The 109,802-nt window shown below is 73.3% G+C and carries 117 protein-coding genes (2 of these 117 running past the window's edge); 66 read left to right on the plus strand and 51 right to left on the minus strand.

The genetic code is table 11. The annotated features are described in order from the left end of the window. On the minus strand, positions 1-1,055 hold the 5' portion of the coding sequence (locus tag J4709_RS09990; protein WP_208239431.1) for a tetratricopeptide repeat protein. The gene continues 3,232 nt to the left of window position 1, outside the view; only the first 1,055 of its 4,287 coding nucleotides appear in the window; the start codon lies at positions 1,053-1,055; the stop codon falls past the left edge of the window. Between the two features lie 117 nt (positions 1,056-1,172). On the opposite strand from J4709_RS09990, the gene J4709_RS09995 reads away from it, so the two are divergent. Beyond that, positions 1,173-1,949: a TVP38/TMEM64 family protein gene (locus J4709_RS09995; protein WP_208239433.1), complete on the plus strand. Its 777-nt coding sequence runs from the start codon at positions 1,173-1,175 to the stop codon at positions 1,947-1,949. A 73-nt stretch (positions 1,950-2,022) separates the two neighbouring features. Then, positions 2,023-2,664 carry an SDR family NAD(P)-dependent oxidoreductase gene (locus J4709_RS10000; RefSeq protein ID WP_208239435.1) on the plus strand — a complete coding sequence of 214 codons (642 nt, stop codon included), beginning with the start codon at positions 2,023-2,025 and terminating at the stop codon, positions 2,662-2,664. Between the two features lie 19 nt (positions 2,665-2,683). Here J4709_RS10000 and J4709_RS10005 read toward each other — a convergent pair whose 3' ends face one another. Beyond that, positions 2,684-3,496 (minus strand): phosphatase PAP2 family protein, encoded by an 813-nt coding sequence (locus tag J4709_RS10005; RefSeq protein WP_307801163.1) that lies wholly within the window; start codon positions 3,494-3,496, stop codon positions 2,684-2,686. Between J4709_RS10005 and J4709_RS53090 the strand changes: the two genes are divergently transcribed. The 11 genes from J4709_RS53090 (at position 3,422) to J4709_RS10055 (ending at position 14,274) form a co-directional block, all read left to right on the plus strand. Next, positions 3,422-3,583 carry a hypothetical protein gene (locus J4709_RS53090; protein WP_232383273.1) on the plus strand — a complete coding sequence of 54 codons (162 nt, stop codon included), beginning with the start codon at positions 3,422-3,424 and terminating at the stop codon, positions 3,581-3,583. The genes J4709_RS10005 and J4709_RS53090 overlap by 75 nt on opposite strands. Before the next feature lie 534 nt (positions 3,584-4,117). Continuing rightward, a complete protein-coding gene (locus J4709_RS10010) occupies positions 4,118-5,647 on the plus strand; it encodes an ABC transporter substrate-binding protein (protein WP_208239437.1) in 1,530 nt (509 codons plus the stop codon). A gap of 34 nt (positions 5,648-5,681) precedes the next feature. Continuing rightward, positions 5,682-6,275: a TetR/AcrR family transcriptional regulator gene (locus J4709_RS10015; protein ID WP_208239439.1), complete on the plus strand. Its 594-nt coding sequence runs from the start codon at positions 5,682-5,684 to the stop codon at positions 6,273-6,275. Then, positions 6,269-7,210, plus strand: a complete 942-nt coding sequence (locus J4709_RS10020) for an ABC transporter permease (RefSeq protein ID WP_208239441.1) — start codon at positions 6,269-6,271, stop codon at positions 7,208-7,210. The genes J4709_RS10015 and J4709_RS10020 overlap by 7 nt, the downstream gene beginning before the upstream one ends. Before the next feature lie 50 nt (positions 7,211-7,260). Continuing rightward, positions 7,261-9,030: a dipeptide/oligopeptide/nickel ABC transporter permease/ATP-binding protein gene (locus tag J4709_RS10025; protein WP_208239443.1), complete on the plus strand. Its 1,770-nt coding sequence runs from the start codon at positions 7,261-7,263 to the stop codon at positions 9,028-9,030. Further along, a complete protein-coding gene (locus J4709_RS10030) occupies positions 9,027-9,893 on the plus strand; it encodes an ABC transporter ATP-binding protein (RefSeq protein ID WP_307801122.1) in 867 nt (288 codons plus the stop codon). The genes J4709_RS10025 and J4709_RS10030 overlap by 4 nt, the downstream gene beginning before the upstream one ends. A gap of 45 nt (positions 9,894-9,938) precedes the next feature. Beyond that, positions 9,939-10,412, plus strand: coding sequence for a nuclear transport factor 2 family protein (locus J4709_RS10035; RefSeq protein ID WP_208239445.1), 474 nt, complete (start codon positions 9,939-9,941; stop codon positions 10,410-10,412). A gap of 109 nt (positions 10,413-10,521) precedes the next feature. Continuing rightward, complete coding sequence (locus tag J4709_RS10040; protein WP_208239447.1) at positions 10,522-11,730, plus strand: hypothetical protein; 1,209 nt, start codon at positions 10,522-10,524, stop codon at positions 11,728-11,730. Continuing rightward, positions 11,730-12,515 carry an SDR family oxidoreductase gene (locus J4709_RS10045; protein ID WP_208239449.1) on the plus strand — a complete coding sequence of 262 codons (786 nt, stop codon included), beginning with the start codon at positions 11,730-11,732 and terminating at the stop codon, positions 12,513-12,515. Before J4709_RS10040 ends, J4709_RS10045 begins: the two co-directional genes overlap by 1 nt. Before the next feature lie 13 nt (positions 12,516-12,528). Beyond that, positions 12,529-13,689 carry a sulfotransferase family protein gene (locus J4709_RS10050; RefSeq protein WP_208239451.1) on the plus strand — a complete coding sequence of 387 codons (1,161 nt, stop codon included), beginning with the start codon at positions 12,529-12,531 and terminating at the stop codon, positions 13,687-13,689. A 129-nt stretch (positions 13,690-13,818) separates the two neighbouring features. Beyond that, positions 13,819-14,274 carry a tellurite resistance TerB family protein gene (locus tag J4709_RS10055; protein ID WP_208239454.1) on the plus strand — a complete coding sequence of 152 codons (456 nt, stop codon included), beginning with the start codon at positions 13,819-13,821 and terminating at the stop codon, positions 14,272-14,274. Position 14,275: 1 nt separating this feature from the next. Here the strand turns inward: J4709_RS10055 and J4709_RS10060 are convergent, their stop codons facing one another. From J4709_RS10060 to J4709_RS10080, 5 genes are all read right to left on the minus strand, one after another. Next, positions 14,276-15,151: a M56 family metallopeptidase gene (locus tag J4709_RS10060; protein WP_208239456.1), complete on the minus strand. Its 876-nt coding sequence runs from the start codon at positions 15,149-15,151 to the stop codon at positions 14,276-14,278. Continuing rightward, on the minus strand, positions 15,148-15,501 hold the full coding sequence (locus J4709_RS10065; protein WP_208239459.1) for a BlaI/MecI/CopY family transcriptional regulator: 354 nt from the start codon (positions 15,499-15,501) through the stop codon (positions 15,148-15,150). The genes J4709_RS10060 and J4709_RS10065 overlap by 4 nt, the downstream gene beginning before the upstream one ends. Before the next feature lie 5 nt (positions 15,502-15,506). Beyond that, on the minus strand, positions 15,507-16,073 hold the full coding sequence (locus tag J4709_RS10070) for a carboxymuconolactone decarboxylase family protein (protein WP_208239460.1): 567 nt from the start codon (positions 16,071-16,073) through the stop codon (positions 15,507-15,509). 63 nt (positions 16,074-16,136) lie between these two features. Continuing rightward, the gene (locus J4709_RS10075) at positions 16,137-16,469 is read right to left on the minus strand and encodes a winged helix-turn-helix transcriptional regulator (RefSeq protein ID WP_208239462.1); all 333 of its coding nucleotides are present in this window, start codon (positions 16,467-16,469) and stop codon (positions 16,137-16,139) included. A gap of 41 nt (positions 16,470-16,510) precedes the next feature. Further along, positions 16,511-16,891: a nuclear transport factor 2 family protein gene (locus J4709_RS10080; protein ID WP_208239464.1), complete on the minus strand. Its 381-nt coding sequence runs from the start codon at positions 16,889-16,891 to the stop codon at positions 16,511-16,513. An 88-nt stretch (positions 16,892-16,979) separates the two neighbouring features. On the opposite strand from J4709_RS10080, the gene J4709_RS10085 reads away from it, so the two are divergent. Next, positions 16,980-17,747 (plus strand): helix-turn-helix domain-containing protein, encoded by a 768-nt coding sequence (locus J4709_RS10085; protein WP_208239466.1) that lies wholly within the window; start codon positions 16,980-16,982, stop codon positions 17,745-17,747. A gap of 6 nt (positions 17,748-17,753) precedes the next feature. Here J4709_RS10085 and J4709_RS10090 read toward each other — a convergent pair whose 3' ends face one another. Both J4709_RS10090 and J4709_RS10095 read right to left on the minus strand, forming a co-directional pair. Further along, positions 17,754-18,125 (minus strand): nuclear transport factor 2 family protein, encoded by a 372-nt coding sequence (locus tag J4709_RS10090; RefSeq protein WP_208239468.1) that lies wholly within the window; start codon positions 18,123-18,125, stop codon positions 17,754-17,756. 11 nt (positions 18,126-18,136) lie between these two features. Then, on the minus strand, positions 18,137-19,327 hold the full coding sequence (locus J4709_RS10095) for an MFS transporter (RefSeq protein ID WP_208239470.1): 1,191 nt from the start codon (positions 19,325-19,327) through the stop codon (positions 18,137-18,139). An 88-nt stretch (positions 19,328-19,415) separates the two neighbouring features. On the opposite strand from J4709_RS10095, the gene J4709_RS10100 reads away from it, so the two are divergent. Next, the gene (locus tag J4709_RS10100; protein WP_173098247.1) at positions 19,416-19,964 is read left to right on the plus strand and encodes a TetR/AcrR family transcriptional regulator; all 549 of its coding nucleotides are present in this window, start codon (positions 19,416-19,418) and stop codon (positions 19,962-19,964) included. A gap of 179 nt (positions 19,965-20,143) precedes the next feature. On the opposite strand, the gene J4709_RS10105 is transcribed toward J4709_RS10100, so the two are convergent. Then, positions 20,144-20,428: a hypothetical protein gene (locus J4709_RS10105; protein WP_208239472.1), complete on the minus strand. Its 285-nt coding sequence runs from the start codon at positions 20,426-20,428 to the stop codon at positions 20,144-20,146. A gap of 157 nt (positions 20,429-20,585) precedes the next feature. Between J4709_RS10105 and J4709_RS10110 the strand changes: the two genes are divergently transcribed. The 3 genes from J4709_RS10110 to J4709_RS10120 all read left to right on the plus strand — a co-directional run bounded on the left by J4709_RS10110 (position 20,586) and on the right by J4709_RS10120 (position 23,103). Then, positions 20,586-20,855, plus strand: a complete 270-nt coding sequence (locus tag J4709_RS10110) for a GntR family transcriptional regulator (protein ID WP_232383274.1) — start codon at positions 20,586-20,588, stop codon at positions 20,853-20,855. 109 nt (positions 20,856-20,964) lie between these two features. Further along, entirely contained in the window at positions 20,965-21,537 is a 573-nt protein-coding gene (locus J4709_RS10115; RefSeq protein ID WP_208239474.1) for a dihydrofolate reductase family protein, read from the plus strand. A gap of 108 nt (positions 21,538-21,645) precedes the next feature. Further along, positions 21,646-23,103, plus strand: a complete 1,458-nt coding sequence (locus J4709_RS10120) for a sigma-70 family RNA polymerase sigma factor (RefSeq protein ID WP_208239476.1) — start codon at positions 21,646-21,648, stop codon at positions 23,101-23,103. A 3-nt stretch (positions 23,104-23,106) separates the two neighbouring features. On the opposite strand, the gene J4709_RS10125 is transcribed toward J4709_RS10120, so the two are convergent. Then, the gene (locus J4709_RS10125; protein WP_208239478.1) at positions 23,107-23,886 is read right to left on the minus strand and encodes a CAP domain-containing protein; all 780 of its coding nucleotides are present in this window, start codon (positions 23,884-23,886) and stop codon (positions 23,107-23,109) included. 233 nt (positions 23,887-24,119) lie between these two features. On the opposite strand from J4709_RS10125, the gene J4709_RS10130 reads away from it, so the two are divergent. Beyond that, positions 24,120-25,529 (plus strand): hypothetical protein, encoded by a 1,410-nt coding sequence (locus J4709_RS10130; protein WP_208239480.1) that lies wholly within the window; start codon positions 24,120-24,122, stop codon positions 25,527-25,529. Positions 25,530-25,535: 6 nt separating this feature from the next. Here J4709_RS10130 and J4709_RS10135 read toward each other — a convergent pair whose 3' ends face one another. Next, entirely contained in the window at positions 25,536-26,891 is a 1,356-nt protein-coding gene (locus J4709_RS10135) for an ATP-binding protein (protein WP_208239482.1), read from the minus strand. 74 nt (positions 26,892-26,965) lie between these two features. Here J4709_RS10135 and J4709_RS10140 point away from each other — a divergent pair, with 74 nt between their 5' ends. Then, entirely contained in the window at positions 26,966-27,493 is a 528-nt protein-coding gene (locus tag J4709_RS10140; protein WP_208239484.1) for a hypothetical protein, read from the plus strand. A 31-nt stretch (positions 27,494-27,524) separates the two neighbouring features. Here J4709_RS10140 and J4709_RS10145 read toward each other — a convergent pair whose 3' ends face one another. After that, entirely contained in the window at positions 27,525-28,202 is a 678-nt protein-coding gene (locus J4709_RS10145) for a response regulator transcription factor (protein ID WP_208239486.1), read from the minus strand. Between the two features lie 274 nt (positions 28,203-28,476). On the opposite strand from J4709_RS10145, the gene J4709_RS10150 reads away from it, so the two are divergent. Then, entirely contained in the window at positions 28,477-28,644 is a 168-nt protein-coding gene (locus J4709_RS10150) for a hypothetical protein (protein ID WP_208239488.1), read from the plus strand. A gap of 4 nt (positions 28,645-28,648) precedes the next feature. Here J4709_RS10150 and J4709_RS10155 read toward each other — a convergent pair whose 3' ends face one another. From J4709_RS10155 to J4709_RS10175, 5 genes are all read right to left on the minus strand, one after another. After that, on the minus strand, positions 28,649-29,512 hold the full coding sequence (locus tag J4709_RS10155; protein WP_208239491.1) for an SDR family NAD(P)-dependent oxidoreductase: 864 nt from the start codon (positions 29,510-29,512) through the stop codon (positions 28,649-28,651). Continuing rightward, positions 29,503-30,477, minus strand: a complete 975-nt coding sequence (locus J4709_RS10160) for an alpha/beta fold hydrolase (RefSeq protein WP_208239492.1) — start codon at positions 30,475-30,477, stop codon at positions 29,503-29,505. The genes J4709_RS10155 and J4709_RS10160 overlap by 10 nt, the downstream gene beginning before the upstream one ends. 79 nt (positions 30,478-30,556) lie before the next feature. Further along, complete coding sequence (locus J4709_RS10165; protein WP_208239494.1) at positions 30,557-32,128, minus strand: class I adenylate-forming enzyme family protein; 1,572 nt, start codon at positions 32,126-32,128, stop codon at positions 30,557-30,559. Further along, positions 32,121-32,600 (minus strand): MaoC/PaaZ C-terminal domain-containing protein, encoded by a 480-nt coding sequence (locus J4709_RS10170; protein ID WP_208239496.1) that lies wholly within the window; start codon positions 32,598-32,600, stop codon positions 32,121-32,123. Before J4709_RS10170 ends, J4709_RS10165 begins: the two co-directional genes overlap by 8 nt. Beyond that, positions 32,581-34,038 carry an APC family permease gene (locus J4709_RS10175; protein ID WP_208239498.1) on the minus strand — a complete coding sequence of 486 codons (1,458 nt, stop codon included), beginning with the start codon at positions 34,036-34,038 and terminating at the stop codon, positions 32,581-32,583. Before J4709_RS10175 ends, J4709_RS10170 begins: the two co-directional genes overlap by 20 nt. A gap of 75 nt (positions 34,039-34,113) precedes the next feature. On the opposite strand from J4709_RS10175, the gene J4709_RS10180 reads away from it, so the two are divergent. Both J4709_RS10180 and J4709_RS10185 read left to right on the plus strand, forming a co-directional pair. After that, on the plus strand, positions 34,114-34,758 hold the full coding sequence (locus J4709_RS10180; RefSeq protein WP_208239500.1) for a TetR/AcrR family transcriptional regulator: 645 nt from the start codon (positions 34,114-34,116) through the stop codon (positions 34,756-34,758). Between the two features lie 110 nt (positions 34,759-34,868). Continuing rightward, positions 34,869-35,600, plus strand: coding sequence for an HD domain-containing protein (locus J4709_RS10185; protein WP_208239502.1), 732 nt, complete (start codon positions 34,869-34,871; stop codon positions 35,598-35,600). 71 nt (positions 35,601-35,671) lie between these two features. On the opposite strand, the gene J4709_RS55475 is transcribed toward J4709_RS10185, so the two are convergent. Then, positions 35,672-36,262 (minus strand): TetR/AcrR family transcriptional regulator, encoded by a 591-nt coding sequence (locus tag J4709_RS55475; protein ID WP_208239504.1) that lies wholly within the window; start codon positions 36,260-36,262, stop codon positions 35,672-35,674. A gap of 83 nt (positions 36,263-36,345) precedes the next feature. On the opposite strand from J4709_RS55475, the gene J4709_RS10195 reads away from it, so the two are divergent. Continuing rightward, positions 36,346-37,518 (plus strand): FAD-dependent oxidoreductase, encoded by a 1,173-nt coding sequence (locus tag J4709_RS10195; protein WP_208239507.1) that lies wholly within the window; start codon positions 36,346-36,348, stop codon positions 37,516-37,518. A gap of 14 nt (positions 37,519-37,532) precedes the next feature. Here the strand turns inward: J4709_RS10195 and J4709_RS10200 are convergent, their stop codons facing one another. Together J4709_RS10200 and J4709_RS10205 are read right to left on the minus strand one after the other, a co-directional pair. After that, positions 37,533-39,053 carry a class I adenylate-forming enzyme family protein gene (locus J4709_RS10200; RefSeq protein WP_208239509.1) on the minus strand — a complete coding sequence of 507 codons (1,521 nt, stop codon included), beginning with the start codon at positions 39,051-39,053 and terminating at the stop codon, positions 37,533-37,535. Between the two features lie 13 nt (positions 39,054-39,066). Beyond that, positions 39,067-39,645, minus strand: a complete 579-nt coding sequence (locus J4709_RS10205) for a VOC family protein (RefSeq protein WP_208239511.1) — start codon at positions 39,643-39,645, stop codon at positions 39,067-39,069. 146 nt (positions 39,646-39,791) lie between these two features. On the opposite strand from J4709_RS10205, the gene J4709_RS10210 reads away from it, so the two are divergent. The 11 genes from J4709_RS10210 (at position 39,792) to J4709_RS10260 (ending at position 51,321) form a co-directional block, all read left to right on the plus strand. Beyond that, complete coding sequence (locus tag J4709_RS10210) at positions 39,792-40,421, plus strand: TetR/AcrR family transcriptional regulator (RefSeq protein ID WP_208239512.1); 630 nt, start codon at positions 39,792-39,794, stop codon at positions 40,419-40,421. Positions 40,422-40,506: 85 nt separating this feature from the next. Beyond that, positions 40,507-42,054: a long-chain-fatty-acid--CoA ligase gene (locus J4709_RS10215; protein ID WP_208239514.1), complete on the plus strand. Its 1,548-nt coding sequence runs from the start codon at positions 40,507-40,509 to the stop codon at positions 42,052-42,054. Further along, positions 42,051-42,848 carry an HpcH/HpaI aldolase family protein gene (locus J4709_RS10220; protein ID WP_208239516.1) on the plus strand — a complete coding sequence of 266 codons (798 nt, stop codon included), beginning with the start codon at positions 42,051-42,053 and terminating at the stop codon, positions 42,846-42,848. The genes J4709_RS10215 and J4709_RS10220 overlap by 4 nt, the downstream gene beginning before the upstream one ends. Further along, positions 42,845-43,960: an alpha/beta hydrolase gene (locus tag J4709_RS10225; protein ID WP_208239518.1), complete on the plus strand. Its 1,116-nt coding sequence runs from the start codon at positions 42,845-42,847 to the stop codon at positions 43,958-43,960. The genes J4709_RS10220 and J4709_RS10225 overlap by 4 nt, the downstream gene beginning before the upstream one ends. Further along, positions 43,957-44,964 (plus strand): phosphotransferase family protein, encoded by a 1,008-nt coding sequence (locus tag J4709_RS10230; RefSeq protein WP_208239520.1) that lies wholly within the window; start codon positions 43,957-43,959, stop codon positions 44,962-44,964. Before J4709_RS10225 ends, J4709_RS10230 begins: the two co-directional genes overlap by 4 nt. After that, positions 44,961-46,238: a phosphopyruvate hydratase gene (eno, locus tag J4709_RS10235; RefSeq protein ID WP_208239522.1), complete on the plus strand. Its 1,278-nt coding sequence runs from the start codon at positions 44,961-44,963 to the stop codon at positions 46,236-46,238. Before J4709_RS10230 ends, eno begins: the two co-directional genes overlap by 4 nt. Further along, positions 46,235-47,191, plus strand: coding sequence for an NAD(P)-dependent oxidoreductase (locus J4709_RS10240; RefSeq protein ID WP_307801123.1), 957 nt, complete (start codon positions 46,235-46,237; stop codon positions 47,189-47,191). Before eno ends, J4709_RS10240 begins: the two co-directional genes overlap by 4 nt. Next, positions 47,188-48,582: a 3-isopropylmalate dehydratase large subunit gene (gene leuC, locus J4709_RS10245; RefSeq protein WP_208239524.1), complete on the plus strand. Its 1,395-nt coding sequence runs from the start codon at positions 47,188-47,190 to the stop codon at positions 48,580-48,582. The genes J4709_RS10240 and leuC overlap by 4 nt, the downstream gene beginning before the upstream one ends. Beyond that, complete coding sequence (gene leuD, locus J4709_RS10250) at positions 48,582-49,175, plus strand: 3-isopropylmalate dehydratase small subunit (RefSeq protein ID WP_208239526.1); 594 nt, start codon at positions 48,582-48,584, stop codon at positions 49,173-49,175. The genes leuC and leuD overlap by 1 nt, the downstream gene beginning before the upstream one ends. A 125-nt stretch (positions 49,176-49,300) precedes the next feature. Then, entirely contained in the window at positions 49,301-50,158 is an 858-nt protein-coding gene (locus J4709_RS10255) for an SAM-dependent methyltransferase (protein ID WP_232383276.1), read from the plus strand. Next, complete coding sequence (locus J4709_RS10260; RefSeq protein ID WP_208239528.1) at positions 50,155-51,321, plus strand: cytochrome P450; 1,167 nt, start codon at positions 50,155-50,157, stop codon at positions 51,319-51,321. Before J4709_RS10255 ends, J4709_RS10260 begins: the two co-directional genes overlap by 4 nt. 66 nt (positions 51,322-51,387) lie before the next feature. Here the strand turns inward: J4709_RS10260 and J4709_RS10265 are convergent, their stop codons facing one another. Then, a complete protein-coding gene (locus J4709_RS10265; RefSeq protein ID WP_208239530.1) occupies positions 51,388-51,780 on the minus strand; it encodes a nuclear transport factor 2 family protein in 393 nt (130 codons plus the stop codon). A gap of 5 nt (positions 51,781-51,785) precedes the next feature. Beyond that, the gene (locus tag J4709_RS10270; RefSeq protein WP_208239532.1) at positions 51,786-52,937 is read right to left on the minus strand and encodes an MBL fold metallo-hydrolase; all 1,152 of its coding nucleotides are present in this window, start codon (positions 52,935-52,937) and stop codon (positions 51,786-51,788) included. 150 nt (positions 52,938-53,087) lie between these two features. Between J4709_RS10270 and J4709_RS10275 the strand changes: the two genes are divergently transcribed. After that, positions 53,088-54,554 carry an aldehyde dehydrogenase gene (locus J4709_RS10275; RefSeq protein ID WP_208239534.1) on the plus strand — a complete coding sequence of 489 codons (1,467 nt, stop codon included), beginning with the start codon at positions 53,088-53,090 and terminating at the stop codon, positions 54,552-54,554. Between the two features lie 74 nt (positions 54,555-54,628). Here the strand turns inward: J4709_RS10275 and J4709_RS10280 are convergent, their stop codons facing one another. Further along, a complete protein-coding gene (locus J4709_RS10280; RefSeq protein ID WP_208239536.1) occupies positions 54,629-55,192 on the minus strand; it encodes a MarR family winged helix-turn-helix transcriptional regulator in 564 nt (187 codons plus the stop codon). 223 nt (positions 55,193-55,415) lie between these two features. Between J4709_RS10280 and J4709_RS10285 the strand changes: the two genes are divergently transcribed. The 4 genes from J4709_RS10285 to J4709_RS10300 are packed head-to-tail and all read left to right on the plus strand — an operon-like array spanning position 55,416 to position 59,424. Continuing rightward, positions 55,416-56,501, plus strand: coding sequence for an ABC transporter substrate-binding protein (locus J4709_RS10285; RefSeq protein WP_208239538.1), 1,086 nt, complete (start codon positions 55,416-55,418; stop codon positions 56,499-56,501). A gap of 3 nt (positions 56,502-56,504) precedes the next feature. After that, complete coding sequence (locus tag J4709_RS10290) at positions 56,505-57,287, plus strand: ABC transporter ATP-binding protein (RefSeq protein ID WP_208239541.1); 783 nt, start codon at positions 56,505-56,507, stop codon at positions 57,285-57,287. After that, complete coding sequence (locus tag J4709_RS53105; protein WP_208239543.1) at positions 57,284-58,204, plus strand: ABC transporter permease; 921 nt, start codon at positions 57,284-57,286, stop codon at positions 58,202-58,204. The genes J4709_RS10290 and J4709_RS53105 overlap by 4 nt, the downstream gene beginning before the upstream one ends. A 17-nt stretch (positions 58,205-58,221) precedes the next feature. Next, positions 58,222-59,424 carry an alcohol dehydrogenase catalytic domain-containing protein gene (locus J4709_RS10300; RefSeq protein WP_307801124.1) on the plus strand — a complete coding sequence of 401 codons (1,203 nt, stop codon included), beginning with the start codon at positions 58,222-58,224 and terminating at the stop codon, positions 59,422-59,424. A gap of 148 nt (positions 59,425-59,572) precedes the next feature. On the opposite strand, the gene J4709_RS10305 is transcribed toward J4709_RS10300, so the two are convergent. The 7 genes from J4709_RS10305 to J4709_RS10335 form a co-directional block, all read right to left on the minus strand. Next, positions 59,573-60,082 carry a cupin domain-containing protein gene (locus J4709_RS10305; protein WP_208239545.1) on the minus strand — a complete coding sequence of 170 codons (510 nt, stop codon included), beginning with the start codon at positions 60,080-60,082 and terminating at the stop codon, positions 59,573-59,575. Beyond that, positions 60,079-60,888, minus strand: coding sequence for an alpha/beta fold hydrolase (locus tag J4709_RS10310; RefSeq protein ID WP_307801125.1), 810 nt, complete (start codon positions 60,886-60,888; stop codon positions 60,079-60,081). The genes J4709_RS10305 and J4709_RS10310 overlap by 4 nt, the downstream gene beginning before the upstream one ends. Further along, positions 60,885-61,712 carry an aspartate dehydrogenase domain-containing protein gene (locus J4709_RS10315; RefSeq protein WP_307801126.1) on the minus strand — a complete coding sequence of 276 codons (828 nt, stop codon included), beginning with the start codon at positions 61,710-61,712 and terminating at the stop codon, positions 60,885-60,887. Before J4709_RS10315 ends, J4709_RS10310 begins: the two co-directional genes overlap by 4 nt. 175 nt (positions 61,713-61,887) lie before the next feature. Further along, complete coding sequence (locus tag J4709_RS10320) at positions 61,888-63,129, minus strand: oxygenase MpaB family protein (RefSeq protein WP_208239547.1); 1,242 nt, start codon at positions 63,127-63,129, stop codon at positions 61,888-61,890. 154 nt (positions 63,130-63,283) lie between these two features. After that, positions 63,284-63,913 (minus strand): hypothetical protein, encoded by a 630-nt coding sequence (locus J4709_RS10325; RefSeq protein ID WP_208239549.1) that lies wholly within the window; start codon positions 63,911-63,913, stop codon positions 63,284-63,286. Positions 63,914-64,185: 272 nt separating this feature from the next. After that, entirely contained in the window at positions 64,186-64,755 is a 570-nt protein-coding gene (locus J4709_RS10330; RefSeq protein ID WP_208239551.1) for a heme-binding protein, read from the minus strand. Between the two features lie 632 nt (positions 64,756-65,387). Beyond that, positions 65,388-66,341, minus strand: a complete 954-nt coding sequence (locus J4709_RS10335; RefSeq protein ID WP_232383277.1) for an esterase/lipase family protein — start codon at positions 66,339-66,341, stop codon at positions 65,388-65,390. A 45-nt stretch (positions 66,342-66,386) separates the two neighbouring features. Here J4709_RS10335 and J4709_RS10340 point away from each other — a divergent pair, with 45 nt between their 5' ends. Then, entirely contained in the window at positions 66,387-66,722 is a 336-nt protein-coding gene (locus tag J4709_RS10340) for a Rossmann-fold NAD(P)-binding domain-containing protein (RefSeq protein ID WP_208239553.1), read from the plus strand. Here the strand turns inward: J4709_RS10340 and J4709_RS10345 are convergent. Beyond that, positions 66,719-67,666, minus strand: a complete 948-nt coding sequence (locus J4709_RS10345) for a helix-turn-helix transcriptional regulator (protein ID WP_208239555.1) — start codon at positions 67,664-67,666, stop codon at positions 66,719-66,721. The two genes, J4709_RS10340 and J4709_RS10345, sit on opposite strands and share 4 nt — an antisense overlap. 118 nt (positions 67,667-67,784) lie before the next feature. Between J4709_RS10345 and J4709_RS10350 the strand changes: the two genes are divergently transcribed. Together J4709_RS10350 and J4709_RS10355 are read left to right on the plus strand one after the other, a co-directional pair. Beyond that, positions 67,785-68,192, plus strand: coding sequence for a (R)-mandelonitrile lyase (locus J4709_RS10350; protein WP_208239557.1), 408 nt, complete (start codon positions 67,785-67,787; stop codon positions 68,190-68,192). A 38-nt stretch (positions 68,193-68,230) separates the two neighbouring features. After that, positions 68,231-69,253, plus strand: a complete 1,023-nt coding sequence (locus J4709_RS10355; protein ID WP_208239559.1) for a zinc-dependent alcohol dehydrogenase family protein — start codon at positions 68,231-68,233, stop codon at positions 69,251-69,253. A 6-nt stretch (positions 69,254-69,259) separates the two neighbouring features. On the opposite strand, the gene J4709_RS10360 is transcribed toward J4709_RS10355, so the two are convergent. Then, complete coding sequence (locus J4709_RS10360) at positions 69,260-70,138, minus strand: sigma-70 family RNA polymerase sigma factor (protein WP_208239561.1); 879 nt, start codon at positions 70,136-70,138, stop codon at positions 69,260-69,262. Between the two features lie 145 nt (positions 70,139-70,283). Between J4709_RS10360 and J4709_RS10365 the strand changes: the two genes are divergently transcribed. Together J4709_RS10365 and J4709_RS55480 are read left to right on the plus strand one after the other, a co-directional pair. Next, a complete protein-coding gene (locus J4709_RS10365) occupies positions 70,284-70,739 on the plus strand; it encodes a carboxymuconolactone decarboxylase family protein (protein WP_208239563.1) in 456 nt (151 codons plus the stop codon). Positions 70,740-70,814: 75 nt separating this feature from the next. Continuing rightward, on the plus strand, positions 70,815-72,893 hold the full coding sequence (locus J4709_RS55480) for a sensor histidine kinase (protein WP_208239565.1): 2,079 nt from the start codon (positions 70,815-70,817) through the stop codon (positions 72,891-72,893). Positions 72,894-72,915: 22 nt separating this feature from the next. Here the strand turns inward: J4709_RS55480 and J4709_RS10375 are convergent, their stop codons facing one another. Next, positions 72,916-73,521 carry a response regulator transcription factor gene (locus J4709_RS10375; RefSeq protein ID WP_173098294.1) on the minus strand — a complete coding sequence of 202 codons (606 nt, stop codon included), beginning with the start codon at positions 73,519-73,521 and terminating at the stop codon, positions 72,916-72,918. Positions 73,522-73,630: 109 nt separating this feature from the next. Between J4709_RS10375 and J4709_RS10380 the strand changes: the two genes are divergently transcribed. Further along, on the plus strand, positions 73,631-74,377 hold the full coding sequence (locus J4709_RS10380) for an ABC transporter ATP-binding protein (RefSeq protein WP_208239566.1): 747 nt from the start codon (positions 73,631-73,633) through the stop codon (positions 74,375-74,377). Beyond that, a complete protein-coding gene (locus tag J4709_RS10385; RefSeq protein ID WP_208239977.1) occupies positions 74,377-76,794 on the plus strand; it encodes an ABC transporter permease in 2,418 nt (805 codons plus the stop codon). The genes J4709_RS10380 and J4709_RS10385 overlap by 1 nt, the downstream gene beginning before the upstream one ends. An 86-nt stretch (positions 76,795-76,880) precedes the next feature. Here the strand turns inward: J4709_RS10385 and J4709_RS10390 are convergent, their stop codons facing one another. Continuing rightward, positions 76,881-77,894: an aldo/keto reductase gene (locus J4709_RS10390; protein WP_208239569.1), complete on the minus strand. Its 1,014-nt coding sequence runs from the start codon at positions 77,892-77,894 to the stop codon at positions 76,881-76,883. A gap of 319 nt (positions 77,895-78,213) precedes the next feature. On the opposite strand from J4709_RS10390, the gene J4709_RS10395 reads away from it, so the two are divergent. The 4 genes from J4709_RS10395 (at position 78,214) to J4709_RS10410 (ending at position 82,344) form a co-directional block, all read left to right on the plus strand. Continuing rightward, on the plus strand, positions 78,214-79,443 hold the full coding sequence (locus J4709_RS10395) for a helix-turn-helix domain-containing protein (protein WP_208239570.1): 1,230 nt from the start codon (positions 78,214-78,216) through the stop codon (positions 79,441-79,443). 231 nt (positions 79,444-79,674) lie between these two features. Further along, positions 79,675-80,544: a peptidoglycan-binding domain-containing protein gene (locus J4709_RS10400; RefSeq protein WP_232383278.1), complete on the plus strand. Its 870-nt coding sequence runs from the start codon at positions 79,675-79,677 to the stop codon at positions 80,542-80,544. 50 nt (positions 80,545-80,594) lie between these two features. Then, positions 80,595-81,401, plus strand: a complete 807-nt coding sequence (locus J4709_RS10405) for a CHAP domain-containing protein (RefSeq protein ID WP_208239571.1) — start codon at positions 80,595-80,597, stop codon at positions 81,399-81,401. A 13-nt stretch (positions 81,402-81,414) separates the two neighbouring features. After that, a complete protein-coding gene (locus J4709_RS10410) occupies positions 81,415-82,344 on the plus strand; it encodes a peptidase inhibitor family I36 protein (protein WP_208239572.1) in 930 nt (309 codons plus the stop codon). 83 nt (positions 82,345-82,427) lie between these two features. Here J4709_RS10410 and J4709_RS10415 read toward each other — a convergent pair whose 3' ends face one another. Beyond that, positions 82,428-83,414 (minus strand): hypothetical protein, encoded by a 987-nt coding sequence (locus J4709_RS10415; protein WP_208239574.1) that lies wholly within the window; start codon positions 83,412-83,414, stop codon positions 82,428-82,430. Then, entirely contained in the window at positions 83,411-84,001 is a 591-nt protein-coding gene (locus tag J4709_RS10420; protein WP_307801128.1) for an RNA polymerase sigma factor, read from the minus strand. Before J4709_RS10420 ends, J4709_RS10415 begins: the two co-directional genes overlap by 4 nt. A 151-nt stretch (positions 84,002-84,152) precedes the next feature. Here J4709_RS10420 and lexA point away from each other — a divergent pair, with 151 nt between their 5' ends. Beyond that, on the plus strand, positions 84,153-84,815 hold the full coding sequence (gene lexA / locus J4709_RS10425; RefSeq protein WP_443608300.1) for a transcriptional repressor LexA: 663 nt from the start codon (positions 84,153-84,155) through the stop codon (positions 84,813-84,815). A 27-nt stretch (positions 84,816-84,842) separates the two neighbouring features. Here lexA and J4709_RS10430 read toward each other — a convergent pair whose 3' ends face one another. Next, positions 84,843-85,835 (minus strand): helix-turn-helix transcriptional regulator, encoded by a 993-nt coding sequence (locus tag J4709_RS10430; RefSeq protein ID WP_208239576.1) that lies wholly within the window; start codon positions 85,833-85,835, stop codon positions 84,843-84,845. Between the two features lie 95 nt (positions 85,836-85,930). Here J4709_RS10430 and J4709_RS10435 point away from each other — a divergent pair, with 95 nt between their 5' ends. Beyond that, complete coding sequence (locus J4709_RS10435) at positions 85,931-86,329, plus strand: VOC family protein (protein ID WP_208239577.1); 399 nt, start codon at positions 85,931-85,933, stop codon at positions 86,327-86,329. Between the two features lie 26 nt (positions 86,330-86,355). Here J4709_RS10435 and J4709_RS10440 read toward each other — a convergent pair whose 3' ends face one another. The 3 genes from J4709_RS10440 to J4709_RS10450 form a co-directional block, all read right to left on the minus strand. Continuing rightward, positions 86,356-87,942: an AMP-binding protein gene (locus tag J4709_RS10440; RefSeq protein ID WP_208239578.1), complete on the minus strand. Its 1,587-nt coding sequence runs from the start codon at positions 87,940-87,942 to the stop codon at positions 86,356-86,358. Beyond that, entirely contained in the window at positions 87,939-89,657 is a 1,719-nt protein-coding gene (locus J4709_RS10445) for an N-acyl-D-amino-acid deacylase family protein (protein ID WP_208239579.1), read from the minus strand. Before J4709_RS10445 ends, J4709_RS10440 begins: the two co-directional genes overlap by 4 nt. A 74-nt stretch (positions 89,658-89,731) precedes the next feature. Next, on the minus strand, positions 89,732-91,555 hold the full coding sequence (locus J4709_RS10450) for an alpha/beta fold hydrolase (RefSeq protein ID WP_307801131.1): 1,824 nt from the start codon (positions 91,553-91,555) through the stop codon (positions 89,732-89,734). Between the two features lie 306 nt (positions 91,556-91,861). Between J4709_RS10450 and rox the strand changes: the two genes are divergently transcribed. Beyond that, positions 91,862-93,298 (plus strand): rifampin monooxygenase, encoded by a 1,437-nt coding sequence (rox, locus tag J4709_RS10455; protein ID WP_208239581.1) that lies wholly within the window; start codon positions 91,862-91,864, stop codon positions 93,296-93,298. Here the strand turns inward: rox and J4709_RS10460 are convergent. Further along, the gene (locus J4709_RS10460; RefSeq protein ID WP_307801132.1) at positions 93,276-93,818 is read right to left on the minus strand and encodes an SMI1/KNR4 family protein; all 543 of its coding nucleotides are present in this window, start codon (positions 93,816-93,818) and stop codon (positions 93,276-93,278) included. The two genes, rox and J4709_RS10460, sit on opposite strands and share 23 nt — an antisense overlap. A 117-nt stretch (positions 93,819-93,935) precedes the next feature. On the opposite strand from J4709_RS10460, the gene J4709_RS10465 reads away from it, so the two are divergent. The 3 genes from J4709_RS10465 to J4709_RS10475 are packed head-to-tail and all read left to right on the plus strand — an operon-like array spanning position 93,936 to position 95,506. Beyond that, entirely contained in the window at positions 93,936-94,397 is a 462-nt protein-coding gene (locus tag J4709_RS10465) for a hypothetical protein (RefSeq protein ID WP_208239583.1), read from the plus strand. Continuing rightward, a complete protein-coding gene (locus tag J4709_RS10470) occupies positions 94,394-94,717 on the plus strand; it encodes a winged helix-turn-helix domain-containing protein (RefSeq protein WP_208239585.1) in 324 nt (107 codons plus the stop codon). The genes J4709_RS10465 and J4709_RS10470 overlap by 4 nt, the downstream gene beginning before the upstream one ends. A gap of 9 nt (positions 94,718-94,726) precedes the next feature. Then, complete coding sequence (locus tag J4709_RS10475; protein WP_208239587.1) at positions 94,727-95,506, plus strand: methylenetetrahydrofolate reductase; 780 nt, start codon at positions 94,727-94,729, stop codon at positions 95,504-95,506. A 7-nt stretch (positions 95,507-95,513) separates the two neighbouring features. Here J4709_RS10475 and J4709_RS10480 read toward each other — a convergent pair whose 3' ends face one another. Further along, entirely contained in the window at positions 95,514-96,455 is a 942-nt protein-coding gene (locus J4709_RS10480; protein ID WP_208239589.1) for a helix-turn-helix domain-containing protein, read from the minus strand. A gap of 122 nt (positions 96,456-96,577) precedes the next feature. On the opposite strand from J4709_RS10480, the gene J4709_RS10485 reads away from it, so the two are divergent. Beyond that, entirely contained in the window at positions 96,578-98,140 is a 1,563-nt protein-coding gene (locus J4709_RS10485) for a serine/threonine-protein kinase (RefSeq protein WP_307801134.1), read from the plus strand. Between the two features lie 13 nt (positions 98,141-98,153). Here J4709_RS10485 and J4709_RS10490 read toward each other — a convergent pair whose 3' ends face one another. Continuing rightward, positions 98,154-98,936 (minus strand): AraC family transcriptional regulator, encoded by a 783-nt coding sequence (locus J4709_RS10490; protein ID WP_208239591.1) that lies wholly within the window; start codon positions 98,934-98,936, stop codon positions 98,154-98,156. A 54-nt stretch (positions 98,937-98,990) separates the two neighbouring features. Here J4709_RS10490 and J4709_RS10495 point away from each other — a divergent pair, with 54 nt between their 5' ends. Then, the gene (locus tag J4709_RS10495) at positions 98,991-99,983 is read left to right on the plus strand and encodes a zinc-binding dehydrogenase (protein ID WP_208239593.1); all 993 of its coding nucleotides are present in this window, start codon (positions 98,991-98,993) and stop codon (positions 99,981-99,983) included. Positions 99,984-99,991: 8 nt separating this feature from the next. Here the strand turns inward: J4709_RS10495 and J4709_RS10500 are convergent, their stop codons facing one another. The 3 genes from J4709_RS10500 to J4709_RS10510 form a co-directional block, all read right to left on the minus strand. Next, positions 99,992-101,326, minus strand: a complete 1,335-nt coding sequence (locus J4709_RS10500) for a carotenoid oxygenase family protein (protein ID WP_208239595.1) — start codon at positions 101,324-101,326, stop codon at positions 99,992-99,994. Continuing rightward, the gene (locus J4709_RS10505) at positions 101,326-101,958 is read right to left on the minus strand and encodes a TetR/AcrR family transcriptional regulator (RefSeq protein WP_208239597.1); all 633 of its coding nucleotides are present in this window, start codon (positions 101,956-101,958) and stop codon (positions 101,326-101,328) included. The genes J4709_RS10500 and J4709_RS10505 overlap by 1 nt, the downstream gene beginning before the upstream one ends. 122 nt (positions 101,959-102,080) lie before the next feature. Next, a complete protein-coding gene (locus J4709_RS10510) occupies positions 102,081-102,509 on the minus strand; it encodes an ATP-binding protein (RefSeq protein ID WP_208239599.1) in 429 nt (142 codons plus the stop codon). Positions 102,510-102,609: 100 nt separating this feature from the next. Here J4709_RS10510 and J4709_RS10515 point away from each other — a divergent pair, with 100 nt between their 5' ends. The 6 genes from J4709_RS10515 (at position 102,610) to J4709_RS10540 (ending at position 105,142) form a co-directional block, all read left to right on the plus strand. Next, complete coding sequence (locus tag J4709_RS10515) at positions 102,610-103,425, plus strand: helix-turn-helix domain-containing protein (protein ID WP_208239601.1); 816 nt, start codon at positions 102,610-102,612, stop codon at positions 103,423-103,425. Beyond that, positions 103,422-103,610, plus strand: coding sequence for a DUF397 domain-containing protein (locus tag J4709_RS10520; protein WP_208239602.1), 189 nt, complete (start codon positions 103,422-103,424; stop codon positions 103,608-103,610). Before J4709_RS10515 ends, J4709_RS10520 begins: the two co-directional genes overlap by 4 nt. Next, complete coding sequence (locus J4709_RS10525; RefSeq protein WP_208239604.1) at positions 103,607-103,789, plus strand: DUF397 domain-containing protein; 183 nt, start codon at positions 103,607-103,609, stop codon at positions 103,787-103,789. The genes J4709_RS10520 and J4709_RS10525 overlap by 4 nt, the downstream gene beginning before the upstream one ends. Then, positions 103,786-103,983, plus strand: coding sequence for a DUF397 domain-containing protein (locus J4709_RS10530; protein ID WP_208239606.1), 198 nt, complete (start codon positions 103,786-103,788; stop codon positions 103,981-103,983). Before J4709_RS10525 ends, J4709_RS10530 begins: the two co-directional genes overlap by 4 nt. After that, positions 103,964-104,152 carry a DUF397 domain-containing protein gene (locus J4709_RS10535; RefSeq protein ID WP_208239607.1) on the plus strand — a complete coding sequence of 63 codons (189 nt, stop codon included), beginning with the start codon at positions 103,964-103,966 and terminating at the stop codon, positions 104,150-104,152. The genes J4709_RS10530 and J4709_RS10535 overlap by 20 nt, the downstream gene beginning before the upstream one ends. Positions 104,153-104,563: 411 nt before the next feature. Beyond that, complete coding sequence (locus tag J4709_RS10540) at positions 104,564-105,142, plus strand: GNAT family N-acetyltransferase (RefSeq protein ID WP_208239608.1); 579 nt, start codon at positions 104,564-104,566, stop codon at positions 105,140-105,142. Between the two features lie 534 nt (positions 105,143-105,676). On the opposite strand, the gene J4709_RS10545 is transcribed toward J4709_RS10540, so the two are convergent. Next, a complete protein-coding gene (locus tag J4709_RS10545) occupies positions 105,677-106,090 on the minus strand; it encodes an ester cyclase (protein WP_208239609.1) in 414 nt (137 codons plus the stop codon). 116 nt (positions 106,091-106,206) lie between these two features. Here J4709_RS10545 and J4709_RS10550 point away from each other — a divergent pair, with 116 nt between their 5' ends. Further along, on the plus strand, positions 106,207-107,112 hold the full coding sequence (locus tag J4709_RS10550; protein WP_208239610.1) for a LysR family transcriptional regulator: 906 nt from the start codon (positions 106,207-106,209) through the stop codon (positions 107,110-107,112). A gap of 111 nt (positions 107,113-107,223) precedes the next feature. Here the strand turns inward: J4709_RS10550 and J4709_RS10555 are convergent, their stop codons facing one another. The 3 genes from J4709_RS10555 to J4709_RS10565 form a co-directional block, all read right to left on the minus strand. Beyond that, on the minus strand, positions 107,224-107,634 hold the full coding sequence (locus J4709_RS10555; RefSeq protein WP_208239611.1) for a hypothetical protein: 411 nt from the start codon (positions 107,632-107,634) through the stop codon (positions 107,224-107,226). 138 nt (positions 107,635-107,772) lie between these two features. Then, positions 107,773-107,958 carry a hypothetical protein gene (locus tag J4709_RS10560; protein ID WP_208239612.1) on the minus strand — a complete coding sequence of 62 codons (186 nt, stop codon included), beginning with the start codon at positions 107,956-107,958 and terminating at the stop codon, positions 107,773-107,775. Positions 107,959-108,148: 190 nt separating this feature from the next. Continuing rightward, on the minus strand, positions 108,149-109,802 hold the 3' portion of the coding sequence (locus J4709_RS10565; RefSeq protein WP_208239614.1) for a M1 family metallopeptidase. It continues 236 nt past the right edge of the window; the window shows 1,654 of its 1,890 coding nt (coding positions 237-1,890); the start codon falls outside the window, past its right edge; the stop codon is at positions 108,149-108,151.

The following is a 109,802-nucleotide window of genomic DNA, read 5'->3' on the forward strand; positions in this document are numbered from 1 at the left end:
GTGGCGCGGCCGTCCAGAGCCCCTGGGTGCCGAGGGTGGAGGGCCAGCGCGCGCTCCGCCATGGCGAGCGCCGTCTCGTCCTGCTGAAGCGTGCGGTAGTGCCAGGTGAGGGCCACGAGGAGAGGGGCGGATCGGGGATGCGCCGCGATGGCCCGTTCGACGGTCTCCTCGGCGTCGTCGTAGCGGCGGAGCTTGCGGAGGACGTCGATGCGCTGTCCCAGCGCGTCGAGGCGGTTCGGCTGAAGCCGCAGTGCCGCGTCGGCATCGTCCAGCGCGTCCGCAAGACGATCTTCGTCCTCGGCGAGATAGCTGCGGTGGACGAGCACGCCCGGCGACCGCGGCAGCAGCCGGACGGCCTCCTCCGCGGCGGACCGTGCCTCCTCATACCGGCCGGCGTGGCGCAGCACCCTGATCCGGTCGCACAGCATCACCCTGTTGTCGGGGTAGGTGCCCAGGACCTTCTCGTAGCGGTCGAGCGCGGCGTCGAAGCGGTGCTGCTTCCGGTAGATGTCGGCGACGCTCTCGTTGATCCTGGGCGACTCGGGATGGCGGGCCAGGGCGATCTCCGAGACGCGCTCCGCCTCGGCGTACCGCCCGAGCCCGGCGAGGATCTCGATCTTCCATTCCAGCGCGTTCTCGTCGTCCGGATGCCGGTCCAGGACGTGTTCGAGCCGCGCCAGCGCCTCGTCGGGGTACTCCATGGCGTTCAGCAGCCGGGCCAGCGCCACATTGATCGTCGGGCTGTCCGGGAAGCGCGCCAGGCCGTCGTCGGCGATGCCGCGCGCCTCGTCGAAGCGGCACAGGTGCTTCAGCGCGGCCACCTGCCAGCCGATCGCGTCCTGCGAGCCGGGGGCGAGGGCCGCCGCCTCGGCGAACCGGGCCAGCGCGGCGGCGGGGTCGTCCCGGTCGAACTCCAGCCGCCCCCAGGCGAGTTCGACCGCCGGCCCGTCCGCGCCCGCCGCCGCGGCGGCGGCCAGTTCGGCTTCCGCCGCGTCGAACTCCTGCCGCCGGCGCAGCCGGTCGGCGTTGGCCAGATGCACCTGTCCGTCGGCCACTGCCAGTCCGTCGGTCACTGCCACGCACCCGCCCTCGCCTCGCAAACCCCGGCAGTCCGGATGGTAGACAAGAAGCGCCGACTTGTTCGGCCTCGGAACACACTTCGCAGGAGATCCATGAGCCGCCAACCCGCCGCCGAGCCGTTGCCGCCGCCGGGGGCGGGCGAGACCGCGCCGGAGCCCGCGCCGGACGGCGGGCCGCCCATGTCGCGGGCCGCCGTGGTGAAACTGCTGGTCCTGGGCGCGGTGCTGCTCGGCGTTGGCGTGCTGGTGGCGGTCGCCGGCGGCGCGGTCTGGGGCGACGTCAGCGCGTGGGTCGACTCGCTCGGCTGGTGGGGGCCGCTGGTCTTCGCGCTCTGCTACGCCCTCGCGGTGACCGCGCTGGTGCCCGGCTCGGTGCTGAACGCCTCCGCCGGGGCGCTGTTCGGCGTCGCCGTCGGCGTCGGCTCGGTGCTCGTCGGGGCCACCGCGGGCGCCGCGATCTCGTTCGCGCTGGCCAGGGCGCTCGGACGGCCCGCCGTGGCCCGCTACGCCGGGTCCGGGCGGCTCGCCCGCCTGGACGCCTACCTGTCGCGCCGCGCGTTCGAGTCGGTGCTGGTCCTGCGGATGGTCGGGCTGTTCCCGTTCGGGGTGGTCAACTACGGGGCGGGCGTCGCCGGGGTCCGGTTCGGGCCCTACATCGCGGGCACGTTCGCCGGGATCATCCCCGGCACCCTGGTCTACACCGGGCTCGGCAAGGCGCTGCGCGAGCCCGGTTCCCCCATGGTGTGGATCGCGCCCGTCGGGCTGGTCCTGCTCAGCGGGTTCAGCTGGTGGCTGTCGCGGTTCGTCAGGGCCCGCGGCGAGCGCGCCGAGGCGGCCGCCGTGCCCGCGCCGGCCGCCGCCGACGACTAGCCGTACCGATCACGGAGGTTGACCTTCACACCGGTGTGAGGCTCTAGCGTCGCGGTCGTCGAAGGGAGACGAGATGCCGGGAGCAGTGGTCATCGGGGCGGGGCCGGGGATCGGCGCGGCCGTCGCGCGGCGGTTCGCCCGCGAGGGGATGCCGATCGCCCTCATCGGACGGAACGCCGGGAAGCTCGCCGAGATCGAGGACGCCACGGCGCCCGTCGTCCGGCTCGCCGCCGACGCCGCCGACGAGACGGCGCTGCGCGGCGCCCTCGACGCGGCGGCGGCCGAGTTCGGCGTCCCCGACGCCGTGGTCTACAACGCGGCGCTCGTCCGGCCCGACCGGGTCGGCGAGCTGTCCGCGCGCGAGCAGCTGGACGCCTGGGCGGTCAATGTCGGCGGGGCGCTGACGGCCGCCGCGCACGTCGCCCCGGGCATGGCGCGGCGCGGGAGCGGCACGTTCCTGGTCACCGGCGGCATGCCTGAGCCCAAGCGCGAGTACGTCAGCCTCTCGCTGGGCAAGGCCGGGGTGCGGACGCTGGTCGCCCTGATCGACCAGGAGTACGGGCCGTCCGGCGTCCACGCGGCGAGCGTGACCGTGGACGGCCCCGTCGCGCCGGGGACCTTCTTCGATCCCGACCGCATCGCCGAGCATTACTGGCGCCTGCATGTCCAGCCGAGCGGCGAGTGGCAGCAGGAGATCGTCCATACTCCCGCGTAGGCGTACGCCGGGTCGTCCGTCAGGGGCTGGCGAGCTCGGGGCCCTTGTCGGGGTCGGCCTTGGTGATCCCGCCCGGCGGCCGCTCCAGGCGCGTCGTCGCGGTCGCGCCCGCCTTGGTGCCGGCCACGGTGCTCGCCGCCGGTTCGGCGGGAACGGGCGCCTCGCCGTCCGCCCCGCCGGGCAATGCGTCCGCCCCGCCGGGTAGGGCGTCCGCCGCGCCGGGCAGGGCGTCCGCCACGTCCGCGGGGTCGGGGACGGGCGCGGGGCGGTTGCGCTTGATCAGCTGGCCGGCCGCGTAGGTCGTCCCGTTGCCCGCCCAGACGAGGCCGGTGCCGAAGAGGGCCGCGCCCGAGACGGCGACGCCGGCGATCACGTCGAGCACGTAGTGGTTCGCGGTGATCACGACGACGACCGCGGTGACGATCGGGTGCAGCATGGCGAGCCAGCGCACGCGGTGGCGGGGGATCAGCGCCATGATGACCACGGCGACCCACACCGCCCATCCCATGTGCAGGGACGGCATGGCGGCGAACTGGTCGGCCTCGACGCCGCCGGGGCTGTGCACCGTCCCGAAGCCGGCCAGGGCGACCGAGTCGATGAACCCCGCGTCCGGCAGCAGCCGCGGCGGCATCACCGGCAGGACGAAGAAGACGACGAGCCCGGCCAGGTTGGTCAGGACGAGGGCGTTGCGCGCGGGCCGGTAGACGCCGGGGCCCGCGAGGTAGCACAGCAGCAGGATGCCCATCGTGAAGCCGGTGTGCATGTGCTGGTAGATCCAGACGGCGACCTCGGACAGGTCGTGGTGCCGCGTCAGCCAGTGGTTGGTGCGCAGCTCGATGTCGATGCCGAGGTGCTTCTCGATGCTGAGGACGTCGTGGCCGTGGGCGCGCGCCGGCCCGTACCGGGTATCGGCCAGTGACCGAATGTAACCGTAGACCTGCAGCAGGACGAAGACGATCGCCAGCTCGCCGATCAGCCACGGCCGCTTGCGGCGCGGTCGCTGGACGTCGGTGTCTCGGCCGATGCGGCGCCCCTCGGGGCGCAGGAGTAGCGCGCGGACGGCTCAGCCCTCTTTTCCCCACGACGGCCCTGCGGGACCCTGCGCGAGCCGCTCAACGGCCGACCGTACATCCCTTCCGCCCCTCGTGGCACACCGGGGTCTGGTCATTTGCCCGAGTATGTCCTTCCCCCGCCCGGTCGCATGGGGGTCCGGGGCGTACCAATGAGCGTCCCGTCGCAGGTCAAACAGGGTAATGGGGCTCCAGGGGTGGCGGTGACGGCCGTCCCGCGCGAGTCAAAACCGTATAACGATCGGTTTTCTCGCCCGCAGGCATTGACGGACAGAAACCGATCAGATTACGGTTTTCGCCAATCGACGGACCGCGTCCCGCCGCGGCGCCGTCCCGGACGTCCCGCCGGCGACGCTGGTCCCGGCCCTCCAGACGGAGAGATCATGAAGAGGTACTCCACCCGGATCGCGGCCTCGGCGGCCTGCGCCGCCGCCGCGCTGGTGCTGTCGGGCTGCGGAGGCGGCGGCTCGGCGAGCGGCGGCGCGTCCGAACTCGACATCGCCACCCTGACGGCCGCGCAGAGCCTCGACCCGGCCGACGCGATCGGCAGCGCCCTGCCGTTCTTCCAGGCGGCCTACGACACGCTGATCAAGCGGGACCCGGACGGCTCGTACAAGCCGATGCTCGCCACCGAGTGGTCCTACGACAAGGACCGCACGCACCTGTCGATGACCCTGCGCACCGGCGTGAAGTTCGACGACGGGACCGCGTTCGACGCCGCGGCCGTCAAGGCGAACATGGAGCACTTCAAGAACGGCGGCGGGGGCGGCGCCAAGTACCTGAAGTCGCTCAAGGACGTGAAGGTCGTCGACCCGGCGCACGTCGTCCTGGAGCTGTCCCAGCCCGACCCGGGCCTGGAGTTCTACCTCAGCGACGCGGCGGGCCTGATGGCGAGCCCCGCCAAGCTCAAGGACGGGAGCCTGAAGACGGCCCCGGCCGGCACCGGGCCCTACGTGCTCGACAAGGGCAAGACCGCGGTGGGCAACAAGTACGTCTTCACCCGCAGGAACGACTACTGGGGCGACAAGGCGAAGTTCAAGACCCTGACGATCAGCGTGTTCGACAACGAGACCGCCGTCGTCAACGGGCTGAAGACCGGGCAGATCGACAGCGCCGTCCTGCAGGACGCCGACCAGCAGACCGCGGTCGCCTCCGACGCGAACCTGACCAAGACGCCGTTCACCTTCGACTTCCAGGGCCTGCTGCTGTTCGACCGGGGCGGCGTCCGCACCCCCGCGCTGAAGAAGCCCGAGGTCCGCCAGGCGATCAACTACGCCCTGGACCGCGCGACGATGCTCGACAAGATCCGCCAGGGCCACGGCGAGATCACCGACCAGGTGTTCGGGACGGAGACCAAGGCTTACGACAAGAGCCTCGACACCTACTACCCGCACGACCCGGCCAAGGCCAAGAAGCTGCTCGCCGACGCCGGCTACGCGGGCGGGTTCACGCTGAAGCTGCCGCGCGTGCCGTCCATGACCGACGCGCTGGTCTCCTCGATCCAGACGGACCTCGGCGCGGTCGGCATCAAGGTCACCTGGGACCAGCTGGACGCCGGCGGCGCCGTCCAGAAGGTCTACCGCGACCGCGCCTACTCCGCGATGGTCATGAACATGGGGCAGTCGTCGATCGACTGGCTCACCGACCAGGACCTGGTGACGCCCGGCGCCTTCAACATGTTCGGGACGACCGACCCGACCGTGACCAAGCTGCTCGGGCAGGTGCAGGCCGGCGACGAGGGCCAGGCGGCCGCCGCGTCGAAGGAGCTGAACAAGCAGCTGGTCGAGCAGGCGTGGTTCGCGCCGTTCTACCGGCTGCAGTACCAGCTGGTCTCGTCCAAGGACGTCAAGGCCGTGACGCAGTCCGGCATGGCCGTCCCGTCGATCTACGACTACTCGCCCGCTGGGTCCTGACGGGCCGGACGGGGGAGCGGGAGCACGCAAGGGCATGGCGAAGCGGGGGCCGTACGAGAAGGGCCAGGCCAAGCGCAAGGAGATCCTGATGGCCGCGCTGGAGGTCTTCGCGGCGGAGGGCTACCGGGGCACCTCCCTGCGCAAGGTCGCGGACCGGTGCGGCCTCAGCCTGCCCGGCCTGATGCACTACTTCGCGTCCAAGGAGGACCTCCTCACGCAGGTCCTGCGGATGCGCGACGAGACGGCCCGGCTACGGCACCCGGACCACACCCCGGAGACGTACCGGCGGATCGTCCGCGAGGGGACGGCCACGCCCGGCCTCGTGGAGCTGTTCGTGTCGATGGCGGCGGCGGCGGGCGATCCCCGCCACCCCGCCCACGACCACTTCGCGGAGCGCTACCCGGTGATCCGCGAGCAGGTCGCCGCGTTCCTGCGGGTCCGCATGGACGAGGGCCGGATGCGCTCGGACGTCCCGCCCGACCGGCTCGCGGCGCTGTTCGTCGCGGTCGCCGACGGGATCCAGATGCAGTGGCTGGTGGATCGCTCCATGGACATGGAGCAGCCCATCGGGGACGTGATGCGGCTGCTGCGGCCCGGCGTCCCCGCGGAAGGAGAGGGCCGATGCTGAGGTTCGTCGCGCGGAGACTGGTGTCGGGGGCGGTGCTCCTGCTCGTCATCTCCCTGCTGTCCTACCTGCTGCTGTCGATCCCGGACAACGACGTCGGGCGGCAGCTGCTCGGGCAGAGCGCCGACCAGTCCGCGGTCGACGCCAGGAACGCCGCGCTCGGCCTCGACCGGCCCGTGCTCGTGCAGTACTTCGACTGGCTGGCGCACGCCGTCCGCGGCGATCTCGGCACGTCCTGGTTCACCAGCGAGGACGTCACGCAGACGATCGCGAACCGGCTGCCGGTGACGATCAGCCTGATGCTCGGCGTCACCCTCGTCACGGCCGTCGTGTCGTTCCTGCTCGGCGTGTGGGCCGGGGTGCGGCGCGGCGCCGCCGACCGGTTCGTGCAGGTGCTCGGCGTCGCCGGGTACGCGCTGCCGGGCTTCCTCGTGACGCTGATCCTGGTGCTGGTGTTCGCGGTGAAGCTCGGCTGGTTCCCGGCGATCGGCTACACGCCCATCGAGGAGTCGCCGGGCGGGTGGCTGTCCACGATCACGCTGCCGGTGGCGTCCCTGTCGGTCGCGTCCGTCGCGGGCGTCTCGCAGCAGGTGCGGGGCGCGGTGATCGACGTGCTGCGCCAGGACTACATCCGGACGCTGCGCGCCCGCGGGCTGTCCATGCCGCGGATCGTGTTCAAGCACGTGCTGCGGAACGCCTCGGCGCCCGCGCTGGTGCTGCTCGGCCTGCAGTTCATCGGGCTGCTCGGCGGCGCGGTGCTGGTCGAGCAGATCTTCGGGCTGCCCGGCATCGGCGGCATGACGGTCTCCTACACCGCCCGCGGCGACGTCCCGGTGGTGATGGCGCTGGTCATGCTCACGGTCGTCGGGGTCGTGCTGATCAACCTGCTGACCGACATCCTGATCGGCTGGCTGAACCCGAAGGCGAGAGTCTCATGAGCGAAGCGAACCGGGGGGTGTGGGGGGTCGACCCCCCACAGGGGACACGCATGAGCGAGAGCGTTCAGGGGGCGGCGGCCGCCCGCCGGCGCGGCGCGTTCCGGCGGCTGCTGCGCAACCCGCTCGGCGCCGCGTCCCTGCTGCTGCTGGCGCTGCTGGTGCTGGCCGTGGCGCTGGCGCCCGTCCTCGCGCCGCAGGGCCCGCAGACCGCCTCGCTCGGCGACGCGTTCGCCGGTGCGAGCGGCGCGCACCCCCTCGGGATGGACTCGGCGGGCCGCGACATCCTGTCCCGCATCCTGTACGGCGGGCGCAACACGCTCGGCGGCGCCGTCCTCAGCGTGGCGATCGCGCTGCTGCTCGGCGTGCCGTCCGGGCTGTTCGCCGGCTACTACGCGGGCAAGTTCGACTCGGCCGCCACCTGGGTCGCCAACCTGGTGATGGCGCTGCCGGCGATGGTGGTGCTGCTGGCCTCGCGGGCGATCCTCGGCTCGAACCCGTGGATCCTGATGATCGTCCTCGGGTTCCTCGTCGCGCCGCAGTTCTTCCGGATGGTGCGCGGCATCGTCGCGGACGTCCGCGGCGAGCCGTACGTGGACGCGGCGCGGGTGTCGGGGCTGCCGGACGTCCGGATCGTCGCCCGGCACGTCCTGATCGTGGTGCGCGGGCCCGTCATCATCCAGGTCGCGCTGGTCGCCGGGCTCGCGATCGGGCTGCAGGCCGGGCTGGAGTTCCTCGGCGTCGGCGGCGGCGCCACCGCGACGTGGGGCGCGATGCTCAACGAGGCGTTCCAGAACATCCAGCGCGCCCCGATCCTGATGCTGTGGCCGGGGCTGGCGCTCGGTGCGACCAGCGGCGCGCTCGTCCTGCTCGCCACGGCGCTGCGGGACGCGCTGGAGGACCGCGCCGGGACGCCGGCGGCGGCCCGTCCCGCCGAGCGCCGCGCCGCCGGCGAGGCCGAAGCCGGGGTCGCGGGAGGCGAGCGCGCCCAGCTGCTGTCCATCCGGGGGCTGGCGGTCGCGTACGCGCGCCCCGACGGCACCGACGCCGAGGTCGTGCACGGGATCGACCTGGACGTCCGGCCCGGGGAGATCGTCGGCCTGGTCGGGGAGTCGGGCTCCGGGAAGACGCAGACCGCGTTCTCGGTGCTGGGCATCCTCCCGGACGGCGGGCGCGTCAGCCGCGGCAGCATCATCGTCGCAGGTCAGGAGGTCGCGGGGCTGCCCGAGAAGCGGCACCGTCGGCTGCGCGGGACGACCGTCGCGTACGTCCCGCAGGAGCCGATGAGCAACCTCGACCCGGCGTTCACCATCGGCAGCCAGCTCGTCGAGCCGATGCGGCACGTCGTGGGCCTGTCCCGCAAGCAGGCCGCCGAACGCGCCCTCGAACTGCTGCGGATGGTCGAGATCCCGGAGCCGGAGCAGGTGCTGCGCCGCTTCCCGCACCAGATCTCCGGCGGCATGGCGCAGCGCGTCCTCATCGCCGGGGCGATGTCGTGCGACCCGGAGCTGCTCATCGCCGACGAGCCGACGACCGCGCTGGACGTCCGCGTCCAGGCCGACGTCCTGGACCTGCTGCGCCGCCTGCAGGCCGAGCGCGGCCTCGGCGTCCTGCTCGTCACGCACAACCTCGGCGTCGTCGCGGACCTGTGCGACCGCGTCGCGGTGATGAACGAGGGGCGGATCGTGGAGACCGGCGCCACCGACCGGGTCCTGCGCGACCCGCAGGACCCCTATACCCGCCGGCTGCTGGACGCCGTCCTGGACGACGCGCCCCCGCGCGCGCCCTGGCGGCCCGTCGAAGCGAGGAGCGAGACCGCGTGAGCACCGCATCACCGCAACACGAGGCCCTGCTGTCGCTGCGCGACGTGCACGTGTCGTTCCCCGGCAGGCGGCGGCGCGCGCGCACGGAGGTGCTGAAGGGGATCGACCTGGACGTCCGGCCCGCCGAGACGCTCGGCCTGGTCGGCGAGTCCGGCTCCGGGAAGACGACGATCGGCCGGGCGATCCTCGGCCTCGTCCCGGTCGCGTCCGGCACGGTCACGTTCGACGGGGAGCGCATCGACACCGCGACCGCGGCCCGCCGCCGCGCGCTCAGCCGCGACCTCCAGGTGATCTTCCAGGACCCGTACACGTCGCTGAACCCGTCGCTGACCATCGGCGACACGCTCGCCGAGCCGCTGATCGCGCAGGGCGGCGAGGCCCGCGCCACGCGCGCCCGCATCGCCGCGCTGCTGGACCGCGTCCGCCTGCCCGCCGACGCGGCGCACCGGCTGCCGCGCGAGTTCTCCGGCGGGCAGCGGCAGCGGATCGCGATCGCGCGCGCCCTCGCGCTGCGGCCCCGGCTGATCGTGTGCGACGAGCCGGTGTCGGCGCTCGACCTCACGACCCAGCGCACCATCCTCGACCTGCTGCTGGAGATCCAGGAGGAGACCGCCGTCGCCTACCTGTTCGTGTCGCACGACCTGTCGGTCGTGCGGACGATGAGCCACCGCGTCGCGGTGATCCATGAGGGCCGGATCGTGGAGACGGGGGAGGCCGCGCGGGTCACCGAGGCGCCCGAGCATCCGTACACGCGCACGCTGCTGCTGTCGGCGCCGGTCGCGGACGTGGCCGAGCAGCGGCGCCGCCGCGCGCGCCGCGCCGCCGCGGCGGCGGCGGAGTCCGCGCCGTCCCCGGATTGTTAGAACACGTTCTTGTCTTGCGCGGGCGGACCGGTCAGGCTGTCTCGCATGGACCTGGAAGCCCTGGAAGAGATCCGCCGGCTCAAGCACCGCTACCTGCGCTGCGTCGACCTCAAGCAGTGGGACGAGTTCGCCGGGCTGTTCACCGCGGCCGCCGTCGCCGAGTACGACACCCCCGTGCTCGGCAAGACCCTCCGCCTGGAGGGACGGGACGCGATCATCGACTACATGCGCGCCAACCTGGGCGCCGACAAGATCAGCGCGCACACCGCCGGCGCCCCGGAGATCGACATCGACGGGGACCGGGCGACCGGCGTCTGGTCGCTCGACGACACGATCATCATCCCGGAGCACCGGCTGCTCATCCGCGGCGCCGCTTTCTACCACGACGTCTACCGGCGCGGCGAGGACGGCCGGTGGCTGGTCGAGAAGACCGGGCACACCCGGACATACGAGTACATGGTGTCGCTCGACGACGTCCCGAGCCTGAAGTTCACCACCCCGGTGCCCGGCTCCCGGTGATCGGGACCCGTGCGTTGACCCGGACATAGAACGCGTTCTACCGTCCGGTCCCGATACGCGCGAGCAGCGCCCCGCGCACGCGCCGATCCCGCGTCCCCAGGAGAGCCCGGTGGCCACCGACGCAACACACCGTCCCGACGCCGCGACGCGCCCGTTCGCCGACGCCGTCGTCGAGGCCGAGCAGATCATCCGCAACGCGCCGTTCGTCAAGACCGACCAGGACCTCGCCGAGGGCCTGGACTACCTCGCCGGCAGCATCAAGGCGTCGCTGCACATGGTCGGCGCCTACCAGCACGACCACCCGTACTTCGCCTCGTCCACCGGCCCGTACACCAAGCTGGGCCTGGACAACCCGGACACGCTGTACTTCCACGCCTACATCAGGGACGACGCGGAGTACGTCGTCACCGGGCGCCGCGGCACCACCGCCGACCTCAGCTTCCAGATCATGAACGGCGACTACTCGCCGACCCAGTCGCCCGACAGCCTCACCGCGTTCGACGACCGGAAGCTGAACATCGCCGAGGACGGGACGTTCCGGCTGACGTTCGGCCCGCCGAAGGAGAACGCCGGCGACGACCACGTCGCGTTCACTCCCGGCTCGGCGATGCTGATCGTCCGCGAGGTGTTCAGCGACTGGGAGAACGAGCGGCCGGGGGAGATCCGCATCCACCGCGCCGACACGCTCGGCACGTCCCCGGAGCCCGTCCCGTCCGAGCGGATGGCGCGGCGGTACGCGGTCGCGGGGAAGATGCTGGTGTCCAGGATCAAGACGTTCCTGGCGTTCCCCGAATGGCACTACCTGCAGCTGCCGGTCAACACGATGACCGAGCCGCGGCCGACGCCGGGCGGGCTCGCGACGCAGTTCTCGTCCGTCGGGCACTACGACCTCGACGACGACGAGGTCATGGTGATCACCGCGCCCGCCGCGGACCCGTCGGTGGCGCCCTACCAGGGCTTCCAGCTCGGCAGCATGTGGTACGTCTCGCTGGACTACATCAACCACCAGACGAGCCTCACCCGCGACCAGGCGCGCGTGGACCCGGACGGCAAGATCCGCTACGTGCTGAGCGAGCGCGACCCCGGCCTCGCCAACTGGATCGAGCGGACCGGCCACCGCCGCGGCTACCTGCAGTTCCGCTGGCAGCGGCTCACCCGCGACCTCACCGCCGAGGACGGCCCCACGGTCGAGATCGTCAAGTTCGACGAGCTGCCGCGCGTGCTGCCGCACTACGAGAGCCAGCGCGTCGATGCGACCGAATGGTCGGAACGGATCGCGGCCCGGCAGGTCGCCGTCGCACGGAGGATGCTCGGCTGATGGGCTCGGAACTGCTCAAGGACAAGGTCGTCGTCGTCTCCGGGGTCGGTCCCGGCCTCGGCCGCGGCCTCGCGCTCCAGTGCGCCAAGGCGGGCGCCGACATCGTGCTCGCGGCCCGCAACGAGGAGCGGCTCGCGGAGGTCGCGAAGGAGGTCGAGGGACTCGGCCGCCGCGCCGTCACCGTCCCGACCGACATCAACGACGCCGCGGCCTGCGAACGGCTCACCGAGACGGCCCTCGCGTCGTTCGGACGGGTCGACGGGCTGGTCAACAACGCGTTCGCGACGCCGCCGCTGCGCGACCTGATGAAGGTCGACCTCGACGGGGTGCGGGCCGGGTTCGAGACGAACGTGCTGGCCGCGCTGCGGCTGACGAAGCTGTTCGTCCCGGCGCTGGAGGAGCGCGGCGGCTCCGTCGTGATGATCAACTCGGCGGTGCTGCGGCACTCGCGGCGCACCTTCGGCGCCTACAAGATGGCGAAGGCCGCGCTGCTGGCGATGACGCAGAACCTGTCGACCGAGCTCGGGCCGCGCGGCATCCGCGTCAACACGATCGCGCCCGGCTACATCTGGGCCGACAACCTGCAGTGGTACTTCAACCACCTCGCCGAGAAGCGTGGCGTCCCGATGCAGCAGGTCTACGACGAGAACGCCGCCACCACCGACCTGCGCAGGCTCCCCGAACCCGACGAGGTCGCCGACGCCGTCGTGTTCATGCTGTCGCCGCTCGCCCGCGCGGTCACCGGGCAGTGCCTGGACGTCAACTCCGGCGAGTGGCACCACTAGGAAGCGGGGAACGATGAGCGCAGGCCGCGAGAGCGTGGGGACGGTCGAGGACCTCCACGCGTCCGCGAGCAGGGTCACCGGCATGACGGAGTTCGGTGACGACGACTACCTCGGCGGGCTCACCGTCCTGCTGGACTCGCTGGCGAAGGACGCCGGGCTCACCCCGCTCGGGAACAAGGCGCAGCGCGCGATGCTGCGCGGCGCCCTCGCCGCCCGGCAGTTCTCCGAGGCCGCCTGGAAACGGCATCCCGAGCACGCGGACGTCCCGGTCGAGCGGCCGATCTTCGTCACGGGCCTGCCGCGCACCGGCACCACGGCGCTGCACCGGCTGCTCACCGCCGACCCCGCGCACCAGGGCCTCGACCTGTGGCTGGCGGAGGTCCCGCAGCCGCGGCCGCCGCGCGAGACGTGGGCGGACGACCCCGTCTTCCAGGCGATCGACGCCGGGTACCGCCGGCACCACGTCGAGAACCCGGAGTTCATGGGCGTCCACTACATCTCGGCGGACTCCGTCGAGGAGTGCTGGCAGCTGCTCCGGCAGAACATGCTGTCGATCTCGTTCGAGTGCCTGGCGCACCTGCCGACGTACTCGTCGTGGCTGGCCGAGCAGGACTGGACGCCCGCCTACGCCCGGCACCGCCGCAACCTCCAGCTCATCGGCCTGAACGACGTCGGCCGCCGCTGGGTGCTGAAGAACCCGAGCCACCTGTTCGCGCTCGACGCGCTCCTGGAGGTCTACCCGGACGCGCTGATCGTCCAGACGCACCGGACGCCGCGCACCGCGATGGCGTCCATGTGCAGCCTCGCCGCGCACGCCACCGACGGCTGGTCGGACGTCTTCACCGGCGCGACGATCGGCCGCGACCAGCTCGACCTGTGGAGCCGCGGCCTGGAGGCGTTCCGCGCCGAGCGGGCCCGGCACGACCAGGCGCAGTTCGCCGACGTGTACTACGACGACTTCGTCCGCGACCCGATCGGCACGGTCGAGGCCGTCTACGCGCACTTCGGGCTGCCGTTCACCGGCGCTGCCCGGACGGCGATGGCGGACCTGCACGGCGAGAGCACCGCCGGCGCCGCCAAGCCCGCGCACCGCTACTCGCTGGAGGACTTCGGGCTGACCGCCGCCGAGGTCGACGAGCGGTTCGCCGACTACGCGAGCGGCCTTCGGGCCTGACAGCGCGTCGCGACGGGGGGCGGGGCCGCGTGCGGCCCCGCCCCCGCTCGCGTCTCCGGGAACCTTCCGCTGATTACTACAGTTGTAGGAGCAGGTGCGGACGGTCCGCACGGCGACGGAAGGGACGCGATGGCTCTCTGGAACAGGCTCCGCGAGTCGACCCAGACGATGCAGACGCAGCTGCTCAGCAAGAAGAACGAACTGACCAGCGGGGCGTTCCGCGACGCGAGCATGGCGATGTGCGCGCTGGTCGCGGCGGCCGACGGCAGCGTCGACGCGGCCGAGCGGCAGCGCACCGCCTCGCTGATCATGGGCAACGAGGTGCTGCAGAACTTCCCGGCCGACGACCTGCAGCGCCGCTTCAACGACTACGTCGCCAAGCTCACCGCGGACTTCGACTTCGGCAAGGTCGCGGTGCTGCAGGACATCGGCAAGGTGAAGAAGAAGCCCGCCGAGGCCCGCGCCGTCATCCAGATCGGCATCGTCATCGGCGGCGCCGACGGCGACTTCGACGCTGCCGAGAAGGCCGTCGTCCGCGAGGCGTGCTTCGCCGTCGGGCTGCCGCCCGCCGAGTTCGAGCTGTAAGTCACCACACGGGCGGCAGTGCGGCCAGCGCGTGGTCGAGCTGGAGGGCGACCGCGGCCAGCGAGCCGGTGAGCAGGGCGTCGCCCAGGAACAGCAGCGGCCCCGCGACCGCGTTGCGGGCGGGCGGCGCGCCGAGCAGCGCCTCGACGCGCCGCACCACCCCAGAGTCGGCGAATCCCGGGGCCGGGCCGGGCGCCGCGGGCTGGGCGAGCGCGACCTTGGCGATCGTGCGGGCGACCAGCGCCCGGTCGCCGACCGCCTCGGCGGCGTCCTCGTCCGCCCACCGCTCCACCGCCAGCCGCAGCGCGCCGTCCAGCCGCCGCAGCGGCAGCAGCGCCGCCGCGACCGCGCCCGCCGCCAGGTACCGGTGGTGGCGGTGCCGCAGGTGCGAGCCCTCGTGCTCGAACACCACCCGAAGCTCCTCGGCCGCCAGGCCGCGCAGCAGGCCCCGCGACACGAGCACCCCGCCACCCCGTCCCGGCACGGCGACGGCCATCGGCACCCCCGTCTCCAGGACCCGGCCTGCGCCGTCCCTCGCCGCGCGCAGTTCCCGCACCCACCGGACGGCCGTCCGTCCCGCGACCGCGAGCCCCGCCGCCGACAGCAGCACCGCCGGCACCCCCACCACGTCCGGCACCGGACGGTCGTCCCCGAACAGCGCCCACTCCGGCAGGCGTGCCGCCGCCGCAGGCGCCAGTGTGGCCGCGTAGTTCACCGCGACGAAGAAGCCGGTGCCGAGCGCCGCCACCGCCGTCATGCCCGCGGTCGTCGCCAGCACCCGCGCGCACCACACCGGATGCAGCGGCAGCCGGACCCGGCCCAGCACCGCGCTCAAGGCCGCCATCAGCGCGAACGGCAGGACGGTGAACCAGGTCACTCCGCACCGCCGAGGAGCTCGCGCAGCTTCCGCTCCTCCTCGGGGGTGAGCGTCCGGACGAACCGGCTCAGCACGCTCCCCGGATCGCTGGCGTGCCGCAGCTGGTCGCGCATCCGGTCGGCGACCAGCGCCGACTCGTCCACAGCGAGCCGGTACCGGTACTGCCGGCCGTCCCGGACCCGCGTCACGATCCCCTTGCGGTACAGCCGGTAAAGGATCGTGCCGACCGTCGTGTACGCGGGCTCGCCGTCCAGCCGCGCCGTCAGCTCGGCGGTCCCGGCGTCGCCGCCGAGCCCGGCCAGCGCGGCGAGGACCTCCGCCTCCAACTGCCCCAGCGCCCGACGCGACACGTCCCTCACCCTCCGGTCGCCTCCACCCTAGTGAAGCCGGGCGCCCACGGCTCGTCCGCGATCTCCAGCGCGTTGATCAGCTGGCTGATCGTCCGGTACCAGCCCGCGAGGACGAGCAGCTCCAGCAGTTCGGCCTCGTCGTAGTGGCCGGCGAGGCGCGCCCACGTCTCCGGCGCGATCCCCGCGGACTCGTGCAGCTCGTCGACGGCCCGGACGAGCGCCGCCTCCCGCTCCGTCCAGGGCTCGGGGTCGCCGGTGACGGTCGCCTCGACCTGCCGCGCCGTCAGCCCGGCGGCCTCGCCGAACACCGCGACGTGCACGCCCCACTCGTACGAGCACCCGGCCCGTGCGCACGTCCGGTCGATGACGATCTCGCGGTCCCGCGCGGGCAGCCGCCCGTGCGCGAGCAGCCCGGCGCCGAGCACCCGCATCCGGGACGCCAGCTCCGGGTTGCGGTGCAGCGTGCGGAAGAGGACGAGCGGCTCGTGCGCCGCGCCGGGCGGCATCCACTTGCGGAGGGCCTCGCCGATCTCGGCTGCGTACGGGGGGTCGAGCGGAGCGATGCGTGCCATGACGCCTCCCTTGTGCTTCGTTATCAGAAGCATCATCACGCTTCGGAAAACGAAGCACAAGGGTCAGTGGCCGTCCTCCAGCGCCGCCGCCCACCGCTCCGACCATCGGGACAGCGGGCCGAGCGCCTCCCGCGCGTCCTGCCCGAGCGGGCTCAGCCCGTACCGCCCGTCCTCGGTCTTGAGCACGAGCCCCGCCTCTTCCAGCTCGACCAGGCGCTGCCGGAGGACGCTGGACGACATCCCGTCGCAGCGCTGCTGCAACGGCCGGAACCCGAGCGGACCCTCGTGCAGCTCCCAGACGATCCGCAGCGTCCACCGCCGCCCGAACAGGTCGAGCGCCGCCATGATCGGCCGGCCTGTCGCCGAACCCCGGACGGGTTTCCCCGGTGTCGCCATGCACCCTCCGCGCTTCGATTCCCGAAACGCTACCGCCCGGGTCAGCGGTCGGCGGGGTCCCACCAGGTGAGGTTGGCGTGGGCGGCGGCGACCGGCTCGATGATCTCCCACGCCTCGCTGATCAGCCCGCCGTCGACCCGCCAGATGTCGACGACCGCGATCTCCGGGCCGTCCGGCAGCCGCCGCCGCGTGTGCAGGACGACGTGGTCGCCGTCGGCCAGCAGATGCCGGATCTCGACCTGCATGCCGGCGAGCGGGACGAGCGCGGCCTCGACGGCGGCGAGCCATTCCGTCTTGGTGGAGGAGGTCGCGTCTGGCCGGTGGTGGACGAAGTCCTCGCCGAGCAGCGGTTCGAGTCCCTTCGTGCTGCCCGTCGTGATCAGTTCCGAGAGTGCGTGCTGAACGATGTCCTTGTTCGTCATGCGCCGCAGTGTTTCCGCGGCGACCACGGATTGTCGATGAAATGCCATTTCATGGCGTTCGGCTCCGCGATGAGTACGCTCGGGGATCATGCACACGGTCGGGGAGTTGTTGCGGCTGTGGCGGCACCGGCGGGGGCTCAGCCAGCTCGACCTCGCGATCGCCGCCGACGTGTCCGCCCGGCACGTCAGCCTCGTCGAGACGGGCCGGTCCAACCCGAGCGCCGCCATGGTCCTGCGGCTCGCCGACCAGCTCGACGTGCCGCTGCGCGACCGCAACCGGCTGCTGCTCGCGGCCGGCCACGCACCCCGGTACGCCGAACGTCCGCTCGGCGACACCGCGCTCGCCGCCGCCCGGAACGCCGTCGAACGGGTGCTCCGCGCGCACGAGCCGTACCCGGCGCTGGCGTTCGACCGCCGCTGGGACATTGTGATGACCAACCGCGCCGTCGACCCGTTCCTCGCCGCGGTCGACCCCGAGCTGCTCCGTCCGCCCGTCAACCTGGTGCGGCTCGGCCTCGACCCGCGCGGCCTCGCCCGCCTCGTCGTCAACCTCGCCGACGTCCGCGCGGTGTTCCGCTCCCGGATCAGGCGCCAGCTCGCCGCCGCCCCCGACCCCGGGCTCGCCGCCCTCTACGAGGAACTGCTGGAGCCCGAGGCCGAGGGGCCGTCCGTCGAATCCGACGTCCTGATCCCGATGATCGTCCGCCATGGCGGCCGCGAGCTGCGGCTGTTCTCCACCATCACCACGTTCGGCACCCCGATGGACATCACCCTGGACGAGATCGCCGTCGAGTCCTACTACCCGGCCGACGAGGAGACCGCCGCGTACTTCGAGGACCCGGCCGCCGGCGCGTGATCCGCGTCAGCCGAGCTGCGCTTGGAAGACCCGCTGGTCGAAGTACGCGCGCGCCTCGCGGATGAGGCCGTCCCCGTCCAGCTCGTAGACGTTGATGCCCGACCAGTTGACGGGCGCCCCCGACAGCGACACGGCCGCGCCGCGCCAGAAGACGGCGACGGACGCGCCGACCGTGTGCGCCTCCACCGGCGTCAGCCCGAGGAACGGCCGGAACCGCGGCAGGACCGAGGCGATGAAGTCGCGGATCGCGTCCCGGCCGACGATCGGCGGCTGCCCGACCGGGTCGTGGAACGCGCCGTCGGTGGCGAAGGCGGACGCCCAGGCCGCGGCGTCGCCCTCCTGCGAGGCCGCGAAGAAGCGCAGGACGGAAGCGGGCATGGCGGGGAAGGTCATGAGATTCCTTTCGAGTCGTGGCGCCGGACGGCGGGGACGACCGCCAGCCCGGCGAGGGCGAGCAGGGCCTGCACGGTGCAGACGCCGCCCCATCCGTACGAGCCGTAGACGGCGCTCGCCAGCGCCGCGGACACGGCGCCGCTCAGGAACGCCGCGACCATGTAGACGGTGTTGGCGCGGCTCCGCGCGTCCGGGATGTGCGCGAAGATGCGCGCCTGGTTGGCGATCTGGCTCCACTGCACGGCGAGGTTGCCCAGCAGGACGGCCGCGACCATGCACGCCAGGACGGCGCGTCCGGCCGCGTACGCTCCGGCGGCGGCGAGCGTCAGCACGGCCGACGCCGCCATGATCGGGACCGGGCCGCGCCGGTCGACGAACCGTCCGGCCCACGGCGCCGCCACCGTCCCGGACAGCCCGAGCAGGCCGAACAGCCCGGCCTCCGCGGTGCTGTAGCCGTACGGGTCGTGCGTCAGGACGAGGACCAGCGTCGTCCAGGTGGCGGTGTAGGCGCCGAACAGGGCGCCGTGCAGCAGGCAGGCGTGCCGGAGCGCGGGCTCCCGCCGCACCAGTCCCGGCAGTGACGCCAGGAGGCGTCCGTAGGCCGCGCCGCGGTGCTCGGTCTCCGCGGGCAGCAGCCACACCGTGACCGAGCCCGCCAGCGCGGTGAGGACGGCCGCCAGCACGTAGACGGACCGCCATCCCAGCGCCTCGCCGACGACGCCGCCCACGACCCGCGACCCGATGATCCCGGTCATCAGGCCGATCTGGACGCCGGCGACGGCGCCGGCCCGCCGCTCCGGCGGCGCCAGCTCGGCGGCCAGCGGGATCAGCACCTGCGGCACCACCGTCGCGCCGCAGGCCACGGCCGTCGCCGCGGCGAGCACGCCGAGGCCCGGCGCCGCCGCTGCCGCCAGCAGCATCAGCACGGTGACGGCCAGCAGCGCGGCCAGCAGCGGCCGGCGGCGGCGCGCGTCGCCGAGCGGCACCAGGAACAGGATGCCGCCCGCGTAGCCGAACTGCGCGCAGGTGACGACGGTCCCGGCGGCCGCCGGCGAGACGCCGAGCCCGCGGGCGAACAGGTCCAGCAGCGGCTGGGCGAGGTAGACGTTGGCGACGGTGGCGCCGCTGCACACCGCCATCGCCGTGAACAGCGCCGGGCGTGCCGCCGGCGCTCGTACTGCGACCATCCGGCCTCCAATCGAACGAACCAGTTGGTTCGATCTTGCGCCATGACCGTGCGCCGCGTCAAACGAACCGGTTCGTTAGAATGCGGGCATGGCCTACGACTCAGCCGCGACCCGGGAACGCATCCTCGCCGCGGCGTCCGCCGAGTTCGCCGAGCACGGCGTCGCCGGCGCCCGCGTCGACCGCATCGCCGCGAACGCCGAGGCCAACAAGCGGGCCATCTACGACTACTTCGGCGACAAGAACCGGCTCTTCGCCGCCGTCCTCGAACGCCTCATGACCGACCTCGCCGCCGCCGTCCCGGTGGACGGCGGCGACCTCGGCGCCTACGCCGAGCGGCTGTTCGACTACCACCGCGACCACCCCGAGGCCCTGCGCCTGCTCCTGTGGGAGGCGCTCGAACTCGGCGACGGCCCCGTCCCCGACGAGGAGGCCCGGACCGCCCACTACCTGGACAAGGTCGAGGCCGCGGTGTCGCCCTTCGGCGACCCGGCCACCCTGATGCTGTTCACGCTGGGCCTGGTCGCCTGGCCCCTGGCGATGCCCCAGATCAGGCGCATGCTCCTCGGCCCCGACCACTCGCTGGACGCCCTCCGCCCCGCCATCGCCGACGCCGTCCGCACCCTCGCCGCCCGTTGACTTGCGGCGTGTCGGCCTTAAGACGGCTCGCTTAAGGCCGACACGCCGCAAGTCAACGAGTCCTCAGAAGGGTGCGCGGTGCCTGCCGACGTAGCGGGCGCGCCGGGGGATCGCCAGCGCGGTCGCCGAACTCGCCAGCACCGCCGCGGCGATGGCGATCGCCGCCGTCACCAGCGCGGTCACAGGCCCGGCGTCCCGTCGAGCAGGCCCTTGATCGCCAGGACGGCGTCGGTCACCTGGTCCGCCTCCGCGAGCGGCTGCCGCCACCCCGTCCAGAACCACGGCCGCCCCGCGTCCTCCGCGCGCGGCGCGACGGTGATGACGGCGCACGGATGGACGGTGCAGCAGCCGTCCGCGTCCGGGTTCTCGACATGAAGGCCGTCCAGCGTGAACCACGCACTCATCCCGTGCGCGCGCAGAACGGTCCCGAGCGCCTCAAGCCGCGCTCTAGCATCGGGTGTCATGGGTCGTTCGCCTCCCAGGGCGTCCGGTCCTAGCCCCGTCCAGACGGTTCCAGCGTCCGGGCGGGGCGTTTTTGTGACCCCAGCTTAAGCAACCTACGCACGCTGTGCAGCTTAAGCGAGCTAAGAAGCATACGCAATTTCGGCATACCGTTGGATCATGGTCGAGCTCGACGGTGATGCGCCCCTGCGAGTGCAGCTGGCGGACCTGGTCGCCGCGCGCATCGCGGACGGGACCTACCCGCCCCGGACGGCCATTCCCTCCGGGGCCGAGCTGGCAGAGGAGTGCGACGTCTCGCCGCGCACGGCGACGGAGGCGGTCAAGATCCTCAAGGAGCGCGGCCTGGTACGCGGCGTGCCGGGCAAGGCCGTCATCGTGAAGGCGGATGCGCTCGACGCTCTGAGGCGAGCCGCGCGGGAGTCCGGGTAACGGCGCACGCCCCGCGATGAGTTCTGGGGGCGGGGATGGTCTGTTGTGGGTGGAAGGCCGGGAAGGATCCGGCCGAACCCGTTCCGCGCCAGACCCTTGGAGACCCCAGATGCGCACTCTGATCAGCACCGCCTTCGTCTCGCTCGACGGTGTCGTCGAGGGGCCCGGCGGGGAGCCCGGCTACCGCAACTCCGGGTGGACGTTCAAGGACGTCGAGTTCCTGCCCGAGGCCTACGAGATCAAGGGCCGGGAGCAGCAGGAGGCCGGCGCGATGATGATGGGCCGGCTCAGCTACGAGGCGTTCAGCCCCGTCTGGCCGGGCATGGCGGAGTTCGCCGACTACAAGGTGATGCCGAAGTACGTCGTCTCCACCACCCTCGGCGATGACGACCTGGTCTCGGACTGGGGCGAGACCACGATCCTGCGGTCGCTGGACGACGTCGCCGCGCTGAAGGAGACCGAGGGCGGCCCGATCATCGTGCACGGCAGCGCCTCGCTCGTCCGGGACCTCGCGGACGCGGACCTGGTCGACCGCTACCACCTGCTGGTGTTCCCGCTGCTCCTCGGCGCGGGCAAGCGGCTGTTCAGCGCCACGGACAAGGACGCGCAGAAGCTCCGGCTCGTCGAGCACGAGGCGTACGCGAACGGGATCCAGAAGAACGTCTTCGACGTCGTCCGCTGACACCGTCCCCTCCAGACTTGCCCGAGATGACGTGCTTGTTGTTATCTGCGGTGCGTCAGGAGGTCTCCAGAGGATCGGGGGCGATCCGCTGGAGGGACGGTGACGCGCGTGGGCGAGGACGTGGACCTACTGGTCCGGGCGGCGCAGGACGGCGACCGCGAGGCCAGGGAGCGGCTGGTCGCCGAGCACCTGCCGCTGCTGTACAACGTGGTCGGCTGGGCCCTCGACGGCCACGCCGACGTGGACGACGTCGTCCAGGACTCGGTGCTGCGCGCGCTCGGCGGGCTGCACGGCCTGCGCGAGCCGCGCCGGTTCCGGTCGTGGCTGGTGTCCATCGCGATGAACCAGGTGCGGCGCCGCTGGTCGGCGCTGCAGCGCGGGACGCCGATGGACCCCGAGTCGCTGGCGCGCGTCGCCGCATCCGAGGCCGACTTCGCCGAGGCCGCCGTACTGCGGCTGGAGCTGTCCGGGCAGCGCCGCGAGATCGCCGAGGCGACCCGCTGGCTGGACGCGGGGGAGCGCGAGCTGCTCGGCCTGTGGTGGCTGGAGGCGTCGGGGCACCTGAGCCGCAGCGAGCTGGCGGACGCGCTCGGGGTGTCGGCGGCGCACGCGGCGGTGCGGGTGCAGCGGATGAAGAAGCAGCTCGCGACGTGCCGCGGTGTCGTCCGGGCGGTGGGGGCGGAGCGGCGGTGCGAGGGCCTGATCCCGGTGCTCGCGGAGTGGGACGGGCGGCCGTCGCCGCTGTGGCGCAAGCGCGTCGCCAAGCACGTCCGCGGCTGCCGGGCCTGCGCGGCCCGGCAGCGGGACCTGCTGCCGCCGGAGGCGCTGCTCGCGGGCCTGGTCATGGTGCCGCTGCCCGCCGCGCATCCGCTGCACGCGATCGCGGCGGGGTTCGCGGCCGCGCCGCCGGCGGCGACGTCCGGCGCGAGCGCGGGGGCGGGTGCGGCGAAGGGGGCTGGTCTCTCCGCGGCGAAGTGGGTGGCGGGCGCCGCGGCGGTCGGCGTCGCGGGCGCGGCGGTCGTCTTCTGGGGCATGGGGGACGGCTCGCCGGACGAGCCGCCGCGCAGAAACGACCCGCCGGTCGCCGCACACCGGACGCCGTCGCCCACGCCGACGACGCCGCGTCCGGGCGCCACGTCCGTCAAGGACCACATCGCGCCGCGCCCGGCGAAGACCGCGAAGCCGACCGTCGAGCAGCAGGTCGTCGCGCTGGTCAACCGGAACCGGGCGAAGGCCGGATGCCGGCCGCTGCGCGTCTCGCCCGCCCTGCACAAGGCCGCGCAGGGACACGCGGAGGACATGGCGTCCCGGCGCGCCCTCGACCATCGCGGCGCGGGCGGCAGCGACCCGGGCGACCGGATCACCGCCGCCGGTTTCCGCTGGAGCGCGTGGGCGGAGAACATCGCGCAGGGCCAGGCGTCGCCGCCCGCCGTGATGTCGTCCTGGATGAACAGCCAGGGGCACCGGGCCAACATCCTGAACTGCCGGCTGACGATGATCGGGGTGGGCGTCGTGCGGGGGGCCGGCGGGCCCTGGTGGACCCAGGACTTCGCGGCCCCCGCCTGACGGTCAGCGGCTCGTGCCGAAGTCCTGCGTCCAGTAGGGGCCGCCGCTCAGCACCACGCCGACGCCGATCTCCTTGAACCCGCAGTTCAGGATGTTCGCGCGGTGGCCGGAGCTGTGCATCCACGCGTCCATCACGCTCGCGGGCGTCGCCTGGCCCTTGGCGATGTTCTCGCCGTAGGAGGACCAGCGGTAGCCGGCGGCGGTGATGCGGTCACCCGGGTCCTTGCCGTCCGGGTCGGTGTGGTCGAAGAAGTTGCGGGCGCGCATGTCGGACGAGAACGCCTGCGCGGCCCGCGCGAGCTTGGTGTTGACGGTCAGGGCGCGGCAGCCGTGCTTGGCGCGCTCGGCGTTGACCAGCGCGACGACCTGCGAGGCGTACCGTCCGGCGGTCCCGCCGACGGGCGCGGCGGGGGTCTTCGGTTTCGCGGGCGCCGTCTTGGCGGGACGGTGGTGCGTCGTGCGCGGCGTCGGCTTGTGCGACGGCTTGGCCTTCTTGTGCCGCTTCGGCTGCGCCTTGCGGGTCGGCGTGGGCCGCGGCGCGTCGGCGACGGCGCGGGACGGCGCGGCGCTCGGCGACAGCGACGAGCCGCTCGCGGCGGGGGAGCCGTCGGCGCCGCCCCCGAACGCGCCGGCGGCCGTCCCGGCGACGCCGCCGATCACCAGCAGGCCCGCCGCCCCCGCGGCCGTCCAGGCGGCGACGCGGCGGGACGCCCGGCGCGGCCGGCCGGGGCGCGGCCCGGACGGGCGCGGGCGTCCGGTGCCGCGGGCAGGGGGGTAGCTCATGGCGATGCCACATCCTTCTCGTCGGGGGTGCGAACACGCAGCAGACCCCGCGCGGGACGGCCGATAACCGAAAATCCAGGGCTTCTTCAGCGGCGCCCCCGGCGCGGCGCAGGGCCCGGCCAAGAAAGGGGCAAGACCGCATGTCGGGCGGCACGTGCACGCCGGGCGGGCTCTCTGATTGACCACCGGAGGGCACAGCGCCCGCCTGGTCCGGGCAACCGAGGAGTCACGCCGTGAAGAGAAGCTGGAAGGCCGCCATCGCCGCCGCCGGGGCGACCGCCATGACGACCGCCTCCGTGGCGTGGCCGGAGCCCGCCGGGAACGCGTCCGCCGGGGGCGCGGCGAGCGCGTCCGGCAAGGGCCGCTGGGTGCTGATGGACGCGGAGAACTTCAACCGTCCGCTGCACGTCGACGGCGCGAAGTGGCGGCTGGACCCGCAGGGCAAGCGCAGCCCGTGGAACGTCGACGCGTTCGACGACGACGGCGAGGCGTGGACGAAGATGAGCGGCCCGCTGTTCAAGAAGCAGATGGCGACGCTGAACGTGTACCGCAAGCGCGTCGCGTTCGGCAGCAAGGGATGGCTCACCGCCGAGGTCGCCGCCGTCGACAAGAACCACGACGGCCGCCCCGACTCCCGCCCCGGCCTGTCGACGGTCACGCTGCCCGGCGGGCAGCGGGCCGCGCGGATCTCCGAGCCGAGCTGGGACGCGGGCGTGCTGATCCGGCCGACGCACCCGCTGCCGCGCCACTACCGCGTCGAGATGACGCTGCGCGGCATCGACTTCGGCGGGAAGCGCAACGGCACGTTCGACTACAACGGCCGGCACAACGGCTACACCAAGGAGCCGTGCAAGACCCGCTACCCGTGGACGTTCACGGGTGCTCTCCCCGGCAAGTCGCGCTGCCAGTACCCGGACGTGACGCGGGAGAACGGCTTCTACTACATGACGATCCTCGACTACGCGACGCCCGCGCCGCACGGCAACCCCGACATCCACTTCCGCCGCAAGGTCATCATGGACGGCTACTACAGCGACCTTCCGCGCTGGCAGCACGCCGCGACCTGCAACCCGAAGACCCGCAAGATGTACCGGACGTTCGACGGCACCTTCAACGGCGTGAACGCGCTGTTCGCGCGCGGCGACAAGTTCATCGGCGGGCCGGACAACAACATCAGCAACGAGTACTACGCGAAGACCCGCTGCGGGAACGCGTCGCTGGACAAGCACTACGGGCCCGGCAAGCGGTTCGAGGGGCACCTGACCAGCGCGGAGCTGCAGCCGCAGCTGCTGCCGAAGGCGTCGTACCGGTTCGCCGTCGAGCGCGACGACACCGGGTACACGCTGGAGATGAGCGGGCCGTTCCGGTTCATCGGGCAGGCGACGCTGCGCGTCCACCACGACTTCATCGAGCACGGCCGCCCGATCTGGCACTACAACCAGACGCCCGGCGAGTACGACGGCCGCTTCGACCGCAGGCTCGTCCACAAGGGCCCGGACGGCACCTACGTCACGAAGCACACCTGGCCGAAGGGCTCGGCGTACCCGGACTCGTTCATCATCGGCGACCCGCACCTGAACTACTACGAGGGCGAGGCGGTCGTCGACGACATCCGCCTCTACGTCCCCCGCAACGACAAGTAGGTCCGGCTACTCGCGGGCCCGCTGCTTGCGGGCCCGCCGGCGGGGGCGGCGGGCGGCGCGGCGGGACGGCGGCCGGGACTCGGTGCGCAGCCACAGCTCGATCTGCGCGCCGCCCAGCGCCGCCTCGCCGATCTTCAGCGACCCGCCGGTCGACTCGGCGAGCCGGCGCGCGATGTCCAGGCCGAGACCGGTGGAGCCGGTGCCGCTCGCGCCGCGCCGCAGCGCCGCCTCCGCGTCCGGGATGCCGGGCCCGGCGTCGCCGACCAGGAGGCCGGTGGAGTACCGCCCCTGGTGCAGCGTGACCGACAGCGCGGTGCGCTGCCGGGTGTGCCGGAACACGTTGCCGAGCAGCGCGTCCACGGCGGCGACGAGCTCGTCCTCGCCGACCGGCACCCGGACCGCGCCGTCCGGGACCAGCACCTCGCAGTCGCGGCCCTGGTCGGCGGCCAGCGCCGACCAGAACTCCATCCGCCGCCGGACGACCGCCGCCGCGTCGCAGGACGGCCGCTCGGCCGCGGGCCGCCGCGCCGTCGCGATGATCTCGTCGACGGTCTCCTCCAGCCGGCTCAGCGCGTCCTGGCTGTGCGCCATCCGGGCCGGGTCGGCGGGGTTGGCGGCGAGGCCGTTGAGGTTCACCCGCAGCGCGGTCAGCGGGGTGCGCAGCCGGTGCGACAGGTCGGCGGCCGACTCCCGCTCCGCCTCCAGCAGCCGGACGAGCCGGTCCGCCATCCGGTTGAACGCGGTCCCGGCGGCGCGCAGCTCCGGCGGCCCGCCGGGCGCGACGCGGGCCTCCAGGTCGCCGTCGCCGACCCGGGTCACCGCGTTCGCCAGCCCGTCGGCGGCCTTCACCACCCGGACCGCGAGCCGGTCGGCCATCGCCACCGACACCAGCACCAGCGCGACCGCGACGAGCCCGAGGATGGTGCGCGACCGCGCCACGCCCCGGTTCAGCTCCGCGTCCGGCACGTACACCTCGATGACGGCGACGCGGTCGGAGTCCAGCAGCGCGGGGGTGAGCAGGACCGTCCCGCCGGCCGCGGCGGCGGTGAACGCGCGGCGCAGCGCGCGCGCCCTGCCGACGTCGGCGTCCGACGCGTGCGCCGACCCGATCGCGGGGCCCTGCGCCGGGTGCAGCGCGAGCCGCCCGGCGGCGCCGGCGGGGGTGGAGCCGACGGCGTCGGCGAGCGAGGCGGGCGCGGCGGTGACGGTCAGGACGGGTTCGAGGGAGGCGGCCTGCTGCGCGGCGGCCGACAGCGCCCGGTCGTGCGCCATCTGCCCGACCAGGAGGCCGAGCGGGACGACGAACGACAGCGCCACCATCGCCGTCACCGCGGTGGCGATCCGCGCCAGCGCACCTCTCATCGACTCTCCCCCCGGCCCTGCGTTTTGAGTTGGTCTATGGGCGAACCGCCACTGGTTTCGGAGATACTAGGCCAATGCGGGTTCGTTTTCGTTTCACCGTCGTGTGGGTGGCCACGACGGCGGCCGGCATGGCGATCAGCTGGGCCGGGGTCGGCCACGCGCTGCGCGGCACGACGCTGCAGGCGCCCGACCTCGCGGCGAACGTCCCCGTCCAGCGCGGGCGGCCGCCTACGCCGCCCGCCGGGCCGTCCGGTGCGTCGCCGACGGTGTCGTCCTCGGCTCCGCACCGCACCGTCGCGCCCTCGACGTCGCCGTCCGCGTCCGCTCGGACGAGCGCGCCGGCGTCGCCGACGTCCGCTCCCTCGACGGACGCCGGGGCCGGGAAGGTCCGCACCTACGTGGTGAAGCACGGACGCGTCGTCCTGTCGCTGACCTCCTCGTCCGCGCGGCTGGTGTCGGCCGTTCCGGACAGCGGGTTCGAGGTGAAGACGTGGCGCAAGAGCACCTGGCTGCGCGTCGACCTCACCGACGGCGAGCACGGGTCGGCGGTGTTCGCGACCTGGAACGGCCACCCGACGCTCGTCCAGGTCTACGAGTACTGAACCGCCCCGGCACCGGACCGCCCGGCCCCGCTCACTCGGGGCCGACGAGCATCACCCCGACGCCCCGGACGGTGTGCAGGTAGCGGGGCGCGGCGGCGTTCTCGCCCATCTTGCGGCGCAGCCACGACAGGTGGACGTCGATGGTCTGGTCGTCGCCGTAGGGCTGCTGCCACACCTTCGCGAGCAGCTCGCGCCGCCCGACGACCCGTCCGGCGTTCTCCGCGAGGTAGCCGAGCAGGTCGAACTCGCGGCGCGACAGCCGCAGCGGCGCGCCGCCCATGGACGCCTGCCGCCGTTCGAGGTCGACGCGCAGCTCGCCGAGCACGACCGCGTCGCGGTGCGGCTGCGAGCGGGCGCGCCGCAGCACCGCCTCCAGCCGGGCGTGCAGGTGGTCGGCGGAGAACGGCTTCACCACGTAGTCGTCGGCGCCCGCGCCGAGCAGCCGGATGATCTCCGCCTCGCCGTCCCGCGCGGTCGCCACGATCACCGGGACGTCGGACACCGCGCGCAGCATCTTCAGTGCCTCGCCGCCGTCGAGGTCGGGCAGGCCGAGGTCCAGCACGACGGCCTCGGGCGCGGTGGCGGTGGCCTCCCGCAGCGCGTCCAGGGCCCGTCCCGCGCTGCGGACCGAATGCCCGAGGTCGGTCAGCTCCCGGATCAGCGCACGCCGCACGTGCTCGTCGTCTTCCACCAGCAGGATCGAGGCCACGGTTGGACCATAAGGCATCGCGCGGGCCCGCGGAAAACGAACGGCGCACTCCGGAAGGCGGCCGGGAAGCGTCCGCCGGCCGCGCTTAACACTCGATCAGCACTTGATTAAGGGTTCCCTAAGGGCCGCTTCCGCCGGCCGTTATCGGCGCTTCGGGAATGGCTCGCACGCTAATCTCATTATCGAAAGGTCACGGGGGCGGAGACCGCTCCGCGCGGTTTCTGGGGGGCTGATGGTCGCCGGCACCGGGATACGGGGGCGCTCCGCGGGGGGGATGCGGCGGCGCCATCAGGGCCGGCGCCGGCGGGGACGCGGCCGGCACGCGGGCGCGCCGCATGCCGGCCGCGCTCCGGCGTGGCTGAACCGGCTGGCCAAGGCGGTCTGGCTCGCGGACGGGGCGCTCGCCGTCGCGGCGCTGCTGACCGCCGTGCTTCTGCGGTGAGAGGCTATTCGACGACGGCGGGGTTGAATTCCGGCGGGTCGCCGAGCATTCCGCGATGCGACCGCGGCTTGCTCCCGTCGATGTCGGTGACGCCGAGTTCCTCGCCGAGTTCCGCGCCGATGAGGACCCGCCCCGTCCATTTCATCGGGTCGTCGGAACGGGCGAGCGCGTCGATGACGCGGCCGCTGAACTCCGGCGACTCGGCGCCGGCGGCGAACGAGGCGTACTTGTCGGGGACGCCGTCGAAGAGGGCCTTGTTCCGCTCGGTCTTCAGCAGCCCCATCCACAGCGAGATGACCGCGACGTTGTAGGGCCGGAAATCGACCGCCATGTCGTGGGCCATCTTGTCCACGGCGGCCTTTCCGGCGCCGTAGGCGGGGCCGTGCATGTAGCACCGCCCGCCGAACGACGAGGTGTTCACGACGAGGCCGCCGTCGCCGCGGACCAGCAGCGGCGCCGCGTAGTACGTCGCGACGTACGCCGACCGCATCCCGACGTCGAGCATGCTCTGCAGCGCGAGCGGCTTCTCCCAGAACGGGCCCTTGCGGGTCAGGCCGTCCGGGATCGTGAACGCGTTGTTGACGAGGACGTCCAGCCCGCCGCGCTCCCGCCCGACCTGCTCGAACAGGGCCTTGACCTGCTCGTCGTCGGAGTGGTCGCAGATCACCGGGACGCCGGTGCCGCCGCGCTCGTCGATCTCCTTCGCGGTCGCGTACACGCTGCCCGGCAGGTCGGCGTCGCCGTCGGCGCGGGTGCGCCCGGTCACGTACACGGTCGCGCCGGTCTCGCCGAGGGCGAGCGCGATGCCCTTCCCGGCGCCGCGGCTCGCCCCGGTGACCACCGCCACCCGGTCTGCGGTCAGGCCCATTCACCGCTCCTTCCGAGGAATTCCAGCATGGTCGCGGTCGTCTCCTCGGGCCGCTCCATCTGCATCATGTGGCCCGCGTCCTTGAGCATCCGGACGTCGCGGACGTCCTCGTGGTGCTCGTGCAGCTTGCTCAGCGGGTCGTCGCCGTGCCAGCCCTCCAGGTCGGCGTCCTGCTCGCTGCCGATGAAGTAGAACGGCACGGGGTTCTTGCGGCCCGCGTACGCCTTGCGGTGCTCCCAGGACAGGTCCATCGCGCGGTACCAGTTCAGCCCGCCGGTGAAGCCGCTGCGGCTGTAGGCGTCGACGTAGAACTCCAGCTCCAGGTCGCTCATCCACCGCCACGGGAGCGGCGGCGCGTCCGGCAGCGCGTCGATGTAGGTCGTCCCCGGCGGCTTCCGCCACACGTCGAGGTAGTGGTAGTCGCTGGACAGCGCGTAGAACACCCTGCGCAGGAACTCGCGCGGCGCCGCGGCGAGGTCGCGGTCGGCCACGCCCGGCTCGGCGAAGTAGTGGATGTGGTTGAAGTGCCGCTTCGCCTGCCGCGCGGCGAGCGTCAGCGGCGACTCCTCGCTCGGGGTGAAGAACGGGTTCTCCAGCCCGATGATCGCCGCGACCCGCTCGGGGTGGCGGTGGGCGAGGTCGTAGGCGGCGAACAGCCCGAAGTCCAGGCCGCTGAACACGGCCCGCTCCGCGCCGAGGTGGTCGAGGAGGCCAGCGACGTCGCCGACGATGTGCTCGACGCCGTACTCGCGGTGGCCGGCGGGGCCGCTCGTCCCGCCCATGCCGCGCATGTCGGGCGCGACGACCCGGAAGCCCGCGTCGGCGATCGGCCCGATCTGGTGCCGCCAGCTGAACCACAGGTGCGGGAAGCCGTGCAGGAGGACGACGAGGGGGCCCTCGCCCTGCTCCACGTAGTGGACGTCGAGGCCGTTGACGCGCGCGTACCGATGACTCCAGCGGGCCATGCTGCGGTTCCTTCGGGACGAGGGACCTGACCCTCGGACTGTGCAGGACGGCGCCGCCGATGGCAGCGCGGTGTCTCGCTCAGTGGGAAACCGCCCGGCCGCGCAGCGCGGCCTTGTCGATCTTCCCGGTGGGCAGCAGCGGCAGCTCGGCGATGATCTCCACGCGCTTCGGCACCTTGTAGTTCGCCAGGTGCGCGCGGGCGTGCGCGGTCAGGGCGTCGGCGGTGAGGCCGCTGCCCGGACGGACGACCGCGAACGCCGCCCCCACCTCGTGGAACACCGGGTCCGGGACCGGGACGACCGCCGCGGCCACCACGTCCGGGTGCTCTTCGAGCGCCAGCTCGACCTCCCGCGGATACACGTTGTAGCCGCCCGACTTGAACATCTCCTTCAGCCGCCCGACCAGCGTGATGTTGCCGTCGGGCCGCTGCACCGCCAAGTCGCCGGTGTGCAGGAAGCCGTCGGCGGTGAACGCCTCCGCCGTCGCGTCCGGCATCCCGAGGTAGCCGGTCATCAGGCACGGGTTGCGGAGCTGGATCTCGCCGGGCGTCCCCTGCGGGACGGGCGCGCCTGCCGGGTCGGCGATGCGCAGTTCGAGCCGCGGGTCGGGACGGCCGATGGTCGTCGCGAGCGTCTCGTCGTCGGCGTCCGGGTCGTTGTAGGCGACCGAGACGCAGCTCTCCGTCAGCCCGTACACGGTGCTCAGCCGCGCGCCCGTAGCGCGCAGCCGCGCCACCAGGTCGCGCGGCATCGGCGCGCCGCCCCAGCCGATGTGCCGCAGCGACGAGGTGTCCGCCGCCGCGAACTCCGGCCGCACCACGACGAGCTGGAACATCGTCGGGATCTGCCCCCACAGCGTGACCCCGGCCCGCTCGATCTCCGCGGGGATCGCGGCCGGGTCGAAGTCCTCCATGAAGCAGACCGCGCCGCCCATCGCGATCGGCACGCACACCACGTCCATCACGCCGCCGACGTGGTTGACCGGCAGGTTCGCCAGCGCGACGGCGGGCGCGTGGTACTGCCGGCTCGCCTGCAGCCGGCAGCCCTCCGCGAACGCGCGGTGGCTGATGACCGCGCCCTTCGGGCGGCCCGTCGTCCCGGACGTGTAGATGATGAGCGCGGGGCCGTCCGGATCGGTGGCCTCCGGCGCCGGCGCGCCGTCCGAACGGTCGAGGAACGCGGCGAACGGCACCGCGCCCGGCAGGCCGCCGGTCAGCGCGACCGTCTCGCGGATCGACGGCGCCGCGTCCCGCAGCGCCGCGACGTCACCGGCGTACGCACGCTTCCCGTGCTCGGCGAGCGCCATCAGCAGGACGGGCGCGCTGTCGGTCACCGCGTGCAGCAGCTCGTCCCGCGTGTACCGCGGGTTGAGGCCGACCCACGTCGCGCCGATCTCCGACAGCGCCAGGAACACGGTCAGGAACTCCGGGCGCGGCGTCGTCAGCACCGCCACCCGGTCGCCCGCGCCGACCCCCGACGCGCGCAGCGCCGCGGCGCAGCGCGCGACGTCGGCCGCGGCGTCGCCGTAGGTGCGGCGCGTGCCGCCGAGGTCGTCGAACGGGGCGTGCGGGTCGCGCCCGGCCCAGTGCCGCAGCAGGTCCGCCGCCCGCTCCGCCGCCGGGACGATCCCGTCCCCGGGCAGGTCAGGCATCCGCGGCCTCCTTCGCACCGGCCTCATCCTGCACGAAGAACGTGATCCAGTCGGCGACCATCGCCGGGGAGTCGGCGCCCTCGACCTCCAGCACGTTCCGGGTCAGCACCCGCGTCCCGGCGTCCTTCTCCTGGACGTCCTGGAGCGTCGCCCGGACCCGGACGCGCTGCCCGGTCAGCACCGGCCGCAGGAACCGGACCTTGTCGACGCCGTAGTTCAGCCCGTACGCGCCGCCGGAGTTCAGCTTCAGCTCCCGCTTGTGGAACGCGACGAGCATCGACAGCAGCAGGAACCCGGACACGAGGCGCTCGCCGTAGGGGTCGCCGTTGGACGGCGGCCGGCCGAGGAAGTCCTCGCGCAGGAACGTCGCGTGCCCGAACGCCTTCTCGTCCTCGTTGCCGAGGGGCACCCAGTCGGAGCAGAACAGCTCCTTGCCGACCAGGTCCGGGAAGTCAGCGAGAGAGTAGGTCATTCGAGTCGTCCTTTCGCGGTGCGGTGGGAGCGGGCGCGTCGGTCAGGGAATGGCCGATTCTCGCGTACCGCTGGGGAGCCGAGCCGCGCAGCCACAGCGCGTAGAGCAGCGCCAGGACGGCGGCGGCGATGACGATGTAGGGCAGCGCGTTGATGAACGCGCCGTCGGAGTCGGCGAGCGTGTCGAAGTTGGCGAGCAGCAGGACGGTCGCCGCGACCAGCCCGACGCAGCCGACGAGCGGCGCGACGAGCGACCGGCCGTAGCGGCGGTCGCCGCGCCGCCGGAAGTGCACGACGATCGAGATCGCCGCGAACGCCTGGAGCAGCACGATCCCGAGCGTCGACAGGCCGCTCATGATGCTGACGAGGTTGCGGTACGGGTCGAGGCCCGCGACCGCGAACGCCGCGACGACGACAAGGGTGAACGCGGTCTGCGCGAGGCTCGCCGTGGACGGCGACCCGTGCCGCGGATGCACCCGCCCGAGCCGCTCCGGGACGAGGCCGTCCCGCGCGAGCGTGAACAGGTACCGGCCGGCGGCGTTGTGCGCCGACAGCAGCGAGGCGAAGACGCTGGTGATGACGAGCAGCCCGAAGACGGCCTTCATCCCGGAGCCGAGCAGGTCGCCGGTCAGGTTGAGGAACAGGTCGCCGCCCTGGTCCTCGGCGGCCGCGCGGGCGTTCCCGGCGCCGATCGCGCCGACCGTCATCCAGCTCGTCAGCGTGTAGAACAGGCCGATCACCAGGACGGCCGCGTACGTGGCGCGCGGGACGGTGCGGCGCGGGTCCGGGGTCTCCTCGGCGTACAGCGCCGCCGACTCGTACCCGGCGAACGACCCGAACGCGAACATGAACGCGACGCCGGGCGCGCCGGACAGGACGGTCGACGGCTCGAACGACGCGGCGCTGAACGCGCCCCCGCCGTGCCGCGCCAGCACCGCGATGTCGAACACCAGCAGAACGCCGACCTCGCAGGTCATCAGGACGGCGAGCACCTTGGCGGACACGTCGACGCTGCGGTAGCCGAGCGCGGCCATCGCGGCGATGCCCGCCGCGCTCCACGCCCACCACGGGCCGGGCAGCCCGGCGGCGCTGCTCAGGAAGTATCCGATGCCGCCGCCGAGGGCGGCGACGAGCGCGTTGTAGGCGATCAGGGCGAACACGCCGCCCGCCGCCGCGACGGGGCGGCCGAGGCCGCGGGCGATGTAGGCGTAGAACCCGCCGCCGCCCGTCACCGTGCGGGCGACCGCCGCGTAGCCGATGGAGAAGCACAGCAGCGTCACCGTGGCGACCAGGTACGCGCCGGGGACGCCGGCGCCGTTGCCCGCGCCCATCGACAGCGGGACGGTGCCGGCCATCGCGACGAGCGGGGCGGCCGCGGCGACGACGAGGAAGACGATCTTCGGGGTGCTCAGGGTGCCGCTGAGCGCGCGGTCGGTCATGCGCACTCCCAGGAGGAGGAGTAGGAAACCTAAAACTGATTCAGTTTCAGGTTTCGCACGATACCCTTCGGATCCATGACCGGCAACACCTCGCGGGAGACGGCGACCTCGATGCGGCGCACGCCCACCCAGCGCCGCAGCAGGGAGCGCGTCCGGCAGATCCTCGAGGCGTCCGCCGAACTGCTCGAGGCGGGCGGGCACGAGGCCCTCACCACCTCCGCGATCGCCGAGCACGCCGGGATCTCCGTCGCGTCGATCTACCAGTTCTTCCCGAACGTCGACTCGATCGTCGCGACCCTCGCCGAGCAGTGGACCGAGGGCTTCTACGGCGTGCTCGACGGCGTCGAGACCGGCGGCCCGTCCCCGACCCCCGGCGAGGCGAGCGACCGCATCATCGACGCCTACGTCGCCTACTTCCGCGAGCGCCGCGGGTTCCGCGCCGTCTGGTTCGGCGGCGCGCTGCGCGGCGCCGCCCGCCGACTCGACCGCCGCAGCAACGAGGTCCTCGCCGAGCGGCTGCTCGCGCTCTGGGCCCGCTGGTACGGCGTGCCGGACCGCCCCGAGGCGCTCCCGGCCGCCCGCACCGCCGTCGCGATCGCCGACGCGCTGCTCGCCATGGCGTTCCGCGAGGACCACGACGGCGACCCCGTCCTCATCGCCGAGACCAAGCGCGCCGTCCGCGCCTACACCGCCGACGCCGTCGCCGCCCTGACCGCCTGATCCGTCCCATATCGGGGGAACCGGACGATCATCGTCCGCGTCCGATGTGTACGCGGGAACGGACCGCACACTCCGACCCCGGGGACTCCTTCCCGCGAGAGGGGAGCACGGTGCCCGGCTTTCTCGAGACCCTTCCGCTCCACACGATCACCGCGGTGTACGGCGAGGCCGGCCTCCGCGACAGGTTCTCCCGCGAGATCCTCCGCTTCGCCGAACCCGACTGGCGGCGCCTCAGCACCGCCCTCGCCCTGGCGAGCGACCTGCACCGGCAGGATCGCCGGGTCAGCGAGCCCACGGTCAACCACCTGCTCCGCGTGGCGCTGCGCGTGATGTGCCACTACAAGGTGGACGACGTGGACGTCCTCGTCGCCGCGCTGCTGCACGACTCCGTCGAGGACCACCCCGCCGACCTGGCCGGCGACACCTCCGGCGACCCCCGCGAGGCGGCGCTCGGCGTGCTGGAGGCCGAGTTCGGGCCGCGGGTCGCCGGGCTCGTCTCCGCGGTGACGAACCCCGTCTACGACCGGAGCGGCGACGTCCACGCGCAGTACCGCGCGCACGTCGCCGAGAGCCTCGACCGGCACCCGGCCGCGCGCATCATCAAGGTCTCCGACTTCACCGACAACGGCGCCGGCCTGATGCACACCACGGGCCCGAAGGTCCGCAAGCTCGCCCGCAAGTACCGTCCGCTCGTCCCGCGGCTCCGCGAGCTGGTCAACCGCGCCGACACCCCGCTCGCCGCCCCGGTCAAGGAGCACATCACCGCGCAGCTCGACCGCGCGGACGAACGCTTCGCCGCGATCCTGCAGACCCACAACCTCCAGGTCCGCGCCGCGTCCTGACCGCCCGCCGGAGCGTTGACTTGCGGCGTGTCGGCCTTAAAACGCGGTCTTCAAGGCCGACACGCCGCAAGTCAACGTGGCGTGGTGAAGGAGGTGAGGAGGGTGGCGAGGGCTTCGCGCAGTTCGGGGGCCGGGAGGGGGGCGGGGCCGGCCACCTGGTCGTGCAGGAGCCCGTCGAGGCAGGCGATGAGGGCGGGCACGCGCCCGGCGGGGACGGGAGCGCCCGCGGCGGCGAGGATGTCCCCCATGAGGGCCCGGTGCCGGGCCGCCGCCGCTTCCAGGACGGTCCGCAGTTCCGGACGGCGGGTGGACTCCAGGACGAGTTCGTAGCGGGCGAGGACGCGGTCCCGCCCGGCGCCCGCCCAGTGGGCGATGAGGGCGGCCGCCTGGCCGGCGACGTCGTCGAGGGTGGCGGGGCGGTCCAGCGGCGGGCGTTCCGCCATCTCCGCCAGGTCCGTTTCGGCGAGGTGCTCCACGGCGGCCTGGAGCAGCGCCTGCCGGGTGCGGAAGTAGTAGGAGCAGGAGCCGGGCGGCAGCCCCGCGGTCTCGTCGACCGCGCGGTGCGTGAGGCCGCGCGTCCCCGCGCGCGCCAGCGTGCCGATCGCCGCTTCGGCGAGTACCCGGCGGCGGTCCGCCCCCTGGCCCGGTGTGGTGTCGGTCACGAGCGGCCTCCCTTCGGCTCTACAAGTGTAGAGTGGCGCTCGCCTCTACGGCTGTAGAGGTCTTCGCAGGAAGGGGATCCCCCATGCCCGACGAGCTTCCGGACGCCGCCGACGTCCTGATCGTGGGCGCCGGACCGGTCGGCCTGGCCCTCGCCACCGCCCTCGCCCGCGCCGGCGTCGACGCCGTGCTCATCGACAAGGCCGCCGAGGGCGCGAACACCTCCCGCGCGGCGGTCGTCCACGCGCGGACGCTGGAGGTGCTGCGCGACATCGACGCCACCGCCGAGCTGGTCGAACGGGGCGTGATCGTGCCCCGGTTCACCGTCCGCGAGCGCGACCGGGTGCTGCTGAAGGTCGACTTCGGCTCGCTCCCGACCGACTACCCGTTCACGCTGCTCGTCCCGCAGAACGTCACCGAGGAGGTGCTCGGCGACCGGCTCCGGAAGGCCGGCGGACGCGTCCTGCGCCCGTACGAGCTGGAGCACATCGGGCAGGACGGCGACGAGGTCATCGCGACGATGAAGGGCGGCCGGACGGTCCGGGCCCGGTACGCGGTCGGCGCCGACGGCATGCACAGCGTCGTCCGCGACCGGACCGGGATCGCGTTCACCGGCGACACCTACGCCCAGTCGTTCGTGCTCGCCGACGTCCACCTGGACTGGCCCGACGTGCCGAACGAGGTGATGCTCTACTTCTCCGCCGAAGGCGTGACGGTGGTGGCGCCGCTGCCCGGGGGCCGGCACCGCATCGTCGCGACCGTCGACGACGCGCCCGAGGCGCCCGACCTCGCGCACGTGCAGGCGCTGCTGCGCGATCGCGGCCCGCGCGCGCATCCGGTGACCGTCACCGACCTGGTGTGGAGCTCGCGGTTCCGGGTGCACCACCGGCTCGCCGAGCACTATCGCGCCGGACGGCTGTTCCTCGCCGGCGACGCCGCGCACGTGCACAGCCCGGCCGGGGGCCAGGGCATGAACACCGGCGTGCAGGACGCGCTCGCGCTCGCCGCCAGGCTCACCGCCGTGATCCGCGACGGCGCGGGCGACGCCGTCCTCGACGAGTACGAGGCCGAGCGCCGCCCGGTCGCCGAGGAGGTCGTCGCGTTCACGCACAAGATGACCCGCGTCGCCACGGTGGGCGGGGGCCCGCTGCGCGGCATCCGCAACACCGCGCTGCGCGCCCTCGACTTCATCCCGGCGATGCACCGGACGATGGCGATGAACCTGTCCGAGCTGGCGAGCGACCCTGCCCGCCGCTGACCCGGCACCCCTCGTCAACGGCCTTCGCGCAGTGCGGTCTTGACGACCTTGCCGGTGGCGTTGCGGGGGAGCGCGCCGGTGAACTCGACCGTGCGGGGGCACTTGAAGTGCGCGATCCGGGTCCGGATCCAGGCGATGAGGTCGGGCCCGGACGGCGCGGCGCCGGGGACGGGGACCACGACGGCGTGGACGGCCTCGCCCCAGCGCTCGTCGGGGACGCCGATCACCGCGACCTCCGCCACGTCGGGATGCTCGGCGAGCGCGGCCTCCACCTCGGCCGGGAAGATGTTCTCCCCGCCGCTGATGATCATGTCCTTGGCGCGGTCGACGACGAACAGGTAGCCCTCGGCGTCGATCCGGACGACGTCGCCCGTCCGGTACCAGCCGTCCGGGGTGAACGCGGCGGCGGTGGCGTCCGGGTCGCGCCAGTAGCCGCTGGTCAGCGAGTCGCCCCGGATCAGCAGCTCGCCGGGCTCGCCGGGCGGCACGTCCGACCCGTCGGGGGCGACGACGCGGACCTCCCAGCCGAGGGTGACGTTCCCGGCGCTCGGCAGGTGCGGGCCGTCCGGGACGTGGTCGTCGGGGTGCAGCAGGCTGATGAACGACTGGCACTCGGTGTTGCCGTAGATCTGCCGGAACCGGCAGCCGAGCGTGTCGAGGGCGGCGCGCAGCGACGCCGGGGTGATCGGCGCGGACCCGTACTGGATCTCGCGCAGCGACGACAGGTCGGGCCGGACGGCGCGGCCCCGCACCTCGGCGACCAGCATGTCGATGAGCGTCGGCCCGGCGGTGAAGAACTCGACGCGGTCGGTCTCGATCGCGTCGACGACGGCGTCCGGCTGGAACGCGCCGTGCACGATCAGCTCCCCGGCCGTCAGCACGCACTGCATCGCCTGCGCCCACCCGGCGAGGTGGAACAGCGGCATGAGCTGCAGGTGCCGGGACCCGGGGACCTGGTCGCCGATCTCGATCGCGAAGCCGGACAGGCTGCGGATCAGCGAGGCGTTGTCCAGCGGGATCGCCTTCGGGCGGCCGGTCGTGCCGCTGGTGTGCATCAGCCCGAACACGCCCGTCGCGGACAGCCGTTCGGTCGGACGGGGCGGCGGGGGAGCGTCGAGGCCGGCGTCGGGGAACCAGCCGCCGTCCGCGGTCCCGATCGCGACCCGCGCGCGCAGGCCGGGCGCGGCCGCGTCGACCGTGCCGGCGAACGCGGGGTCGGCGACGGCGGCGACCGGGGTGAGCAGCGCGCACAGCCGCGCCAGCTCGGGCGCCGCGAGCCGCCAGTTCACGAACGCGGGGATCGCGCCCGCCCGCATCAGCGCGAGCGCGTGGACGAGGAAGTCGGCGCTGTTGCGCGCCATGACCGCGACGACGTCGCCGTCGCCGATCCCGAGCGCGGCCCAGCCGCCCGCGCGCCGCTCCACCGCGTCCAGCAACTCCCCGTAGGTGAGGCGGGCGCCGCGGTCGTCGCGGACGGCGGTCCGGTCGCGGTGCGCGGACGCGCGCCATTCGAGGACGTGGATCCAGCTCTGCACGGCCGGTGCCCCGTCAGCCCTGGAGGGGCGTGTCGCGGTCGGCGGCGGTGCGCGGTTCGTGCGCGACGTCCTCGGGGGTGAAGTCGCGCAGCCAACACGCGAACTCCAGCAGGATGCCGTCGGGGTCCTGGAAGTAGAAGGACCGGACGTAGACGCCGGGGTGCATCTCCCGTGCGACCTGGGTCTCGCTGTCGTCGTGGTTGACGATCGGCGCGACCTTGACGCCCTTGGCCTTCAGCCTTGCCCGGTACTCCTCGAACATGTCGGGCGGGACGTCGAACGCGACGTGGTTGAGCGACCCGATGCCGCTGATCCACTCGCCGAAGCCGGGCACGGTCACCGGCGCGGCGACGCCGGGGCTGGCCTCCGGGGAGTTCGGGAACCAGAAGAACGCCAGCGAGTTGCCGTTGCCCGCGTCGAAGAAGAAGTGCTGGCCCATGCCGTCCGGCAGGTCCAGCGTCTTGATCAGCTTCATGCCGAGGACGCCGCTGTAGAAGTCCACGGTGCGCTTCATGTCCGAGCAGACCAGCGCGACGTGGTTGAAGCCGCGGATGCGGAAGGCCGGCTCGCCGCCGGCGGTCGGTGCGCTCATGCTCACTCCTCGGGTGCGGGTAATCTAATGCTAACGTCAGATTTATATCCTCCCTCGCGCGGTCCCGGCTGTAAAGGCCCGGGGGACGCGCCCGGGAGGGGCGCACAGCGTCCCGACCCGAGGAGAAACCGGTGTTAGGTTCAGGTGTGGAGAAGGATCAGACCACGCGTCCGACCGTGCGCGGGCGCAGGACGCTCGCCGCCATCGAGGCCGCCGCCCGCCGGATCATCGCCCGCAAGGGCTTCCTCGCGATGACGGTCGCCGACATAGCGCAGGAGGCCGGCCGCTCGCCCGCCTCGTTCTACAACTACTACGACTCCAAGGAAGACCTGCTCGCCCACTGGGCGGACGACTTCCGCGCCGAGGCCAAGGCTCGCGCGGTGGTCGCCTACAAGCACGGCGTGCCGCCCCGCGAGCGCGTCATGGAGTCGGCGCGCGCGCACTGGATGACCTACCGCGAACGGCTCGCCGAGATGGTCGGCGTCTTCCAGCTCGCCATGATCAACGAGGAGTTCGCGGGGCACTGGCGCGAGCTGTGCGACGACGCCGTCGCGAGCATCACCGAGAGCGTCCGCCGCGCGCAGCGGGAGGGCTACTGCCCCGGCGTGGACCCCGGCCTCACGGCCGCCGCGATCGTCGCGATGCTCAACCAGTTCTGCTACGACCGCCTCGCCGGCGCCGGTGAGGACGCCGACATCGACGACGAGGCCGCGATCCGCGCCCTCGGCGAGATCTGGTACCGCGCGATCTACTGGCGGGCCGACGACCAGGGCTGACGACCTCGGGGGCGGGGGGTTGTCAAACCTCGTGCGCTTCTAACATGATTCCAACGTCAGATTTATATCTTGCAGAGGAGGCCGCATGGGGACGGACGGATCTCCGGCGGGGATGGTCCGGCACTGGGCGCGCACGCGCCCGGACGCCCCGGCGGTGTCGACGGGCGGCGGCCGCTCGCTGACGTTCGCCGAGCTGGACGCGGTGAGCTCCCGCCTCGCCCGCGCGCTGCTCGCCGCCGGCGCCGCGCCCGGCGACCGCGTCGCCTTCCTCGGCCGCGACGCCACCACCTGGGCGGTGACGCTGGTCGGGGCGTCCAAGGTGCGGGCCATGGGGGTGCCGCTGAACTGGCGGCTGTCCCGGCCGGAGACGGCCGAGGTGATCGCCGACGCCGAGCCCGTCGCGGTCGTGTGCGAGCCGGAGTTCCTGCCGCTGCTCGGCCTTCCGGCCGTCGAGGGCGCCGAGCCGCAGGTGGTGGTGGACGGCGCGGCCGTCCCGCTCGACGCGTGGCTCGCCGGCCACGACGCCGCCGACCCGGGGCTTCCCGCCGAGCCCGGCGACGTGGCGTTCCTCTTCTACACCTCCGGCACGACCGGCCGCCCGAAGGGCGTGCAGCTCGCCAACCGGAACATCGCCGCGAACCTCGCCAAGCCCGCCCCCTGGACGATCGGCCCCGGCGACACCGTCTTCGTGCCCGCGCCGACCTTCCACGTGTCCGGCAGCGGCTGGCTGTTCCTGTGCCTCGGCGTCGGTGCGCACGCCCTGTACGTCCGCGACATCGTGCCCGCCGACGTGCTGCGGCTGCTGGAGTCGGAGCGGGTGACGCACGCGCTGGTCGTACCCGCGCTGCTGCAGATGCTGGTCCGCCACCCGGTCGCGCAGGAGATCGACTTCTCCCGGCTCCGGACGCTGATCTACGGCGGCTCGCCGATCGCGCCCGCCGTGCTCGTCGAGGCCCGCGAGCTGCTCGGCTGCGACCTCGTCCAGGGCTACGGCCTCACCGAGACATGCGGGCCGATCACGTTCCTCGGCCCCGCCGACCACGCGCCCGGCGCCCCCGAGCACCGGCTCGCCTCCGCCGGGCGCGCGGTCGAGGGCGTCGAGCTGTCCGTCCGCGACCCGGCGACCGGCGAGCCGCTGCCCGCCGGGGACGTCGGCGAGATCTGGACGCGCAGCGACATGGTGATGGCGGGGTACCGCAACCGGCCCGCCGAGCAGGACGCCGCGATGACCCCGGACGGCTGGTTCCGCACCGGCGACGCCGGCTACCTCGACGCCGACGGCTACCTGTTCGTCACCGACCGGGTGAAGGACATGATCGTGTCCGGCGGCGAGAACGTGTACCCGGTCGAGGTCGAGAACGTGCTGATGAACCACCCCGCGATCGCCGACGCGGCGGTCATCGGGGTGCCGCACGAGCGCTGGGGCGAGACGGTGAAGGCCCTCGTCGTCGCGCGGGGCGGGCCGCCCGCGCCGGACGAGGTGATCGCCTACTGCCGCGAGCGCCTCGCCCACTACAAGTGCCCGACCTCGGTCGACGTCGTGGACGACCTGCCCCGCAACCCCAGCGGCAAGATCCTCAAGCGCGATCTGCGGGCCGCCTACTGGCCCGCCCACGGAAGGAGCGTCGGATGACCGGGCCGGGGCGCGGGAACAGGGTGAAGCGGGCGCTGTGCGGCGGGGAGGTCGCGGTCGTCGTGGCCGGGCACTCCGCCTCGTCCGACACCGCCGACTTCGTCGGGCAGCTCGGCTTCGACGGGCTCTGGCTGGAAGGCGAGCACGGCGCGGTCACCTGGGACCGCATCGGCGACCTCACCCGGGCGTGCGAGCTGTGGGACATGGCCGCCATGTACCGGGTGCGGACGCTGGAACCGTCGCTGGTGGCGCGCGCGCTGACCCTCGGCGTGCACGGCATCGTCGTCCCGCAGGTGAGCACCGCCGACGAGGCGCGGCGGCTCGTCGCGGCCGCCAAGTTCGCGCCGCAGGGCGCGCGCGGGGTGTCGCGTGGGCGCCGCTCCTATGGCCGTCCCGGGTTCCTGGACGAGGAGAACGACCAGACCGTCCTCGTCGTCCAGCTCGAAGACCCGGACGCGCTCGGGAACGCGGAGGAGATCGCCGCGGTGCCCGGCATCGACGTCGTGTTCGTCGCGCCGAACGACCTCGCGCAGGCGATGGGGCACCAGGGCCGCCCGGACCACCCCGAGGTCGCGGGCGCCATCGACGCCACGCTCGCCAGGATCGCGGCGGTCGGCGCGGCGGCGCCCGGCACGCTGTGCCCCGGCGACCAGATCGACCGGTTCGTCGGCCTCGGCGCCCGGTTCCTCTACACCTCCTACGACGCCTGGATCACGGCCGGCGCGCGCGACTTCCGCCGGACCCTGGACGCGGCCACCGCACGGCGCACCGCACGAACGGATGGAGCAGCATGACGATCGAACGCACCTTCGTGGGCCTCCCCTCCCCGGTGATCGGCCGGGCCGGCGCGGGCGGCCACCCCTGCCAGGGCCTCTACCACCGGCGCGCCGGGACGAAGCCGAAGATCGCCTTCATCGCGACGCACTACCAGATCGACTTCTCCGAGCACTACCTCGCCGACTACCTGGCCGAGCGCGGCTTCGGCTTCCTCGGCTGGAACACCCGGTTCCGCGGCGACGAGAGCCACTTCCTGCTGGACCACGCGCTCGTCGACATCGGTGTGGGCGTGCGGTGGCTGCGCGAGGTCGCGGGCGCCGAGACCGTCGTGCTGCTCGGCAACTCCGGCGGCGGCTCGCTGATGGCCGCGTACCAGTCGCAGGCCGTCGAGCCGAACGTCACGACGCTGCCGGGCCTGCGCCTCGCCGCCGGCGTCGACGACCTGCCCGCGGGCGACGCCTACATCTCCGTCGCCGCGCACCTCGGCCGCCCCGACGTGCTCACGTCCTGGATGGACGGCTCGGTCACCGACGAGTCCGACCCGGTCGCGACCGACCCGTCCCTCGACCTGTTCAACCCGGAGAACGGCCCGCCCTACAGCCCCGAGTTCCTCGCCCGGTACCGCGCCGCGCAGGAGGCCCGGAACCGGCGCATCACCGCGTGGGTGAAGGACGAGCTGGCCCGGCTGTCCGCCGCCGGCTACCACGACCGCCCGTTCAGCGTGTTCCGGACGTGGGCCGACCCGCGCATGGTCGACCCGACCATCGAGCCGACGAACCGGCGCCCGAACAGCTGCTACCCGGGCAAGCCGGAGCGCGCGAACCGGTCGGTGTTCGGCATCGCCGCCGCCTGCACGCTGCGCACCTGGCTGAGCCTGTGGAGCCTGGACGACTCGCAGACCCGCGCGCACCCGCACCTCGCGCGGATCACCGTGCCGTCGCTGGTCGTCAACGCCGACGCCGACACCGGCGTGTTCCCGAGCGACGCCGCCGCGATGTACGACGCGCTGGCCGCGCCGGACAAGGAGCGCCACGACCTGTCCGGCGACCACTACTTCCTGACGCCCGACGGCGCGCGCGACGAGCTCGCCGACCTGATCGCCGGCTGGCTCGGCAAGCGCTTCCGATGACCGCGGACGTCCCCGCGGAGATCGCCGCCGGGCTGCGGCGGCTCGGCCTCGCCGGCCCGGAGCCGGTCCGCGGCGAGCCGCTGACCGGCGGCGTCTCCTCGGACGTGTGGCGGGTCGACCTGCCGGACGGGCCCGTCTGCGCGAAGCGGGCGCTGCCGCGGCTGAAGGTGGCGGGCGACTGGCGGGCGCCGACCGAGCGGTCCGGGTGGGAGGCGCGCTGGCTGGCGCTCGCCGCCGGGCTGGCGCCCGGCGCGGCGTGCCGCCCGCTCGGCTACGACGCGGACGGCCATGTGCTCGTCCTCGAATGGCTCGACCCGTCCGTCCACAGGGTGTGGAAGGAGCGGCTCGCGGCCGGCGACGTGGACGCCGCCACCGCGGCGGAGGTCGGGCGGCGGCTCGCCGTCCTGCACTCCGGCGCCGCGCACGGCCCGCTGGACGAGTGGGAGCCCGCGCGGGAGCTGTTCGCGACGCTGCGGATCGACCCGTACCTGACCGCGACGGCGCGGGCGCACCCCCGGCTCGCGCCGCGGTTCGAGGCGCTGGCCGAGGGGCTCGCGACCGCCGCGATCACGGTGATCCACGGGGACGTCAGCCCGAAGAACATCCTGATCGGCCCGGACGGGCCCGTGCTGCTGGACGCCGAGTGCGCGAGCCCCGGCGACCCCGCGTTCGACCTGGCGTTCTGCGCGAACCACCTGCTGCTCAAGGCCGTCTGGCTGCCGGACGGCCGCGACCGCTACATCGAGGCGGCGCGCGCGCTGGCCGCCGCCTATCTCGGCGGCGCCGGCTGGGAGCCGGCCGCGGGCCTGGAGACGCGGGCGGCGCGGCTGCTGCCCGCGCTGGCCCTCGCCCGCGTCGACGGCCTGTCCCCGGTCGAGTACCTCGACGAGGACGGCCGCCGGACCGTCCGGCACGCCGCCGCGGACCTGGTCGAGCGCCCGCCGGACGGGTTCGCCGACCTCACCGCCCGCTGGCTCGACCTCACCTCCGGAGTACACGCATGAGCACCGAGATCACGTCCGTCACCGGCCACCGCCGCTGGGACTCGCGCGCCCGGCCCACCGTCGAGGTCGTCGTGCGCACCGCCGCCGGTACCGGACGGGCCCTCGCCCCCGCCGGCGCGTCCACCGGCTCCGGCGAGGCCGTCGACCTGCGCGACGGCGGCGACGCGTTCGGCGGGCACGACGTGACCCGCGCGGTCGCGGCCGTCAACGCCGACATCGCCGACGCCCTCACCGGCATGGACGTCACCGACCAGGCCGCCATCGACCACCGCCTGGAGGAGCTCGACGGCACGCCCGGCTTCTCGCGGCTCGGCGGCAACGCGGCGGTCGCGACCTCGATGGCCGTCGCGCACGCGGCCGCCGCGTCCCGGGGCGTGCCGCTGTGGCGGCACCTCGACCCGGCGGCGACGCGGCTGCCGCTGCCGGAGATCCAGGTGTTCGGCGGCGGCGCGCACGCGCACGGCCGCCTGGACATCCAGGACCTGCTGGTCGTCCCGCTCGCCGCGGGCTCGTTCGCGCAGGCGCTGGACTGGGCCGCCGAGATCCACCGCAGCGCGGGCCGCTGGCTGGACGAGCGCGGACGGCTCGCCGGGACCGCCGACGAGGGCGGCTGGTGGCCCGCGTTCGACTCCAACGCCGAGGCCCTCGAAGCCCTCGTCGCCGCGATCGAGGGCGCCGGCCTCACGCCCGGCGCCGACGTCGGCATCGCGATCGACGTGGCCGCGACCCAGTTCGGGTCCGGCGGCACGTACCGGCTGGCCCGCGAGGGCCGCGAGTACGACCGGGACGGCTGGGGCGAGGTGCTGCTCGGCTGGCTCGACAGGTTCCCGATCGTGTCGGTCGAGGACCCGTTCGCCGAGGACGACCCCGACGGCATGGCGCTGATCACCAAGGCGGCCGGGGACCGGATCCAGATCGTCGGCGACGACTTCCTGGTCACCGACGCCGAGCGGGTGCGGGCCGCCGCCGCGCAGCGCACCGCCAACACCGTGCTGGTCAAGCCGAACCAGGCGGGCACGCTCACCCGCGCGCGCGCCGCGCTGGACGCCGCCGCCGAGAGCGGTCTCGGCGCGATCGTGTCGGCCCGGTCCGGCGAGACCGAGGACGTCACGATCGTCCACCTCGCGGTCGGCTGGGGCAGCGGCGGCTTCAAGGTCGGGTCGTCCGCGCGCGGCGAGCGCACCGCGAAGTGGAACGAGATGCTGCGCGTCGAGGAGGAGCTCGGCGACGCCGCCCGCTACGCCGGAAACGCCGGACTCGGGCCCGCACTGTGACACCCCAGGTCCTCTGCCACCTCGCGCCCTCCGCGCCGATGCGCGCCCGGCTGGAACCGCTCCTCGACGGGCTCGACGTGCACTGGTGCGCCGAGGACGACGAGGAGCGGTTCGCCGCGCTGCTGCCCGCGGCCGACGTGCTGTGGCACGTCCTGCGGCCGATCACCGCGGACGACCTGGGCCGCGCCCCCGGCCTCAAGCTGATCCAGAAGCTCGGCTCGGGCGTGAACACCATCGACCTGGACGCGGCGCGCGCGCGGGGCGTGACCGTGGCGAACATGGTCGGCGCGAACGCGCCCGCCGTCGCCGAGGCCGCGCTGACGCTGATGCTCGCCGCGCTGCGCCGCGTCGTCCCCCTGGACGCGGCCACCCGCGCCGGGCACGGCTGGCCGCTCGACACCGCGCTGTCCGACCGCGTCGGCGAGATCGGCGGACGCGTCGTCGGGCTCGTCGGGCACGGCGCGATCGCCCGGCGGCTGGAGGCGCCGCTCACCGCGCTCGGCGCGACCGTGCTGTGGCACAGCCCGTCCGGCACGCCCGACGACCCGTCGTGGCGGCCGCTGGACGAGCTGCTCGCCGCGTCCGACATCGTCTCGCTGCACCTGCCGCTCACCCCGGCCACCGAACGGCTCATCGACGCCGGCCGGCTCGCCGCGATGAAGCCGGGCGCGATCCTCGTCAACACCTCGCGCGGCGGCGTCGTCGACGAACCGGCGCTGGTCGAGGCGCTGCGCACCGGCCGGCTGGGCGCGGCCGGGCTCGACGTGTTCGCGTCCGAGCCCGTCGATCCGGCGAACCCGCTGCTGGCGCTGGACAACGTCGTCGTGCAGCCGCACGTCGCGTGGCTGACCGGCGAGACCCTGGAGCGCTGCATCGCCATCGCAGCCGCCAATGCCCGCCGCCTCGCGTCCGGGGAGACACTGGAGAACGTCGTCCAGGGAGCGGAACCATGACAACGCTCGCCGACAAGGTCTGGGACCGCCACGTCATCGAACGCGGCGACGCCGACCTCCTCTACATCGACATGCACCTGCTGCACGAGCTGACCTCGCCGCAGGCGTTCGAGGGGCTGCGGCTCGCGGGACGGCCCGTCCGGCGGCCCGACCTCGCCGTCGCGACCGCCGACCACAACGTCCCCACCGGGCCCGACCCGCTGTCCCTGCTCGACGGCCTCGCCGCCCGGCAGCTGCGCATCCAGCAGGAGAACTGCGCCCGGCACGGCATCGAGCTGCACCCGCTCGGTTCGCCCGGCCAGGGCGTCGTGCACGTCATCGGCCCGGAGCTCGGCCTCACCCAGCCCGGCATGACGATCGTCTGCGGCGACAGCCACACCGCCACCCTCGGCGCGTTCGGCGCCGTCGCGTTCGGCATCGGGACGAGCCAGGTCGAGCACGTCCTCGCCACCCAGACGCTCCGCATGCCGCGGCCCCGGACCATGGCGGTCACGTTGCGCGGGACGCCGCGTCCCGGAACGTCCGCCAAGGACCTCGCGCTCGCGGTCATCGCCCGGATCGGCACCGCCGGCGGCACCGGCGCCCTCATCGAGTACCGCGGCGACGCGATCGCCGCGCTGCCGATGGAGGGCCGCATGACCGTGTGCAACATGGCCATCGAGTCCGGCGCGCGCAGCGGCATGATCGCCCCCGACGACACCACGTTCGGCTACCTGGAGGGCCGCGAGCGCTCCCCGCGCGGACGCCTCTGGGAACGGGCCCTCGACGACTGGCGCACCCTGCGCACCGACGACGCCGCCGACTTCGACCGCGAGGCCGTCATCGACGCGGCGGCCATCGGCCCGCAGGCGAGCTGGGGCACCAACCCGGGCCAGACGACCGGCATCGACGGCACCGTCCCCGACCCGGCGTCGTTCGCCGACCCCGCCGAGCGCGCCGCCGCCGAACGCGCCCTCGCCTACATGGACATCGCCCCCGGCACCGCCCTCCGCGACATCGCGGTCTCGACCGTCTTCCTCGGGTCCTGCACCAACGGGCGCCTCACCGACCTGCGCGCCGCCGCCGAGGTGCTGCGCGGGCGCCGCGTCGCGCCGTCCGTGCGGGCCCTCGCCGTCCCCGGCTCCACCCGGGTGAAGCGGCAGGCCGAGGAGGAGGGCCTGGACGAGGTGTTCCGCGCCGCCGGGTTCGAGTGGCGCTCGTCGGGCTGCTCGATGTGCGTCGGGATGAACGGCGACGTCGTCGAGCCCGGTGCGCACAGCGCGTCCACGTCCAACCGCAACTTCGAGAGCCGCCAGGGGCCGGGCGCCCGCACGCACCTCGTCTCGCCGGAGTCCGCCGCGGCGTCGGCCGTCCTCGGGCACCTCGCGAGCGCCGCCGACCTGGAGGACTGATGGACCCCGTCACCCGCGTCACCGGACGCGCCGTCCCGCTCGACCGGTCCGACGTCGACACCGACCAGATCATCCCGGCCCGCTGGATGAAGCGCGTCGAGCGCACCGGCTACGCCGGCGGGCTGTTCGAGAAGTGGCGCCGCGACCCGGGGTTCGTGCTGAACGATCCTGCGTACGCCGGTGCGTCGATCCTGGTCAGCGGGCCGAACTTCGGGTGCGGCTCGTCCCGCGAGCACGCGCCGTGGGCGCTGCGCGACTACGGTTTCCGCGCGGTCGTCGCGCCGAGCTTCGCCGACATCTTCCGCGGCAACCTGCCGAACAGCGGCCTCGTCCCGGTGCAGGCCGCGCCGGACGTGGTGGCCGCGCTGCTCGCGGCGGTGACGGCCGACCCCGCCACCGAGATCACCGTCGACGTCGCCGGACGGCTCGTCCGCTGCGCGGCGATCGGCGAGGCGCCCTTCGCGCTGGACGAGTCGGCGCACCACCGGCTCGTCCACGGCCTCGACGAGATCGACCTGACGCTGGCGAGGAGCGACGCGATCGCCGCGCACGAGCGCACCCGCCCGCCCTGGATGCCCACCGGCCGCCCCTGAACCGCGCCGGCAATAACGGGCGGGAATTGAGGACGCCCGAAAAGAGGAATGCGAGCCGGATACCGCCGGGAAACTTATGATCGCCACGTGCGGTCGCCGGGGCCGCCCGTGGCGAGGGAGAATCCTTGACACCGGAGCACGCGCCTGCCGAGATCGACGTCCGCCAACCCAATGTCGCGCGGATGTACGACTTCTATCTGGGCGGCAAGGACAATTATCCGGCCGATCGCGAAGCGGCGGAGAAGGTGCTGGCGGTGGCGCCGCGGACGCCGGCGATAGCGCGCGCCAACCGCGCCTTTCTGCGGCGGGCCGTTCGGTACATGGCGCAGGACGCCGATATCGGCCAGTTCGTCGACATCGGCTGCGGGCTGCCCACCCAAGGGAATGTGCACCAGGTCGCGCAGTCGGCCCGCGACGACGCCAAAGTCGTGTACGTCGACAACGACCCCGTGGTGCTGGCGCACGCGCGGGCGCTCCTGGCGACCGACGACGACACCGTCGCCGTCCAAGGCGACCTGGTGCGGCCCGACGAGCTGCTGGCCGAGCCGCGGCTGCGCGGGCTGATCGACCTGGACCGGCCGGTGGGGCTACTGCTGATCTCGGTGGCGCACTGCGTCTCCGACGACGCCGTGCTGAAGGACGCGGTCGCGACCTGGTGCCGGGCGCTGGCGCCCGGCAGCCACGTCGCCGTCTCCCACATCGCGCTGCCGACGTCCGGGCCCGACCAGTTGGACGTCGCCCTGCGCGGCGCCCGCGTCTACGGCGAGACGAAGGCCAACACGGCGATGACGTTCCGCGACCGCGCCCAGATCACCGAGATGTTCGGCGGGCTGGACCTGCTGGAGCCCGGGCTGGTCGACCTGCCGGACTGGCGGCCGGACGGGCCGGCGGCGTCCCCGGCGCCGATCCCGCTGCCCGGCGGGCACGACGACGGGCCCGGGTTCTACCTGTGCGGCGTCGCGCGCAAGGGAGAGGACCGATGAGCCACCCGCGAATCGACTTCGACCCGTTCGGCGACCCCCGCCCGGCCGGGACCACCCACCCGATGCTGGACGGCCTCCGCGAGCGGTGCCCCGCCTTCCACACCCCGGCCCAGCAGGGATTCTGGGTCCTGACCAGGCACGCCGACATCCTCGCCGCCTACCAGGACACCGCGGTCCACTCCAGCCGGGCCGTCGCCGTCATCGACCCGAACCCCCGCTACCGGTGGATCCCGGTCATGCTGGACCCGCCCGAGCACACCATGTGGCGGCGGCTGCTGCGCCCGCTGTTCACCCCGGCCCGCGCCGCCGCGATGGAGGGCGCCGTCCGGCGGCGGTGCGCCGAGCTGGTCGACGACCTCGCCGCGCGCGGCTCGTGCGACTTCGTCGAGGACTTCGCCCGCCGCTTCCCCTCGGCCGTCTTCCTGGAGTTCATGGGGCTGCCGGTCGGCAGGCTCGAGGAGTTCCTGGAGTGGGAGTACGCGATCCTGCACGCGCCGTCGGCGGGGTCCGGGCGCGCCGAGGCGATGGGCAGGGTGGCGGCGCTGTTCCAGGAGCTGATCGCCGAGCGGCGCCGGGACCCGCGCGACGACGTCGTCAGCGCCGCGCTCGCCTTCGAGCCGGACGGCAGGCCCGTCACCGACGACGAACTGCTGCAGCTGTGCACCCTGCTGTTCCTCGCCGGGCTGGACACCGTCACGGCGCAGCTGTCGTACTCGTTCTGGCACCTGGCCCGCCACGACGCCGACCGGGCCCGGATCGCGGCGGACCCGAGCATCGTGCCCGACGCCGTCGAGGAGCTGCTGCGCGTCTACTCACCGGTGCTGCCCGCCCGCAGGCTCAAGGCCGACACCGAGGTGCACGGCTGCCCGATGAAGGCCGGCGAGATGGTGATGCTGCCGCTGGCCATGGCCAACCGCGACCCCCGCGCGTTCCCCGACCCGCGGACCGTCGACTTCGACCGCGAGCAGAACCGGCACATCGCCTTCGGCGCCGGGCCGCACCGCTGCCTCGGCTCCCACCTGGCCCGCCTGGAACTGCGCGTCGCGCTGGAGGAGTGGCACCGGCGCGTCCCCGACTACCGGATCGCGGACGGCGCCACGCCCACCGAGCACGCCAGCCTCATCCTCGGCCTGGACACCCTGCCCCTCACCTGGACGGCCTGACCGAACCGCGTTCACTTGCGGCGTGTCGTCCTTATGGCGCGGTCCATAAGGACGACACGCCGCAAGTCAACGGGTGGGGCGGTAGGGGTCCAGGCAGCGGCTCTGCGCCGGGTCGAGGTACTCGTCGAGGCGGGCGATGCGGTCGTCCTTCACCGTGACGATGAAGCAGGCCCGCAGCGCCAGCTCGTCGCCGTTCGGGACGACGCCGCGCAGCACGTGCTGCTGGACGTAGCCGTCCGGCGTGAGCCGGCGCTGAATCTCGGTGTAGCGCATCTCGCGGAGCGTGCCGGTGAGCCAGCTCAGCACCCGCAGGTTCTCCTCCGGGCCGATCACCTTGTCGTCGGTGTTGTGCCAGATCTCCGCGTCCGGCGCGTAGAGGGACGTGCGGATCGCGTCCAGGTCCCCGGCCTCGACGGCGGCGACGAACTCGTCCGCGAGACGGTCGATGGATCGTTCCACAGCCCTCAGCCCTTCTGCCCGCGCAGCGGCACGGTCATCAGGTCGTTGCCGACCACCACGGGCCCGCTGAACGACTTGCGCGCGCCCTGGTACCAGGTGCGGTCCGGCACCATGCTCGGCTTGGCCGGGCCCAGGTGGCTGAGCACGAGCCGCCGCGCCGACGCCCGCCGCGCCACGTCCCCGACCTGCGTGACGTCGGTGTGCGCCTCCTTCAGGTGCTCGATGAACGCCTCGTTCTGGTTCTTGTCCTTGTAGTAGTCGACGCTCACCGCCTCGTGGACCAGGACGTCGCTGCGGTGCGCCAGTTCGATGATGTTCTCGTGGTACGCGGTGTCACCGGAGAAGGCGATCACCCCGTCCGGCGTCTCGACCCGGAACCCGAACGCCGGGAACACCAGGCCGTGCGCGCCGAGCGTCGCCTGCACCCGGATCCGGTCGTCCTCGAACACCGTGAACGGCCGGATCCGCGGCGCCCGGTTCTTGATCGGGTCGGCGCCGGTCCGGGACACGTCGATCTCGGTGAGGTTCAGGATCGACTCCGGATGGATCGGCGTCGCGCCCTCCCGGCCGTAGATGTTGAACGTGTAGGCGTTCGCGTCCAGGCTGCCGTTGATCAGGTCCTTCAGGCCCGGCGTCGGGTTGGCGGGGTTCGCGTTCGGCACCGGGCGCGGCCCCGCGAACGGCGGCCCCATCCCGCCCGCCGGCCCCGGCCCGAGCACCTGCACCGGCGCGACCAGCGCGTCACCGTCCGGGCTGGCCTGCGCCAGCATCAGGTAGTTGAACAGGTCGGCGGTGTGGTCGGCGTGCAGGTGCGTCACGAAGACGGCCCGCAGCGACTTCAGCGGCAGCCCCGCCCGCACGTACTGGCTGGCCGAGCCGCGCCCGGCGTCGAACAGGTACGTCCGGTCGCCGACGACCACGGCGCTGGAGATCCCGAACCGCTCGGCGATCGGCACCGGCCCGCCCGCGGTGCCGAGCAGCACCAGCCGCGTCCGCGCCGAACCCGGCCGGCCGCGGTCCGGCGCCGGCGCCGCGAGCGCCCGCCCCGGCATGCCGACGGCGCCGAGCGCCGCCACCCCCGCCACCGCCGCCGACCCGATGACGGCCCGCCGCGAGGGCCGCGCCTCCGCCGTGCCGTCCGCCTGCCCGTTGCACATGTCCGCTCCGATCCGTCCAAGGATGAAGCTGACATTAGGTTCATAAACTGGTGATGTGCAATACCCCGGCGCGCTCCAATAGTGGGCCGTCCTTAAAAGCTTGACACTTGATATCTTGGTTTCAAGATATCTACCGAGGAGGCCGAGGCGATGGGTGCGGACGAGATCCTGGTCGGCGGGGTCTGGCGGCGCGGGTCCGGAGCGGTCATCGAGTCGCTCAGCCCGCTGGACGGGTCGGTGATCGCGCGCCTGCACGGCGCCGGCGCGGACGACGTGGACGACGCGGTCCGCGCCGGCGCCGCCGCGGCGGCCGACCCCGCCTGGCGCGACCTGCTCCCGCACGAGCGTGCCCGGTACCTGGCCCGGATCGCCGACGGCATCGCGCGGGAGGCCGAGTCGCTGGCCGCGCTGCAGACCCGCGACACCGGCAAGTCGATCAACGAGACGCGGGCGCTGGTGCGCAGCGCCGAGGCCACCTTCCGCTACTTCGCGGCCGCGCTGGAGACGATGGAGGGCGCGGTCACCCCGTCGCGCGGCCCGTACCTGACCATGAGCGTGCACGAGCCGATCGGCGTGGTCGGCGCGATCACCCCGTGGAACTCGCCGATCGCCAGCGACGCGCAGAAGGTCGCGCCCGCGCTGGCCGCGGGCAACGCCGTGCTGCTGAAGCCGGCCGAGTGGACCCCGCTGGTGGCGCTCGCGCTCGGCCGGGTGATCGAGGAGTCCGGGCTGCCGGCCGGGCTGCTGTCGGTGCTGCCCGGGCCGGGCGGCGTCACCGGTGACGCGATCGTCCGGCACCCGGGCGTCGGCAAGGTCTCCTTCACCGGCGGCACCGCGACCGGGCGCGCCATCGGGGCGGTGGCCGCGCAGAAGATCATGCCGGTGTCGCTGGAGCTGGGCGGCAAGTCCCCGACGATCGTGTTCCCCGACGCGGACATGGAGCGGACAGTGGCGGGCCTGCTGTTCGGCGTCTTCTCCTCATCCGGGCAGAGCTGCGTCGCCGGCTCCCGGGTGTTCGTCCACGCGTCGATGTACCGGCAGGTCGTGGACGAGCTGGTGGCGCGCGCGAGCGCGCTGCGCGTCGGGCCCGGGACCGATCCGGCGACACAGGTCGCGCCGCTGGTGACGCACGCCCACCGGGACCGGGTGGCCGGGATGGTCGAGCGGGCCCGGCAGGAGGGGGCGCGGGTGCTGTGCGGCGGCCGGGCGCCCGAGGGCGAGGCGTGGGCGAAGGGCGCCTACTACCTGCCGACGGTGCTGGAGGGGCTGCCGAACGGCTCGGCGACCTGCCAGGAGGAGATCTTCGGGCCGGTGCTCGCCGCGCTGCCGTTCGAGGACGAGGACGACCTGGTCGCGCAGGCCAACGACACCGTCTACGGGCTCGCCTGCGGGATCTGGACCGGCGACCACCGGCGCGCCTGGCGCGTCGCCCGGCGGATCGACGCGGGCACGGTCTGGATCAACACCTACAAGCAGTTCAGCATCTCCACGCCGTTCGGCGGCGTGAAGGAGAGCGGCCTCGGCCGCGAGAAGGGCCGCGACGGGATCTTCGCCTACATGCGGCAGAAGAGCGTCTACTGGGACATGTCCGAAGGCCCGATCCCTTGGGCCTCGTGAACGGCGGCCCCGGTGCCGCGGCCCGGCGCGGGCCGGCGCGGCATCGGGGCGGCGCCGGTGCCGCGGGCTTGCCGTCAGGTGGTGCTGCGGGTCGCGCGGCGCGGGCGGCGCGGCGGCGCGACGGCCCGGTCGGCGATGGCGGCCTCGATGGACCGCTGCAGCAGGATCAGGCCGTCGGCGACCCGGGCGCGCTCCTCCGCCGACAGCCCGGCGAGCAGCCGCTCCTCGTTCGCCAGGTGGCGGGCGAAGACGTCGTCGATCAGCCCGAGGCCGACCTGGGTGAGCTCGGCGAACATCACCCGCCGGTCGTTCGGGTGCGGGCTGCGGCGGATGAGGCCCTGCCGCTCCAGGGCGTCCAGCCGGCCGGTCATGGCGCCGCTGGACAGCAGCGAGGACTCGGCGAGCTCGGACGGCGTCTTGCGGTAGGGCGGTCCGCCCCGGCGCAGGTTGGCCAGCACGTCGAAGGACTTGGGGGTCAGCTCGTAGGGGGCGAGGAACGCCTCGAGCTCCTGCCGCGAGAGTTCCGCGACGTGGCGCAGGCGGCCGAACACGCCGATCGGCGAGGCGTCGAGGTCCGGCCGCTCCCGGCGCCAGTCGTCCAACGCCGTGCCGACCGTGTCCATTGCACCGTCGTCCATTGCACCGTCCGTGTGATGAGTGGGGCCGATCGCTGAGAGACCGTCTGAAACAGTAGCGGAGCCAAGATACCTTGACACAAGTAATTTAGTTCCCAGATACTTCGACGCGAACCAACCTGCCGTCGAGCCGCCTCGGGCGGGCACCAGCTCAGGCGGCCCCGGACACCCCCCTCGGACGGCCGCCCGCCGCGTTCCCCGAGCCAGCTTTCACACGAGGTCAACGATGCACACACCTTTCGCCACGGTCCGCAAGGCCGGCCGGAGCCGCTGGGCCCGCCGGGCCCTGCCCGGCGCCGCACTGGCGCTGACGGCGGCACTCGCCCTCTCGGCATGCGGGGACTCGGGCTCCGGCAAGGACGCCTCCGGGCGCACCAAGGTCACCGTCCGCACCGACGTCTTCTACACCGGCGCGACCCTGCCCCTGATCGTCGGCGTCGAGAAGGGCATCTACGCCAAGCACGGCCTGAACGTCACCCTGAACCCGGGCAAGGGGTCGGCCACCACGCTCCAGACGGTCGCCAACGGCTCCGACGACATCGGCTACGCCGACGCCGGCGCGCTGGTGCAGGCCGTCGGCAAGCACATGCCGGTCCAGATGGTCGCCGGGATGGTGCAGAAGTCCCCGCTGGCGATCTTCGCGCGCAAGGACTCCGGGATCCGGACCGCCAAGGACCTGGCCGGCAAGACCGCCGGGTTCACCGCCGGGTCGGCCGCCGAGACGGTCTTCCCCGCGTACGCGAACGCGGCCGGCCTGAACCCGGACTCGGTCAAGTTCAACAAGGTCGACGTCCCGACCCGCGACAGCCTCTTCGTCCAGGGCAAGACGCAGTTCACCTTCGGCCTGCTGAACGTCACCGAGCCGAACATGAAGGTCAAGTGCAACTGCGACCTGACCGTCCTGCCCTACGCCTCCTCGGGCCTCGACGTGCTCAGCTCCGGCATCGTGACCTCCAAGAAGTTCGCCGACCACGACGGCGCCGCGCTCCGCAAGTTCCTCACCGCGACCGCCGAGGCCGTCAACACCACGAGCACCGACCCCGACGGCGCCGTCGAGTCCTTCTTCAAGTACGTCAAGACGACCAGCCTGTCCAAGGAGGTCGTCAAGCAGCAGTGGCTGGCGTCCGAGGGGCTGCTCACCACGGACCGCACCAAGGGCCAGCCGTTCGGCTGCACCTCCGCCGACGACTGGAAGAGCACCATCCAGGTCATGGAGCAGCACGGCGGCGTCGACGCCGGGAAGGTGACGCCGGCGGACGCCGCGTCCAACGCCTTCCTGTCCGGCTGCTCCGACGCGCTCGGAGGGAAGTAGCCGATGGCCGCCGCGAGCGCCCCCTTCATCGAGTTCGACGCGTTCACCAAGTCGTTCGACGCCGTCACCGCGGTCAGCGAGATGTCCTTCGAGCTGGAGCGCGGCGAGTTCCTGGCCATCGTCGGGCCGAGCGGCTGCGGCAAGAGCACGCTGCTGATGGCCCTCGCCGGGCTGACCCAGCCGTCCACCGGCCAGGTGCGGGTGCAGGGCGAGCCGGTGCTGAAGCCCTACACCGACCTCGGGTTCGTCTTCCAGGGCGCCGAGCTGCTGCCCTGGCGGACCGCGCTGCAGAACGTCCTGCTGCAGAGCGAGATCCGCCGCGCCCCCAAGCAGGAGTCGGAGCGGCGGGCCAGGGAGCTGCTCGGGCAGGTCGGGCTCGACGGGTTCGAGGACAGCTACCCCGACGAGCTGTCCGGCGGGATGAAGCAGCGGGTCGCGCTGTGCCGCGCGCTGCTCCACGACCCGGAGATCCTGGTCATGGACGAGCCGTTCGGCGCGCTCGACGCGCTCACCCGCGACCAGATCCAGATCGACCTGCAGCGGATGTGGATGGAGCGCCGCAAGACGGTCGTGTTCGTCACGCACAGCATCGACGAGGCCGTCTTCCTGGCCGACCGCGTCCTGGTGTTCTCGCCCCGCCCGGCCCGCATCGCGGCCGAGTTCCGGGTGCCGCTGGAGCGCCCCCGGCACCTGAGCGCGCGGACGGGCCCGGAGTTCACCCGCCTCGTCGGGGAGATCCGCGGCGTCTTCGAGACCCTCGGGGTCCTGAGGGAGGAGCGCAAGTGAGCGGCACCACTCAGTCAAAGCAGGCGCAGTCCAAGCACGCGCGCAGGACCGGCCGCGGCGCGGCTCCCGCGAACCCGCCGGCGTCCGGCGGCGGCGCGGCCCCCGCCCGCCGCCCGTCCGGTGCCAAGCGGTTCCTGGAGTCGCGGCTCGCCGACTGGGTGCTGCCGCTGGTCCTCGTGGCGATCATCGTCGCGGTCTGGCAGGCCGTCTGCGCGTCCGGCGCCGTGGAGGAGTACGTGCTCCCCGCGCCGGGGGACGTCCTCGGCAAGATGTTCGGCGACTTCGGCACGTTCGCCGACCAGTCCGTGCCGACCATCGTGGCGATCTTCGTCGGGTTCGCGCTGGCCGTGGTGGTCGCGCTGCCCATCGCGGTGGCCATGGTCTACAGCGCGATCGTGCGGCGCGCGATCTACCCGCTGCTGATCATCGCGCAGGTGGTGCCGAAGGTGGCGATCGCGCCGCTGTTCATCATCTGGTTCGGGTTCGGCCAGCTGCCCAAGGTGCTGATGGTCGCGCTGATCTGCTTCTTCCCCGTGGTGATCGACTCGCTCGTCGGGTTCCGCGCGGCGCGCCCGGAGAGCCTGATGCTGGTGCGCTCGATGGGCGCGAGCCGGTGGCAGGCGTTCTGGAAGGTCCGCTGGCCGTGGGCGCTGCCGAGCATCTTCGCGGGCGTCAAGGTCGGCATCACCCTCGCCGTCGTCGGCGCCGTGGTGGCCGAGTTCGTCGGCGCCGACAAGGGCCTCGGCGTCCTGCTGATCACCGCGCGCGGCGACATGGACAGCCTGACGGTGTTCGCCTCGATCGCCTGGCTCACCGTGATCGGGTTCGTCCTGTTCGTCGCGGTGGAGGCGCTGGAGCGGATCCTGCTGCCGGGCAAGCGCGGCGGCCGCTCCCACGAAGCGTCGGGCTCGCTGTGACCGCCTGCGGTGCGCCGGTGGCGTCCCGCACGGGCGCGTCCGGGAACGGGACGCAGCGCGCCGTCGTCTACGCGGGCCCCGGACGGGCCGCGGTCGGCGACGCGCCGATGCCCTCCCTGCGGACGCGCGCGGCGCCCGGCGTGCTGCCGCGCCGCTGCGACCACGGCGTGATCGTGCGGACGCTGGCGACCTGCGTCTGCGGCTCCGACCTGCACACGCTGCACGGGCCCGGCGCCGTCGAGGGCATGGTCCTCGGCCACGAGCTGACCGGCGTCGTCGTCGAGACGGGCCGGGACGTGGAGCGGGTCAAGGTCGGCGACGTGGTCTCGGTGCCGTTCAACGTCGCCTGCGGCCGGTGCGCGAACTGCCGCGCCGGCAGCACCGGGCACTGCCTGGCCACCAATCCGGCCAGGCCCGGCGCGACCTACGGGATGGGCGAGGGCTTCGGCGGCTGGGCGGGCCTCCAGGCGGAGTACGCGCTCGTCCCCTACGCGGACTTCAACCTGTACGTCTTCGCCGACCCCGACCAGGCCCGCGAGCGGCTGCTGGACGTCGCCCTGATCGGCGACATCCTGCCGACCGGCTACCACGCGGCCCGCTCCGCCGGCGTCGGCCCCGGCTCCACCGTCTACATCGCGGGGGCCGGGCCGGTCGGCCTTGCCTCGGCGGTCGCCTGCCGGATGCTCGGCGCCGCCGCCGTCATCGTCGGCGACTTCAACCGGGAGCGCCTCGAACACGTCCGCTCCCTCGGATTCGCCGCCGCCGACCTCGGCGACGGCGACCTGGCCGGGACGGTCGCCGGCACCGTCGGCGTCCCGCACGTGGACGCCGGGATCGACTGCGTCGGCGTGTCCGACGCGGCCGTCGCCGGAGCCGGCGCGGACGGCGCGACGCCGCGCGCCGCGGCGCTCAACGACGTCATCGGGGTGGTGCGGCACGGCGGCGCGATCTCCGTCCCGGGCGTGTACCCGGCCGGGGCCCCCGGCGCGCGCCCGCCCCTCGGGGTGTGGCTCGGCGGCATCTGGTCCAAGGCCATCACGGTCAGCACCGGCGCCACGCCCGCGCGCCGCTACCAGGACGAACTCGCCACCGCCGTGCTCCTCGGCGGCGTCGCGATCGCGGACGCCGTCCGCGCCACCGCCGTCCCGCTGGAGCAGGGCGCCGAGGCGTACGAGCTTTCGGGGGCGGGCGCGAGCCGGAAGTTCGTCCTCACCCCGTAGGGCGCGAACACGCCAGACGGCGCCGGGACCACTGCGGTCCCGGCGCCGTTTCGCGTTCACGGACTGGTCCCCGCGGCGGGATCGGGGCAAGGCGAAGGGCCCGGTTCCGGACCGCCGTCCGGGACCGGGCCCTTTCAGATGTGCCTGTTCAGCGCGTGACGCCGTGCATCGGCGAGGTCACCGGGTAGGTCGGCAGCTGCGGCTTCTGCGCGCCGATGATCACGCAGAACAGCGCCTCGCCGTCGCCCACGTTCCGCAGGCTCCGCGGCACGCCCGCCGGCACCCGGATGAGGTCCCGGTAGCCGAGCACGCGGCTCGCCGTCCGGGTCCCGTCCTCGACGTCGTGGACGGTCACCTCCAGCTTGCCCTCCAGAACGAAGAACGCCTCCTCCACGTCGTGGTGGGTGTGCTCGGGCCCCACACCGCCGACCGGGAGCCGCATGTTGGAGAACGTGAAGTGCTCGGACGGGAGGATCCGCGAGTCGGTCTCGTGGTTGCCCGTCGCGCCGGAGCCGATGTAGCGGATCTGGGCGCGGCGGAACTCCTCGCCGGCCTTGGCCTGGAAGGCGAGCGTGTCCCAGTCCTCGTAGCGGGACTCGCGGCCGGCGATGCAGGAATCGATCAGCTGGTCCAGGTCGGTCGCCGTCTTCTCCGTCATGTTGGGGTCTCCTCTGAATCGGTGTGGGGAACAAGGAAGTCGCACACGGCGCGGGCGAACGCCTCGGGCCGTTCGATGTGGGCCAGGTGGCCGGCGCCGGGGACCTCGGCGTACCGGGCTCCGGGGACGGCGGCCGCGATGAGCCGGCTCTCCGCCGGCGGGCAGACCGCGTCGTGCTCGCCGACGAGCACGAGCGTGGGCGCCGCCACGGCGGCGAACGCGTCCTCGTGGTCGGTCGCCGCCATCGACTCGGCCGCGTAGCCGTAGCCGGGCAGCCGGATCGCGGCGGCCATCGCCTCGGCGACGCGGGCGATGTCCGCGGGCGCGGCGCCCGGGGAGAGCAGCCGCGGCGCGCGGGCGCGGGCGAACTCCGCCGCGCCGCGCTCCGCCAGCTCCGCACCGCGCGTCCGCATGGCCGCGGCCTTCTGCGGGCTCGTGCCGGAGCCGCGCGTGGAGTCGGCGAGGATCAGGGCGTCCACGCGGCCGGGACGGCGCAGCGCGAGCCGGGTCGCGATCACCCCGCCCCAGGAGGTGCCGAGGACGGTCGCGCTGCGGATCCCGAGCCCGTCGAGGACGCCTGCGGCGGCGTCGGCGTACCCGTCCATGCCGGGCGCGGCGGCCGGGTCGGCGGAGGCGGCGTATCCGGGGGCGTCCCAGGCGATGATCCGGAGCCGTCCGGCGAGCAGGCGCGCGACGGCGTCGAACCCCGCTCCGCTGGACCCGATGCCGTGCAGGCACAGGATCGGCGGCGCGTCGCCGCCGGTGTCACGCACGGCGATCCCGCCGATCGTCACGGCCCGGCTCACGCGACCCGCCACGCGGCGCCGGGGACCAGGTCGGCCAGGGACCGCAGCACCGCGTGGGCGACGAGCCCGCTGGTCGCCGGGTTCGCCGGGTCCGGGAGGTTGCCGAGCTCGAAGCGGTACTCGCCCACCGGCCCGGCGAACTCGACGACGTGCCTGGTCAGCGGGGTATCGGGGTCGGCCAGCAGGCGCACGCGCACCGACGCCCAGTCGCCGGCCGCCAGCGCCACGGTCGCCGCGACGTTGGCGTTGCGGGGGAACCGGACGGCGGCCTCGCGGGCGTCGCCGTCGAACACGGTGACCGGGGGGTCGCCGGGACGCAGCGACCTCAACCGGTTCGCGGCCGGTTCGTCCATCCAGGGCTGGACCAGCGACGCGGGCGCCTTGGACGAGGTGAGCCGCACGCGGGTGAGCGGCCCGGCGAGGGCCGCGGCGCGCAGCGCGTCGAGGCCGCCGAGCGCGCCCGGGCACACCAGCAGCCGGCCGGAGCCCGCGGCGGTCAGCCGGGTGAGCTCGCGGAACAGGTCCTCGTCGGCGAGCGCGCCGACCGACACGGCGAGCAGGTCGCGCCCGGCGGCGAGCACCGCGGGGCCGTGCTCGCGGAGCGCCGGCCCGCCCGCGGCCTCGACGACCACGTCGGCGGAGGCGAGCAGCCCGCGCATGTCGGGCACCGACGCCGGGACGGCGCCGTCGGCGCCGCGGGTCAGGACCCCGCCGAGCGCGGCGCCGGGCACCGCGCCCTTGCACAGCGCCCCGGCCACGTTCGCGCCGATCGCCCCGTGCCCGAGGACGCCCACCCGCAGCACGGCACCGTGCACCGCCGTCACCCCGTCTCCAAGTATCTTGGTTATGAAATACTTGCTCTAAAGATATCTGCAGCGCGAGCGGCCGCGCAAGCGTGCGTGCCGGCGGCGGGACTCCTCGGGCGCCGCGGAGTCCCGGAACACGCGAACGGGCCCGGAATCCCAGGGGATTCCGGGCCCGTGCGGGGGCGGCGAAGGATCAGTAGTTGGGGTTGTTCGTGGTGGGGATCTGGATGCTGATCGGGTAGTTCGCCCCGGACAGGACGAGCAGCACGCCCTGCCGGATGATCTCGTCGAACACCCAGTAGAACTCCCGCAGCTCCTTCGGGGCCTTGGTGATGTCGAGGATGCCCTCGCGGACCGCGACGAACGGCGGCCAGAGGTCGGCGAACACCTGGTCCCAGACCGGCTCCTTCGGGATCTTCAGCCAGGTCGCGATCTCGTCGCCGAGCACGAAGCGGGTCAGCGCGCCGAGGATGTGCTTGGTGAGGATGCCGCCGTCGATGAACGCCGCGAGGTTGAGCAGCATGTCGGCGAGCTTGATGCCCTCGGCGGTGGGCGCGAGGACCGGGTCCAGCACCTGGGCGGCCTGCGCGTTCGCCTCGTCCCAGGACTTCGGGATGTACTCGTCCTTGATGCCGAGCATGTGCGCGGCGAGCTGCCACGAGTGCAGGAACGCCGCGGCCTCGTCGGCGGGGACCGCCACCTTCCACTTGGCGAACTGCTTCATCACCGTCGTGGGCAGACTGTGCCAGGTGACCATCATGTCGGCCTGGCTGATCGGGATCTTCTCGTCGGCGGTCTTGGTCCAGTACGCGGACTTGGGCAGCAGGTTGCGGACGCCGGCGTGCGCGAGCCGGGTCTTGACGCAGGTGACGATCATCTCGCCGTCGGGCTGGAACGCCTTCTCGGTGCCGATGTCGTAGCCGAGCTTGGCGGTCTTGGTGATGCGGTCGCGCATGTCCGCGCCGCCCTTGGAGTAGTAGACGGCGCGCGCCTCGTGCGGGATCGCGGTGCTCATCATGCCGCTGGCGAAGCCGTAGGTGACGCCGAGGTACAGGCCGCGCTTCTGGTTGAACTCGAACGCCTTGGCGAGCTTGTCCTGGTCGGTCCAGGAGGGCAGCTGCCGGGCGCGTTCCAGGAAGTCGCGCAGGTCGGCGGGCAGGCCGGCCGGCAGCGCCTGGCCGTTCTTCGTCCAGGTCTTCAGCAGCTCGTTGACCTTGGGCACGTCGCCGCGCTGGAGCAGGGCGGCGACCAGGTCGTCGGCCTCGGGGTCCCAGACCCACCGGGGGTCGGCGCCCTGGCCGGCGCCGACGACCGAGCCCTTGGGCGACCACGTCCACAGGGGACGCGCCTGGGCGGGGGACGCGACGGTCAGCGCCCCGAGCGCGCCGATCGTCCCGCCCGCCAAGAGCACGCTGCGTCTGCTGGGTGTCTCCATCCTTCGCCTCCTCGTGGCCGGGAGCGCCGTGCCGGTGCGCCGTGACGCCCCGAGGGGCACCTTAGACGCTTATTGGCGTCCCGCCAATAGTTGTTGGCAACGCGGTGGCCACGGATCGCCGCGGGGCCGCGGCGATCCGTGCGAGGAGGTCCGGTCAGGAGCCGGCGCCGCCGGCGAGGATCCGCAATGCCTCGGGAGTCAGCTCGCCGCCCGGGCTGCGCTCGCGGCCCTCGGCCAGCAGCCCGCGGCGGCGCGCGAGGCGGACCCAGTTCGCCGCGGCCCGCCACGTCGACCCGCAGGATTCGGCGATCCGCTGGACGGGGTTCGAGTGGCGGTTGTCGATGTTCCATATATAGAGGGCCGCCACCAGCGCGAAGAATTCGTCCGGCCGGCCTTTCCTGCCGGGCGTCGGATCCCGTTCGGTGGCGGCGCGGATGCGATCGGCGACGACATCGGCCGGTTCGCCGGTGCCGGGGACGAGGCCGCCGTCGTGTTCGGCATCGAGCGCCGCCCTCATCTTCTTGGTCAGCTTGTTCAGCGGAATGGAGCGCAGGACGGTCGAGGTGATCCCCTGGGCGGTCTGGAAGGGGTCGGCGCCGGGCCTGGGGGCGATGGTGATCTCGGTCGGCCCGCCGCGTCCCGACGCGGGCCAGCGCAGCGTGACCTGCCAGGAGCCGATCTCGAAGGCGTCGGTCAGCTCGGGCGCGGGGCCGCCGCGGGCGGGCCTCGCGCGGGCACCGAGCCGTTCCTGCCGGGGGCGGCCGCGGGGTTGGTGCTCGTGCATGTCGACTTCACTTTGCGGGGAGGGTCAGATCGGTTGTCGAGGGGACGTTAACGCATGGTGATCATGCGGTGAAGCGGGGGACCGCGGGTCGCGTTCCGTGACGGTGCCGCAGCCCTATTGGACGGCCCGGTAATTGCAGCTGGTGGCGCCCCTGCGAAAGGGGTTGTCAGGGCGAAGGTAAAGGTTCTTTTAACGTCCGTTCGAATGCGCCCCGGCCGGGCGCGGTGCTCGTGGCGGCACCCGGCCGGAGCCCGTGGGTCGTCCGCGCCGGGTCAGCGCTCGATGGCCCTCAGCACGTCGTTGGCGATCATCTCGTCGATCCGGCCGTCCGGCGCGCCGCCCACCCCGATGCCCGCGATCGGGAAGCCCTTGAACTTCACCGGGACGCCGCCGGGCAGCGTCAGCGTGCCCGGGATCTGCTTGATCGTCTCGTTCCCGGACAGCGCGCTGGTCGGCTGGCCGAACGCCACCGCCGTGTACGCCTTCCGCTTGGCGGAGATGAAGGTCTGCGGGCCCGACTTGCGCGTCCGGACCACCAGCCGGATGGTGCCCGCCCGCTCCATGATCACCATCGTCACGCGCTGGTTCCCGTGCCGGCGGGCCGACTCCACGAACTCGTGCGACGCGCGGACGAGCGCGCTGTTCGACAGCACCCGCTCGGGCGCGGTGGCGCGGCCGTGCTTGCCGTGCCCGTCATGCCCGCCGTGCTTGCCGTGCCCGCCCTGCACCGCGATCACGGTCGCGGGCGCGGCGGCGGCCGACGCCGTCCCCGCGACGCCGACCGTCCCGGCGGCGACCGCGCTCAGCGCGACGGCGCCGCCGATGAGATGTCTGAACGACATGTTTCCCCTCATCCTCCGACATTCGACTACATGAAGTGACCCTTCAGATTCGGACCGTAGCCATGATCGAGCGTCGGGGACAACGCGCGGAGGACAGCGACCGGGCAACACTCGGCAAAACCCGTCGCCGTCGCGGCGCGGCGCCGGGGCGGTGGACGCGGCGCTCTCGCCGCGGTACCGGTCGCCCGTCCCCTCAACGGCCGCCGCCGTGCGAGCAGCGCCCCGTCCCCTGGCACGTGCCGCACGTGCGGCCCCCGGACAGCGTCCCGCTGCCCCCGCACGTGGGGCATCCGGGGCAGTCGCACGCCAGGACGGCGCCTAGGACGGGGACGGCGTGGGCGGTGCTCGCGGTGTCGTGCATGGGGGTCTCCTAGGGCGCGGTTCGCGGTGATCGAGAGAGTCCGGCCGCCGAGGCACGGCGGTGCAATTCTCCTGACGCGGTGACTTTGCGTTGATGATGCGCGACGCTTCGTTTGCCACCTCGGCGCCATAGAGCCGTCCCCTGCCGGCACCGGGGCCGACCGCCGGCGGCTGTTGACACCGACCGCGAACCCCGGCGCGCGGCTGTCCGTCCCGCCTGAAGGCGCGGGTCCCGGACGTCCGGGACCCGCGCCTTCCGCGTTCACGGGCCGTCAGACGTTCGGTCCGTAGCCGGTGCACTGCGGCGTGAACCCCGGCTCGTCGGGGCCGAGGGCGTTGAGGACGAGCTGCATGATCGGGCCGTCGAGCGTCATCCCGGAGTGGCTCACCGGGTCGTCGGGGCACAGGTCCTGCAGCAGGATGTTGGTGGAGTCGCCGCCGTGCAGGAACGAGTTCGTCAGCGGCGTGACCGTGGTGTCGTGCGAGGTGGCGATCGTCAGGTAGCGGACACCGGGGACGGTGTCGCCGTCGGCGAACAGCGCCTTCTGGAAGTCCGAGCCGTCCTCCTGCTCGGGGTAGGTGGGCGCGCCGATGAACCGGTACGCGTCGTTCACCAGCCCGAGCACCTGGAGGGACCGGCCGATGTTGACCAGACCCTGCATGGTGGTGCCGTGGTTGGTCGGCGCGAGACCGATCATCGTGCGGACCTTGGACGCGCCGCCGAGCCGCTTGATGTAGTAGTTCGGCATCATCCCGCCCTGGGATCCGCCGATCACGTCGACCTTCGAGGCCCCGGTCGAGGCCAGCACCCGGTCGACGAACGCGCTCATGGTGCGGGCCGACTCCGCGACCTCGCCGAGCCCGTAGACGTGGCCGAGGGTCAGGGACGTCTCGCCGTAGTTGAACCCGTAGACGCAGTACCCCGCGTTGGCCAGGGTCGGCGCCATCATCGCGGCGGCGGAGCCGAAGTTGGACGTCGTCCCGTGCACGATCACGACGGGATAGGGGTGCTCGGGGGACGGCCGGCAGGACCAGATGTTGGCCCCGGCGGCCGCGTCCGGGCTGAACAGGAAGTTGCTGATCGAGGTCGCCAGGTCGCCCACCGGGTAGGTCGTCCGCGCCTCGGCGGGGGCGGGCGCGACGGCGGGGGCGGTCAGGGCGGCGCACGCCGCCAGCGCGGCCGCGGTGAGGCGGCGCCGCATGCGGTGCCTTCGCGTGCGTGTCATAAGAACAACGGTATCTATTTGAAAACGGGCGCGCTACGCACCCGGATGACAACGCACCGGGCGCCACTCCGTCGCCGGCGACGTTCCGGACAGGTCGCCGAGCAGCCCCGCCCACCCCCCCCGGTTCCACCAGGCCGGCTGCCAGTCGGCGGCGAACACGGCGACGGCGACGTCCCGCTCGGCGGCCGGTTCGTCCGGATCGACGTCACCGACGACGCGTCCGTCGCCGCCGACCCCGGTTACACGGCGACCGATCTCAACGGCCACAGCGGCCCGCAGTCGGTCACGGAGGGCACCGACGCGATCGTCCGCCTCGCCACGGAAGGGCCCGGCGCGGGCTCGGGGCGGTTCATCGACCGCTCCGGCCTCTCGCTGATCTAGCGCTCCGGGCGCGTCCGGTCGGGGGACCGGTCGGCGGGCTCGTCGCGCGGCGCGCCGTCCGGCAGGGCGGCGGCCTCGTCGTCGAGCGTGGCGGCCCAGCTGGCGAGGAGCCGCACGGCGTCGTGGCTGGACGAGTCCGGGGTCGCCGTGTACACGGTCAGGTTCAGGTCCCCGTCGGCGACGAGGTCGATCGACTCGTAGTCGAGGGTGAGGTCCCCGACGGCCGGGTGGTGGAACGTCTTCGTGCCCGCGTGGTGGCGGCGGACGTTGTGCCGGGCCCAGCGCGTCCGGAAGTCGTCGCTGCGGGTGCACAGCTCGCCGATCAGGTCGGTGAGCTCCCGGTCGTAGGGGTCGCGGCCCGCCTCCGTGCGCATCAGCGCGACGGTGATGTCGGCGGCGGTGTTCCAGTCGGGGAAGAAGCCGGGCCCGGCCGGGTCGAGGAACTGGAACCGCGCGATGTTGGGGGGCCGCTCCCCGCCGCGCCCGGCGGACGGGCGCGGGCTCTGGAAGACCGGCCAGTACATGGCGCGGCCGAGCCGGTTGGCGGCCAGGATGTCCATCCGCCCGTTGCGGATGATCGACGGCGCGTCCGTCATCGCGTCCAGCATCCGCTGGAGCCCCGGCCGGACCTTCGGCGCGGGACGCCGGACGCGCTGCCCGGTCCCGGCGGCGCGCGCCAGGTCGAACAGGTGCGCGCGCTCCGCGTCGTCCAGCTGGAGCGCCCGGACCAGCGCCTCCAGGACGCTGTCGGACACGCCGGACAGATTCCCCCGCTCCAGCCGGATGTAGTAGTCGACGCTGACGCCCGCGAGCATGGCGACCTCCTCGCGGCGCAGCCCGGGAACGCGCCGGTTCCCGCCGTAGGCGGGCAGCCCCGCCTGCCGCGGTGTGATCCGCGCGCGGCGGGACGCCAGGAAGTCCCGGACCTCGTTCCTGCTGTCCATGCCCTCCACGCTAAACGGCATGACCGCGGCGAGGGGGGTACTGCCGTTACCTGAAACGACCGTGCCTGTCACCGGTCTCTGAGCAGGGGTTTCATGGCAGACGGCAGAGGAGGGGACCATGGAGATCCTGAAGAGGCGGGCGTCCGGCAAGGCGCCGGCCGACTGGTTCACCGGCGACGTCTGGTGGGACGTGATCTACGCCGGGGGGGAGCCGTCGCGCGCCCGGCTGAACCTGGTGCGGTTCGCGCCGTGCGCCCGTACCGACTGGCATTCGCATGCGCTCGGCCAGACCCTGCACATCGTGTCCGGGGTCGCGCTGCTCCAGGAGCGCGGCGGCCGGATCATCGAGGCCCGGCCCGGCGACACGGTCTACACCCGGCCAGGCCAGGAGCACTGGCACGGCGCCGCACCCGACGCGTTCATGGAGCACCTGGCGCTGTGGGAGGGCACCGGCGACCCCGGCGTCCCCGAGACCGTCTGGGGCGACAAGGTCACCGACGCCGAGTACGGCGGCCCGCGCGCCTGACCGCGTTCACTTTCCCGAACACCTAGGAGATTCCTTTCATGCTTGGAGCCGTCCTGCACGCCCCCGGCGACGTGCGCGTCGAGGAGCGCGCCGACCCGGCGATCATCGAGCCGACCGACGCGGTCATCCGGCTGTCGGCGACCTGCATCTGCGGGTCGGACCTGTGGCCCTACCGGGGCGTCGAGAAGCCCGGCGGGCCCGTCCCGATGGGGCACGAGTACGTCGGGATCGTCGAGGAGGTCGGCGCGGACGTCCGGACGATCAAGCCGGGCCAGTTCGTGATCGGCTCGTTCTGGGCGTCCGACGACACCTGCGAGCTGTGCCGCGCCGGCTACCAGAGCTCGTGCGTGCACCGCGTGCTGATGGGCACGATCGGCACGCAGTCCCAGCTCGCCCGCGTCCCGCTCGCCGACGGCACCCTGGTCGCCACGCCGGAGCCGCCGCCCGCCGACCTCGTCCCGAGCCTGCTCGCCGCGTCCGACGTGCTCGGCACCGGCTGGTTCGGCGCCGTCGCCGCCGAGGCGGGGCCGGGTAAGACCGTAGCGGTCGTCGGGGACGGCGCGGTCGGGCTGTGCGGCGTGCTCGCCGCGCGGCGGCTCGGCGCCGAGCGGATCATCGCGATGAGCCGGCACGCTCCGCGCCAGGAGCTCGCGCTCGCGTTCGGCGCGACCGACATCGTGACCGAGCGCGGCGCCGACGGCGTCGCGAAGATCAAGGAGATGACCGGCGGGCTCGGCGCGCACAGCGTCATCGAGGCGGTCGGCACGCAGGAGTCGATGACGCAGGCGATCCGGTCCACCCGCCCGGGCGGGCACGTCGGGTTCGTCGGCGTCTCGCACGGCGTGGAGCTGCCCGGCGAGGAGCTGTTCTTCTCCCAGGTGCACCTGCACGGCGGGCCCGCGCCCGTCCGCCGCTTCCTGCCCGAGCTGGTCGACCTGATCTGGCGCCGCGAGATCGACCCGGGCCGTGTCTTCGACCTCACCCTGCCGCTGGAGGAGTCCGCCGAGGGGTACCGGGCGATGGACGAGCGCCGCGCGATCAAGGTCCTGCTGACGCCCTGACGCGGGTCAGGCCACCCAGGACGGGACGATCCGGCCCAGCCGCGCCGGGTCGGTGAGCCCGCGGATCGCGGTCACGGCCCCGTCCTCGACCGTGAACGCCAGGACCGTGACGGGCCGTCCGCCGACGGTGATGAGCACGCCCGGACGGCCGTCGACGAGGACCGGATGGCCGGTCGCATTCGGCCGCGCGAACCGGCTCGCCTGCGCCGCCACCTCGGCCGCCCCGCGGACGACCACGCCCCCGCCGGGGCCGTGCGCCCGCAGCTCCACGTTCGGGGCGAGCACGGACAGCAGGCCCGCGACGTCGCCCCGGCCCGCCGCCGCCAGGAACGCCTCGACGACGTCCCGGGCCGCGGCGCCGGAGCCGGCCGCGGGCGCGGGCGCGCCCGACCGCAGCCGCCCGCGGGCCCGGCTGGCGAGCATCTTGGCGGCCGGGGTGCTCCGGCCGAGGACCCCGGCGATCGCGTCGAACGGCACGTCGAACACGTCGTGGAGCACGAACGACACCCGCTCCGCCGGGGTCAGCGCGTCCATGACGACGTACAGCGCGAGGCCCACGGACTCGGCGAGCAACGCCTCCTCCTCGGGATCGATCCGCGCGTCCGCGGACGCGTCGAGGGGGAGCGCGCCGAGGTCGAGTTCGAGGGGCTGCTCGCGCCGCGTCCCGCGCCTGCGCAGGGCGTCCAGGCAGATCCGGCCGGTCACCGTGGTGAGCCATCCGCGCAGGTCCGCGATGCCGGCGGCGCCGGTCCGCGCGAGCCGCAGCCATGCCTCCTGGACAGCGTCGTCCGCGTCGGAATGGGAGGCGAGCACGCGGAACGCGACCGCGTGCAGGTAGGGGCGGTGGGCCTCGAACTGCGCGGCGAGCCGCTCCTCGTCGGTCACGGTCCTCCTCGGTGGACGGCGGTGTGTCACTACCAGGACGCATCGGGCCCCGGTGAGGTAACGCCGCGGTGGCCGCGTTACCTCCCGGTGCGTCCGGTCGTCGTAGTGGCGTTCACCGATCGGCGAGACGTTCCCAGGAGGAGCGATGAGGGCAAGGATCCACGAGCGGCCGACCCATCCCGACGTCATGAAGGGCGTCCAGCTGCTCTTCGGGCGCGTGTACGCGGGCGGGGTGCCGCGCGAGACGCTGGAGCTGGTGCACCAGCGCGTGAGCCAGATCAACGGCTGCAGTGCCTGCCATGACGCGGGCGCCGCGGGCGCGGCCGGGGCCGGCGTCTCCGCTGAGAAGCTGCTGGGCGTCGCCGCCTGGTACGAGGACCCGCGGTTCGACGAGGCGGAGCGGGCGGCGCTGGCGCTCGCCGAGGCCGCGACCCGGCTGGCCGACCGGCCCGGCGCCGTCACTGACGAGATCTGGGCGGAGGCCGCGCGGCACTACGGCGAGCGGCAGCTCGAGTCGCTGGTGCTGATGGTGTCGATCACCAACTTCTTCAACCGGATCAACACGACCTTCCGGATCCCCGCCGGGACCAGGTGGGACTGACCTCGCGGCCGGACGCACCCCGCGGCCGGCGTGGCAGGATCGTGGCACGCCGAGTATGCGGGGGTATCCGAGATCGTGGAAGGGCGCGCGCTGGGGCCGCGGCTGATCGTCGGGGCCGTGCTGGCGGCGTTCGCGGGGGTGTACGTGCTGGCCGCGCCCGCCCGGACCGCGGGCGCCGGCCGGGTGTCGGCCGCGGTCGCCCTGGTGGCGGTCGTGCTGGGCGTCCAGATCGTCCGGGTCGTCTCGCGGGACGGGCGGTGGCGCTGGGCCATCCCCGCGCAGGCCGCGGCGGCCTACGCGGGCGTGCTGGCGTTCGGCACGTCCCTCGCGACCCTCGGGTTCGTCGTCGGTTCGCTGCTGCTGGCGGGCGTGTGGCCGGTGGCGGTGGTGGTCGTGGGGAGCGCGGCGGTCCTCGGCGACGCCGACGGCACGATCAGCTGCCTGCTCCTCGGCCTCGTCGTCTACGGGCTGGTGCGCCTCGCGGACCGGGCGGACGACACGGCGGCGGCGCGGCTGCCGCTGACGATGGCGGCGGTGGCGCGGGAGCGGCTGCGCATCGCGGCGGAACTGAACCGCGGGCTCGGCGAGGGCCTGCGGGCGATCTCGGACGGGAGCCGGCGGGCGCTCGGGCGGCCCGAGGCGATCGGCGACGTCCTGGAGGTCGCGCGCAGCTCCCTGAACGAGGCCAGGGCCGCCGCGGCGGACTTCCGCAGCATGTCGCTGGCGCCCGAGGCGTCCGCAGCGCGCGCGCTGCTGGAGTCGGCGGACATCGAGGCGGCGGTGCGGACCGGCCACAGCGAACCCCTGGGCCCGGCGGGCGCCCTGCTCGCGATGGCGCTGCGCGAGGCCGTCACGGACGTGGTGCGGGTCGGGACGGCGCGCCACTGCGTCATCGAGACCTCCGAGCGGGACGGCTTCGTCCGGCTCCGCGTGGTGAACGACGGCGTCCGGACGGCCGAGCTCGGCGAGGACGGGCTGGAGAGCGCGGCGCGCCGGGTGCGGGCGGCGGGCGGGTCGTTCTCCACCGGCCTCGGGGAGGACGGCAGGTTCGCGGTCGAGGCGGCCGTGCGGGCGGGGGAGCGGCCCGTGAGCCTGCCGGACCGGACCGCGTACCGGCTGTCCATGGGGCTGCTGGCCGCCGTGCTGGCCGGTCTGTCGGCCAAGGGCCTGCTCGTGATCCCGTGGGGGCCGAAGTGGGCCCTGGCCGCGGTGCTGCTCGCCGTCATCGGCGCTCTCCAGATGCTGTGGACGGCCCGCGGGCGGCCCCGGGCGTGGGTGGCGCTGCTGGCGGTGCTGGCCGTCGTCCCCGTCCCGGTGGTCGGGAAGATGTGGCTGGGCGTCGCGGGGTTCCTGGTCGGAACGCTGCTGGTGGGCGTCCGGCGCGGCGTCGCGGTCCCGTTGACGGGGGTGACGATGGCGGGCGTCGGCGCCGCGGCGTGGGCGCTCGGGCTCGGGCCCGCGGCCGTGACGAACTGGGTGGTCAGCACGCTGGTCACGGGCCTGCTGGTGTACGGGCTCGTCCGGCTGGCGCGGCTCGTCCGGGACCTGCGGGCTGCGGGGGAGGAGCTGGCGCGGGCGGCGACGGTCCAGGAGCGGCTGCGGGCGGCGCGCGACCTGCACGATCTGCTGGGGCACAGCCTCGCGGCGATCCTGCTGAAGTGCGAGCTGGCGCGGCGGCTCGCGGACGTCGATCCGGCGCGCGCGCGGGCGGAGCTTGAGGAGGTCGTCGCGATGGCGGAGCGCGCCGGCCGGGACCTGGAGGCCGCGACCGGCGGCGACGCCGGGCTGTCCCTGGACGGGGAGGCGCGTTCCGCGCGGTCGGTGCTGACGGCGGCGGGCGTCGAGGTCGAGATGGACCTCGCACACGGAGAGGTGGAGGACGGGACGTCGGCGGTGCTCGGCACGGTGCTGCGCGAGGCCGTGACCAACGTGCTCAGGCACAGCGCCGCCACGCGCTGCGTCATCATGACCGCGCAGGAGGACGGTGTGGTCCGGCTGGTCGTGGAGAACGACGGGCTGGATCCGGCGGCGCCGCGTACGGCGCCCGGGTCGGGGATCGGGAATCTGACGACGCGGATGGCCTCGGCCGGAGGGACGCTCAGCGCGCGCGCCGACGGCAAGGGCGGCTTCCGGGTGGAGGCCGTGGTCGGCTAGAGCCGGCCGGAGGGCGAGGCGGCTAGAGCCAGCCGGCCTCCTGCGCGATGCGGGCCGCGTCGGTGCGGTTGCGCGCGTTGAGCTTGGTGACGACGGCGGTCAGGTAGTTGCGGACGGTCCCGGCCGACAGGTGCAGCCGCTCGGCGATCTCCGGCGCCTCGGCGCCCTCGGCGGCCAGCCGCAGCACGTCCGTCTCGCGCGGGGTGAGCGGGTTGTCGGCCAGGTCCCAGGCGGTGAGGGCGAGCTTGGGGTCCAGGACCCGCTCGCCCGCGGCGACCTTGCGGATCCCGGCGGCGAGCTCGTCCGGCGGCGCCGTCTTCAGCAGGAAGCCGCGGACGTTCGCCGCGAGGGCGCGGCGCAGGTGGCCGGGCTTGCCGTGCCCGGTGAGGATCAGCGTCGCGACGCCCGGGAGCTCCTCGCGCAGGGCCGCGGCGGCCGCGAGTCCGTCCATGCCGGGCATGTCGACGTCCAGCACGGCGACGTCCGGGCGGGCGGTGCGGGCGGCGGCGAGCACCTCGTCGCCGCGGTCGACCTCGGCCACCACCGTCAGGTCCGGTTCGAGCGACAGCAGCGCCGCCAGCGCGCTGCGCACGATGTGGTGGTCGTCCGCCAGAAGCAGTTTGATCACGGCTCAAGTCTGCCAGTGAGCGCGTCACGGGCCGGACCATGACGAGGTCACATAGGACCGGTGATGTGCTCTCTGGCCCGTGAAGCCCCAGGTCAGAAGACTTGTCCCCATGAACGAAGCGGTGCGGACGGACGCGGTGAGCATGGACCGGGTGAGCAAGGTGTACGGCAAGGGGAGGGGCGCGGTGGCGGCGCTGCGCGAGGTGTCGGCGGGCATCCCGCGCGGCCGGTTCACCGCCGTGATGGGCCCGTCGGGGTCGGGGAAGAGCACGTTCCTGCACTGCGCGGCGGGCCTGGACACCCCGACGTCCGGCAGCGTCCGGCTGGGCGAGACGGAGCTGTCGTCGATGAACGAGACGAAGCTGACGGAGCTGCGCAGGCAGCGGGTCGGTTTCGTGTTCCAGGCGTTCAACCTGGTGTCGTCGCTGACCGTCGAGCAGAACATCACCTTGCCGCTGAGGCTCGCCCGTACGCGGGTCGACCGGAAATGGCTGGACGAGGTCGTCGGGAGGGTCGGCCTTAGCGAACGCACAGGGCACCGCCCGGCGCAGTTGTCCGGTGGGCAGCAGCAGCGCGTCGCCATAGCGCGCGCACTGGTGACGCGTCCGGAAGTGGTGTTCGGGGACGAGCCGACCGGCGCGCTCGACACGATGACGGCCCGGGACGTCCTGGCCCTGCTGCGCGAGACCGTCGACGCCATGGGGCAGACGGTCGTGATGGTGACCCACGACCCGGTCGCCGCGTCCTACGCGGACACGGTGCTGTTCCTCGCGGACGGCCGGATCGTCGACACGATGGACGCGCCGTCCAGTGACAAGGTGGCGGCCCGCATGACCCGGCTGGGGGCGTGGAAGTGATGCTGGAGATCGTTCTTTCCACGGTGCGGCACCGCAAGGCGGGGTTCGCGGGGGCGTTCGTCGCGCTGCTGTGCGCGGCGGCGCTGGTGTGCGCGTGCGGGATCCTCCTGGACACCGGGCTGCGCGGCTCGGTCGCGCCGCAGCGGTACGCGGGGGCGCCGGTGGTGGTGACCGGCGACCAGTTCGTCCACCAGACGAAGGTCAAGAAGAAGGGCAAGGTCAAGCACAAGGCGAAGGCGATCGCCGAGCGCGCGTGGCTGCCCGCGTCGGCCGCGGAGAAGGTCCGCGCGGCGGGCGCGCGCAACGTCGTCACCGAGGTGGCGTTCCCCGCGGAGATCGGCTCCGGGGCGGGCGAGTCGTGGGGGCACGGCTGGGAGTCGGCCGCGCTGACCCCGTTCACGCTGCGGGAGGGCCGGGCGCCCGCCGTCCGCGACGAGATCGTCGTGGACGCGGCGACGGCCCGCGCGAACGGCCTGCGCGTCGGCTCGCGGGTGCGGGTCGCGTCCGCCGAGCCCGGCGAGTACCGGGTGTCCGGCGTGACACGGGAGGCGCTGAAGGACCAGGCGGCGATCTTCTTCAGCGGCGCCGAGGCGCGCCGGCTGGCCGGGCACCCCGGCATGGTCACCGCGATCGGCGCGACCGGCTCGAAGGCCGCGATCGCCGGCGCGCTGCGCGGCGTCCGCGCCACCGTGCACACCGGCGCGGACCGCGGCCGGGCCGAGTTCCCCGGTGCGGAGCGGTCCCGCATCAAGCTGATCAGCATGGGCGGCGCGCTCGGCGGGACGGCGCTGCTCGTCGCGATCCTCGTCGTGTCCGGCACGTTCGCGCTCTCGGTGCAGCAGCGGCAGCGGGAGATCGCGCTGCTGCGCGCCGTCGCCGCGACGCCGCGGCAGGTCCGCCGGATGCTCGGGCAGGAGGCGCTGCTCATCGGCCTCGCCGCCGGGCCGCTCGGCGCCGCCGCCGGGGTGCCGCTGGCGTTCTGGCTGCGCGACCGGTTCCGCGGACTCGGCGCCCTGCCCGCCAACCTCGACCTGGTCGTGAGCCCGTTCCCGCCGGTCGCGGCGGGGGCCGCGGCGATCGTCGCGGCGGTCGCGGCGGCCCGGGTCGCCGCGCGCCGCACCGCGCGGATCCGGCCGGTGGAGGCGCTCGGCGACGCGGCGCTGACCCCGCCGCGGCTCGGCGCCGTCCGCACCGTCGCCGGGCTGCTGGTCCTCGCGGGCGCCGTCGTGCTGACGGTCGTGCTCGGCGGCCTGCACACCGAGGCCGCCGCGAGCCCCGTCACGATGCTGGCCGCGATCGTGTGGACGGTCGCCGCCGCGCTGCTCGGCCCGGTCGTCGCCCGCGCCGCCGTCGCGGTCCTCGGCGTCCCGCTGCGCGCGTTCCCGGTCGGCGGGCACCTCGCCGCCGCGAACCTCGGCGCGGGCGCCCGGCGCCTCGCGTCCGTGATCACGCCGCTGACGCTGATGACCGGGCTCACCGCCACGATCCTGTTCGCCCAGACGACCACCGGCCACGCCGCGGTCCGGCAGGCCACCGAGGGCACGCTCGCCGCGCACGTCGCCGGCCCGAAGATTCCGCACGGCACCGCGGAGGAGATCCGCCGCGCGCCCGGCGTCACCGCCGTGACGGAGGTCGTGCGCAGCACCGTCCGGGTCGGGCTGCAGAACTACGGCGTGCAGGGCGTCACCACCGCCGGGCTCGGCGCGACGATGGACCTCGATGTCCGCAGGGGCGACATCAAGGACCTGGACGCCTCGTCCGTCGCGGTCAGCACGACCGCCGCGTCGCGGCTGCACGTCGGGCCCGGCGACACGCTCCGGCTCACCCTCGGCGACGGCACGCCCGCCGCGCTCAAGGTCGTCGCCGTCTACGGGCGCGGGCTCGGCTTCGGCGACCTCACCGCCGACCACGACCTGCTCGCCGCGCACGTGGACGACCCGCGCGGCGCCGTCCTCATCGCCGGCACGCCGCCGAAGGGCCTGCCGACCGTCAGCGCCGCGACGCTCGCGCAGGACACCGCGTCCGCGAACGCCGAGGTCAACTACATCGCCATGGGCCTGATCATCGCGTTCACCGCGATCGCCGTCGTCAACACGCTCGCGATGTCGACCGCCGACCGCGCCCGCGAGCTCGCGGTGCTGCGGCTCGCCGGCACCACCCGCCGGCAGATCATGCGGATGCTCGGCTGGGAGACGCTCGCGGTCGTGCTGATCGCCGGCCTGCTCGGCACCGGGATCGCGCTCGCGACGCTCACCGCGTTCGCGCGGGGCATGACCGATGGCGGGCCGTCCGTTCCGCCGCTCGCCCACCTGGGCGTCATCGCCTGGGGCGCCCTTCTCGCCGCGGTCGCGACGGCGCTGCCCGCGCGGCTGGCGATGCGGGCCCGTCCCGCCGACGCGGTCGGCGCCCGCGAGTGACGCCCGGGCGCGCCCGCCGGCGGGACGGCCGTGAGCCCGCGCTCACCGGCCGTCCCGAGGGCGGACGCGCCCCCCGCGCCCCCGGCTCAGGGGGTGTCGAGGCGCTGGTTCGACTCGCCGAACACCCACGGCGACGTCTGAGCGATGAACCCGGAGGGGAACGCGGGCGCGAACCCGGTGGCCTCCTCCAGCCGCCCGGCCGCCTCGGCGGGCAGCTCGACGTCGAGCGTGCCGAGGTTGTCGGCGAGCTGCCCGGCGCTGCGGGCGCCGATGATCGGGTGGACGGCCCGCGACCGCGACCGCACCCAGGCGAGCGCCACCTGCGACGGGGTGGCGCCCAGCTCGTCCGCGACCGCCTGGACCTCCTTGGCGACGCGGTGGTCGTGGTCGCTGATCCGGGCGGCGTCGAGGCGGCCGCCCTGGGCGGGTGAACCGCCGGTGTACTTGCCGGACAGCACGCCCCCGCCCAGCGGGCTCCACGCCGCCACGGACATCCCGAACGACTCGGCCATCGGCAGCAGCTCCGTCTCGATGTCCCGGTTCAGCAGGCTGTACGGCACCTGCAGGCCCGCGAACGGCGTCCAGCCGCGCCACTCGGCCAGCGTGTTCGCGCGGGCGGCGACCCAGGCGGGCGCGTCGGAGATCCCGACGTAAAGGATCTTCCCGGCGCGGACGGCGTCGTCCAGCGCGCGCATCGTCTCCTCGACCGGGGTGTGCCGGTCCCACATGTGCACCCAGTAGACGTCGATGCGGTCGGTGCGGAGCCGCCGCAGGCTCGTCTCCAGCGACGCCGTGAGGTTCTTGCGGTGGTTGCCCGCCGCGTTGGGGTCGGCGCCGTCGCGCGACACCGTGTACTTGGTGGCGAGGACGAACCGGTCCCGGCGCCCGTGCAGCAGCTCGCCGAGGAACTCCTCGCTGGCGCCGCCCCGGTAGTTGATCGCCGTGTCGACGACGTTGCCGCCCGCGTCGGCGTAGGCGTCCAGGATCCGGCCGCATTCGGGCAGCGGCGCCCCGACGCCGCCCTGCTCGCCGAACGTCATCGCGCCCAGGAACAGCTCGGAGACCCGAAGGCCGGTCCGGCCGAACAGTCGGTAGCGCATTATCGTCCTCCTTCACGCGACCGCTCGAGATGGGTCGCTTCCACCGGACCGACGAAATGGGGCGGCCGGATGTGACGGGTCTGGACAACTCGTCGCGCCGGTTCTACTTTGAGGACCGGTTCACTTTGACGGCGATCGCGCTCGGCGGCCGATGATGCGGCGGAGGACAATGGTGGGTTGAGATCGTGGCGATGACACGGGCACATCGATCGCAACGCACCCCGAACTTGGGCTCCCGCAATGGCTGACGAATCGGTGAACGACCCGCCTCTCCCGGGTTACGGAAAACTGACCTCGCATTCCGGTCTGGGCCGGTGGCATGGCGCGTCGTGAACGCCCGCTGGACCCGGCGGCCGGGCCGCTGGAGTCGTTCGCGCATGATCTCCGCGCACTGCGGGTCGCCGCAGGCGAGCCGACCTACCGACAATTGGCGCAAATCGCCGGATACAGCGCCTCGACATTGTCGGAAGCCGCCAGCGGAGTCCGGCTGCCGACGTTATCGGTGACGCTCGCCTTTGTCGGCGCATGCTCGGGCGACACCCAGGCGTGGGAGCACCGGTGGAAAGAGGTCAACGAGGCCGTCCGGGCGGCGGGCGGAACGGCGCCCTGCCCCGCCGACGAGGGCGGCGAATCCCCGGCCGAACGGGAGATCCTCGAACCGGACGTGCCGGACGGGCCCGCCCCGCCGCCGGTCCGGCGTGAATTCCATCCGATCATCATCGGCCCGGCCCGGGCCGGCCGGACCAGGCGGAACATCGCCGCGATCACCGCGGCCTGCGCCCTCGCGGCGGGCCTGTTCGCCGTCGGGCTGAACCTCGGCGGAGGCGGCGGGCACGGGCGCGCCGGCGGCTGCCCCGCCCTCGCCAGGAACCCGAGGTTCACCGCCACCGCGTACGGCGACGGCGCGCACGTCCTGGCCGGCGCCGGGCCCGACCGGCCCGAGGTCGCGACGTACCCGGCGGGATGCGTCCTCGGGTTCACCGGCTTCTGCATCGGCGCCAAGGTCACCGACCGCACCGCGGGGATCCCCGACACCCGCTGGTTCATCCTCCCGGACGGGCACGTCGTCGCCTCCGCCGCCGTGCACGGCAACCCGCCGGCGCGCCTCGCGCCGTCCGCCTGCGCCGGCGCGCGGCCGGCGCCGGAGCGGCTGTCGCTGAAGGCCGCCGGCGCGCCGTCGCCGGACCCCCGCGTGGTGCTCACCGCGGCGGGCCCGAACGTGCAGATCGTCGGCTTCGCCGCCTACTACGCCGCCGATCCGGCCAGCCCGGAGCTGCGCCTGTGGCACCAGATCGGGATGATCGGCCAGGCCACCCCGAGCCTGTCGGTCACCTGGCGGCCCGACCGGCTGCCGGCCCCGCTGCGCGGCGGCGACCGCGTCCTCGTCGCGGCGGTCGCCTGCCTCGGCGGCGGCGACTCCGGCTACGCCGCGTCCGTCGCCTCGCTGCGGCTGCCCGCCCCGCGGGCCGGCGCGTCGCTCGCGTCGCCGTCCACGACGGTCGACCAGTCGGCGCGCCAGGCGGCCTGCAAGTACCCCAGCGCGTCCTGACGGGAGCGGCCCGCCGCGCCGCCCCGGTCCTCCCGGCGCCCTTCCACGCCTCTGGCGTCCTGAACAGGCTCTGACCTGCCCGAACAGGCACTGTGTACGGACCTGATTGATCCCCTTCGGCAGGTGTGTCGATCAATCAATGCGGCCGGTAGCAAGAGGGACGGTGAGCGGTCGACCCGGCTCCGGCCGGCCCGCGAACAGACCCCCCGCCCCACCGGAAGGAACCACCGCATGACGATGACGAGGACCCGGGCCGCCTTCACCGGCCTGCTCGCGGCGTTCGCGGTCACGGGCGCACTGGCGGCAGGCGCGGCGCAGGCGTCGGCCGCCCCGGCAGCGCCCGCCCAGCCCGCCGCGCTGCCCGCCGTCAACATGGAGGCCACCGTCCTGGCCGCGCAGATCGACCCGCGCCGCGCCGACGACACCCTGACCCCGGGCGCGAAGGCGTCCGTGCTCGCCGTCGAGCAGGCCCTGCAGGCGAAGAACCTGCTGGACGCCCGCTGGGTCGACGGCTACTTCGGCACCGAGACGATCTCCGCGTACGCGGCCTACCAGCGCTCCCTCGGCTACAGCGGGCTCGCCGCCAACGGGCTGCCCGGCGCGACGTCGCTCGCCGAGCTCGGGCAGGGCCGCTACACCGTCACCCACAAGATCGGCCCGGGCGCGAAGGTCCAGCGCGACGGGTACACCGTCGACGCCCGCACGCAGGCGATGCTCACCGAGGCCGAACGGCTGCTCGGCTTCAAGCTCGTCCTGTCGCAGGGCTCCTACAACCCCGGCGGCGACCCGAGCTCGGCCGGCACCCACGACGGCGGCGGCGTCGTCGACATCAGCGTCACCGGGATGTCCGCCGCGACCCGCACCTCCGTGGCGCGCGCGCTGCGCCAGGTCGGGTTCGCCGCGTGGGTCCGCAACCCGAACCAGGGCGACTGGCCGTGGCACATCCACGCCGCCGCGATCAGCGACACCGACCTGTCCAGCCAGGCCCAGCACCAGACCGGCGACTACTACCTCGGCCTGAACGGCCTGGCGAACCGGGCCCCGGACGACGGGCCCCGCATCCCCATCCAGACCTGGGAGGAGTACCAGCGCACCCACTGACCGGGCGCCTCAGGCACCCCCACCCCCTCGATCACTTCGGAGAGGAAAACATGCCGCATCTGAAGAAGTCCCTCACCGTCGCCGGCGCCGCGCTGGCCCTCACCGCCCCCCTCGTCGCGACCGGTTCGCCCGCCTACGCGGCGGCCCGCGACGGCGCCTGCGACGGCGGCGAGTTCTGCTACTACTACAACAGCAACGAGGCCGGCTCGATCTCCGACTTCACCACCTCGATCGGCGACTACGGCACCACCCAGCCGTCCTGCTACGACTTCAAGGGCGCCGGGAACGGCAAGGGCCTCTGCGTCAAGAACAACGCGGCGTCGGTGTGGAACCGCACCAGCCACACGGTGCGGGTCTACTACAACAGCAACTACGGCGGCGCGCACCAGGACTTCGCGGCCGGCGCGAAGGGCAACCTCAACTCGACGCTCAAGAACAACAACGCCTCCCACCAGATCCTCGACGGGTCGGGGCAGGCGCCGCGCAACGACTACGACGGGAACGCGCGCGGGTTCGCGCAGAACAACTGCACCGCGTTCGCGGCGTGGCGGATCGCGAGCCGGCTCGGCGTCCCGAGCTTCAGCAACTCGTGGAAGACCACCTGGGGCAACGCCGGCACCTGGGACGACGCCGCCCGCCGGGTCGGCGTGACCGTCAACAAGACGCCGTCGGTCGGCGCGATCGCCGTCAACGACGTCCACAAGGTCGGCCACGTCGCCTACGTCAACCGGGTCTACTCCGACGGCTCGTTCGACGTCGAGGAGTACAACTGGAACAACCCGCTCGCCTACGGCACGCGCTCGCACGTGCACGTGAGCAACGCCCAGGCCGACTTCCAGTGGATGCTCCACTTCTGAGAGGCGGCCGGACATGAGCGTTCGCGCAAGGGTGATCGGCGCCGTGACCGCCGTGGTGACGGTGCTCGCGGGAGTCGTGGCGGTGGCCGGGCCGGCGTCCGCCGCGTCCCGTGACGGCTCCTGCGACAGCGGCGAGTTCTGCTACTACTTCAACAGCAACGAGGCCGGGTCGATCTCGGACTTCACCGGCTCCCTGGACGACTACGGGACGACCCAGCCGACGTGCTACGAGTTCAAGGGCGCGGGCAACGGCAAGGGCGTCTGCGTGAAGAACAACGCGGCGTCGGTGTGGAACCGCACCAGCCACACGGTGCGGGTCTACTACAACAGCAACTACGCCGGCTCCTACCAGGACTTCGCCGCCGGGGCGAAGGGCAACCTCAACGCCACCCTGAAGAACAACAACGCCTCCCACCAGATCCTGGTGTCGCAGCCCAGCGGCTGCAAGACCGACGGATCCAACACCACGCTCCCGTCCTCGATCCTGGTGTACCGGGTCGGCCTCGGCCGCGTGGACCGGGTCGACTTCAAGACCTACGTCAAGAACGTCCTCCCGAACGAGTGGATCTCCAGCTGGCCGAGCGCCTCGCTCGACGCCGGGGCGATGGCCGTGAAGAGCTACGCCTGGTACTGGGCGCTGCACTCGACCCGCAAGACCTCGGGCGGGGCGTGCTACGACGTCCGGGACGACACGGGCGACCAGGTGTACCGGCCGTCGTCGGCGGTGTCGTCGACGTCCGCCGCCGTCGACCGCACGTGGTCGACGCGGATGACCCGCAGCGGCAACATCCTGATGGCCCACTACTGCTCCACCACGACCGCCTGCGGCGCGTGGGTGGACGGGAACTGGATGTCGCAGTACGGCTCGCGCGACATGGCGAACGCCGGCTCGGACTTCCGGGCGATCCTCCGCCACTACTACCGGGACATCGTCCTGTCCTGACGGTCCCTCCCCGCAAGGCGGGGTGCCGGGCGGCCCACCCGGCACCCCGCCGCCGCATGCCCGCTTAAGGGCGGCCGGTGGGGTCAGGGCGCGGACGGGGCGCCGGAGCCGGCGGTCGGGGTCGGGGCGGGCGCGGTCGGGGGGCTCGCCGGCCGGTCGTCCTCGGTCGGCTTGGGGCCGGCGAAGAGCACGACCTGGCCGGGCGCCCAGAGGACGGCGTCGTGCACGTACCAGTTCCCGGGCACCTGCCCCGGGTAGCGCGCCACGCTCTCGTTGCCCACCATGACCCGGTACTCGGGCACGGTGATGTGCCGCTGCTTCAGCGCGGCCAGCACCTCCGACACGGGACGCTTGCGGAACACCATCCCGTGCATGGCCTCGCCGCGCGCGTCCGCCCGGTTGCTGCTCTGGTACTGCTCGCCGGGACGCGCCGCGCGCCCGAAGACGATCTGGGCGCTGCCGGTGTAGCCGATCCGGATCCGCACCCCCACCGTGCAGTCGTCCCCGCCGCTCGCGACCTCGCAGGCGCCCTTGACCCGGATCTCGGAGACGTCGCCGGGGCGGGTCCCCTCGCTGGTGCCCTCCATCACGACGGTGCCGACGACCGTGGGCGAGGAGGGCACCAGCTTCAGGTCGACGTCCAGGCCGTGCGCGGCGAACTCCTTCCTGTACCGCGCGGGGTCGGCGTACGGGTCGCGGATCCGCACGTCGATGTAGTGGCCCTTGCGGGTGAAGGTGAGCGCGGCGGCCAGCTGGACCCGCGGGTGCGCGCCCCCGGACGGCGCGTGCCCTCCCGGGTCGCCGGAGCCCCCCGGCCGGGCGACGAGCACCGCGGCGACGGTCGCGGCGGCGACGCCGGTGGCCAGCAGCGGCAGCCCGATGGCGAGGCGGCGGCGCGCCCGGCGCGGGGCCGGGACGGCGGCGGTGTCGGCGGGCTCGGCGGTGTCGGCGGGTGCGAGCATGATCCGCCCGGCGAGGTCGGCGGCGGTGTCGTCGGTGAGCAGGTCGGCGGCGGTGTCGTCGGTGACGGGGGCGATGCGGCCGACGAGCCGGTCGATGTCGTGGTTCATGCGCGTTCTCCGTTGATGGCCGCTGCGGGCAGTGCGTGGGCGTGCGGGACGGGCGCCTCGTGCCGGTCGAGGGCGCGGGCGAGCCGGCGGCGGGCCCGGTGCAGCCGGATCCGGACCGCGTTGCGCGAGCAGCCGAGCACGGCGGCGATCTCGGCGCGGTCCAGGCCCTCCCAGCCGACGAGCGCCAGCAGCTCCCGGTCGTCGTCGGACAACTCGCCGAACGCCGCCGCGATCGCCGCGAGGTCCCCTTCGGGCGCGGCCGGGCGGTGCGCGGCGAGGTCGGTCCGCAGCCGCCCGGCGAGGTCGCCGACCAGCGCGGACCTGCGGCGCTCGCCCCGGTGGTGGTTCGCCAGGACGCGGCGGGCGACGCCGTACAGCCACGGCTTCGCCGCGTCGCCGGGCGGGACGTCGTCCAGCCGCCGCCAGGCGATCAGGAAGGTCTCGGCGAGCACGTCGGCCGCGTCCTGCGGGTCGGCGGTGCGCCGCAGCGCGTAGCCGAGGATCCGGGCGCGGTGGGCCGCGTAGACGGACTCGAAGCGGTGTCGCCGTTCGTCGGGTGGTCGTGGAGCCTCGGGGCTGGGCGGCACGTGACTTCCTCTCGCCGTGGGGGGACCGGACGACCACCACATGTCCGCATAAGGCCGAGCATTTCACCGCCGCGCCCCGGCGCCCGCGCGGCCGCGGCGCCCGTGCGGCCGCGGCGCCCGTGCGGCCGCGGCGCCCCCTAGAATTCCGCAGGTGGCCGCCTATCACGATCATGATGCGTTCGAGGGCCTGGACACCTCGGCCCTGCCTCCGCGCCAGCAGCGGATCCTGGTCGCGATCCGGGACTGGGTCGTCCGGTACGGCTACCCGCCGAGCACCCGGCAGATCGGCGACGCCGTCGGGCTGCGGTCCGCGTCGTCGGTGTCGCGGCACCTGGCGAGCCTGGAGGACAAGGGTTTCCTGCGCCGCGGCGCCGCGGTGGCCCGCCCGATCGACGTCCGGTCGTTCCTGCGGGACGGCCCCGCCGAGGCGCCCGCCGGCGACTCGGTGCCCGTCCCGGTCGTCGGCGACATCGCGGCGGGCGTGCCCATCACGGCCGAGCAGCACGCCGACGACACCCTGTCGCTGCCCCGCGAGCTGGTCGGGCGCGGCAACGTGTTCGCGCTGTGGGTGCGCGGCGACTCGATGATCGAGGCCGCGATCTGCGACGGGGACACCGTCGTGGTCCGGCAGCAGCCGGAGGCGCACTCGGGGCAGATCGTCGCCGCGATGATCGACGGCGAGGCCACCGTCAAGGTCTACCGGCGCCGCGACGGGCACGTCCTGCTGGAACCCCGCAACCCCGCCTACGAGGTGATCGACGGCGACCGCGCGGTCATCCTGGGCATCGTCGTCTCGGTCCTGCGCAGCGTCTGAGCCGTCCCGCCGCCGCACGCCGCCGGATCAGCCGGCGGGCGGGCGGCGCGCCCCTTCGGCCAGCCGGCCGGCGAGGCCGAGGACGAGGTCGCGGAGCTCGTCCGGCCGCTCGATGGCGAAGGGCCGGTCGAGCGAGGCGAGGAGCGCGGGCAGCCAGTCGAGCCGTTCGGCCCGCAGCTCGACGCGGTGCCAGCGCTCGTCCGCCGGGTCCTCTTCGCCGGCGGGTTCGTCCAGGGTCGCGATGGACGCGGGGATGCGGGCGCGGATCTGCTCGGCCGTCCCGTGGATCCGCAACGTCACCTCGTGCCGGTAGGGCGCCGTGGCGAACCCGGACAGGACGCGTTCCGCCGGATCCGGCCCGGCGGGCGCCTCGAAGGAGCCGGGCAGCGTGCGGGCGTCCGTGATGCGGTCGAGGCGGAAGGTGCGGTTCTCGCCGATCCCGGTGTCCTCGCCGGTGACGTACCAGCGGCCCGAATGGCTGACGATCCCGTACGGGTGCAGGGTGCGGTCGGTGCGGCGGCCCTCCCGGTCGCCGTACCGGAACGAGACGGGACGGCGGTGGCGCACGGCGTCGGCGAGCGTGAGCAGCGTCCCTGTGTCGGGCGCGGCGGTCCCGCCGGACGGCCGGGTGAACGCGAGCGACTCCTGCACGGCGTCGAGCCGGTCGGCGAGGGCCTTGGGGAGCACCCGACGGATCTTTGCCGCCGCCGTCTCGCTCGCGGTACCGGCCGCGGTGGTCAGGCCCGCGCGGCGTCCGGCGACCAGGCCGAGCAGCACGGCGAGCGCCTCGTCGTCGTTGAGCATCAGCGGCGGCAGCCGGTGCCCGCGGGCGAGGCGGTACCCGCCGTAGCGGCCGCGCACCGCCTCGACGGGCACGCCGAGGTCCAGCAGCTGGTCGACGTACCGCCGGACGGTCCGGCCCTCGACGCCGAGCCGGTCGGCCAGCTCCGCGATCGTCCGGGTGCCGCCGGACTGGAGCAGTTCGAGGAGCGTCAGCACGCGGCCGGTGGGTCGGGACATGTTTCCGAGCTTATGGCGAATAGTGGACCGATTCTGTCCACTATCCCCTCTAGCGTGCGAAACACCACGGCACCGCGAACCCAGGAGGAACCGCCATGGACTTCGTCTCGATCCGCGTCATCACCGAGGACGTCGCCCGCCTCGTCGAGTTCTACGAGAAGGTCACCGGCGTCCAGGCGAGCTGGGCCACCGAGGACTTCGCCGAGATCCGCACCCCGCACGCGACCCTCGCGATCGCGAGCACCCGCACCGTCCCGCTGTTCGCGCCGGGCTCGTCCCGCCCCGCCGACAACCACAGCGTGATCATCGAGTTCCTCGTCGACGACGTGGACCGGGTGCACGCGGACCTGACCGGGTACGTCGGCGAGTTCGTCACCGAGCCGACCACGATGCCGTGGGGCAACCGGGCGCTGCTGTTCCGCGACCCCGACGGCAACCTCGTCAACTTCTTCACCCCCGTCACCCCGGAGGCGATCGCGAAGTTCGGCCGCTGACCCCGGCGCCCGCCGGGACGGGCCGGTCAGGCGGACGCGACGGTGCGCGCCCAGGCGTAGTCGGGCTTCCCGACCGGGGTGCGGCGCACGGCGTCCACGAACCGGTAGACGCGCGGCACCTTGTACCCGGCGAGCCTGGCGCGGCAGTGCGCGGTGAGGGCCTCCTCGTCGGCGGGCGTCCCGTCCGCCCAGGCCAGGACGGCGGCGACGCGGTGGCCGAACCTCGGGTCGGCGACGCCGACGACCACGGCGTCCGCGACGGACGGGTGGGCGCGCAGGGCCGTCTCGACCTCCTCCGCGAACACCTTCTCGCCGCCGCTGTTGATGACGAGCGAACCGCGGCCCAGCAGCGTGACCGTGCCGTCGTCCTCGACGCGGGCGTGGTCGCCCTGCAGCGCCCATCGCCTGCCGTCGCGGTCGCGGACGAACGTCGCGGCGGTCTTCGCGTCGTCGCCCCAGTAGGCGAGGGGGATCGGCCCGGTGCGGGCCACCAGCCCCTCGGCGCCGGGCGGCACCGGGCGCAGGTCGTCGCCGAGCACCGCGAAGCCGGGGGCGAGCCGGAACCGGCCGTCGCCGACGCTGACGCCCATCGCGCCGGTCTCGGTGCCGCCGAGGTTGTCGGAGATGTACACCTCCGGCAGCGCCGCCCGCAGCCGCTCCTGCACGGCGGACGACAGCGGCGCGCCGCCCGACCCGAACCCGACGATCTCCAGATCGCGGTGCGCCCCGGTGGCCAGCTCGTCCGCGACGGGACCGGCCATCCCGTTGCCGACCAGCATGAACACCTGGCTGTGCTCGCGGGCGGCGAGCTCCAGCGCGGCCCGCGCGTCGAAGTGCCGGCCCGTCCACAGGATCGCCGTGCCGCCGGTGGTGAGGGAGATCAGCGTCATCCACTGGCCGCCGCCGTGCATCAGCGGCGCGTGCACCTGGATGCGCAGCGGCGGGCGCCCGGCGCATCCGGCCAGCTCGTCCGGGGACGTGACGACCGAGCCGCCGCCGTAGGCGCCGCCGCCGAGGGCCGCGAAGAACAGGTCCTCCGACCGCCAGAGCACGCCCTTGGGCAGGCCGGTGGTGCCGCCGGTGTAGAGCAGGTAGGGGTCGTCGGACGAGCGCGGCCCGAAGTCCCGGTCCGGGGACGCGGCGGCCAGCGCCTTCTCGTACTCGTTGTCGGCGGACGTCCCGTCGCCTTCGCCGCCGACGCCGTCGTCGATGGCGACGATGTGCCGCAGCGACGGCAGCCGGGCGCGGTCGACGCCGCCCAGCAGCGACCGCTCGGCGACCAGCGCGACGCACCCCGCGTCGCCGAGCAGGTGCGCGAGCTCCCCGGCGACGTACCGGTAGTTGACGTTGACGGCGGCGGCGCGCAGTTTGAAGCAGCCGAGCATCGTCTCGACCCATTCGGCCCGGTTGTAGGCCAGGATCCCGACGTGGTCGCCCGGCTCCACGCCGGCGCCGGCCAGGTGGTGCGCCACGCGGTTCGCGCGCGCGTCCAGCTCCGCGTACGTCAGCCGGGACGGCCCGGCGACGAGCGCCGTGCGGTCCGGGCAGGCGTCCGCGACGATCTCGAACAGGTCCGCGAGGTTGAACGACCGCTCCGCGTCCGGCCCGGTCATGCACGCGCTCCGCGCACCAGCCGGCCCGGCAGCTCGCCGGTGTGCTCGCCGTCCGCGAAGACCTGCGTCCCGGAGACGAACGTCGCGAGGTACCCGTCGGCGCGCTGCACCAGCCGGCGCCCGCCCGCGGGCAGGTCGTACAGCACCTCGGGGCGGCGGTTCGCGACGCGGTCGAAGTCGATGAGGTTGAGGTCGGCCTTCATGCCCGGCGCGATGACCCCGCGGTCGCGCAGCCCGTACAGGCGGGCCGTGTCGCGGGTCATCAGCCGCACCACGTGTTCGAGCGGCAGCGTCTCGCCGCGCCGCCGGTCCCGCGCCCAGTGGCTCAGCATGGTCGTGGGCAGCGACGCGTCGCAGATGAAGCCGCAGTGCGCGCCGCCGTCGCCGAGCCCGAGCACCGCGCGCGGGTGGGTGAGCATCTCGCGGACCGGGTCGAGGTTGCGTTCGGAGTAGTTCAGCAGCGGCAGCAGGAGCAGGTTGCGGCCGTCGTCCTCCAGCAGCAGGTCGTACAGCATCTCCAGCGGGTCGCGTCCCGTCGCCGCCGCGCGGGCCGCGACCGACTCGTCCGGTGCGGGCTCGTAGTCGGGACGGTCGTCGTCCAGCGGGAACAGCCGGTCCAGGCAGCCGCGGACCATGGCCGCGAGCAGGTCCTCCTCGGGCGGGCGCTCGGCGAGGATCCGCGCGCGGACGCCCGGGTCCCGCATCCGCGCGACCCGTTCCGGCAGCGGCAGCAGCGCCAGCTCGGCGACGTACGTCGGATGGTCGCCGAACGCGTGCAGCGTCTCCAGCCCGATCAGCATCCCGAACGGGCGGCCCGCCACCTGCGGATGCAGCTGCGCGTCGGTGCCGGCCGACAGCTCCATCAGCTCCCGCCACAGGTCCGGCGCGGCGTCGACCTGCAGCAGCGCGAACGACACCGGCCGCCCGATCGCCTCCGACAGCCGCCGCATCCAGCGGACCTCGTCCGGCGGCGCGTTGACGTCCTCGCCGGCGGCCCCGGCGGGCGCGATCTCGTACACGCCGGTGCCCAGCTCGCGGAGCGCCTCGCCGATCCCGAACAGCTCGTCCTCGGCGGCGAACGTGCCGGGCACCGGCTCGCCGTCGATCGCCCGGTGCGCGAGCGTCCGGGAGGTGGAGAAGCCGAGCGCGCCCGCGGCCACGCCCTCCTTGACGATCGCCTTCATCGCGGCGATGTCCTCGGCGGTGGCGGGCTCGTTGCGGGCGCCGCGCTCGCCCATCACGTACGCGCGGACGGCGCCGTGCGGCACCTGCGTGCCGAGGTCCATGGTGCGGGGCGTGCGCTCCAGCGCGTCGAGGAACTGCGGGAAGCTCTCCCACTCCCAGGTGATGCCCTCGGCGAGCGCGCTGCCGGGGATGTCCTCGACGCCCTCCATCAGCCCGATCAGCCAGTCGTGCCGGTCGGTCCGGGCGGGCGCGAACCCGACGCCGCAGTTGCCCATGACCGCCGTGGTGACCCCGTGCCAGGACGACGGGGCCAGGATCGGGTCCCAGGTGGCCTGCCCGTCGTAGTGGGTGTGGATGTCGACGAAGCCGGGGGTGAGCAGCGCGCCGTCCGCGTCGACCGTGCGGCGGCCGGGGCCGGCGCCGCGGCCGACCGCGGTGATCCGGCCGCCGGTGACGGCGACGTCGGCGGGGTAGGGGGGCGCTCCGGTGCCGTCCACGACCCGGGCGTTCCTGATCACCAGATCATCCATCGGGGTCACTCCTCGCGGCGCGTCCTGAGACTTATGTCTAGACGAGCGTCTCCGACCGAACAAGCGATTGGCCGCTACCTGCCATCGTGACCCCGCGCCGCACCCCCGGCAAGCGGCCCCGGCGCGGCGGCGCGGACGGCCCGCGCCACCCCGTCCGGGTGCGTGAGCTGGGGATGGCCGCCCGCGCCCTCGATGATCGTTACGGTGACCTGCGGAAACGCGGCCATCAGGTCGGCGGCCGGCGGATCGTCGGAGCCGGCGATGACGTGCACGGGCCCCGGATACCGGCGCAGCGCGGCGCGGAGATCCGTCCGCCACCCCGGCCGCGCCGCTGCGGTGAGGAGCCGGGCGGCCTCGGCGGCGGTGCCGCGCCGCAGGTCCGCCGCGCTCGACTCCAGCGCGGCCGCGTGCGCCGCCGTGCCGGTGAGCCGCTCGGCCAGCGCCTTCGGCGACGCGCGCCGCAGGTACCGGTGGCCGCCCGTCACGTTCGTGGCGCGGGCCTGGAGGAAGAACGGCGCCACCAGCGTGAGCCGGTCCACCGCCCCCGGACGGGCGGCGGCGGCCTCGACGGCGGCGGCCGCGCCGATCGCATGGCCGACCAGGTGGCGGGCGCCGGTCTCGTCCACGAGCGCGGCCAGCCATGCCGCCCAGTCGCCGCGTCCCCCGGCGCTCATCCCCAGGCCCGGCAGGTCGACGGCGCGGGCGTTCCCCAGCGCCGCGACGACCGGGGCCCACGTGTCGGCGTTCACCGGCAGGCCCGGAAGGACGACCGTCGGCGCGCCCGGCTCGCCGAGCTCGAACGTCCGGAACCCGCCGGGCGCGGTGAACCGCCGGCCGGCGGCGGGCGCGTCCCCGAAGCGGTGCGCCGCCAGGTGGTCGGCCCAGCGGCGGATCGTCGCGGCGGTGTCCGGCACGGCGAGCCCGTGCCGCGCCTCGAACGCCGACGCCGAAGCGGTCGGGTAGCGGTCCTCCGACAGGAACGTCAGGGTCTCCGGATCCGCCTTGGTGAGCCACCGCGGCAGGCGCCTGACCAGGGAGACCGGGATCCGCACCCGCGGCGCCCCCACCCGGTAGTGCTCCGCGACGAGGCGGAGCAGGTCCGGGAGCGCGGGTGTGGCGTCGTCCAGCAGCCAGTACGCGGTGCCCTCGGCCTCCTCGTCCTGCGGAAGGAGCGCCATGAACCTGGCGAGGTGATCGACCGCCACCACCGGGACGAACGTCCGCGCGTTCCCCGGCACCGCCGGGAGCGCGCCCTGCCAGACGTCCCGCACGGTCGCCGCGAGCCCGAGGTACTGGTCGGACTCGCCGGTGCCGCTGTCGCCGATCACGCTGGACGGGTTGACGATCGTCCATGGGACGCCCAACCGCGCCGCCTCGGCCTGGAACAGCGCGTCCGCCTCCGCCTTGGACGCCTCGTACGGGCCGAGCGCCCGGTAGGCCGCCCGCCTGCGCTCCGCGCTCCACACCGCCGGGTCCTGGCCGCCCACCCGGTACCCCGAGACGTGGACGAGCCGGCGCAGGCGCGGCAGCCGCGCCGCGAACGCGACGACCGCGCGGACGCCGTCGACGTTCGCGCGGCGCGCCTCGTCCGCCGCCATCCCGAAGCGGTACGCGCCGGCGCAGTTGTAGACCTCGGTGACGTCGCCGCACCCGTCGTCGGCCAGGGGGAGCGGCGCGGTGAAGTCGGCCCGCAGGTCGGCGGGTGGCTCGCCGTGCCCGTGCTCGGCCAGCCATCGGGCGAGCCGCCGGTGGGACGCGGCGCTGCGGTTCGCCGTGCTGACGCGCACGCCGGCGCGGCCGAGCGCGAGGACGAGGTGGCGCCCGATGAAGCCGGTGGCGCCGAACACCAGCGCGTGCCGGCCGCCGGCGGCCGGCGCGGATTCCGTGGTTGCGATCACGGTCGAGACAATAGACCGGTCTACCTAGTTCGTCGAGCGCGACGGGGCGGGCGACCACGGCGACACCCCGCCGCCGAACGTCCGGAAATCCCCGACCCCGCCCGATCGCGGGAAACAAAAAAGGCGAGGAGTTCGCGAACTCCCCGCCACTATCAACATATAGCGCAGAGGGGGGCTTGCGGCAAGACCCCCGTCATGCCGCAGAATCTCCGGCTGGCGCCGGAACCCCGCGGAGAACGATCAGGTGCGCATGCCCGAATCCGCGGCGGATCCGGCGGAAGAAGATGCCGGAGAACGGGGGAATTCATGGTCGACGTGATCATCATCGGTGCCGGGCCGACCGGGCTGATGCTGGCAGGCGAGCTGCGGCTGCACGGGGTGCGGGTGCTCGTGCTCGACAAGGAGGCGGAACCGGTCACGTTCATCCGCGCGCTCGGAATGCACGTCCGCAGCATCGAGGTGATGGATCAGCGCGGCCTGCTGGAACGGTTCCTCGCGCACGGGCGGAAATACCCGCTCGGCGGATTCTTCGCCGGCATCCGCAAGCCCGCGCCCGAAGGGCTGGACACCGCGCACCCCTACGTCCTCGGCATTATGCAGCCCGTCACCGAGCGCCTGCTCGCCGAGCACGCCGCCGAGGCCGGCGCGGAGATCTGGCGCGGCTGCGAGCTCACCGGCCTGAGCCAGGACGAGGAAGGCGTGACCGCCGAACTGGCCGACGGCACCCGGCTCCGCGCCCGCTACCTCGTCGGCTGCGACGGGGGCCGCAGCACGGTGCGCAAGCTCGCCGGCATCGGCTTCCCCGGCGAGCCCGCCACGGCCGAGACGCTGATCGGCGAGATGGAGGTCACCGAGGCCCCCGAGGTGATCGCCGAGATCGTCGCGAAGGTCCGCGAGACCGAGCTGTTCTTCGGCGCCATGCCGCTGGAAGGCGGGGTGCACCGGCTCATCGTGCCCGCGGACGGCGTGGCCGGCGACCGCGATGTCCCGCCGACCCTGGAGGAGTTCGCCGGCCGACTGCGGGCGTACGCCGGCACCGACTTCGGCGTCCGCGCGCCGCGCTTCCTGTCCCGGTTCGGCGACGCCACCCGGCTCGCGGACCGGTTCCGCGACGGCCGGGTGCTGCTGGCCGGCGACGCGGCGCACGTCCACCCGCCGATGGGCGGCCAGGGCCTCAACCTCGGCGTCCAGGACGCGTTCAACCTCGGCTGGAAGCTGGCGGCCGAGGTCGCCGGATGGGCGCCGGATGACCTGCTGGACACCTACGAGGCCGAGCGCCGCCCGGTCGCCGCGGACGTGCTGGACAACACCCGCGCGCAGTCGGTGCTGATGTCGTCCCAGCCCGGGCCGCGGGCGGTGCGCCGGCTGGTCGCGGAGCTGATGGACGTCGGCGAGGTGAACCGGCGCCTCACCGAGAAGATCATCGCGATCGGCGTCCGGTACGACCTCGGCGAGGACCACGACCTGGCCGGCCGGCGGATGCGGGACGTGCCCCTGGAGACCGGCCGGCTCTACGAGCTGATGCACGAGGGGCGCGGGCTGCTCCTCGACCGGACCGGCCGCCTCTCGGCCGACGGGTGGAAGGACCGCGTCGACCACGTCACCGGCCTCGGCGCCGAGCCGGACGTGCCCGCCGCGCTCCTGCGGCCGGACGGCCACGTCGCGTGGATCGGCGACGACCAGCGGGAACTGCTCGTCCACCTGCGCCGGTGGTTCGGGGTCAGCGGCACAGATCGGCGATGAGCTCCGGGAACCGCGGGAACTCCGCCTGCGCGGCCTCGACGATCTCGGCGGGGGAGCGCTCGCGGCCGGGCGCGTGGCGTTCGGCGATCGCGCGGAACGCCTCGTTCGGCTCCGCCGTCCCGTCGGGGCCCTCCAGGGCCTCGGCGGGCCCGAGGCCGGCGGCGAAGATCCAGAGCAGGTCGCCGAGGTCGCGGGCGACCACGGCGCGGTCGCCCTCGGAGCCGACGTAGACGACGGGCTGCTCGACGACCGGGGCGCCGGGGCGCACCAGCCAGAAGCCGGTGTAGTCGCCGCCCCCGGTCGTGCCGAAGAAGCGGAACTCGGCGCCGTCGACCTCCTTGTTGCCGGTCCACAGCCGGAACCACCAGGCGGTCCGTTCGGGCTCCTCGAACCGCTCGTACAGCTCGTAGTCGCAGCCGCGGGCCTCGTCGGTCTCGTCGTCGTACTCCCACTCGAAGCCGATCGCGGCCACCTCGGCCAGGGCCGCGGGCAGAGCGAGGTCGTCAGGTGCGTTCGCCACCCGCGAAGACTAAACGATCAGCCGCGCGGGCCGTCCCGGAAAGTACTTGACGGATTGGAAAGTAGAAAGTACTTTCCATCATGGCAAGTATTTGACGAGGCAGACAGGAGTCCCCCCATGGAGCAGCCCCCGGCCCCCGCCGACGCCCTCGCCGAGATCCAGCGGACCCAGCGGCAGGCCATGGCCGCCCAGCGGCTCCCGGTCTGGTACGCGCCGAGCGTCGTGGCCCTGGGCACCGCCGCCGCGGTCGGCGCCGAACTCGGCGGCACCGCCCAGAAGGCCCTCACCATCGCCGCCGCCGCGGGCCTCGCCGCCCTGACCGCCGCGCTCGCCGCCCGCGTCCGCGTCAAGTGGCGGGCCTCCACCTGGACGCTGAGCGCCGGCACCCGGATGGCGCTGTGGATCGTCTCGGTCCTCGCCGTCTGGGGCGTCGTCCCGCTGATCGCCGGCACGGCCACCGACTCCGCCGCCTGGCAGAAGGCCGCCGCCGGGCTCGTCACCGCGCTCTACGCGGCGGCGACGACCCGCTGGATCGAGAAGCAGGTGCAGGCGCACAGCGGCGGCCGGGTGGTCCGGTGAACCTCGACCCGGTGATCCACGCCCCCGCGCGCCTGCAGATCGTCTCCCTGCTCGCCGCCGCGACCGAGGCCGAGTTCGCGTTCGTCCGCGACACCCTCGAGATCAGCGACTCCGTCCTGTCCAAGCACGCGAGCGCCCTGGAGAACGCCGGCTACGTCGAGATCCGCAAGGGCCACGTCGGCAAGCGCCCCCGCACCTGGCTCAAGCTCACCCGCGAGGGCCGCCGGGCCTTCACCGCCTACGTGGCCGACCTCCAGCGGATCGTCGGGCAGCCCCTCACCCCGCCCGGCCCCCTGCCTCCTGACAGCCGCTGCCAGTAGAGTTCTGGGATGGCCGGTGAACGCTTCGAGGTAATCTGCGAGATCGAGCCGCCCGTGCGGCCGGAACTGGCGCGGGTGCGCCACCAGATCGGCGTGCTGAGCCCGGTCGCCGACTCGTTCCTGATCCCCGACAACCACATCGGGCGCGCGACGGTGTCGAGCGTCGCGGTCGCGCACGAGGTGCAGGCGATGGGCGCGTCCGGGATCGCGTGCCTGAACTCGCGGGACCGCAACCTCCTCGGTTTCCGGCGGGACCTCCTCACCGCCGCCGCGTACGGGGTCGACCGGTTCCTCTTCGTCTACGGCGACAAGCCCACCGCGGGCGGCCGGACGAGCGAACTGACGGTGCGCGCCATGATCGAGGAGGCGCGCGGCGCGGCCGAGGACCCGGTGTTCGCGGGCTGCGGGCCGTTCCGGGCCGGTGTCGCCACGGGTCTGCGCCCCGTTCCACCGTGGAAGGCGCAGGCCGACTTCGTCTTCGTGCAGGTCAGCTACTCGCTGGAGGCCCTGCTGCGGTGGCGGGAGAGCGTCCGGCTGGACGTCCCCGTCTACGCCGGGGTGATGGTGCTGGCCAGCGCCGGCATGGCGCGCAACCTGGCCGCCAAGATCCCCGACATCGCGATCCCCGACGACCTGGTCGCGGCGGTCGAGCGGGACCGGGACGCGGGGGTGGACGCCGCGTGCGAGCACGTGCTGGCCATCCGCGACAGCGGCGCCTTCGACGGCGTGCATCTGGTCCCGGTGAGCAGGTACCGGCAGGTGGCCGCCCGCTTGGAACGGGATCTCTGAGGCGCGTTCACGGGCGGTGGTCGCCTGGCGGGGTGCCGTAGGCGGCTTTGAAGGCGCGGTTGAAGGACGAGGCGTCCGGGAAGCCCCAGCGCGCCCCGATCTCCGCGACGGTCGTCCTCGCGAGCCGCGGGTCCGCCAGATCGGTGCGGCAGCGTTCCAGGCGGCGCGTCCGGACGAACGCGCCGAGGCTCTGGCCGTCCTCGTGGAAGAGGTGGTGGAGGTAGCGCACGGAGATGTGGTGCGCCGCGGCGACCGTTGAAGGCGACAGGTCCGGCTCGTGCAGATGTGCGAGGACGAACGCCTTGATGCGCAGGACGAGCGCCTCCTGCCGCGTCGGCGCCGGGACGGCGTCGTCCGCGTCGGCGAGTCCGGCGAGGAAGGCCGTCGCGAGACCGGAGGCCGCCGACCCCAGATGGGGAGCGGCGCCGCCGTCGAGCGCCGACGCCTGCTCCGCGCACCCGGCCAGGAAGCCGGCGAGGAGGTCTCCCGCCCCGGACCGCGACGGCAGCGGCCGCGCGACCAGGCCGCGCAGCTTCCGGTCCGGGAGCGGCAGCGCGTGCCGGGGGAGATGCAGCATCACCACGCCCGCCTCGCTGCGGCACGCCTCCGCCTCGAACGGGTGGGACGTGTCGTAGAGGACGAGGTCGCCGGCGTGGAGGCCGGCCTCGTTGCGGTCCTGCTCCAGGCGCAGGAACCCCGTGCGGACGAGCGCCACCACCCACCATTCCGGGTCGGAGTGCCGGATCAGCCGGCGCGTCCGGGTGGAGCGCAGCGCGGAGAAGCGCAGGATCGACGCCTGGACCGCGCCCATCTCCAGCCGGTTCGCGGCCGCGTGGAAGTCCGCCTCGGGATCGGCGGCGATGCGGGTCGGCACGAGGTCGCGGGCCGTGAGGTCGCGCCACCAGTCGAGGCGCTCTCCGGGCGGCAGGTCGGAGCTGCGCATCTCCATGTCGCACTCCCTCGGCGGTATTGCGCTGAAAGTCGATTATCTCTGCGCTCGCGGCCGATGACACGCCCTCGCCGCGGTGCGATCATCGGCCGGACGGCCGCTGCCGAAGGGAGATCACGCGGGTGCCGGAACAGGGTGGCCCGAAGACGGCGGAGGCGCTCGGCGCCGGCGATCCGTCGCGGATCGGGCCGTACACGCTGCTCGGCGCGCTCGGCGAGGGCGGCATGGGACGCGTCTACCTGGCCAGGACGGCGGCGGGCCGGCGGGTCGCCGTCAAGACGATCCGGCCGGGGCTGGCGGCGGAGCCGCGGTTCCGGGAGCGGTTCCGCAGCGAGATCGCGGCGATGCGCCGGGTCGGCGGGTTCCACACCGCGCCCGTCGTCGACGCCGACCCCGACGCCGATCCGCCCTGGCTGGCGACCGCCTACATCCCCGGGCCGTCGCTGCAGGACGCGGTCGTCGCGCACGGCCCGCTGCCGGAGCCGTCGCTGCGCCTGCTGGGCGCCGGGCTGGCCGAGGCGCTGATGGAGATCCACCGGAACGGGCTCGTCCACCGCGACCTGAAGCCGTCCAACGTCCTGCTGCTGGAGGACGGCCCGCGCGTGATCGACTTCGGGATCGCCCGCGACCTCACGGGCACCTCCCTCACGGCGACCGGGGCCGTGCTGGGCACGCTCGGGTACCTCGCGCCCGAGCAGGCGCGGGGCGAGCAGGTGGGTCCCGCCGCCGACGTGTTCGCGCTCGGTGCGCTGCTTGCGTTCGCGGGCGGTGCGCAGGGCTTCGGGACGGGCCCGGCGGAGGCGATGCTCTACCGCGTCATCCATACCGAACCGGATCTGGACGGGCTCCCCGCGTCGCTGCGGCCGCTCGTCGCGGACTGCCTGGCCAAGGATCCGCGGCGGCGTCCCGAGGTCGGCGCGATCCTGCACCGCCTGACCGGCGAGGCCGGGGCGCCGGACCCCGGGACGGCGTGGCTGCCCGGCCCGACGCTCACCATGGTGCGCGAGTTCCCGACCACGCCGACCGCACCGGCGGCGCCGCCCGGGGCGAGCGGGCCGACCGGGCCGACCGGGGCGGGCGCGCCGGCGGCGTCGGGGAGCGTGCAGGTCCTCGACCTCGAGCGCGGCCGGGCGCCCGTCATCGTTCCGCTGGGCGGGCTGCTCGACGCCCGCGGCGGTGCCGTCGTCCTGCGCTACGCGAAACCCCGGCGCCCGCATTGGGGACTCGCGATGTTCATCGCCATGCTGGCAGCCTGCGGAATCCTCGTCGCGGCGGGCCACGAGGGTCTGATCGCCCTCGGGCTTCTCCTTTTCTCCTTCCCTTTTCTGGCCGCCTGGATCCAGGCCCGCCAGGCGTCGCCTCCCGACACCGTGCGCATCGACTCGGAAGGGATGTACGTGCTCAGGGGCGGTGCGTGGTATCTGATCCGCTGGCCGATGGTCAGGCGGGTCCGGCCGGTCTCCGGCAAGGGCGGCTTCGATCTGGAACTCGGCCTGAAATACGAGCTGCCGCTGATCATTCAGGTCATCCGCCGGTTCGGTGTCTCCGTCGACGGGCTGGGCACTCAGGCCGCGGTGCGGACCCTGCGGATCTGCCCTTATGGCCGGGACGGTTTCGACGCCCCCGAAATGCGCGCCGCCCTGCACCGCTTCGCGCCCGACGGCGTGCTGGACGCGACGATCTGAGCGAACGCGCAGGTCAACGGCGGCCGGACCGGTGGCGGCCCGGGGTGGTGCCGACGATGTCGGTGAAGGCCGCGATGAAGCTGCTCGGGTTCGCCCAGCCGCAGGCGTGCGCGACGCGGGTCGTGTCGTGGCCGTCCGCGAGCAGGACGAGTGCGTGCGAGATGCGGAGTTGCGTGCGCCATTCGTAGAAGGTCATGCCGAGTTCGTCGTGGAAGAGCCGGCTGAGGGTGCGGGCGCTCGCTCCGATCCTCTTCCCCAGGTCGGCCAATGGGGTGCTGTCTTCGGGATGGTCGTAGAGCATCTGGGCGACGGCCCGCAGGCGGTCGTCGCGCGGCTCCGGCAATTGCAGCGGCTGCTCGTGCGCTTCGCGCAGTTCGTCGATGAGGACGCGGCGGAGGCGGGCGCGGGCGGCGCGGTCGTATTCACGGTCGGAACGCTCGTAATTGTCCGGGCCCGTGAGGACGAGCAGGACCTCGCGTGCGAGGTCGGACACCAGATAGACGACGGGGCGGTCCGGTATGAGCCGGGCCAGGGACGCGGGCAGGAACACGATCCGCATGTCGGTGTCGCCGTGCGCGCGGTGGTAGTGCGAGAAACCGGCGGGGATCCAGGCGGCGCGGTTGGCCGGGACCACCGACGTCCCGCGGTCCGTGTGCACCGACAGGACGCCGCGCGCCGCGTACACCAGGTGCCCGCGCGGATGGGAATGCGCCGTGCTCGTCCCGCCGGACGGCCACAGATGGGCCCCGCCGGACGGCCACAGATGCGACGTCGAAGCTTGGCGGCCAACGGGCATAACTTGGCAGCCTACCGGTGGCAGGCCACCTCGCCTCCTGGCGACAGTGGACGCATGAGCGAACTGATGCGAGCAGCGGTCTGTGTGCGGGCGGGCGGCCCGGAAGTGCTGGAGATCCGTGAGCTGCCGGTGCCGGCGGTCCGGGACGGCTGGAGCCTGGTGCAGGTCAAGGGCACGGGCCTGAACCGGTCGGAACTGCGGACCCGGCAGGGGCATTCGCCGAACGTGGTGTTCCCGCGCGTGCTCGGGATCGAGTGCGTGGGGATCGTGGCGGCCTCGACCGACCCCGCCCTGCCCGAGGGGACGACCGTCGCGGCGATGATGGGCGAGATGGGCCGGGAATTCGACGGCGGCTACGCCGAGTACGCGTTGCTGCCGAACTCGCTGCTCATGCCGCTGTCGACCACGCTGCCCTGGGACGTCCTCGCCGCGCTCCCCGAGACGTACCTGACCGCGCAGGGTTCGCTGGACGCGCTGGGGATCGCGCCGGGCGACGGGGGACGGCTGCTGATCCGGGGCGGAACCTCGTCGGTCGGGATGGCCGCCGCGTCGATCGCCGCGGGCTACGGCCTCACGACCGCCGCCACGACCCGCCGGAAGGACAAGGCCGAAGCGCTGACCGCCGCCGGCGTCGACCACGTCCTCATCGACGACGGCGGGTCGCCGCTCGCGTCGAGCGTGCGCGAGATCTGGCCCGAAGGCCCGGACCACGTCCTCGACCTCGTCGGGGCGAGCACGGCGGCGGAGTCGCTGCGCCTGGTCCGCCGCGGCGGGACGGTGTGCGTTTCGGGCTCGCTCAGCGGCTGGCTGATCCCGGACTTCCAGCCGATCGCGATGATCCCGTCCGGGACCAGGCTCACGTCGTTCCACAGCGACGACTTCAAGGGCGGCGCGGGCGCGCCCGTGCTGCGGCGCGTCGTCCAGCAGGTCGAGGCGGGCGTCCACCGGCCCAACATCGACCGCGTCTTCCGCCTGGACGACGTCGCCGCGGCTCACGAGTACATGGAGCAGGACCGGGCGACCGGGAAGGTCGTCGCCCTGCCCTGACCTCCGGGTCAGTGGTCGGGGAGCCAGTCGCCGTGGAAGCCCGTCGGGACGCGGACGGGCAGGTGGACGACCGCGACGGGGTCGCCGGTGAAGTCCTGCGCGGAGATGATGACGAGGTCGCTGGCGCCGCGTTCGGTGTCGTAGGCGAGGGTCATCAGGTAGCCGTCGTCCTCGGCGGCGCCGGGCGCGGACGGGACGAAGACGGCCTCGCCGACCGAGGAGCCCGCGGAGAACGGCCGGATCTCGGTGCGGCCCGTCCGGTAGTCGCGCTTGAGGAGCCCGTCGCCGACGAGCTCGCCGACGGCCGGCCCCGAGGTGACGGTGTAGCCGTAGCGGTGCGGCAGGGACGTGAGCCGCTCGTCGACGCGCGGGAACTCCTGGGCGCGGTCGTCGAGGGTCTCCTGCGCGAGGGTCCCCGCGGCCGGGTCGATGGTCCACCGGTCCAGGACCGGCGGCTCGTTGCCCTCCAGACGGCCGTCCCGCAGGAAGCTCGGGAACTTCACCACGTCCAGCACGACGCGGTCGCCGTCGTCGTAGGCGTTCATGGTGTGGAAGACCCAGCACGGGTCGATGCCGATCCACTGCACGTCGGACGCGTCGCCGTTGCGCGGCAGCAGGCCGATCCGCGCCGGGTGCGCGTCGTTCCACGCGTAGGGGAGGGCGGCGCCCTCGGCGGCCAGCTCCATGGAGAAGGTGACGGGCAGGTCGTAGACGATGACGTACTTCTGGGTGAGGGCCAGGTCGTGCACCATCGGGCTGTCGGAGACCGGGATGTCCACCTCGCGCGTGACGAGCCCGGCGTCGTTCAGCACCGTGTACTGCAGGTGCTCCCAGCCGAAGTAGTAGGCGACGGCGTGGAGCTCGCCGGTGGCGGGGTCCTTCTTGGTGTGGGCGGAGTAGCCGCCCTTGAGGGTGCCGCCGAAGTCGCACGGCCCGAGGGTGCTGAGGTCGTGGGCGAGCTCGTAGGGGCGGAACCCGCCCTCGATCAGCGCGAACGTACGGCCCGCGTGGCCGATCACGTTCGTGTTCGGGGCGATGTCGAAGTCGTCCAGGGCCGGTCCCTCCGGCCACTGCTCCCCGAGTTCCGCGGCCACCCGCCGGGACCGCACCCAGCGGTTGCGGTACCACTCGGCGCGTCCGTCGCGCAGCCGCACGCCGTGGACCATGCCGTCGCCGATGAACCAGTGGTAGGACTCGGGGTCCTCGATGCCGAGCGGGTTCGGGCCGATCCGCAGGTAGCGGCCGTCGAGCCCGGCCGGGATGCGCCCGGTGACGGGCACGTCGTGGGCGGTGACCTCCTCGGTGACGGGGGCGTACGGGCCTTCCAGGAACGTGCTGGGCATCAGGGGCCTCGTCTCTCTCCGGTGGAAGGGATGGTGAACAGGCCTTTCCCCATGGCGAGCAGGGTGGCCTCGAAAATTTCGCCGTTGTCGCGGGGCAGGTGGCCGGCCATCTCAAGGCTGACCACGCCGTGGATGGCGGCCCAGAGCGACGCGGCGACGTGGCGCGGGGAGCCGCCGGACAGCAGCCCGGCGTCGGCGCAGGCCTTGATGGCGTCCTCCAGGATCGTGAAGGTCGCCGCGGCCCGCACCAGCGCCTCGTCGCTCGGCTGGAACCCGGGAATGGGCTCGCCGAACATCAGCCGGTAGTAGTTGCGTTCGGCCAGGGCGTGCTCACGGTAGGCGCGCCCCAGGTCGGCGAGGTAGGCGAGCGGGTCGGGCTGCTTGCGCACCGATTCGAGCCGCCGCCGGAACCGGTCGAAGGCCTCGACGTACAGCGCCTCGATCAGCCCCGCCTTGCCCTCGAACATCCGGTACAGGACGGTCGTGGAGCAGCCGACCTCCGCGGCGATCCGCCGCAGCGCCAGCGCCCCCGGCCCCTCGGCCGCCAGCAGCCGGCTCGCGGCGTCCAGCAGCGACGTGCGGATCGCCTCGTCTCCCTGCCGCTGGGCCAGCTCGTACGCGCTCGTTTCCATACCGTCCTCAGTAACAACGTTTTTCAGCGATAACACCGTTATTGCACGCGCCGGAGAACGCGTCAACCCCTTCAGGGAACCGGCGTCCGGACGGCCGAGGCCCGTCCGGACGCCCCCGCAGGTCAAGGCACCATGCGCGCCCAGATCCACTTACCGCCGCCCGGATCACGGGTCGCGCCGCAGCGCGCCGCAAGGGCCTGGACGATGTGCAGACCCCAGCCGCCGTTGTCGTCGAACGCCTCCTCGGACAGATCGAGGTCTTCGAGCGTGAGCCGCCGCAGCGGCTTCGCCCGGGGAACGCCGACGCCGGAATCCCAGACGGCGATGATGACCCCTTGCGCGTCCCGGCTGAGCTGAAAGCGGATCTCCTCGCCCGGCGTCTCGTGGGCCGCATTCGTGACGAGTTCGGAGACGACCAGAAGTGCATCGTCGAGAATATGAAAATAGTCCCATTTGCGCATCCAGGCGTCCGCCAGAGTGCGCGCGAGCCCCACCGTCGCCGACGTCCCGAGCAGGGGAATGATCAAATCCCCCGTCTCCGTCATCACCATCGTCCCCGTCCTCGCCTTGGTTTCCGTTTTCCTGTGGCAAGGATCACCGCGTCGACTTACGCTTTTCCTGTTATCGAAACAACGCCAAACAGGAGGACCGATGCCAGAGGTGCGCGCGCCCCTCAACCCCAAGATCGACCTGTGGCACTTCCTGGCCTTCTACCTGCGGTTCCTTCGCGAACGAGAGGGACTTTCGCTGACCCAGTGCGGCAAGATCATCGGAGTGGCGCGCTCGACTGTTTCGAACATCGAAGCCGGAAGGCAGCGTCCGCAGGAAGACCAGCTGGTCAAGCTCGACGAAAGATATGGCACTGGCACCCTTTTGCAGGTAATGCTCTGGTATGCCCGAAACGCCCATGACCCTGACTGGGGTCGGCAGTTGATCAGGTATGAGGAGCGCGCCGATGCGATCAGGCTCTACCACGGCAAGTCGATCCCCCGGCCTTTCCAGACCGAGGAGTACATGCGCGCTCTCGCCGTAGCAGGTAATCCTGAAGATACCGATAATGCCGTTGCTCGACGACTGGCCCGTCAACGCGCGCTACTTGAGCGTGAGAAGCCGCCGTTCTTGTGCATCATCTTGGATGAAGGTGTTCTCGGCTCCTGCGTCGGTGGGCGGGAGGTCATGATGGCGCAACTCACTCACCTCAGGGAGATGATGGGCCTCCCGCACGTCATTATCAGGTTCCTCCAGCCTTCAGCGGGTGCCCACGAGGGCTTTGACGGACCCTTTCAGATCATCAGCCTTGAAGGCCGCGACGTCGCGTACTCCGGTGCTCAGTACGGCGGACGGCTGATCGAGGACCCAGGCGAAGTTAGGGGTCTTTGGGCTACGTTTGATCGCATAGGCGCGAAGGCTCTTCCTGAAGACGCCTCTCGTGCCCTCGTCGAGCAGTATTTGGAGCAGTACACATGAGCGTGCAGTGGCGCAAGAGCACCCACAGCAGCGGCGTTAACGACGAGCACTGTGTTGAGCTGGGACGGCTCGGAGCGGGGGTCGGCGTCGGCGTTCGGGACTCCAAGGACCCGGACGGCGGGCACCTCACGCTCACCTCTACGCAGTTCACGGACCTCATCACTCGGATCAAGCAGGACGCATGAGCGTGCAGTGGCGTAAGAGCACCCACAGCGGCGGCGTTAACGACGAGCACTGCGTGCAGTTGGGGCGCCTAGACCAGGCCATCGGCGTCCGGGACTCAAAGGACCCGGACGGCGGGCACCTCTCCCTCACGTCGGCGCAGTTCGCGGACCTCATCGCTCGGATCAAGCAGGACGCATGACAGTCCACTGGCGCAAGAGCTCTCACAGCGGTACGGCGACCGATGAGGTCTGCGTGGAGTTGGGGCGCCTTGACCAGGGCATCGGCGTCCGGGACTCAAAGGACCCGGACGGCGGCTACCTCACCTCACGTCTGCGCAGTTCGTTGACCTCATCGCTCAGATTAGGCAGGACGCATGACTGTCGAATGGCGTAGGAGTTCGTACAGCGGCGGAGCCAACGACAACCAGTGCGTTGAGCTGGGACGGCTTGCGCCGGGGGCCGGCATTGGGGTTCGGGACTCCAAGGACCCGGACGGCGGTCATCTCGCGCTCACCTCTGCGCAGTTCACGAACCTCATCGCCCGGATCAAGCAGGACGCATGACCGTCCACTGGCGTAGGAGCCTGTTCGGCGCCAAGTTCGCGCTGGCGGTCGAGCGGGGGCTGCTCGGAGACGATATCGGGCTCGGCGGCCGGTCGAAGTCAGCGCGGCGGTCGCGCATGCCACCTCGGCCGAGAGCCGGCGCCACCGCGCCGTCGTCTGCCCAGCCGGCCTGATCGAGAACTGGCTGCAGTTTTCTTCAACCGTTCCGCCGAGGGCGGACACGTGGTGCGTCGGCTTACCGCCGCTGCCGCACCCCAGCCACCGCTGAGCTCGTGGAGGAGAACGGCGCGCCGCCGGACCCCCGTGGCCGCCTGGTTGAAGTCCTGGAGGCCCCTTCACAACGTGATCCACGGGATACAGCCGGAGAGAAAAGCGATCGCTTCGCCGATGCCGGGGTGAAACGGTTGCCGCATGCCTCAACCGATCTTGCACACCGAGCGTCTGCTGCTGGTGCCCCTGGCCGATCGGCATCTCGACCTGGAGGTCCACCTCGACTGCGACCTCGAGGTGCTGCGTTATCTCGACGCGAGGACGCCGACCAGGGACGAGGTGGTCGCAACTCACCAGCGGCGGATGGCCGCGGCAGGCAAGGTGGACGGGCTGGGCTTCTGGATGGCCCACCTCTCCGATGGAGGAGAGGAAGGTGAGTTCGTCGGCCTCATGATGCTGCCGCCTGCGCACGGTCCCGATCAGCCCGACGATCCCACCGTCTGCGATCTGGGGTACCGGCTCGTCCGCCGGTACTGGCGGCAGGGCCTGGCCAGTGAAGCGTCCCGCGCCCTTCTGCGGCACGCCTTCGACACGGTCGGGCAGAGCCGTGTCATCGCGCAGACCATGGCCGCCAACGCCGGATCCATAGGAGTGATGCGGGCCATCGGCATGCGGTACGTGCGCACGTACCACCCGCAGTTCGACGATCCGCTGCCGGACGCGCACCTCGGCGAGGTCGAGTACGAGATGACCCGCAACATGTGGGAGGAGATGCGCTGAGGCGGCACACGGCCTCGGATCCCGCTCCGGCACGAAGACGAATACTCCCGCGCCCCTGAGGGCCCGGGATCTTGCTGGCGCAAGCGACACCTCAAGATCGACTCAATGTGGGTTCTGTGCTCATGCGGGCTGGCGGCCCTTGTAGGCAGTGCTGCGGCCCCCGCCGTGACCGGCTACGGGTGCCGAGGTGGAATGGTCAACACGGCGGCTGAGGGATCCACCTCGGGAACATGGGACAGGACTGGGAGGTCGGCATCGGGCAGGCCGTTGAGTGCCTGTTCCCGAACCTGAACTGTCCGCCTGAGCGGTGGGTCAGCGGCTGGGCTGGGGATATTCAGTGGTGTGGGCAGGGCCGCGCACCAGCCCGCTCACCGCGTCCCGCGCCCGAGGCATGCGCCATCGCCCACTCACTCGTCCAAGGCGCGACACCTTCGCCCATGCAAGCACCGACAGCGCGATCCCATCCAGCTCAACCTTCTCACCGGCCGGCCGTCGACCACTCGCCGACAGCCGGTCCAGAGAGATCAGCGCTGGTTACGTTGACACACCCAACTGGCGCAGGAAGCCGCGGTTGTCGGTGCGCACCCATTCTTCGATGAGGCGGCCCTGGTCGTCGAACCGGAAGATGTTGATCAGGTCGAACACGACGCGTTCGCCGTTGGGCGGCAGCGGGCCGACCGGCGACTGGGTGAACTCGCGGACGAAGGTGCCCTCGATCCAGGTCTGGCAGGCCATGTGGTCGCCCTCGGCGACCACGATGCCGCGCCGGATCGACCGGTCGTCGAAGGCTGCGCGCACCGCCGCGAAATAGGCGTCAAGGCCGGCGAAATCGGATTCGAAGCCGTCGGGGCCGTGGAAGCGGAAGCTGTCGGTGTCGAAGTAGGTCGCGGCCTCGGCCGGGTCCTCGCCCGATACCTCCAGCTCACCGGCACGGACCAGGCGCGCCACCAGCTCATCTCGAGTGAATCGCTTTGTCATGGCTTCAGCGTGCCTCCATTCGGGCATGCCGTCCAACGATGCTTTCGCACTCATTCCATGAGCTGAACGCATGGTAGGTTCCGGGAATGGCCGAGTTCACCCTCACCGGTCTGCGCATCGTCCACCAGGTGGCCACCGCCGGATCGTTCACTCGGGCCGCCGAGATCCTCGGCTACACCCAGTCGGCCGTCTCGCGCCAGATCGCGGCGATGGAGGCCGCGGCCGAGGCGCCGCTGTTCGACCGCAGCCGCCGCGGCGTGGCCCTCACCCCCGCGGGTCAGGTGCTCGTCCGCCGCGCGGCCGAGGTCCTCGCGGGCCTGGCGGCGACCGAACTGGAGCTCGCCGGCCTTCGCGACCGGCTCGCGGGCCGTCTGACGATCGGCGCCTACCCCACCGCCGCCATGGCACTGGTTCCGCGAGCGATCGCGCAGGTGACATCCGGTCATCCGGGGCTCGCCGTGGTCCTGGACGAGGCCGCAACGCCCGCCCTGCTCCGGCGGCTGCGGGCCGGCCGCCTGGACGTGGCGGTCATCGGGGTCGGCCAAGGCCTGCCCGACTACGACCTGAGTGATCTGCGGCAGACCACCGTGCTCCGAGGCGACCTGCTGATCGCCGTCCCCGACGCCCATCGGTTCGCCGACCACACCGCCATCACGGTGCCGGACCTGGCACAAGAACACTGGATCACCGGGGACGGCGCGGCCGGCGAGCCGCAATTCGGTGCCTGGCCCACCCTGCCGGACCCGCACATCGCCCACACCTCCCGCAACTGGTCGACACGCCTCGGCCTGGTCGCGGCCGGCCTCGGAATCACCGTCATCCCCCTCCAGGCCCGCCCCGCCCTACCGGCCGGCGTACGAGCCGTAGCCGTCACCGACAGCCACTGGACAGGCCGCGCCACCCTCGCCGTGACCCGACCACACCCGTCCGCGCAAGCACAAGCGATGGTCACGGCCCTGCAAGACCAAGCCGACGACCTCCACAACGCCTAAGAGTTCGTACACCGGCGGAGCCAACGACAACCAGTGCGTTGAGCTTGGGTGGCTTGGGCCGGGGGCGGCATTGGGGGCGGACGTGTGCAGGGCGGGCTTGAGGCGGGGTCTTTAGTCCTCCTCGGCTGTCACCTCGGGCGTGGTCGGGGTGCTGTCCTGGCCTGGCCATGTTTCCGGGGGGTCGCCGAAGGCGCGGCGGCTGGCTTTGACGGCCAGGGCGGCTATGGCGGCGTTGGCGCCGCCGCCGATGACGGCGCCGATGCCGAACGGTGCCACGCGGCCGAGGACGATGACGCCCTGCTTCGTCCCGTACTTCGTGATGAAGTGCCTGCCCAGGACCTTGTTGATCTGGCGCAGCGCGTCGGCGGGCACCTTGGCGACGACCTGCTTCGCCCAGTGCTTCCCCGTGACCTCGGCGGCTTTGGAGATGGTGCCGGAGCCGGACCCGCCGAGCAGGATCCCCATGACGATCGTCCGGCGGCGTTCCAGCTCGTCGATGGGGACTCCGTGGACTTCGGCCACCGAAAGCGCGAAGAGGACGCTCAGCTCCAGCGATGAGAACGTCTCGCCCGCCGTCAGCGCCAGGGCGACTCCCGTGCCGACGCCGGGTGCGGCCGCGGTTCCTCCGACCGCGGCGCCCGACCCGGTCAGGGCGCTGACCTACATCCGCTCCAGACTCCGGATGACCTGCGCCGGCGACGCCTCGGGGTTCCGCTGGCGGGCCCGGGCGATGTTCTTGCGCACCAGCGGGCTCTGCAGGTCGATCGCCTTGTCCAGGAGGTCGAGGACTCGCTGCCCGCGCCCGGCAGGCTCCGGAACCGGTTCGGCGAGCGCATCTGTCGTCATGCCTGGAACTCCTCAGATCGTCACCCGGCGGCGGGGGGCTCTTACTCAAGCAGCCGAGTGGATCTTGCACCAGGCGAACCAGGCCGGCGGAAAGGCCGAAGGCGGCCAGCCGGGGTCGCGTTGAGTTGCGGCGTGTCGGCCTTAAACGGCCGCGTTTAAGGCCGACACGCCGCAAGTCAACGAGGTGGGGTCAGCCTTCGATGCGGTGTTGGGTCCAGAAGGACGTCAGGTCGGTGGTGGTGGCCGCCTGGGCGGCCTTCTTGAACTCGGCGGTGGTGGAGATGCCGTACCAGTGGCTCTTGGCGTAGGTCTTGAGGAGGTTCGCCATGGCGGAGTCACCGATCACGCGCTGCAGGTCGTGCAGGGCGCACTTGCCGTAGTCGTAGACGACGGTGGAGTAGCGGGACGAGTGCGCGTCCCAGTACGCCATCGAGTTGGTGATCTTCTCGTCGGACGACGCCCACGACACGCTGTTCCAGCAGCCCGCGCCGCTGATGCCGCGGTACAGGTCGGTGGAGTAGTCGGCGAACGCCTCGTCCAGCCAGGGGTGGTTGTACTCGTCGTCGCCGACGATCCCGTACCACCACTGGTGGGCCAGTTCATGGGGGAGGGCGACGTTGCTGACCAGGTCGAGGACGAAGCCCGGGTACTCCATTCCGCCGAACCAGAAGTTGTTGTCGAGGATCGCGTCGACCTCGCCGTACGGGTAGGCGCCGAAGCGGCCGGAGTGGGCGTCGATCGCGTCGGTGGCGAGCGACAGCATCTGCTGGGCGCTGGACTGGCTGATGCCGCTCACCCAGTACATGTTCACCTTGACGCCGTTCGGCGAGGTGGCGGAGAGCTTGGAGAACGGCCCGGCGCCCCACGCGAACTCGCGGACGTGCGCCGCGGTCGCCGTGGTGACCGTCCGGCCGGACGAGCCGGGCGTGTCCACGGACGTGCCCGTCGCGGGGACGGCCAGGGAACTGGGGTGGTCGAGCGTCACCTTGTAGTCGCTCGCCAGCCCGTAGAACGACTCGCCGTTGTTGGTGTACGGGTCGAGGTGCCAGCCGTCGCCGTCGTGGACGGCGAGGACGGGCAGCGCGTTGCCGAGGAAGTTGTACGCCCCGTCGCGCCCGAACCGGTCGGCGCCGGACGGGACGGCGATGCCGAGGTCGAACGCGACGGTGGCGCTCTGGCCCTGCGGCAGCGGGTTCGGCAGCGTCACCTTCATCGCGGTGCAGCCGACCGAGAGCGCGGACGCGGTCCCGCCCGTCACGTTGGTGACGCTGATGGGGGTGCTGGACGGGCAGCTGCCGTGGGCGTTGTCCCACAGCCGCAGGTAGACCTCCGACAGCGGCGCGGAGTCGGTGTTGGTGAACGCGACCGACTCGTGGCCCTGCCAGTTCGCGCCGGACGAGTCGCTGGTGAGGTTGACGGTGTAGGACTGCGAGTCGGGGGTGCGGGTGCCGTTGCCCGTGGGCGGGGGCGTGGTGCCGCCGCCGGAGACGTCGAGGGCGACGTCGTCCAGGACGAAGCTGGTCTGCGCGCCGGAGTCCTCCGTCCCGGTGAAGGAGAGCGTGACGGTCTTGCCCGCGTAGGCGGACGCGTCGAAGCTCTTCTGGACGTAGCCGGAGTTCGCGTCGAGGTTGGAGTAGGTGGCGACGGTGTCGCCGCCCATCTTCACGGTGAGCTTGTCGTAGGCGGTGCCGGGCGACTCGTCGGTGTCGACATGCAGGTAGAACGACAGGGTCGCCTTGCAGCCGGCGGGCAGCGTCACCGACTGGGACGCGGTGTCGGTGTGGGACGAGCCGTAGCCGTCCAGCCAGGCGAAGTGCGTGCCGGAGTGGGCGCTCTCGCCGCTG

The sequence above is a fragment of the Actinomadura violacea genome, assembly GCF_017573465.1.
Lineage (GTDB): Bacteria > Actinomycetota > Actinomycetes > Streptosporangiales > Streptosporangiaceae > Spirillospora > Spirillospora violacea.

Excerpts from the sequence above, each read along its gene's own strand:
- J4709_RS09995 (WP_208239433.1), top strand. The coding sequence starts at position 1,173 with ATGAGCCGCCAACCCGCCGCCGAGCCGTTGCCGCCGCCGGGGGCGGGC.
- J4709_RS10000 (WP_208239435.1), top strand. The coding sequence starts at position 2,023 with ATGCCGGGAGCAGTGGTCATCGGGGCGGGGCCGGGGATCGGCGCGGCC.
- J4709_RS10010 (WP_208239437.1), top strand. The coding sequence starts at position 4,118 with ATGAAGAGGTACTCCACCCGGATCGCGGCCTCGGCGGCCTGCGCCGCC.
- J4709_RS10015 (WP_208239439.1), top strand. The coding sequence starts at position 5,682 with ATGGCGAAGCGGGGGCCGTACGAGAAGGGCCAGGCCAAGCGCAAGGAG.
- J4709_RS10020 (WP_208239441.1), top strand. The coding sequence starts at position 6,269 with ATGCTGAGGTTCGTCGCGCGGAGACTGGTGTCGGGGGCGGTGCTCCTG.
- J4709_RS10025 (WP_208239443.1), top strand. The coding sequence starts at position 7,261 with ATGAGCGAGAGCGTTCAGGGGGCGGCGGCCGCCCGCCGGCGCGGCGCG.
- J4709_RS10035 (WP_208239445.1), top strand. The coding sequence starts at position 9,939 with ATGGACCTGGAAGCCCTGGAAGAGATCCGCCGGCTCAAGCACCGCTAC.
- J4709_RS10045 (WP_208239449.1), top strand. The coding sequence starts at position 11,730 with ATGGGCTCGGAACTGCTCAAGGACAAGGTCGTCGTCGTCTCCGGGGTC.
- J4709_RS10050 (WP_208239451.1), top strand. The coding sequence starts at position 12,529 with ATGAGCGCAGGCCGCGAGAGCGTGGGGACGGTCGAGGACCTCCACGCG.
- J4709_RS10055 (WP_208239454.1), top strand. The coding sequence starts at position 13,819 with ATGGCTCTCTGGAACAGGCTCCGCGAGTCGACCCAGACGATGCAGACG.
- J4709_RS10070 (WP_208239460.1), bottom strand. The coding sequence starts at position 16,073 with ATGGCACGCATCGCTCCGCTCGACCCCCCGTACGCAGCCGAGATCGGC.
- J4709_RS10075 (WP_208239462.1), bottom strand. The coding sequence starts at position 16,469 with ATGGCGACACCGGGGAAACCCGTCCGGGGTTCGGCGACAGGCCGGCCG.
- J4709_RS10080 (WP_208239464.1), bottom strand. The coding sequence starts at position 16,891 with ATGACGAACAAGGACATCGTTCAGCACGCACTCTCGGAACTGATCACG.
- J4709_RS10085 (WP_208239466.1), top strand. The coding sequence starts at position 16,980 with ATGCACACGGTCGGGGAGTTGTTGCGGCTGTGGCGGCACCGGCGGGGG.
- J4709_RS10090 (WP_208239468.1), bottom strand. The coding sequence starts at position 18,125 with ATGCCCGCTTCCGTCCTGCGCTTCTTCGCGGCCTCGCAGGAGGGCGAC.
- J4709_RS10095 (WP_208239470.1), bottom strand. The coding sequence starts at position 19,327 with ATGGTCGCAGTACGAGCGCCGGCGGCACGCCCGGCGCTGTTCACGGCG.
- J4709_RS10100 (WP_173098247.1), top strand. The coding sequence starts at position 19,416 with ATGGCCTACGACTCAGCCGCGACCCGGGAACGCATCCTCGCCGCGGCG.
- J4709_RS10105 (WP_208239472.1), bottom strand. The coding sequence starts at position 20,428 with ATGACACCCGATGCTAGAGCGCGGCTTGAGGCGCTCGGGACCGTTCTG.
- J4709_RS10110 (WP_232383274.1), top strand. The coding sequence starts at position 20,586 with ATGGTCGAGCTCGACGGTGATGCGCCCCTGCGAGTGCAGCTGGCGGAC.
- J4709_RS10115 (WP_208239474.1), top strand. The coding sequence starts at position 20,965 with ATGCGCACTCTGATCAGCACCGCCTTCGTCTCGCTCGACGGTGTCGTC.
- J4709_RS10125 (WP_208239478.1), bottom strand. The coding sequence starts at position 23,886 with ATGAGCTACCCCCCTGCCCGCGGCACCGGACGCCCGCGCCCGTCCGGG.
- J4709_RS10135 (WP_208239482.1), bottom strand. The coding sequence starts at position 26,891 with ATGAGAGGTGCGCTGGCGCGGATCGCCACCGCGGTGACGGCGATGGTG.
- J4709_RS10140 (WP_208239484.1), top strand. The coding sequence starts at position 26,966 with ATGCGGGTTCGTTTTCGTTTCACCGTCGTGTGGGTGGCCACGACGGCG.
- J4709_RS10150 (WP_208239488.1), top strand. The coding sequence starts at position 28,477 with ATGCGGCGGCGCCATCAGGGCCGGCGCCGGCGGGGACGCGGCCGGCAC.
- J4709_RS10155 (WP_208239491.1), bottom strand. The coding sequence starts at position 29,512 with ATGGGCCTGACCGCAGACCGGGTGGCGGTGGTCACCGGGGCGAGCCGC.
- J4709_RS10160 (WP_208239492.1), bottom strand. The coding sequence starts at position 30,477 with ATGGCCCGCTGGAGTCATCGGTACGCGCGCGTCAACGGCCTCGACGTC.
- J4709_RS10165 (WP_208239494.1), bottom strand. The coding sequence starts at position 32,128 with ATGCCTGACCTGCCCGGGGACGGGATCGTCCCGGCGGCGGAGCGGGCG.
- J4709_RS10170 (WP_208239496.1), bottom strand. The coding sequence starts at position 32,600 with ATGACCTACTCTCTCGCTGACTTCCCGGACCTGGTCGGCAAGGAGCTG.
- J4709_RS10175 (WP_208239498.1), bottom strand. The coding sequence starts at position 34,038 with ATGACCGACCGCGCGCTCAGCGGCACCCTGAGCACCCCGAAGATCGTC.
- J4709_RS10180 (WP_208239500.1), top strand. The coding sequence starts at position 34,114 with ATGACCGGCAACACCTCGCGGGAGACGGCGACCTCGATGCGGCGCACG.
- J4709_RS10195 (WP_208239507.1), top strand. The coding sequence starts at position 36,346 with ATGCCCGACGAGCTTCCGGACGCCGCCGACGTCCTGATCGTGGGCGCC.
- J4709_RS10205 (WP_208239511.1), bottom strand. The coding sequence starts at position 39,645 with ATGAGCGCACCGACCGCCGGCGGCGAGCCGGCCTTCCGCATCCGCGGC.
- J4709_RS10215 (WP_208239514.1), top strand. The coding sequence starts at position 40,507 with ATGGGGACGGACGGATCTCCGGCGGGGATGGTCCGGCACTGGGCGCGC.
- J4709_RS10220 (WP_208239516.1), top strand. The coding sequence starts at position 42,051 with ATGACCGGGCCGGGGCGCGGGAACAGGGTGAAGCGGGCGCTGTGCGGC.
- J4709_RS10225 (WP_208239518.1), top strand. The coding sequence starts at position 42,845 with ATGACGATCGAACGCACCTTCGTGGGCCTCCCCTCCCCGGTGATCGGC.
- J4709_RS10230 (WP_208239520.1), top strand. The coding sequence starts at position 43,957 with ATGACCGCGGACGTCCCCGCGGAGATCGCCGCCGGGCTGCGGCGGCTC.
- eno (WP_208239522.1), top strand. The coding sequence starts at position 44,961 with ATGAGCACCGAGATCACGTCCGTCACCGGCCACCGCCGCTGGGACTCG.
- leuC (WP_208239524.1), top strand. The coding sequence starts at position 47,188 with ATGACAACGCTCGCCGACAAGGTCTGGGACCGCCACGTCATCGAACGC.
- leuD (WP_208239526.1), top strand. The coding sequence starts at position 48,582 with ATGGACCCCGTCACCCGCGTCACCGGACGCGCCGTCCCGCTCGACCGG.
- J4709_RS10260 (WP_208239528.1), top strand. The coding sequence starts at position 50,155 with ATGAGCCACCCGCGAATCGACTTCGACCCGTTCGGCGACCCCCGCCCG.
- J4709_RS10270 (WP_208239532.1), bottom strand. The coding sequence starts at position 52,937 with ATGTGCAACGGGCAGGCGGACGGCACGGCGGAGGCGCGGCCCTCGCGG.
- J4709_RS10275 (WP_208239534.1), top strand. The coding sequence starts at position 53,088 with ATGGGTGCGGACGAGATCCTGGTCGGCGGGGTCTGGCGGCGCGGGTCC.
- J4709_RS10280 (WP_208239536.1), bottom strand. The coding sequence starts at position 55,192 with ATGGACGACGGTGCAATGGACACGGTCGGCACGGCGTTGGACGACTGG.
- J4709_RS10285 (WP_208239538.1), top strand. The coding sequence starts at position 55,416 with ATGCACACACCTTTCGCCACGGTCCGCAAGGCCGGCCGGAGCCGCTGG.
- J4709_RS10290 (WP_208239541.1), top strand. The coding sequence starts at position 56,505 with ATGGCCGCCGCGAGCGCCCCCTTCATCGAGTTCGACGCGTTCACCAAG.
- J4709_RS10305 (WP_208239545.1), bottom strand. The coding sequence starts at position 60,082 with ATGACGGAGAAGACGGCGACCGACCTGGACCAGCTGATCGATTCCTGC.
- J4709_RS10320 (WP_208239547.1), bottom strand. The coding sequence starts at position 63,129 with ATGGAGACACCCAGCAGACGCAGCGTGCTCTTGGCGGGCGGGACGATC.
- J4709_RS10325 (WP_208239549.1), bottom strand. The coding sequence starts at position 63,913 with ATGCACGAGCACCAACCCCGCGGCCGCCCCCGGCAGGAACGGCTCGGT.
- J4709_RS10330 (WP_208239551.1), bottom strand. The coding sequence starts at position 64,755 with ATGTCGTTCAGACATCTCATCGGCGGCGCCGTCGCGCTGAGCGCGGTC.
- J4709_RS10335 (WP_232383277.1), bottom strand. The coding sequence starts at position 66,341 with ATGACACGCACGCGAAGGCACCGCATGCGGCGCCGCCTCACCGCGGCC.
- J4709_RS10340 (WP_208239553.1), top strand. The coding sequence starts at position 66,387 with ATGACAACGCACCGGGCGCCACTCCGTCGCCGGCGACGTTCCGGACAG.
- J4709_RS10345 (WP_208239555.1), bottom strand. The coding sequence starts at position 67,666 with ATGGACAGCAGGAACGAGGTCCGGGACTTCCTGGCGTCCCGCCGCGCG.
- J4709_RS10350 (WP_208239557.1), top strand. The coding sequence starts at position 67,785 with ATGGAGATCCTGAAGAGGCGGGCGTCCGGCAAGGCGCCGGCCGACTGG.
- J4709_RS10355 (WP_208239559.1), top strand. The coding sequence starts at position 68,231 with ATGCTTGGAGCCGTCCTGCACGCCCCCGGCGACGTGCGCGTCGAGGAG.
- J4709_RS10365 (WP_208239563.1), top strand. The coding sequence starts at position 70,284 with ATGAGGGCAAGGATCCACGAGCGGCCGACCCATCCCGACGTCATGAAG.
- J4709_RS10380 (WP_208239566.1), top strand. The coding sequence starts at position 73,631 with ATGAACGAAGCGGTGCGGACGGACGCGGTGAGCATGGACCGGGTGAGC.
- J4709_RS10385 (WP_208239977.1), top strand. The coding sequence starts at position 74,377 with ATGCTGGAGATCGTTCTTTCCACGGTGCGGCACCGCAAGGCGGGGTTC.
- J4709_RS10390 (WP_208239569.1), bottom strand. The coding sequence starts at position 77,894 with ATGCGCTACCGACTGTTCGGCCGGACCGGCCTTCGGGTCTCCGAGCTG.
- J4709_RS10395 (WP_208239570.1), top strand. The coding sequence starts at position 78,214 with ATGGCGCGTCGTGAACGCCCGCTGGACCCGGCGGCCGGGCCGCTGGAG.
- J4709_RS10400 (WP_232383278.1), top strand. The coding sequence starts at position 79,675 with ATGACGATGACGAGGACCCGGGCCGCCTTCACCGGCCTGCTCGCGGCG.
- J4709_RS10405 (WP_208239571.1), top strand. The coding sequence starts at position 80,595 with ATGCCGCATCTGAAGAAGTCCCTCACCGTCGCCGGCGCCGCGCTGGCC.
- J4709_RS10410 (WP_208239572.1), top strand. The coding sequence starts at position 81,415 with ATGAGCGTTCGCGCAAGGGTGATCGGCGCCGTGACCGCCGTGGTGACG.
- J4709_RS10415 (WP_208239574.1), bottom strand. The coding sequence starts at position 83,414 with ATGAACCACGACATCGACCGGCTCGTCGGCCGCATCGCCCCCGTCACC.
- J4709_RS10430 (WP_208239576.1), bottom strand. The coding sequence starts at position 85,835 with ATGTCCCGACCCACCGGCCGCGTGCTGACGCTCCTCGAACTGCTCCAG.
- J4709_RS10435 (WP_208239577.1), top strand. The coding sequence starts at position 85,931 with ATGGACTTCGTCTCGATCCGCGTCATCACCGAGGACGTCGCCCGCCTC.
- J4709_RS10440 (WP_208239578.1), bottom strand. The coding sequence starts at position 87,942 with ATGACCGGGCCGGACGCGGAGCGGTCGTTCAACCTCGCGGACCTGTTC.
- J4709_RS10445 (WP_208239579.1), bottom strand. The coding sequence starts at position 89,657 with ATGGATGATCTGGTGATCAGGAACGCCCGGGTCGTGGACGGCACCGGA.
- rox (WP_208239581.1), top strand. The coding sequence starts at position 91,862 with ATGGTCGACGTGATCATCATCGGTGCCGGGCCGACCGGGCTGATGCTG.
- J4709_RS10465 (WP_208239583.1), top strand. The coding sequence starts at position 93,936 with ATGGAGCAGCCCCCGGCCCCCGCCGACGCCCTCGCCGAGATCCAGCGG.
- J4709_RS10475 (WP_208239587.1), top strand. The coding sequence starts at position 94,727 with ATGGCCGGTGAACGCTTCGAGGTAATCTGCGAGATCGAGCCGCCCGTG.
- J4709_RS10480 (WP_208239589.1), bottom strand. The coding sequence starts at position 96,455 with ATGGAGATGCGCAGCTCCGACCTGCCGCCCGGAGAGCGCCTCGACTGG.
- J4709_RS10490 (WP_208239591.1), bottom strand. The coding sequence starts at position 98,936 with ATGCCCGTTGGCCGCCAAGCTTCGACGTCGCATCTGTGGCCGTCCGGC.
- J4709_RS10495 (WP_208239593.1), top strand. The coding sequence starts at position 98,991 with ATGAGCGAACTGATGCGAGCAGCGGTCTGTGTGCGGGCGGGCGGCCCG.
- J4709_RS10500 (WP_208239595.1), bottom strand. The coding sequence starts at position 101,326 with ATGCCCAGCACGTTCCTGGAAGGCCCGTACGCCCCCGTCACCGAGGAG.
- J4709_RS10505 (WP_208239597.1), bottom strand. The coding sequence starts at position 101,958 with ATGGAAACGAGCGCGTACGAGCTGGCCCAGCGGCAGGGAGACGAGGCG.
- J4709_RS10510 (WP_208239599.1), bottom strand. The coding sequence starts at position 102,509 with ATGGTGATGACGGAGACGGGGGATTTGATCATTCCCCTGCTCGGGACG.
- J4709_RS10515 (WP_208239601.1), top strand. The coding sequence starts at position 102,610 with ATGCCAGAGGTGCGCGCGCCCCTCAACCCCAAGATCGACCTGTGGCAC.
- J4709_RS10520 (WP_208239602.1), top strand. The coding sequence starts at position 103,422 with ATGAGCGTGCAGTGGCGCAAGAGCACCCACAGCAGCGGCGTTAACGAC.
- J4709_RS10525 (WP_208239604.1), top strand. The coding sequence starts at position 103,607 with ATGAGCGTGCAGTGGCGTAAGAGCACCCACAGCGGCGGCGTTAACGAC.
- J4709_RS10530 (WP_208239606.1), top strand. The coding sequence starts at position 103,786 with ATGACAGTCCACTGGCGCAAGAGCTCTCACAGCGGTACGGCGACCGAT.
- J4709_RS10535 (WP_208239607.1), top strand. The coding sequence starts at position 103,964 with ATGACTGTCGAATGGCGTAGGAGTTCGTACAGCGGCGGAGCCAACGAC.
- J4709_RS10540 (WP_208239608.1), top strand. The coding sequence starts at position 104,564 with ATGCCTCAACCGATCTTGCACACCGAGCGTCTGCTGCTGGTGCCCCTG.
- J4709_RS10550 (WP_208239610.1), top strand. The coding sequence starts at position 106,207 with ATGGCCGAGTTCACCCTCACCGGTCTGCGCATCGTCCACCAGGTGGCC.
- J4709_RS10560 (WP_208239612.1), bottom strand. The coding sequence starts at position 107,958 with ATGACGACAGATGCGCTCGCCGAACCGGTTCCGGAGCCTGCCGGGCGC.